Below are 115,343 nucleotides of genomic sequence, written 5' to 3'. Positions count from 1 at the left end.
AGGTTCAGGCGCTCGACCATTTGCTGGAAGCGCTCGCGGTCTTCAGCACGGTCGATGGCGTCAGGGCTGGTGCCGATGATCGGCACGCCAGCAGCTTCCAGAGCGCGAGCCAGTTTCAACGGAGTCTGGCCGCCGTACTGGACGATCACGCCTTTCGGCTTCTCGACGCGGCAGATTTCCAGCACGTCTTCCAGAGTTACCGGTTCGAAGTACAGACGGTCGGAAGTGTCGTAGTCGGTGGAAACGGTTTCCGGGTTGCAGTTGACCATGATGGTTTCGTAGCCGTCTTCGCGCAGGGCGAGAGCAGCGTGAACGCAGCAGTAGTCGAACTCGATGCCCTGGCCGATACGGTTCGGACCGCCCCCCAGAATCATGATTTTGTCGCGACCCGACGGCGCGGCTTCGCACTCTTCCTCGTAGGTCGAGTAGAGATAAGCGGTGTCGGTGGCGAACTCGGCGGCGCAGGTGTCAACGCGCTTGTAGACCGGGAACACTTCCAGCTTCTGACGGTGCGTGCGCAGGTTTTTCTCGGTGACGCCCAGCAGCTTGGCCAGACGCTGATCGGAGAAGCCTTTGCGCTTGAGCTTGAACATCAGGTCGCGGTCGATCGAGGACAGACCGAGGGTCTTGACCTTCTCTTCGTCCTTGATCAGATCTTCGATCTGCACCAGGAACCATGGATCGATCATGTTCATGCCAAAGATGTCTTCGACCGACAGACCGGCGCGGAAGGCGTCCGCCACGTACCAGATACGCTCGGCGCCCGGCACGGTCAGTTCGCGCTTGAGCACGCTCATGCTTTCCGGGTTGCTCAGATCAAGCTTCTCGTCCAGACCGCAAACGCCGACTTCCAGACCACGCAGGGCTTTCTGCAGGGATTCCTGGAAGGTGCGGCCAATGGCCATGACTTCACCGACCGACTTCATTTGCGTGGTCAGGCGCGCGTCAGCCTTGGCGAATTTCTCGAAGGCAAAGCGTGGCAGCTTGGTCACGACGTAGTCGATCGACGGTTCGAAGGACGCCGGGGTCTTGCCGCCGGTGATGTCGTTCGACAGCTCGTCGAGGGTGTAACCCACAGCCAGTTTGGCCGCGACTTTCGCGATCGGGAAACCGGTGGCTTTCGAAGCCAGTGCCGAGGAACGCGATACACGCGGGTTCATTTCGATCACGACCATGCGGCCAGTGTTCGGGCAGATACCGAATTGAACGTTGGAACCGCCGGTCTCGACGCCGATCTCGCGCAGTACCGCCAGCGAGGCGTTACGCAGGATCTGGTATTCCTTGTCGGTCAGGGTCTGGGCTGGAGCCACGGTGATCGAGTCACCGGTGTGCACGCCCATCGGGTCGAAGTTTTCGATCGAGCAGACGATGATGCAGTTGTCCTTTTTGTCGCGGACAACTTCCATTTCATATTCTTTCCAGCCGATCAGCGATTCGTCGATCAGCAGCTCTTTGGTCGGCGACAGGTCCAGACCACGGGCGCAGATTTCTTCGAACTCTTCACGGTTGTAGGCGATACCGCCACCGGTGCCGCCCATGGTGAAGGACGGACGGATGATGCACGGGAAACCGAGGGTTTCGAGAACCGCGTTGGCCTCTTCCATGCTGTGGGCGATGCCGGAACGCGGGCACGCCAGGCCGATGGATTTCATCGCCTTGTCGAAACGCGAACGGTCTTCAGCCTTGTCGATGGTGTCGGCGTTGGCACCGATCATCTCTACGCCGAACTTCTCCAGAACGCCTTCGCGCTCCAGGTCCAGGGCGCAGTTCAGTGCAGTCTGGCCGCCCATGGTCGGCAGGACGGCGTCCGGACGCTCCTTCTCGATGATCTTGGCAACGGTCTGCCACTTGATCGGCTCGATGTAGGTGGCATCGGCCATGTCCGGGTCGGTCATGATGGTGGCCGGGTTGGAGTTCACCAGGATGACGCGGTAACCCTCTTCGCGCAGGGCTTTGCAGGCCTGGGCGCCGGAGTAGTCGAATTCGCAGGCCTGGCCGATCACGATCGGGCCAGCGCCGAGAATCAGGATGCTTTTAATGTCTGTACGTTTTGGCATGGTTTGTCACTCAAATCCGCAGGTCAGTCGGCAAGCCGTCTTGATCGATTTCTGAAGTCCCGAAGGGGCCGCCGGGTGCCGGGGCCGCCCTCAAGGCTTCTCTCTACAGTCTCAAGGCGAACGCTTAGCGTCGCTTGGCCATCTCGTTGATGAAGCGGTCGAACAGTGGCGCGACATCGTTCGGGCCCGGGCTCGCTTCAGGGTGACCCTGGAAGCTGAACGCGCTCTTGTCGGTGCGCTCGATGCCTTGCAGGGTGCCGTCGAACAGCGACTTGTGGATCGCGCGTACGTTGGCTGGCAGGGTGGCTTCGTCTACCGCAAAACCGTGGTTCTGGCTGGTGATCATCACCACACCTGTGTCCAGATCCTGCACCGGGTGGTTGGCACCGTGGTGGCCGTGGCCCATTTTCAGGGTCTTGGCGCCGGAGGCCAGAGCCAGCAGCTGGTGGCCGAGGCAGATGCCGAACACCGGCGTCTCGGTTTCCAGCACTTGCTTGATCGCCTGGATCGCGTAGTCGCATGGCTCCGGATCACCAGGGCCGTTGGACAGGAACACGCCGTCCGGCTTGAGCGCCAGCACATCGGCGGCTGGCGTCTGAGCCGGCACCACGGTGACGCGGCAGCCGCGCTCGACCAGCATGCGCAGGATGTTGACCTTGACGCCGTAGTCGTAGGCGACCACGTGGTATGGCAGTTCGGAGGCTTCGATGGTCGCGTGGCTGTCGGTTTTCAGATCCCAGACAGTCGAGCGCCATTCGTATTGAGTCTTGGTGCTGACGACTTTCGCCAGATCCATGCCCTTCAGGCCCGGGAAGCCTTGCGCAGCAGCGATAGCTGCTTCTTCGGAAATGTTGTCGCCGGCCATGATGCAGCCGTTCTGTGCGCCTTTTTCACGCAGGATGCGGGTCAGGCGACGGGTGTCGATACCAGCGATTGCCACTACATTGTTGGCTTTCAGGTAGTCGGACAGGGACATCGTGTTACGCCAGTTGCTCGCTACCAGCGGCAGGTCACGGATGACCAGGCCAGCGGACCAGACGCGATCGGACTCGGCATCTTCCGGTGTGGTACCGGTGTTGCCGATGTGCGGGTAAGTCAGGGTAACGATCTGTTGGGCGTAGGAAGGATCGGTAAGGATTTCCTGATAGCCGGTCATTGCGGTGTTGAACACCACCTCACCAACGGTCTGACCGTCGGCTCCAATGGCTTCGCCGCGAAAAATGCTGCCATCAGCAAGGGCGAGTATGGCTGGCTTAGTCAAGAAGACCTCCCGTAAATAACGCATGAAAGGGCAATCGCAGGTTGTAAAAAAGCGGAGTGACGTATGGACACGTCACCCCGCTTCTTCACTGAAATTATTCTGCGCGCTTTTAGTGGACACACTAAAGCTGTAGCTTACAGAAAAGGGCGTTTTTGGTCCACCGCTAAAGAGCCTTAAAGGCCGGAGAATGCGACAGGTCGTCGCCAAGCGGTAAAAACCGGCGCAAAACGGGACGTTTGCGCCGGGTTCAGCAACGACTCAACGCAGGTCGAGCACGTCTTGCATGTCGTACAGGCCCGGCTCGCGACCATCCAGCCACAGCGCCGCACGCACCGCGCCCTTGGCGAAGGTCATGCGGCTCGAAGCCTTGTGGGTGATCTCGACGCGCTCGCCATCGGCAGCGAACAGCACGGTGTGATCACCGACGATATCGCCAGCACGCACGGTGGCGAAACCAATGGTTTCACGCTCACGCGCACCGGTCTGACCTTCGCGACCGTAGACCGCGACCTTCTTCAGATCACGCCCCAGCGCATCGGCAATCACTTCACCCATGCGCACTGCCGTGCCCGACGGAGCATCAACCTTGTGCCGGTGATGGGCTTCCATGATCTCGATATCGACATCGTCGCCCAGCACGCGCGCAGCGGTGTCGAGCAACTTCAGGCACAGGTTGACGCCGACGCTGAAGTTGGCGGCGAAGACGATCGGAATGTCCTTGCCCGCCTCGGCCAGCAATTGCTTCTCTTCAACACTGAAACCGGTGGTACCGATGATCATCGCTTTGCCGTGTTTGCGGCAGAACGCGAGATTCTTCAGGGTCACGGTCGGGTGAGTGAAGTCGATCAGCACATCGAACTCTTCGACCACTCGATCCAGATCACCGGACAGCGGCACGCCGATACGGCCCAGCGCTGCCAGCTCACCGGCATCCGCGCCAACCAGCGTGCTGTCGGGACGATCGACCGCCGCGGTCAGACCGGCGCCCGGCGTCTGCTGCACTGCTTCAATCAGGGTCTTGCCCATGCGCCCGGCGGCGCCCATCACTGCAATACGTCGCATGCCGACTCCTTACAAATCGCCGAAGAAACGCTTCACACCGTCGAACCAACCGGTGGTTTTCGGCGAGTGGCTGTTGTCGTCGGCCAGGGAGCTGCGGAATTCTTCCAGCAGTTCACGCTGACGACGGTTGAGGTTGACCGGCGTTTCCACAGCCACACGACACATCAGGTCGCCGGCACCGCCGCCACGCACTGGCGCCACGCCTTTACCGCGTACGCGGAACTGCTTGCCGGTCTGCGTGCCTTCGGGGATTTTCAGTTTGACGCGACCGTCGAGGGTCGGAATTTCCAGCTCGCCGCCCAGTGCTGCGTCGACGAAGCTGATTGGCACTTCGCAGAACAGATGCTTGCCGTCACGCTGAAAGATGTCGTGTTCGCGCACATTGATCACAACGTACAGGTCGCCAGTCGGCCCGCCCTGGGTACCCGCCTCGCCTTCGCCGGACAGACGAATGCGGTCGCCAGTATCAACACCGGCAGGCACTTTGACCGACAGGGTTTTGTACTCTTCGACGCGACCGTCGCCGTGGCAGGAGTCGCACGGATCGGAAATGATCTTGCCCTGACCATGGCAGCGCGGGCAGGTCTGCTGCACCGAGAAGAAGCCCTGTTGCATGCGCACCTGGCCGATGCCGCCGCAGGTCGGGCACGTCGTCGGCGACGAGCCTTTCTTGGCCCCCGAACCATCGCACGGCTTGCAGTTGACCAGTGTCGGAACGCGGATATTCACCGACGTACCGCGCACCGCTTCTTCCAGATTCAGTTCCAGGGTGTAGCGCAGATCGCTGCCACGCTGAGCGCCGCCACGGGCACCGCCGCGACCGCCACCGAAGAAATCACTGAAGACATCGCCGAAGATGTCCGAGAAGTTCTGGCCACCGAAACCGGCACCGCCGCCACCCATGCTCGGATCGACGCCGGCATGACCGTACTGATCGTATGCCGCGCGCTTGCTGGCGTCGGACAACACTTCATAGGCCTCGTTGGCCTCTTTGAATGCTTCTTCGGAAGCTTTGTCGCCGGGATTACGGTCGGGGTGGTGCTTCATGGCCAGGCGGCGATAGGCCTTCTTCAGGTCCGCTTCGCTCGTGCCCCGCTCGACACCCAATACTTCGTAATAGTCACGCTTTGCCATAAGTTCTTTGCACTCTTAAGGACGTTCGGCAAACCCCTCCTGAGCCTCGCCAAACTCGTTGAGCCCCCATTAAGGGCCGGACCCAACTCACGTCAATTCAACGATCCTGGTCTTGATTGATGCGGTATCTGCGGCGCGAAAAGCAGGAGCATTTTCAGCCATACCACCAACACGCGAGCGTTGTCGCATGCTGTAAAAATTCACGTATTCCAGATACGCCAACGCGGGAGGCAAGCTCCCGCGCGGCGACATCCTACCAGTCACCGCCGCAAGGCAGTCAACCGGGCGACCAACAACTTACTTGTGGTCTTTGACTTCTTCGAACTCGGCGTCGACAACGTCGTCAGCCTTCTCAGCCGATTCGCCTTGCGGGGCTGCGCCATCAGCTGGCTGAGCCTGTTCGGCGTACATCTTCTGAGCAACCGGAGCGGAGACCTTCGACAGCTCTTCAACCTTGGCTTCGATGGCAGCCTTGTCGTCGCCTTTGACGGCGGCTTCCAGAGCAACCACTGCAGCTTCGATTGCAGTCTTCTCTTCGGCGGTGACCTTGTCGCCCGCGTCAGCGACCATCTTGCGAGTCGAGTGTACCAGTGCATCACCCTGGTTACGGGCAGCGGCCAGTTCTTCGAACTTGCGGTCTTCCTCGGCATTCGCCTCGGCGTCACGCACCATGCGCTCGATTTCTTCGTCGGACAGACCGGAGTTGGCCTTGATCACGATCGACTGGGTCTTGCCGGTAGCCTTGTCTTTCGCGCCGACGTGCAGGATGCCGTTGGCGTCGATGTCGAAGGTCACTTCGATCTGCGGCACACCACGTGGAGCTGGTGGAATGTCGGCCAGGTCGAACTTGCCCAGCGATTTGTTCTGTGCGGCTTGCTTGCGCTCGCCCTGCAGAACGTGAATGGTCACAGCGCCCTGGTTGTCGTCGGCAGTCGAGAACACTTGCGATTTCTTGGTAGGAATCGTGGTGTTTTTCTCGATCAGCGCGGTCATCACGCCACCCATGGTTTCGATACCCAGGGTCAGCGGGCTGACGTCGAGCAGCAGCACGTCTTTCACGTCACCGGCCAGAACAGCGCCCTGAATCGCAGCACCCATGGCAACGGCTTCGTCCGGGTTGACGTCTTTACGCGCTTCTTTACCGAAGAAATCGGTAACCAGCTTCTGTACCAGCGGCATACGAGTCTGACCACCGACCAGAATCACGTCGTTGATCGCGCTGACGTCGATACCGGCGTCTTTCATGGCAATGCGGCAAGGTTCGATGGTGCGCTGAACCAGGTCTTCAACCAGTGCTTCGAGCTTGGCACGCGAGATCTTCACGTTCAGGTGCTTAGGACCGGTCGCGTCTGCAGTGATGTACGGCAGGTTGACGTCGGTCGACTGAGCGGACGACAGCTCGATCTTGGCTTTCTCAGCGGCTTCTTTCAGGCGCTGCATGGCCAGCGGGTCACCTTTGAGGTTCATGCCGCTTTCTTTCTTGAATTCGTCAACGAGGTAGTCGATCAGACGAATGTCGAAGTCTTCACCGCCAAGGAAGGTATCGCCGTTGGTGGCCAACACTTCGAACTGGTGCTCACCGTCAACTTCAGCGATCTCGATTACGGAAACGTCGAAGGTACCGCCACCCAGGTCATAAACGATCACGGTGTGGTCGCCCTTGGCCTTGTCCATACCGTAAGCCAGAGCGGCTGCGGTTGGTTCGTTGATGATACGTTTTACGTCCAGACCAGCGATGCGGCCGGCGTCTTTGGTGGCCTGACGCTGGCTGTCGTTGAAGTAGGCCGGAACGGTGATCACCGCTTCGGTCACTGCCTCGCCGAGGTAGTCTTCGGCGGTCTTCTTCATCTTCTTCAGAATTTCAGCCGAGATTTGTGGCGGAGCCATTTTCTGGCCGTTCACTTCAACCCAGGCGTCGTTGTTGTCAGCCTTGACGATCTTGTAAGGGACCATCTGGATGTCTTTCTGCACAACTTCTTCGTCGAAACGACGACCGATCAGACGCTTTACTGCGTACAGGGTGTTGTGCGGGTTGGTGACAGCCTGACGCTTGGCCGACTGACCTACCAGAATTTCGCCATCGTTGGCGTAAGCGATGATCGACGGCGTGGTACGCGCGCCTTCAGCGTTTTCAATAACTTTGGCTTTGCCGTTTTCCAGCACGGAGACGCAGGAGTTGGTAGTCCCCAGGTCGATACCGATAATCTTGCCCATGTTCACTCTCCCGAAACTTTGGATTTTGTTGCCGCAGCAGTGGTGGCTGACTGCGGTAGCACTTAAACGCTTGACTTCTAAATGGGGGCCTTGCGGCTAATTTCAAGCCTGCTCGTCAATCGAAGGCGAAACCGGTGCCGGCGCCTTGCTGACCACGACCATCGCCGGGCGCAACAGGCGACCATTGAGCTGGTAGCCCTTCTGGAAAACCTTAAGCACGCTGTTCGGCTCGACGTCGGCGCTTTCCTGCATGGCCATCGCCTGATGGTGAACGGCGTTGAACGGTTCGCCATGCGGATCGATCGCTTCAAGCTGATAGCGCTTGAGGGTGTCGTGGAACATTTTCAGGGTCAGCTCGATGCCTTCGCGCATCGGACGGATGCTTTCGTCGTCCGGGCTCGACAGCTCGAGGCCGCGCTCCAGGCTGTCGACGATCGGCAGCAGGTCGCTGGCGAATTTTTCCAGGGCAAACTTGTGCGCCTTCTCGACGTCCTGCTCGGCACGGCGGCGAACGTTCTGCAGATCGGCAGCAACACGCAGAGACTGATCCTGCGCGGCGGCCAATTGCTCTTCGAGCACTTGCACACGGGTCGCCAGGTCGTCACCCGAACCTTCGGGCGCCTGATTGGCATCTGGGTTTTGCGTATCTACTGTCTGTTCGTCAGCCATAGAATTCTCCTTTCAATTTCTTCCGCGAGCCTGACTCGCGCTTCTGCCCCGATATATGGGGCCGCAAAATCAGGCTTCAAGGGCTGCAATCGATTGTCCCTACAAAAAAGTGCTGAATAGTCATTCTCGAATGCGCTAAGAAAACTTTTCGATCAAGCAAATCGAGCTAAGCGAGGGCATTGTCAGGCCTGAACGAAACACTGTATAAATAACCAGACCTCAAGCCTGGGAGCGGCCCTTATGCTGGTGCACCTGTCCGTACACAACTACGCCATCGTCGAACATCTCGATCTCGAACTCGATCGCGGGATGAGCGTGATCACAGGGGAAACCGGCGCCGGCAAGTCGATCATGCTCGACGCCCTGGGCCTCACCCTGGGCGATCGCGCCGACAGCGGCGTGGTCCGCCCGGGAGCCGATAAAGCCGACATTCTCGCGACGTTCGACCTGGCTGATATCCCAGAAGCCAGCGCTTGGCTAGCCGAACGCGACCTGGAAAACGACGGGCCATGCATCCTGCGCCGGGTCATCACCTCCGAAGGTCGTTCGCGCGGCTATATCAACGGCACGCCCTGCCCGCTTGGCGACCTCAAAGCCCTTGGCGAGCTGCTGATCGATATCCACAGCCAGCACGAACATCAATCACTGCTGAAAACCGACACCCATCGCCGCCTGCTTGACGAGTACGCCGGGGCCACCGATCTGGCGCGTCAGGTGCAACTTGCCGCACAGCGCTGGCGCCAGACCCGCCAGGAACTGGAGCGCCTCTCCAACTCCGGCGATGAACAACGCGCACGTCATCAACTGCTCAGCTACCAGCTCGAAGAACTGGAAAACCTCGGCCTCGGCGAAAACGAACTCGAACAGCTGGAGCAGGAACACAAGAACCTGACCAACGCCGAAACCTTGCTGGGCATTTGCCGGCAAGTGGTCGAGCAGTGCAGCGAAAGCGATTCCGGCAACGTACTCAATGCGCTGACCGCCAGCCTCAACCGCCTGGCCAGCGTGAACAATTCTGTCGGCGCCCTGGGTGAAGCCAGCAGTCTGCTGACCAGCGCGCAGATTCAGGTGGAAGAAGCGGTCGGCGAGCTCAACCGCTTTCTCGACAACTTCGATGCCGACCCGGCTCGCCTGCAATACCTGGAAGAGCGCCTCGACGCGATCTACACCCTGGCGCGTAAACACCGGATCCAGCCGACCGAAGTCGGCGAAATGCAGCAGAAGCTGCTCGATGAAATCGAAACCCTGAACGCCAACGATGAGTCCATCGAGCGCCTGGGCGAAGAACTGGCCTCCTACGCCCGTCACTATCAAGAGAAAGCCCGCGAGCTGAGCGATCTTCGTCATCAGGCGGCCGGCAGTCTCGCCAGTGCAGTGGAGCAGGAAATCCAGCGCCTGGGCATGCCCGGTGGCCGCTTCACCATCGAACTGAAAGCCAACAGCAGCGACGAGTTGCTGCCGAACGGGCTGGAACAGGTCGAATTACTGGTCAGCGCCAACCCTGGGCAACCACTCAAGGCGCTGGCAAAAGTCGCGTCCGGCGGTGAGCTGTCGCGGATCAGTCTGGCGATTCAGGTAATCACCGCTCAGACCTCCCGCGTGCCAACGCTGGTATTCGACGAAGTGGATGTGGGTATCGGTGGGCCGACTGCGGAGATTGTCGGGCAGCTATTGCGGCGTCTCGGTGATCGCGGCCAGGTCTTGACCGTGACCCACTTGCCGCAAGTGGCGGCGCAGGGTCATCAACATCTGTTCGTGCACAAGGTCCGCGACGAGAAGGCGACTCACACCGCCGTCGCCAAGCTGAGCAAGAACGAACGTATCGAAGAAGTCGCGCGCATGCTCGGTGGCATCGATCTGACCAAAGAATCCCTGGCTCACGCGAAAAAAATGGTGGTGACCGCCAAGGCCTGACAAACGGTAGAAAGCACGAAGGCGACCCTTGGGTCGCCTTCGTTCGTTTCGCGAATGTGAAATTCGCGCGACATGCTTACTTTTTCTTGCGTACGTACAGTACGAGATTGTGATCGACCATCTCGAAGCCATGCTTCTCGACGATCGATTTCTGAAGCTTTTCGATTTCTTCGTCGAAGAATTCGATCACTTCACCCGATTCCACGTTGACCATGTGGTCGTGGTGACCACCGTCAGCCAGTTCGAAGACCGCGTGGCCGCCGTCGAAGTTGTGGCGGACCACGAGGCCGGCCGCTTCGAACTGGGTCAGTACACGGTAAACCGTGGCCAGACCAACGTCCTCACCAGCTTCCATCAACGCCTTGTAGACGTCCTCGGCACTCATGTGGCGCTGCTCGGTAGAGTCGAGCATTTGCAGGATCTTGACCCGTGGCAGGGTCACTTTGAGGCCGGCTTTGCGTAGTTCGCTATTTTCAACCATGGTCAGCTTTCTCGCGATGCTGCTTCGCAGCTTCTCTTAATGCGGGTATGATCGGCGTTTACGTTGTCCCAGCCAAGATAGTGGAAGTCGCCCACCGATGCAAAACACCAAGCTCTTGCTAACCAGTTTCACCTTTGTGGGACTGCTCGCACTCGCCGGTTGTTCATTCCCCGGGGTTTACAAAATCGACATCCAGCAGGGCAATGTCGTCACGCAGGACATGATAGACCAGTTACGCCCGGGAATGACCCGGCCGCAAGTACGGTTTATCATGGGCAACCCTCTGCTTGCCGACACGTTCCATGCCGATCGCTGGGATTATCTGTACAGCCTGCAACCGGGTGGCGGTGAACGCCAGCAGGAACGAATCAGCGTTATCTTCAATTCCAACGACCAGCTTGTCAGCCTGTCGGGTGACTTCATGCCGGGCGTGAGCCGTGACGAAGCCATTCTCGGCAAGGACAGCGGCACGAACGTTACCGCGCCTGCTGAAAACGCCGAGAAGCCAGAAGGTGAGAAGCCAGCCAAACCAGGCTCCTTGCTGGATCAGATCCAGAAGGACGTCGATGGTGTGGAAACCGTACCGGTTCCGACGCCAGAACCGCTGGACACCTCGCCGCAGTAATTCGCGAGGCAATAAAAAACCCGGACATTCCGGGTTTTTTATTGCCTGCCGTTTGGCTTGATCAAGAATTGCGTGCTTTCGCCTCAGCCGCTTTCGCCGCGCGCAGGCGTCGCACTTCCTTGGGATCGGCCAGCAGCGGCCGGTAAATTTCGATGCGATCGCCCGCCTTAACAGGGCGAGAATCCGCGTCAGTCACGACCTTGCCAAAAATCCCCAGCGGGCACTCCGCCAGATTCAGCTCAGGAAACTCGGCTGCGATGCCCGATTCCTGCACCGCCGCCCTAACGCTAACGCCTTCAGCGACCCTGATCGCACGAAGAACCTGCCGATCAACCGCCGCGTAGACGACTTCTATCTCGATCACCGGCTCAACCATGCATCTGCTTGGCGCGCTGGCAGAAAGCATCCACCAGCTGGTTAGCCGCCTGATTGAACAACGGCCCCAGAGTTGCGCGCACGAGCGGCCCGGCATAATCGAACGACAGATCCAGACTGATCTTGCAGGCCTTCTCGTTCAGCGCCTTGAATACCCAGATGCCGTGCAACTGAGTGAACGGACCTTCTTCAAGGTTCATCTCGATCGATTGCCCCGGCACCAGCGTATTGCGTGTGACGAAATGCTGGCTGAGCCCGCCCTTGGCCACGCCGACACTGGCACGCATGTGTTCCGGGGAGCTTTCCAGCACTTCGGCCTCCGAGCACCACGGCAGAAACTCCGGGTACCGCGCGACGTCGTTGACCAGGTCGTAGAGAAATTGCGCCGGGTACGGCAGAAGCGCGGATCGTTGGATATGTGTCGTCATGTAAGCGTTACTTCCAGAGCTGAGCGGCAAAGACTACAAGAATGCCGATAGGCGCCACGTAGCGCATCAAGAACAGGGACAGGGCAAACAGAACCGGGTTACGGATGGACAATTCATCCCGCACCGCTTCACGCCCCATCACCCATCCCGCGAACAGCACGAAACACAAGCCACCGAGGGGCAACATGATCCGCGAGGTGAAGAAATCGATCACACCGAAGAAGTCGAGACCGCTCTGCGCACCCCATTGGTAGAGGCTGAACACCCCGCCTTCGTTCACGAAAAACTTGGCTTCCTTCCAGATATTGAAGGAGAACACCGTGCCCAGACCGACAAACCAGCAGGTGAACGCCAGCCAGAAAGTCACCCACGCGCGGCTGACTTTGGTGCGTTCAACGAGGTACGCCACCATCGGTTCGAGCAGGGAAATCGCCGAACTCCAGGCCGCCACCGCGACCAGCACAAAGAACACCACGCCCATCAACTGGCCGAGAAATACGTTACCAAAAGCAAATGGCAGGCTGACGAACATCAGGCCCGGGCCTTCGCTCGGGTTCAGGCCCGCGGCGAACACAATCGGAAACAACGCCAGACCGGCTACCAGCGATACGAAAGTATCCAGCAGCGCAACGCCGACCACCGTGCCCGACAGCGAGGTGTTCTTCGGCATGTAGGCGCCGTAGATCATGATCGAGCCGACGCCAACGCTCAGCGAAAAGAACGCGTGGCCCATCGCTGGCAGCAGGCCGTCGAGGACCTTTTCCGGGTGGAAGTCGAACATGAAATGCACGCCTTCCATGAAATGCCCGGTGGTCATGCTGTAACCCAGCAACACCAACACCATCACGAACAGCAGCGGCATCATGATACGCAAGCTGCGCTCAAGCCCGGCGACCACACCTTTGGCGATCACGTAGGCCGACAGCAGCATGAAAATCGTGTGCCAAAGTGTCAGGCGCCATGGATTGGAGATCACATTGCCGAAATAGGCGCCGACCTGATCGGCCGTCGCGCCCTGGAAATCGCCCCGGCCCATGTCGACGATGTAGTCCAGCGACCAGCCGCCGACCACGCTATAGAAAGACAGAATCAGCAGGGCCGTGATCATCCCGGCAAATGCGCCCCATGACCATTTGGCCGAGTGCCCCGCCTCCAGCGCCAGCACCTTCAGGGCGTTCGCCGGACTCTGCCGGGCGCGCCGGCCGATCAGGGTTTCCGCGAGCATGACCGGGACACCGATGAGCGCGATGCAGGCCAGGAACATCAGCACGAAGGCGCCGCCACCGTAGACCCCGACCATGTAGGGGAACTTCCAGATACTACCCAGTCCCACGGCCGAACCGGTCGCGGCGAGTATGAATACCCAGCGGCTAGCCCAACTGCCGTGGACAGAAACCTTGTCTGTCGACATCGTTTATCACGCCCAAGCGTTAGAAAAAGAGGCCGCATTGTCCGGGATTCACTCAACCTGCTCAAGCACGCAGCAACACCGTAGCCGACAGCCGAACAACTCCATATAATGCCGCCCCTATGGCTAAACAGAAGAAACACCCAACAGGGACCATCGCGCAGAACAAAAAGGCGCGACACGATTACTTCATCGAGCACAAGTTCGAGGCTGGTCTGGTCCTGGCCGGCTGGGAAGTAAAAAGTCTGCGGGCGAGCAAGTTGCAGCTGGTCGACAGCTATGTCCTGCTCAAGGATGGCGAAGCGTGGTTGCTCGGCAGCCACATCACGCCGCTGATGACCGCGAGCACTCACGTCATCGCCGACCCGGTGCGCACACGCAAACTGCTGCTCAACCGCCGCGAGCTGGACAAGCTCGCCGCCGCCGTGCAGCAAAAGGGTTACGCCTGCGTCTGCCTGTCCTGGTACTGGAGCAAGCACATGGTCAAGTGCGAGATCGCTCTGGGCAAGGGCAAGAAGGAATACGACAAGCGTGACACCGAGCGCGAGCGCGACGCCGGTCGTGAATTGCAGCGTGCGGTGCGCAACAAGGGCAAGGAAGACTGATCTTTCCCCTTTAGCGCCAATTCGCGAGCAGGCTCGCTCCCACATCAGGAATGCATTTCCATGTGGGAGCGAGCCTGCTCGCGAAAGCTATTTCAGCATCAACACAAACACGCCTGATCACATCCCCTTGCGCCGCTCCGCCCGAGCCATGCGCTGCACCTCCTGACGCACCTCTTCCAGCACTTCCTGCACATACAGAATATGTCGGCTGGACACCTCGCGCGCCTGCTCGGCACGCCCTTCGATAATCGCCAGATACAATTCCCGGTGCTGCGCGATCAGCATGTCGCGGGTTTCCGTGCGCTGTTTGTACATGCCGCCAATGTTGGTCACGACGTTGCGCTTGAGCAGATTGAACAAACCACGAATCGTATGCAACAACACCGCGTTGTGGCTGGCCTCGGCAATCGCCAGATGAAATTTAGCATCCGCCGCGCCCTCTTCCGCCCGGCTGACTTCGTCGTGGCGCGAGTAGCAGTCCTGCAGCTCTTCGAACGCGGCGGTCAGGCGCTCACGGTCGACATCGGTCGCACGCAGCGCGGCGTAATAGGCGCACGATGCTTCCAGGGTGTGGCGAAACTCGAGCAAATCGCGCTGCGCTTCGGGATTGCTTTCAAGCAATTGCAACAGCGGATCGCTGAACGTCGAACCAAGGCCCTCCACCACATAATTGCCGCCGCCCTGGCGGCTGACCAGCAAGCCTTTGGCCGCGAGCTTCTGAATCGCCTCGCGCAACGACGGGCGTGATACGCCAAATTGTTCGGCCAGGGTGCGCTCGGCCGGCAGCCGCTCGCCTGACTTCAGCGTGCCCTCAAGGATCATCCCTTCGAGGCGCTCGACAATATCGTCAGACAAACGGCGCTGACGTATCTGATCAAAGCCCATAACTCATTTCTCCACGATCCCGACCGCTCGCCGGGCTGTCTATTCTGGCCTATCCGCGCGCCGCCGACACCTGCCAGAGGCTACTTCGCCAAAGCGGATCAGTTGCCCCCTGCACCGTATCTTCGACGAAAGTTTCAGGGCGGCAAATTGACACACCTACGCCAAGGCTTTTACCCTAGCCAACAGCGCTTGTAAATTGGTCTTACCAATTATCCAAATACGCTGACAGTGCCTGACCAACAACAATTAGGGGCCACCCCACTATGCAAACCTGGCAACAGCTCTACAGCCCGCTCGGCAGTCTCGGCGTTTCCGCACTCGCGGCCGTCATTCCCATCGTGTTCTTCTTTCTCGCCCTGGCGGTGTTCCGCCTCAAAGGCCATGTGGCCGGCAGCATCACCCTTGCGCTTTCGATTGCCGTGGCGATTTTCGCCTTCCAGATGCCGGTGGACATGGCGTTCGCCGCCGCCGGTTATGGCTTCGCTTATGGTCTGTGGCCGATTGCCTGGATCATTGTCGCGGCAGTGTTCCTCTACAAGCTGACGGTGGAGAGCGGTCAGTTCGAGGTGATCCGCAGCTCGGTTCTGTCGATCACCGATGACCAGCGCCTGCAGGTGCTGCTGATCGGTTTCTGCTTCGGCGCATTTCTGGAAGGTGCCGCCGGTTTCGGCGCGCCGGTCGCGATTACTGCCGCACTACTTGTAGGCCTGGGCTTCAATCCGCTGTACGCCGCCGGCCTGTGCCTGATCGCCAACACCGCGCCGGTGGCGTTCGGCGCGCTGGGTATTCCGATCATCGTTGCGGGTCAGGTCACTGGCATTGACGCCTTCAAGATCGGCGCCATGACCGGTCGCCAACTGCCGCTGCTGTCGCTGTTCGTGCCGTTCTGGCTGGTGTTCATGATGGACGGCCTGCGCGGTGTGCGCGAAACCTGGCCGGCCGCGCTGGTGGCAGGTTTGAGCTTCGCTATCACCCAGTACTTCACTTCGAACTTCATCGGCCCGGAACTGCCGGACATCACCTCGGCGCTGGCCAGCCTGATTTCGCTGACCCTGTTCCTGAAAGTCTGGCAGCCAAAACGCGCCGCCGGCCAACATATCGCTGGTGCTGTTTCTGCTTCGGTGGTGACCGCGAGCGTTGGTGGCTTCGGCCAGAAGCGCACCACCGTGGCTTCGCCTTACAGCCTCGGGGAAATTTTCAAAGCCTGGTCGCCGTTCCTGATCCTCACCATACTGGTGACGATCTGGACGCTGAAGCCCTTCAAAGCGATGTTCGCCGCCGGCGGCTCGATGTACAGCTGGGTGTTCAACTTCGCCATTCCGCACCTTGATCAACTGGTGATCAAGACTGCGCCGATCGTAGCCAACCCGACCGCGATTCCTGCGGTGTTCAAACTCGACCCGATTTCTGCCACCGGCACGGCGATTTTCTTCTCCGCGCTGATCTCGATGCTGGTGCTGAAGATCGATTTCAAAACTGGTCTGACCACTTTGAAAGAAACCTTCTATGAACTGCGCTGGCCGATCCTGTCGATCGGCATGGTGCTGGCGTTCGCCTTTGTCACCAACTACTCCGGCATGTCTTCGACCATGGCCCTGGTGCTGGCCGGTACAGGCGCGGCGTTCCCGTTCTTCTCGCCATTCCTCGGCTGGCTGGGCGTGTTCCTCACCGGCTCGGATACTTCGTCGAACGCGCTGTTCAGTTCGTTGCAAGCGACCACGGCGCACCAGATCGGCGTCAACGACACCTTGCTGGTGGCGGCCAATACCAGCGGCGGCGTGACCGGCAAGATGATCTCGCCGCAATCGATCGCCGTGGCCTGCGCCGCGACCGGTCTGGTCGGCAAGGAATCGGATCTGTTCCGCTTCACCCTCAAGCACAGCCTATTCTTTGCAACGATTGTCGGTTTGATCACCCTGGCTCAGGCCTACTGGTTCACCGGCATGCTGGTGCACTAAAACCTACAAGACGCCTACAAGAAAGACGGAAATAACCGACGCCGGCCCGTGATCCGGCGTCAGCAATTCACCACCGGGTCTGTAAGGCTGCTGAAAGCAACGCGCTTTATATTCGGCAGCCGCAGCAGACGGATAACCGGGCCCACCCGGAGACACGCCTGATGAGCGAGCTTTTTTACAACGCTGTGCCGAACGCGACCCGCGTGGCACCGCCACTGCCCGAACCTCGGCAATACCCCAGCGAGAAACCGTCGCGGGTCTACCTGTTCGGCACGTGTGTGGTCGACCTGTTCTACCCCGAAGCCGGGATGGACGCGATCCATCTGCTGGAGCGCGAAGGGATCCGGGTCGAGTATCCGCAAGGGCAGAGTTGCTGCGGCCAACCGGCCTACACCTCGGGTTACACCGAGCAGGCGCGGACGGTAGCGCGCTCGCAACTGGCGCTGTTTGCCGGGGATTATCCGGTGGTGGTGCCGTCGGGTTCCTGCGCCGGCATGCTGCGCGAGCATTACGCCGACTTGTTCAAGGACGAGCCGGAGACGTTGAAACAGGTGCAGGCCCTTGCGGCTCGCACTTATGAACTGGCCGAGTTTCTGCTGTTTGTCTGCAAGGTGCAGCTCAAGGACAGCGGCGAGCCGGTGAAAGTCGCGCTGCACACATCGTGTTCGGCACGCCGCGAAATGAACACCCACCTGCACGGTCGCGAGTTGCTGGCGCAGTTGAGCAACGTGGAGCGGGTCAATCACGACCACGAAAGCGAATGCTGTGGCTTTGGTGGGACATTCAGCGTCCGTATGCCAGACATTTCCGGGGCGATGGTGGCTGACAAGACCAAAGCGCTGAAGGATTCCGGCGCGCATCAGGTGTTGAGCGCCGACTGTGGCTGTTTGATGAACATCAACGGCGCATTGGAGAAACAAAAAGAAGCGCTGCGCGGGCAACATCTCGCCAGCTTCTTATGGCAGCGAACCGGAGGTGCGCAATGAGCACCTCGACGATTATTCCTACGGTCGCCGTAGAAGAAGATTTCCGCACCCGGGCGCACAACGCTTTGGGTGATCAGCAGCTGCGGAACAACTTCCGCACTGCCATGGATTCACTGATGACCAAGCGGGCAGCGGCTTTCAGCGATGCCCACGAAAGAGAACACTTGCGCGCACTGGGCAATTCGATCAAGGCCCGCGCGCTGTCCAGGTTGCCCGACCTGCTTGAGCAACTGGAACAGAACCTGACCCGCAACGGTGTGACAGTGCACTGGGCGGAAACGGTGGACGAAGCCAATGGCATCGTCTTATCGATCATCCGCGCTCACGAGGCGCGGCAAGTGATCAAGGGCAAATCGATGGTCAGCGAAGAGATGGAGATGAACCATTTCCTCGAGGCTCGGGACATTGAATGCCTGGAGTCCGACATGGGGGAGTACATCGTCCAGCTCGACCACGAGAAGCCTTCACACATCATTATGCCGGCGATCCACAAGAATGCCGGTCAGGTCGCGTCCTTGTTCCACGACAAACTTGGCGTGGAGTACACCAAGGACGTTGACCAACTCATTCAGATCGGTCGCAGGGTCCTGCGGCAGAAATTCTTCGAAGCCGACATCGGCGTCTCCGGCGTCAACTTCGCCGTGGCCGAAACCGGCACCCTGCTGCTGGTGGAAAACGAAGGCAACGGGCGCATGACCACCACCGTGCCGCCGGTGCACATCGCCGTGACCGGCATTGAAAAAGTCGTGGAAAACCTGCGCGACGTGGTGCCGCTGCTGTCACTGCTGACGCGCTCGGCGCTGGGCATTCCGATCACCACTTACGTCAACATGATCTCCGGCCCGCGCAAGGAACACGAACTCGACGGCCCGCAGGAAGTGCATCTGGTGCTGCTCGACAACGGTCGCAGCCAGGCCTTCGCCGACAGTGAATTGCGCCAGACCCTGAACTGCATCCGCTGCGGCGCCTGCATGAATCATTGCCCGGTGTACACCCGCGTCGGCGGCCACACCTATGGCGAGGTCTACCCCGGGCCGATCGGCAAAATCATCACCCCACACATGGTCGGCCTGGCCAAGGTTCCGGACCACCCGAGCGCGTCCTCATTGTGCGGCGCCTGCGGTGAAGTCTGCCCGGTGAAAATTCCGATCCCGGCGATCCTGCGCCGTCTGCGCGAAGAAAACGTCAAAGCCCCGGACGCGCCGAATCAGGTGATGCGCGGCCAGGGCAGCAAATATTCGCGCAAGGAGCGTTTTATCTGGAACGCCTGGGCCAGGCTCAATAGCTCGCCGACCCTGTACCGAATCTTCGCTTTCTTTGCCACGCGCCTGCGCGCGTTGACACCCAGCAACGTCGGCCCATGGACGCAAAATCACAGCGCACCAAAACCCGCCGCGCGTTCGTTGCATGACATGGCCCGCGAGCATCTGGGCAAACAGGGAGAGCGTCGATGAGCGCCAAGCAAAATATCCTCGGCAAACTGCGGAAAAGTCTGACCGGCACCACGCCAATCGCCGATAACTTCGACGTCGATCTGGTCACCCAGCCCTACACCTACAGCGCCGAGCAACGCATCCCGCAACTGCGCAAACTGATGGAAGCGGTGCACACCGAAATCCACCTGACCTCGGGTGCCGAGTGGCCGTCATTACTGGCGCAACTGCTGCGCGACCGCCAGTTGCCGAGCCTGCTGATCGCTCCGACTACACCGCACGGGCAGCGCATCACACAGCACTGGGCGAATAATCCCGAGCTGCCAGCACTGAAATCCTACGACCGGCGGATGGAAGAATGGAAAGCCGAGTTGTTCAACGACACCCCGGCCAGCCTCACCGGCACCCTCGGTGCGATCGCCGCGACCGGCAGCCTGATCATCTGGCCAACCCGTGAAGAACCACGCTTGATGAGCCTGGTGCCCCCGGTACATTTCGCCCTGCTCAAGGCCAGCGAAATCCGCGACAACTTCTATCAGGTGCAAGAGGAATTCGAATGGGCGCAAGGCATGCCGACCAACGCGCTGCTGGTCTCCGGCCCGTCGAAAACCGCCGATATTGAACAAGTCCTCGCCTACGGCGCGCATGGCCCGAAAGATCTGGTCGTGCTGATTCTGGAGGATCAATGAGTCTTCCTGCCGCTTTCCTGCGTGATGCCGAGCGACTGATTCCGCCAGAGCGGCGCTTCGACGATCCGCTGTCGACCCTGGCCTTTGGTACCGACGCCAGTTTCTATCGACTGATCCCGAAACTGGTGATCCGCGTCGAATCCGAGGACGAAGTGGTGGCGCTGCTGCAACTGGCCCAGCGTGACAACGTGCCGGTGACCTTCCGCGCCGCCGGCACCAGCCTGTCCGGGCAGGCGATCAGCGATTCCGTGCTGATCGTGCTCGGGGATAACTGGAACGCTCGCGAGATTCGCGGCCAGGGCACGCAGATCCGCCTGCAACCGGGAGTAATCGGCGCGCAAGCCAACGCTTGGTTGGCACCGTTCGGGCGCAAGATCGGCCCGGACCCGGCGTCGATCAATGCCTGCAAGATCGGCGGCATTGTCGCCAACAACGCCAGCGGCATGTGCTGCGGCACCGCGCAAAATACCTACCACACCTTGGCCGGGATTCGTCTGGTGCTGGCCGACGGCACGCGCCTCGACACCGAGGACCCTGCCAGCGTCGCGGCATTTCGTTCAAGCCACGGCGAACTGCTCGAACGCTTGGCGACTTTAGGTCGTGAGACCCGCGCCAACGCCGAACTGGCCGCGAGAATTCGCCACAAATACCGTCTGAAAAATACCACCGGCCTGTCGCTCAATGCCTTGGTGGATTTCGACGAGCCTGTGGATATCTTGAGCCACCTGCTGGTCGGCTCCGAGGGCACCCTCGGCTTTATCAGTGCGGTGACTTACGACACCGTCATCGATCACCCGAACAAGGCCTCGGCGCTGATCGTGTTCCCCGATGTCGAGACGTGCTGCAACGCCGTCACCGTGCTGAAAAGCCAACCGGTATCCGCAGTGGAGCTGCTCGACCGACGTAGTCTGCGTTCCGTGCAGGACAAAAAAGGCATGCCGGCTTTCGTACAGCGGCTGTCGGAAAATGCCTGCGCGCTGCTCATCGAATCCCGCGCAGCCTCGTCGACATTACTGCAGGAACAACTGGCGCAAATCATGGCGTCGCTGCGCGTTTTCCCGGTAGAGAAGCAGGTCGACTTCACCGAAGACCCGGTGGAAAACGCCCGACTCTGGGCCATCCGCAAAGACACCTTCCCCGCCGTTGGCGCCGTGCGCAAAACCGGCACCACAGTGATCATCGAAGACGTGACCTTCCCGGTCGAACTACTGGCGATCGGCGTCAATCGCCTGATCGAACTGTTCGACAAACATGCCTACGACGAAGCGATCCTTTTCGGACACGCACTGGAAGGCAATCTGCACTTCGTCTTCACCCAAGGCTTCAACAGCCCGGAAGAAATCGCACGCTACCAAGCGTTCATGGACGACGTCGCGCAACTGGTCGCGGTGGAATTCGGTGGCTCGCTGAAGGCCGAACACGGCACAGGGCGCAACATGGCGCCGTTCGTCGAACTCGAATGGGGCAGCGACGCCTATCAACTGATGTGGCAGCTCAAACGCCTGCTCGACCCCAACGGCATTCTCAATCCGGACGTCGTGCTAAGCGAAGATCCGCAGATCCATCTCAAGCACCTGAAACCGCTGCCGGCGGCGGACGAGATTGTGGATAAGTGCATCGAGTGCGGTTTTTGCGAACCGGTCTGCCCATCGAAAGGCCTGACCCTGAGCCCGCGCCAGCGCATCGTCATCTGGCGCGATATCCAGGCGAAAAAACGCGCCGGCGTCGACACCACCGAACTGGAAAAAGCCTTCGACTACCAAGGCATCGACACCTGTGCCGCGACCGGCCTGTGCGCGCAACGCTGTCCTGTAGGCATCAATACCGGCGAGCTGGTGAAAAAGCTCCGTGGCAGACACGCTACACACCAGAAAACCGCTGACTGGATCGAAGGAAACTTCGCCAAAACCCTGCAAGGCGCGCGCTTCACCCTGCACGTCGCCAATGGCGCGCGGATAATGCTCGGGGCGCCGCGTCTGGCGAAGTTGTCGGCAACGCTTACGCGCTTGTCCAAAGGCCAGGTGCCGTTGTGGACCAACGCCATGCCACAACCGGAAAAAGCCATTCGCTTCAGCCCGAGCGTTTCGGACGAGCGCCCGCGCGTGGTCTATCTGGCTGCTTGCGTCTCGCGGGTCATGGGCCCGGCGGCGGGCGACAAAGAACAGATGTCGCTGTACGACAAAACCCGTGGCCTGCTGGAAAAGGCCGGTTACCAGGTAGTCTTTCCCGACAACCAGGACAACCTCTGCTGCGGCCAGCCGTTCGCCTCCAAAGGCTACGCCGAACAGGCCGAGCACAAGCGCCAGGAACTGATCAGCGCCCTGCTCCACGCCAGCCGCGGCGGCCTCGATCCGATCTATTGCGACACCAGCCCGTGTACGCTGCGACTGGTTCAGGACATCGGCGAAACGCGACTGGATCTGTACGATCCGGTGCGCTTCATCCGTACGCATCTGCTGGATCGTCTGGACTTCACACCCCAGCAAGCGCCAATTGCCGTCCACGTGACCTGCAGCACTCAACATTTGGGCGAAAGCCAGGCGCTGATCGATCTGGCGCGCAAATGCAGCACCACCGTGGTGATTCCCGAAGGCATACATTGCTGCGGATTTGCCGGCGACAAAGGCTTCACCACCCCGGAGCTAAACAGCCATTCACTGCGTACGCTCAAGGACGCCGTGCAGCACTGCAGCGAGGGGATTTCCACCAGCCGCACCTGCGAAATCGGCCTGACCCAGCACGGTGGCATCGACTACCACGGGCTGGTTTATCTGGTGGATCGGGTGACGCGGGCAAAAGTCGTCTGAAGAAAAATAGAACTCTTGAGCGAGACGGCAATCCACAGAACAGGCCCCGACAAATCGGGGCTTTTCCTCCATTCGGTGGCTCGCGCAGCGGTCAGCGAAGCCTGGATCCCTCAGTTCAAGGAGATACACATGAAGCGTTCTGTACTGTTAGGTCTGTTCGTTACTGCCTCGATGATGGCGTCCACTTCGTTCGCCGCAGACAAGCCTGCCGATTTGTGCGATGCCAACATCCAGACGATCAACAACGCCAAAGGGCAGTTGTCGTCTAATCCGGAGTTGAGCCAGCGCGCCGTAGCCAGCGTAACCAGGGCCGAATCGCTCAAAGCCGAAGGCAAAATCGACGACTGCGTTGCGGAAACCTCGCAAACCATCGTGGAACTGCGCAAAGCCACCGGCACCAACAACTGATCCATGCTGACGGGCCAACCTGCGGGTTGGCCTCGTCGGCAGATTGACGTACACTGTGCACGCTTGTTGGCCGATCAGATTCACCGGGCAATGAGTTCGGGGCCGTTTAGGATTCGACGCCGGTTGCGAAACTCTAGGTGCATGCCGACTTGGTAACAGAAGTCGTAAATCCACTGTTGCAACTACTTATAGTTGCCAATGACGACCAATACGGTGTTGCTCTCGCTGCTTAATTGCAGCTGACAATGCTCCTGGTACCTTCGGGTCCAGCAATCATCAGGGGATGTCTGTAAACCCGAAATGATTGTCATATAGAACAGAATCGCCGTGCAGTACGTTGTGGACGAAGCGGCTAAAACTTACACAACTCGCCCAAAGCACCCTGCCCGTCGGGTCGCTGAGGGTTAACTTAATAGACACGGCTACGCATGTAGTACCGACAGCGGAGTACTGGCGGACGGGGGTTCAAATCCCCCCGGCTCCACCAACTCGATGAAGAAGACGCCTTAGGGCGTCTTTTTTTGTGGCTGGGATTAAGGAAACCAATGGTTTCAGTGCCTTGGGCTCTAGCATATCCGCCGAATTGAACCTTTGGCACTGACACCTCTCGGCAAGCGTGTATATGTCGAATACGGACTTGATGCTGGAAGCCATCCCCGACGATCCGGCGCTGTTCCCGTCCGAGTATCAGAATCAAGAACGACCGAGCATGCTTCGCCAAGTAGGTGATGCACGCCGTCGAAAGCTGATCAGTACCAACGATTCGCCTGTGGGCCTATTCATCCGAGTCATTTTGGGTCCGTCTTAGTGAACGATCCTAGGTAGACAATCAGAAGCCGCACGTCGCCGCTGCCCAGCTCATCTCCCTACCGCCTCAATCATCACGCCTGATCTCCCCGTGCCATCATTAAAAGAGGTACATTTACGCCCATTGAGCACGATCAGCAGTGCCGGAATGGAGCGACCAGGCCGGCTTTAAAGGGAATTGGGGTTATGGACAAAAAGTCGCTTTCCGAGCGGGACATCTGCAGCAAGTACATCGCCCCAGCCGTTCAACAAGCCGGGTGGGACATGCACAAGCAGGTGCGCGAGGAAGTCAGCTTTACCAAAGGCCGCATTATCGTCCGAGGCAAACTTCACAGCCGTGGCGAAGCACGCCGCGCAGACTTCATCCTCTACCACCAGGCCAACCTGCCTATCGCTGTGGTCGAGGCAAAGGACAACAAGCACTCCGTTGGCTCCGGCATGCAACAAGCCCTGGGCTATGCAGAGGCGCTGGACGTGCCGTTCGTGTTCTCCAGCAACGGAGATGGCTTCTTGTTTCACGACCGCAGTGGCACAGGTAGCCAGGTAGAAACCGAACTCACCCTTGATCAATTCCCTAGCCCTGCCGAACTCTGGCACCGCTACTGCCAGTGGAAGGGGCTGGATACGACAGCCCAGCACAAGATCGAAGCGCCCTACTACGACGACGGCTCCGGGCGCATGCCTCGGTATTATCAGATGAATGCCATCAACCGCACCGTCGAGGCTGTGGCGCGCGGTCAAAACCGTATCCTGCTGGTGATGGCTACGGGCACCGGCAAGACCTACACAGCCTTCCAAATCATCTGGCGGCTGTGGAAATCGAAACAGAAGAAACGCATCCTGTTTCTGGCCGACCGTAACATCCTGGTCGACCAGACCAAGAACAACGACTTCAAGCCCTTCGGCCAGGCGATGACCAAAATCGCCAAACGCCAGATCGATACCTCCTATGAGATCTACCTGTCGCTCTATCAGGCCGTCACCGGCACTGATGAAGAGATGAACATTTACAAGCAGTTCTCCCGCGACTTCTTCGACCTGATCGTGATCGACGAATGCCACCGTGGCAGCGCCTCCGAGGATTCCGCCTGGCGGGAAATCCTCGATTACTTCTCCAGCGCCACCCATGTCGGCCTCACCGCCACACCGAAGGAGACCAAAGAGGTATCGAGCATCACTTACTTTGGTGAGCCGATTTACAGCTACACGCTGAAGCAAGGCATCGAGGACGGCTTCCTCGCTCCCTATAAAGTAGTCCGCATAGACTTCGACAAAGACCTGCAAGGGTGGCGTCCGCCCAAAGGCATGCTCGATAAAAATGGCGAGCTGATCGAAGACCGCATCTACAACCTCAAAGACATGGACCGCACCCTGGTTATCGAGGCGCGCACCCAACTGGTTGCGCAGAAGGTTACCGAACTTCTCAAGGCTACCGATCCGTTTCAGAAAACCATCGTTTTCTGCGACGACATCAACCACGCCGAGCGCATGCGCCAGGCCTTGGTTAACCTCAACCCTGAGCGCGTGGCCGAGAATCGCAAATACGTCATGCGTATCACCGGTGATGACCAGGAAGGCAAAGCCGAGCTGGACAACTTTATCAACCCGGAAGAACGCTACCCGGTGATTGCCACCACCAGCAAACTGATGACCACCGGCGTCGATGCTCAGACCTGCAAGCTGATCGTGCTCGACCAGCACATCAAATCAATGACCGAGTTCAAGCAAATCATCGGCCGCGGCACTCGCATCAACGAGGACTACGGTAAGTACTGGTTCACCATCATGGACTTCAAAAAGGCTACCGAGCTGTTTGCCGACCCGGCCTTCGATGGTGATCCAGTGGTGATCTTCGCCCCCGACGCTAATGACTCGCCCGTGCCACCAGACGATCCGCAGGGAGACGAAGACGGCATCATCGCAGGCGGCGACAACGACGGTGATGGACTGGAGTTTACCGGCGAAGAGGATGGCAAAAAACGCATTAAGTACGTGATCGATACCGTCCCGATTTACGTCGTTGCCGAGCGCGTGCAGTACTACGGTCCGGATGGACGTCTCATTACCGAATCGCTCCACGACTACACCCGCACCTGTGTAAAAAAGCAGTTCACCTCGCTGGATGACTTCCTCCGTCGCTGGAGTGACGCCGAGCAAAAGAAAGTTATCATCGAGGAAATGGCCGTTCAGGGTGTGATGTGGGAAGCCTTGGCCGAAGAAGTGGAAAAGAAGCAGGGGAAACCGCTCGATCCGTTCGATCTGATCTGCCACGTCGCCTTCGATCAGCCCGCCCTGTCCCGCCGCGAGCGAGCCGAGCAGGTGAAAAAGCGCAACTATTTCGCCAAATATTCCGGTGCCGCCCGCCAGGTCTTGGAGGCGCTGCTGGATAAATATGCCGATACCGGCATCGAGCATATCGAGGACATTAAAATCCTTCAGCTTGACCCTTTTAGCCAGTTCGGTGCACCCATGGAATTGGTCAAAGCCTTCGGCGGCAAGGCTGGCTACAACCAGGCCATCCACGAACTGGAAGACGAGCTTTACGCCAGTTGACGGTCAACCACCGACGACCTGTCAAAGCAGCTGTCCACACTATCCTGTAGAATTTCGCCCCCCTTGCGGTACGCGTTGAGAGAACTTCATGTCCATTAGCTCCACCATCAAGTCCATTCAAGACATCATGCGCAAAGACGTTGGCGTAGACGGCGACGCCCAGCGTATCGGCCAGTTGGTTTGGCTGCTGTTCCTGAAGATCTTCGATGACCGCGAGCTGGAATGGGAGCTGATGGACGACAGCTATCGTTCGCCCATTCCCGACAGTTGCCGCTGGCGTACATGGGCCGCCGACCCGGAAGGCATGACCGGTGATGCGCTGAAGGACTTTATCGACAACAACCTGTTCCCCCAGTTGCAGAACCTGCACGAGTACAGCAACACGCCGTCAGCCTTCGTAGTGCGCAGCGTGTTTGAAGACGCCTACAACTACATGAAGTCTGGGCAGTTGCTACGCCAGGTGATCAATAAGATTCAGGAGGGCGTGGACTTCAACAAAGCCCAGGAACGCCACGAGTTCGGCAACCTCTATGAGCAACTGCTGCGTGACCTACAGAACGCGGGCAACGCTGGTGAGTTCTACACCCCGCGTCCGGTCACTGAGTTCATGGTACGCATGGTCGACCCAAAGCTGGACGAAAAGGTTATGGACCCGGCATGCGGTACGGGCGGCTTTCTCACATGCGCCATTGAGCATAAGCGTAGCCGCTATGTAGAAACCGCCGAAGACGACCGCATCCTGCAGGCCAGCATCTTCGGCGTGGAAAAAAAACCGCTGCCGCACCTGCTGGCCACCACCAATATGATCCTGCACGGCATCGAGGTGCCGAATCAGATTCGCCACGACAACACCCTACGCAAACCGCTGATTAGTTGGGGCCCGAGCGAGCGCGTGCATTGCATCGTTGCCAACCCGCCGTTCGGCGGCATGGAAGAAGATGGCATTGAAAACAACTTCCCCGCAGCCTTCCGCACCCGCGAAACTGCCGACCTGTTTCTGGTGCTGATCATGCAATTGCTCAAAGACGGTGGCCGCGCCGCTGTGGTACTACCCGATGGCTTCCTGTTTGGCGAAGGCATCAAAAGCCGCATCAAGGAAAAGCTGCTGACCGAGTGCAACCTGCATACCATCGTTCGCCTGCCCAACGGTGTGTTCAACCCCTACACCGGTATCAAAACCAACCTGCTGTTCTTCACCAAAGGCACACCGACCAAGCAGGTGTGGTTCTACGAACATCAGTACCCGGCCGGTGTGAAGAACTACTCCAAGACCCGTCCCATGCGCATCGAAGAATTCGCAGTGGAAGAAGCCTGGTGGGGCTGTGAGGCCGATGGCTTTGCCGCACGGGTGGAAGGCGAGTTTGCCTGGAAGATCAGCATCGAGGAGCTGCAAGCGCGTAACTGGAACCTCGACTGCAAAAACCCACATATCGGTGAGCAGATCAGCCATGATCCGGACGAGCTAATGCGCAACTACGCCAAGCTGCAAAGCGAGATTGGCGAACTACGCGATAAGCTGAAGTCCATTCTTGCGGAGTGCTTTCAGTGAGTAACTCCGTAGTTGACCAAGCACTTGAAATTCTTGTTGCATGCCAAGATTTCACCGCGTTGAGGCGTGCGCTCTTCGCCACCGTTGCTGGGCATTACCTAGAAAGTGAATCCTCAACAGCACCACAATCCGATCAAGAAAATTACAGGGCGTTTGCGTTAAACGCTTTGCTCGCCCGTCTACCAACTCGTTTGTTGGCGTCCGTTGCAACAATCACCAAAGGCAAGACTGGGATCAAGGATGCGGTGCCGGGGCCATTTCCTCTGGTTGTTACTGCCGAAGCCAGAGGTAGCTCGGATCATTTTGATTTTGAAGGGCCGGGGGTGATGATTCCAATGGTGTCATCGACCGGTCACGGTGACGCCAGCCTGAAACGTGTCCACTTTCAAGACGGACAGTACGCCGTTGGGAGTATCCTTGCGGTCGTGCAACCTAAAGATACGCAGCAACTATCAGCTAGGTATCTTCATGCATATCTCAGCACCTTCAAGGACGAGTTGCTGGTAAGTCGAATGGTCGGCACTGCAAACGTCAGTTTGACTGTTGCGAAAATTGGTGATGTTCCGGTACCTCTGTTACCAATTTCAGCACAACGTAAAGTTGATGAACTGATGGCCCTGTGCGACCGCCTGGAAACCAGGCAAGCCGACGCCGAAAGCGCCCATGCTCAACTGGTACAAACGCTGCTCGACAGCCTGACCCAAGCCAGCAACGCCACAGACTTCGCCACCAACTGGCAGCGCCTGGCTGAACACTTCCACACCTTGTTCACTACTGAACGCAGTGTCGAGCCCCTCAAACAAACCCTGCTGCAACTTGCCGTTATGGGCAAATTGGTACCGCAAGATCCCAACGATGAAACAGCAAGCGACCTGCTCAAGCGCATCGCAGAGGAAAAGTCACGGTTGGTTAGGGAAGGTAAGCTCAAGAAGCAGAAATCATTGCCAGAGGTCGACGAAGAAGAAAAACCATATGCTTTGCCTTCAGGCTGGAAATGGGTGCGCTTCGACTCGATCTCAAATACCCGTCTTGGAAAGATGCTTGATAAAGCCAAGAACAAAGGCGAACTGCGACCATATCTTCGCAACACCAACGTTCAGTGGTTTAACTTTGAGATCGACGATCTCAAAAGCATGCGATTTGAAGAACAGGAGCTTGATGAATATCGAGTTACCCCCGGCGACTTAGTAATTTGCGAAGGAGGAGAACCTGGACGGTGTGCTGTCTGGGAGGGCGATATTGAAGATATGTTCATCCAGAAAGCACTGCACCGTGCACGGCCCTGGCTTGGTATTTCGCCTTTTTTTCTTCAGTTTTGCTTAAGGACCGCAACTAACTCTGGGTATCTGAATCAATTCTTCACCGGGGCTACGATTAAACATTTCTCCGGCGAAAAGTTGGCGAAGTATCCGGTACCGCTTCCTCCACTTAGCGAACAACACCGCATCGTCGCCAAAGTCAATCAATTCATGGCCCTCTGCGACCAACTCAAAACCCGCCTAACCCAGAGCCGTCAACTGGCCGGCCAGTTGTCCACCACCCTGGTCGAACGAGCCCTTGCCAAGGATGCCTTACAGGCCCCCATAGTCACCGATCGGCTTACAGCCCGGACCTTGCTCGCAGCAGAAATCACTCATCGTTTGCATAGCCAACGCACCTTCGGCCAACGCAAGCTGCAGAAAGTAATTTACTTGGCCGAGCACGCGGCCAGGCTTGCCGCTATTCAGGGTGACTACCTACGCGATGCTGCTGGCCCCCATGATCGCCAGTTGATGAATACGATTGAAGGGGAGCTGCAAACCCATCAGTGGTATGAGCGCGTAGAGCGCGAGACTGTTGGCCATGCTTACCGCCCGCTTCCGCAAGCAGGGCAGCATCGGCAGGGGTATTACAGTGCCTGGTCGGCCACTGAGCAGGCCACTATTGAGCAAGTCATTGAGCTGATGCGGGACTGGGATACAGATCGCTGCGAAATGACTGTGACGCTCTATGCCGTCTGGAACGACTTTATTCTCGAAGGCCGGCCGGTTTCCGATGAATCCATCGTGGACGAAGTCATGCATAGCTGGAACGACACCAAGCTGCGCTTTGGCAAAACCGAATGGTTGGCGATACTCGCAGAGATGAAGAAGCACAAAATTCTGTTGCCCACCGGCTTTGGCAAGCGCACCAAGGGTGGCATGCTCAGCTTGCCCGGTTTCGAGTAAACAGATGATCCTTCTGGCCGCCCTCTGCGAGATACGGATACGAAGCATATTGCTCAATCCAAGCTCTCGCGGTATTCCAGTTGGTATCCCAAAGAAATATAAAAACTCACATTAATAAATTAAATCAAATAGCTAAGAACTCAATTCAGATTACCCCGGCCCAGCAACTCTCAACGACAAAGCCCGCCCAGTGCGGGCTTTTCGCATCTGGAGTTAGTCGAATGGCCGTCATTTCCTTCACATTCTCAAGCCCTCCGGTGGCTGTGATGTTCGACGCGTACTAAAAGACGCTGGGGGCTGCGGCACGGCTTCGGCTCATTCTCCAATTTACGAAACCAGTTTGGCTGTAAGGCGAGTGCGCTTGTGTGATAGCAAAACCAAAGCCATCCCTTTAACATCCCGCGACTGGCTGGACGCCTCGCAGAGAAAACCGGTTCGCATGTGGAAACTCAACCTGCACAAGGAAGGCAATAAACCATGAGCTTCATCGAAACGATCCAATCCAAGGAAGTCGATATCTACATATCGGCGTTCTTCACCATCCTCGGCCTGATTCTGGGAGCCATTCTGGATCGGGTACTGAAAGGCGATTCTCCACAATCCGCCAATCAGCCGGGCCATTCGGTAAACCTGACCTTCAACACGGTGGTCAATCCACCGCCGGGCGTGAACGCCGCCAGCACAAGCCAGGATATGACTCCAGTCATCTGCATGATGATGGTGATTGCCGGACTGATTTATGTGTTTTTCCGGGCCGAGATACTCAACCTGCTTTCCTGGATCACGCTGTTCACCATTTCACTGTGGGCCGGCGGAACCTTGCATAGCCTTTACCGGGGCTTTTTCGCGGGTATTAAGTGGGTCGTTGCGCTGTTGTTTTGCTTGGCATTTTGCGTGGCCGCGACGTATGTCACCGACGAAGCTTTCATGCCCACACAGGCGCCGCCAAATTTCGAAAACGGCCAGCGAATCATCAATGAGCAGGGACTGACGGGGATAATGGAAAAATTCGTCTTGCTAGATATGCATTGGTTTTTGCTGCACCTGTCGGGTGTGATCCTGCTTATTTACACAAGCCTTCGGATGATGCTTTTTTCAACCTACTTCATCGTCGCGGGTGCACATGCCAATAACAACGGCACTCACGAACCTTGGCTTTCCAGAAAAACCCGCAAGTACGCCAATCTGCGCAAAAACATCATTTTCATGCCTATCCTGCTGGTTCTCGCGTACCTGCTTACCTCGGGTCTTGCTTTCGACTGGTTGATCCACACGATGCCAAATCAGGTCAATGCGTTGATGAACACGGTGCTGTATGGGCGCTGATATTTTGATCGTGCGCTGAAGATCGACTGGCGGGACACCAACCCGGTTGGCAGAAGCGACATGAATTTTTCTTCACTGCGCCCAGCCGGGACAGCCTGTAAAGTCCCCCCGCTCATTCAAGAAACTACGGTTCGCCCGCGCTCCTAGCGGGCTTTTTTTCGCCTCAGCTTCTCCATATCTTGCCGCTCCCCACCATATTGCGCGACTCTGCCAGCAGATCCCTCGCCAAGGAGCGCTCGATGCCGCTGTTATCCCTGCCCTGCCCGCGCCTGACGCTGGCGATCCTCTCCCCCGATCAGGCCGAGCTCGAAAGCGCGTTCTACCAGCGCAACCAGCGGCACCTGGCGCGCTGGTCGCCCATCCGCACCACCGATTACTTCTCCACCGCCAACATCCGCCGTCGCCTCGAGAACCAGGCCAGTGCCTTCGAAGCAGGCCTGGCGATGCATTTCGCGCTGCTGTCCGCGGACGGTCAGCAGATGCTCGGTGCGTGCAATTTCAGCGGGATCATTCGTGGGGCGTTTCAGGCGTGTTATTTGGGTTATCACATCGATGAGGCGCATCAGGGTCAGGGTTTGATGCAGGAGGGGCTGGAGGCGGGGATTGGTTATATGTTCGATGTGCAGAATTTGCATCGGATCATGGCCAATTACATTCCGGGCAATGAGCGCAGTGCGCGTTTGCTTGAGCGTTTGGGTTTTGAGCGTGAGGGCTATGCGAAGGCGTATCTGAACATTGCCGGGCGTTGGCAGGATCATGTGCTGACGGCGCTGGTCAATCCGGGGTTCGAGGCGCCGGGTCAGCGGTGGTCGCGGCGCCTGGGCTGAGTTGCACGGAACCTGTCAGACAAAAATCCTTTCAGCTCTCGGGTTTGCGGCCGATACAGACCTGCTAACACCCCTGCTGGCTCAAAAGAACAACAATCTTCCAGCTTAACTGACGACCAAGAAACCCAACGTTTCTGGAGGATTTGCATGAATAGCTGGTTCGGTAACATCAGCGTGAACATGAAACTCGGCCTGGGCTTCGGCCTCGTGCTGGCCCTGACCTGCATTCTGGCGCTGACCGGCTGGACCAGCCTCGGCGGCCTGATCGACCGCAGCAACTGGATGAGCGATATCACCCAGCTCAACGCCGGCCTGACCAAACTGCGCGTGGTGCGCCTGCAATACATGCTGACCAATGGCGACGAAACCGCCGCGCAGAATGTGCAGACCACCCTGGAAAGTTTCGCCGCGCAGCAGCAGGCGTTGATCAGCAAATTCAAGAGTCCGGAGAACGTCAAACTGCTCAAGCAGCAGGCGGCGACCATCGCTGAATACCAGACCTCGCTGAACAAAATGCGCAACGCTTATCGCACCGGCAACAGCGCCCGCGACACCATGAGCGTCAACGCTCAGACCGCGTACAACCTGATCGAATCGATCAGCCAGCGCGTGCAGCAGATGGAGTTGAGCGATCAGCGTTTCGAGCAGTTCCAGGCTGTTACTGCGGCGAAGGAAGCGTTCATCCTCGCGCGCTATGAAGTGCGTGGTTACACCGCGACCAGCAACGCCGAGACCGAGCAGAAAGCCGTCGGCCAGATCGACGCGGCCATCGCCAGCCTCAAACCGTTGAACGCGCAATTTGCCGCGACTCAGCAGGATGCCTTGCGCCAATTGGAAACCGCGCTGACCAGCTATCGCAGCGCGTTGATGGCGTACAAGAACGCCAACACCGATGCCGTGCAGGCGCGTAAGGAAATGACCGATCAGGGCACCACCATCGTCGCCCTGAGTGAGCAGCTGTACCAGATTCAGCTTGATCGCCGTGACGCCGAAAGCGCCCAGGCGCGTACCTTCCAGTTGATCAGCACGTTGCTGGCGCTATTGGTTGGCGTGATTGCTGCCGTAATCATCACCCGTCAGATCACCCGTCCGTTGCGCGAAACCCTGGCCGTGGTCGAGCGCATCGCCAGCGGCGACCTGACCCAGAACGTCACCGTCACCCGCCGCGACGAACTCGGCGTGTTGCAGCAAGGCATCGCACGCATGGGCGTGACCCTGCGTGACTTGATCAGCGGCATCCGCGACGGCGTCACGCAGATTGCCAGTGCCGCGGAAGAACTCTCGGCGGTAACTGAACAGACCAGTGCTGGTGTGAACAGCCAGAAAGTCGAGACCGATCAGGTCGCCACCGCCATGCACGAAATGACTGCCACGGTACAGGAAGTTGCGCGCAATGCTGAGGAAGCGTCGCAAGCCGCTGCCGCCGCTGACGGCGAAGCTCGTGAAGGCGACAAGGTGGTGAGTGAGGCCATCGCGCAGATCGAGCGTCTGGCCAGCGAAGTGGTGCGTTCGACCGAAGCGATGAGCGTGCTGCAACAGGAAAGCGACAAGATCGGCAGCGTCATGGACGTGATCAAGGCGGTCGCCGAACAGACCAACCTGCTCGCGCTCAACGCTGCGATCGAAGCCGCGCGTGCCGGTGAAGCCGGGCGCGGTTTTGCCGTGGTCGCCGATGAGGTGCGTGGGTTGGCTCAGCGCACGCAGAAATCCACCGAGGAAATCGAAGGTCTGGTCGCTGGTCTGCAGAACGGCACCCAGCAGGTTTCGGCGGTGATGAATAACAGCCGTGCGCTGACCGACAGCAGCGTCGCCCTGACGCGCAAGGCCGGTGTCTCGCTGGAAAACATCACCCGCACGGTGTCGAACATCCAGTCGATGAACCAGCAGATCGCTGCGGCGGCTGAACAGCAAAGCGCCGTGGCCGAAGAGATCAGCCGCAGCATCATCAACGTACGCGACGTGTCCGAGCAGACCGCAGCGGCGAGTGATGAGACGGCAGCGTCGAGTGTTGAACTGGCGCGGTTGGGTGGTCAGTTGCAGCAGATGGTCAGCCACTTCCGCGTTTGATTTTGGTTTTGCGCTGTAGCTGAAACCGAATCGCGAGCAGGCTCACTCCTACATTTTGGATTTGCGTGACTCACCGGATTTTGAGCACACCGCAGATCCCTGTGGGAGCGAGCTTGCTCGCGAAGGCGTCGGGTCAATCAAATCAACGTCGCCTGACACTCCGCATTCGCGAGCAAGCTCGCTCCCACATTGGATTTGTGTGCCACGCTGGATTTTCAGCACACCGCAGATCCCTTGTGGGAGCGAGCTTGCTCGCGAAGGCGTTGGGTCAATCAAATCACGTCGCCTGACACTCCGCCTTCGCGAGCAAGCTCGCTCCCACATTTTGGATTTGCGTGACTCACCGGATTTTGAGCTCACCGAAAATCCCTGTAGGAGTGAGCCTGCTCGCGATAGCGGTGTGTCAGTAAAAGACAGGCTGACTGAAACACCGCTATCGCGAGCAGGCTCACTCCTACAGGGGATTTGTGGTGTGCTTTTTACGCGGGGTAGCCGGTGATTTTGCGGATGCTCTGGTACAGCGGTTTCAACTGCCGATACATCCGCAAATACACTTCACTGTACAACTGCTCATAAACCTTTTGCGCCTCAGGCTGTGGTGTAAAAACCGCTCCAACCCGAGTCATCGCCGCAATGGCCGTGGAAAAATCCCTGTGCAATCCCAACCCCACCGCACAACAAATCGCCGCTCCCAACCCGGACGCTTCATACACATGCGGGCGTTCTGCCGGCAGGCCGAAGATGTTGGCGGTCAGTTGCATGGCGGCGTCACTTTGCGAGCCGCCGCCGGCGACGCGCAGGCGTTTGATCGAGACCTTTGAGCGTCGCTCGATGTTCTCCATGCCTTGGCGTAGCGCGTAGGCCAGGCCTTCGAGAATCGCGCGGTAGATGTGCGCGCGGGTGTGTACGTCGCCGAAGCCGATCATCGCGCCTTTGGCTTCCACGCCCGGTTCGCGAATCCCCGGTGACCAGTAGGGTTGCAGCATCAGGCCCATCGAGCCCGGCGGCACTTCGTCGACCAGTGCGTCGAACAGTTGCTCCGGTTCGATGCCCTGCGCTTTCGCCTGTTGCATCTCGCGCAGGCCAAACTGATTCTTGAACCAGCTGACCATCCAGTAGCCGCGATAGATCATCACTTCGCAGTTGTACTGATCGGGCACGGCCGAGGGGTACGGCGGGATCAGCGGGATGATTTCCAGGTAGCGTGAGCGGGTGCTGGTGATGGTCGCGGTGGTGCCGTAGGACAGGCACACGGTGCTCGCATCGACCACGCCGGAGCCGATCACTTCGCAGGCCTTGTCCGCGCCTGCGGCGATCAGCGGCAGGCCTTCGGGAATGCCCGTGTGGCGAGCGGCTTCGGCTGTGATGTAGCCGAGGGTTTCGCCGGGTTTGTGCAGGGTCGGCAACTGCTCGGGGCGCACCGCCAGTGCCTGCCATTTCCAGTCACGCGGGGCCGCCCATTTCAGTCGTTTGAAGTCGAAGGGCAGATAGCCGACGCAACAGCCGATGGAGTCGACGAAGCGCCCGCACAAGCGATGGGTGAGAAAGCCTGAAAGCAGTAAATACTTGTCGGTCGCCGCCCACACATCGGGCTGATGCCGGGCGATCCAGTTGGCCTCGGCCTGGGCGCGAAAATAATCCACCGTTGCCTTGGCGCCGACCAATTTGAACAGCCAGCCCCACGGCCCTTTGATGCCACCCTCGACCTCAGCCTGACGTTGATCGAGCCAGACAATTGCCGGGCGCAGCGGTTTGCCGTTGGCATCGACATTGATCACGGTGCCGCGCTGGGTGGTCAGGGACACGCCGGCAATCTGCGCACGGTCGATGCCGGTCTGCTGCCAGAGTTGCTGACAGGCCTCGCCGAGTTTCGCCCAGTAATACTCCGGATCCTGCTCAGCCCAACCGGGCTGCGTCGAGTAGTACGCCTGCAGATCGACTTTGCCTTTGCCGAGCAGATTGCCCTGCTGATCGAAGAGCAATGCGCGCACGCTCTGGGTGCCGTTGTCGATGGCCAATAGGTATTTCATGGCGTGATCTCCGGCAAGCCGTGATCGCGCAGCCAAAGCAAACGATAGCGCTGGATTTCCGCCTGCCAGCGCTCATCGTCCCAGGCCAATCGTGGCTGGCACAGCGTGCGAATCGCAGGCAAATAATCCTCGCCACCGCGCGGCAGCAACAGGCCCAAACGGGTACGGCGCAGCAGCAAATCATCCAGGTGCAGAATCATTTCCGCCTCGCAGGCGAACGCCAGTTCTGCCCACAACGTGTCGGTGGCGCCGACCGTTTCCAGACCGAGTTCGCCGAGCAATTGCGCCAGCCTCGGCAGGTCTCGACCGTGACGCCCGGCCAGGCGCCGCCATTGATGTCCGCTCAATCCTGGAATACTCAGTGGCGGCACGGCGGCAAACACAGGCGCGCCGTCGTCAACGAAGGATCGCCCAAGCATCGCCGCACACGCCTTGAGCACTTCGATCGCTTGCGGGCGAAACGTGGTCAGTTTGCCGCCGGCCAAAGTCACGCAACCCGGCTCCTGCCACAACACATGTTCGCGGGTTTCATTGGACGGCTTGTGTTGATGCGCACCCGCCGCGCTGCCCACCACCGGGCGCACGCCTGACCAGGTCGACAGCACGTCGTCGACGCCCACTTCGGCGCCGGGAAATTGCTGCTGGCATGCGGCGAGCAGATAGTCGAGTTCTTCGCTGGAGATGCGCGCGCTGTGGTCGAGGTCCTCGCGATGATCGAGGTCCGTGGTGCCGACCACCGTCGCGCCTTCCCAGGGAAAAACAAACACCGGACGCCGGTCGCGCTCATGCAGAAAAGTGAACGCCTGGGCCACCGGCAGACGCCAGCCCGGCAGCAACAGATGACTGCCGCGCAACGGTCGCAACTGCTTCGCAGCGTCAGCGGGACGGAGACGCTCGGCCCATGCACCCGTTGCCACGGCCAACACAGCGGAGCGCAATTGCAGGGTCGCGCCGCCCTCGCAATCCTCAACCTGAACCCCGCACACGCGCCCGCCTTCACGCAGCAGTTGCGTGACCCGCACAGCATTGATTATCACCGCGCCATCGGCCCGGGCCTCGCGCAATACGCGCATCACCAGCCGCGCATCATCGGTCAGTGCATCGACAAAACAGCTGCCGCCGAGCAAACCGTTTTCCCTCACGCCCGGCGCCAGATATCGAAGCTGTTGCGCATCATGAAAGCGATGGCTGCGCCGTCCCGCCAAGGCGTCGTAAACGCTCAGCAAACCACCCAACACCCGAGGCCCGGGAAAGCCGCCGCGATAGTGCGGCATCATGAAACTCATCGGCTCGACCAGCCCCGGCGCCTCGTCGAGCAGGCGCTGGCGCTCGCGCACCGAATCGCGGGTCAGGCGCCACTGGCCCTTGGCGATGTAACGCAAACCGCCGTGGACCATTTTCGACGATCGGCTGGACGTGCCCCAGGCAAAATCCCGCTGCTCCAGCAGCAGACAACGCCAGCCCCGCCGCGCCGCTTCGCGGACAATTCCGGCGCCGCTGATGCCGCCGCCGATGACGATCAGGTCCCAGGTGTCATCCGCCAGCGTCGGCAGACTCTGCTCGCGCCATTGCGCGTTCCAGTCGGAATTCATGGGCGTGACTCAGGCAACAGCGTGCCGGGATTGAGGCGCCCTTGCGGGTCGAAATGTTCGCTCAGCGCCTGCAACGTCTGCAGCGCCAGCGGGCCTTTTTCCCGTAGCAGATAGGGCGCGTGATCCTTGCCGACGCCGTGCTGATGACTGATGGTGCCGTGGTGGTCGACGATGGTCTGGCTGGCCGCGTGTTTGAGCGCCCGCCAGCGCGCCAGCGTCGCGGCATAGTCCGCTGCCGGGCGAAACACGTAGGTGGTGTAGATGCTCGAGCCCTCGCCGTAAACGTGGGACAGGTGAGTGAAGACATGCACCCGTTCGCCTTCGGCGGCCAAGGCGTCGCGCAGGCTGGTTTCGATCCGGCTGAGCAAGTGGTCGACGTTGCTCCAGTCGGTGGCGGTTTCGAGGGTGTCGACCACGTAACCGGCGTTCCACAGGTTCTCGCGCAAGTAGGGAAAACGAAAGCGGTTCTGCGCCCACTTCTTGCCCAGCAGCGTGCCGGTGAACACGCCGCCGAACGCTTTCAGATGCTGGCGCGCGTGTTTCAGCGACAGTGCGTTTTGCTGGCGATTGCCGGTGACGCCGAAAGTCAGCAAGCATTTGCCGTCGCCGGCACCGCGCAGCTTGAGGTACTTCTCCAGCCAGGCGATCTGCTGCGGATGACCGGCCAGCGCCAGTTGCGTTTCGGTTTCCACCGCGTTGGACAGGCGCAGCATCGACAGCGGCACGCGCGCCTGCGCCAGTTGCCGGATCGCTTGCAGCGCCTGCGGCCAATCGGGCAGAAACACGCCGTAAAAACGTTCGTCTGCGGGCAACGCACTGACCCGCACCTTGACCTCCGAAATGATCCCGAAACGGCCTTCGCACCCGAGCACCACTTCACGCAGATCCGGGCCGGCGGCCGACGCCGGGAACGTCGGAATCTGCAAAGGCCCGGCGAAGGTTTCCAGGGTGCCGCCAGCGAACAACTGCTCGATCCGCCCGTAGCGCAACGACTGCTGGCCGCTGGAGCGACTGGCCACCCAACCGCCCAGCGTCGACAGCTCCCACGACTGCGGAAAATGCCCCAGCGTGTAGCCGCGCGCACGCAACTGGCTTTCGACTTGCGGCCCGCTGGCGCCGGGGCCGAATGTCGCCAGCAGGCTTTGTTCGTCGAGGTCGGTCAGGCGATTCATCCGCCCCAGCGACACCGTCAGCACCGGGCGCGTGGACGTCGGTGGATTGATGTGCCCGGCCACTGACGTGCCGCCGCCGTAGGGAATCAGGCATAAATCCTGATCATGGGCGAGCGCCAGCAATTGGCGGATCTGCTCGGCGGTTTCCGGAAACGCCACGGCATCGGGATACGTGCCCAGCGCGCCTTCGCGCAACGCCAGCCAGTCCGGCAGGCTCTGGCCGCGCGCGTGCAGCAGGCGATCGTGAGTGTCGACGCTGTACAAGCGATGCGGCACCAGACGCGAGGTCGGCACCTGCGCCAATGCCGCTGCCAACGTCGCATCGGGCAGCGCGCGGCCGGCGCCCAAGCGTTCGTGGAGAAATGTCGCGCCCTGGGCCGGCAGTTCGACCACCGTGCCCGCCTCTCCCCAGCCGTTCCAGCGTCGCATGCGTGTGTCCTTTTTTTGCCGTTGGATCAAGCTTGCATACTAGTCAGCGCTGGAGATCTGTCACGGTCGCATCCGGCCAGAACCTGTAGCGAATGGCGCCAAACGTCCGGGCATTTACTTTCGCCGGGAAATCCACTTACCTTGCGCCATTCATTCGCTCACGCGCCGTCGATCAAAGGACCGCGACCATGCCATCGCTCGGCTTCACTTCCGTTCCGCCGCTGCTCAAATACCTGCGCCATGCCGAACAGTTGGGCATGGCCATCGAGCCTGCATTGGCGGCGGCCGGGTTGCAGGCGCAGCAGTTGAGCGACAACACCTTGCGCCTGCCGGGTGAGGTTCACGAGCGCTTGCTGGATTATTTCTGCGAGCACTCGGGCGATGGGTTGTTCGGCCTGCACGCGGCAAATTTTGTCCTGCCCAATTCATGGAGCGTGCTCGGTTACATCACCATGAATTGCGCGACGCTGGGCGATGCGATGGGCCGGATCATGCCGTTCGAAAAACTCGTCGGCGACATGGGCGTCAGCCGCGCCGAGGTGCAGGGCGAGCACGTGCATCTGATCTGGAATTGTCGCTACGAGCAGCCACGGATTCGTCGGCATCTGGTGGAAAACGTGCTCGGTTCGTGGCTGCACTACGCGCGCTGGATCGCCGACACGCAGCTGTCGCCGGCCTGCGTATGGCTGGAGCATGCGCGGCCGGATGGGGTGACGCAGGCCGAGTACGAGGCGTTTTTCGGTTGCCCGGTGCGGTTCGATCAGGCGTATTCGGCGCTGGTGGTGCCGCTGGCGTATTTGCAGTTGCCGTTGCGCCAGGCCGATGCGCAATTGCTGCGAACCCTGGAAGAACACGCGATGGGTTTGTTGGCGACGCTGGAAGAGGCGTCGCTGGCGCAGCAGGTGAAAAACATCCTGCGCGGTTTGCTCAAGGAGGGCTTGCCGCGCAAGGAGCAAGTGGCGGAGCAGCTCAGCGTGTCGGTGCGCACCTTGCAGCGGCAGTTGCAGCAGGTTGGGACGTCGTATCAGCAGATTCTTGATGAGCTGCGTCAGGAGTTGGCGGAGCACTATTTGCTTAATAGCACGTTGCCGATTCAGGACATTGCGCAGTATCTGGGCTTTACCGAACCGCGCTCGTTTCATCGCACATTCAAGAGCTGGCGCGGGATGCCGCCGGGGGAGTTTCGGTTGCGGAATCGGCGGTGAATGTGCCGGCCCTATCGCGAGCAGGCTCACTCCTACAAGGATTTTTGGCGTATGCAAAATCCGCGTACACCGAAGATCAACTGTAGGAGTGAGCCTGCTCGCGATGAGGCCAGCCGCTACACCGCTTAAACAAGCTTTGCCGCAGCTGTTTAAATCAACCCGGTATTCCGCGAAACCACCCACAATTCCTTGCGCCGCTGCCTACGCCTGCGCCAGAATCCGCCGGCTTGTGCGCCCCAGACCTCATCGCTACTGTGATTGCGTCACTGCCTATCAGTGATCGGGTTTAGTAGCCCGGAGTATTTGGGGTGCATCGTTCATCAGACAGTCAGGTCTCGCCTGAGCTTTATGGTGGCTGTGCGCAGGGCGCTCTCGGGCGCGCCGGTTTCCCAGATCCCCGGTCTACTAACCTGCGCACAGCTGCCTCCACTTCCTTTAGTAGGGAAGCGGTGGCCAGCCAAAATGAGGATCTGGATATGTTCAAAGTAACCCCAAACCCGCCAACCACCGACCCGGCATCGCCCTACGAATCCCCCGATTCCAAGAAATTCCACGAAGCCGCCGACCGCGCCCTCGATCATTACCTCGGCCCATCCAGCGCCGAATTCATGGCCCCGCCCTACAAACCCAACACGCTGTACATGGCCAATCCCGACGCCGACAACGAATCGCTACTGGCCGATGCCTGCGAAACCCTGGGGTCGGCGACGGTGATGCTCAACGATCAGGCGGGGCTGGTGAACGGCTCGCAGCGCAAGACGTTGCAGGGCATCGCGCAGATTGTGATGGTTGCGGAGATGGCGGTGAATCGGGTGCTGGATCGGTTGGTGCCGACTGATTGAGGGTTTTTGGGGATGCGTTGCGGGCGGGTTTTATGGGGTGTCAGGGGTTGCCCTCACCCCAGCCCTCTCCCAGAGGGAGAGGGGGCCGACCGAGATGTTTTGCGCTGTCCGTCGACCTGAAAGACCGAGTCGATTATGGATTCAACGCCACGCATTCTGTTCGATTCTGGATTCAGCACAGCACATTCAGGTCGCCGTAACTCCCGAGCATCCCCCAATCGGTCCCCTCTCCCTCCGGGAGAGGGCTAGGGTGAGGGGCTTTTGATCTCAGGCGCCAAGCTCAAAGACTGATCGCATTGGTAAACACCAACCGATTGCCAAACGGATCGGCAATCGTCATGTCCTGACTCCCCCAAGGCATCGCCTGAATCTGGGGGTGCGAGAACTGGTAATCCTTGGCCATCAACTGCTGCTGAAACGCCTCCAGCTCATCGGTCTCGATACGCAGCGCCGAACCCGGGCAGGCATCGCCGTGATGCTCGGACAAATGCAGCACACACTCACCGCGCGACACCTGCAGATACAGCGGAAAATTCGCTTCGAAGCGATGCTGCCAGTCGATCTTGAAACCGAGAAAATCGACGTAGAACTCGACAGCCTTGGCCTCATCGAAGATCCGCAGGATCGGGGTGGTTTTGCCGAAGCTCATGGGGTGCTCCCTGACTGATTGGCCCCACAGTGTAGACGGGGAGGATGTCAGCAAATCGGCTTGTTGATGGCTTTCTTTAATTGCACAGTGCCACTATTAGACACAGATCAAAAGATCGCAGCCTTCCGCAGCTCCTGCATTGGAATGCGATCTCCGTAGGAGCTGCCGAAGGCTGCGATCTTTTGGCGCCATCATCATCAATAAAACCCTTCGCGCAAATCACCTTTACGTGCCAGAAACCGCCCTGCCCTGCACCCATTCGCCTGCCCGTCGCAATAGCTCAACACGCCGTTGACCCAAACCCCGTCAATCCCCTGCGCCGCCCGCTGCGGATCGTTGAAATCGGCCACGTCACGCACGGTCGCCGGATCGAACAACACCAGATCCGCCCAGTGTCCTTCACGAATCTCGCCCCTTTCCTGCAAGCCAAAACGCGCCGCCGACAGGCCGGTCATCTTGTGTACGGCGGTGTGCAGCGGAAACAGGCCGACGTCGCGACTGAAATGGCCGAGCACCCGTGGGAAAGCGCCCCACAGGCGCGGATGCGGGAACGGGTCTTCGGGCAGTCCGTCAGAGCCGACCATCGAAAGCGGATGGGCGAGGATTCTTCTGACGTCGGCCTCATCCATGCCGTAGTACACCGCGCCGGCCGGTTGCAGGCGTTTCGCGGCTTCTTCCAGCGACAGTTTCCATTCGCCAGCAATGTCGATCAGGTCGCGTCCGCTGACTTCCGGGTGCGGTGTCGACCAGGTGATGGTGATGCGGTGCGCGTCGGTGACTTGCTTCAAATCCAAAGTCGAAGAACTCGCCGCGTACGGGTAGCAATCGCAGCCGACCGGGTGGGTTTTCGCCGCCTCTTCCAGCGCTGCCAGCAATTGCGGACTGCGTCCCCAGTTGCCGACGCCGGCGCATTTGAGGTGGGAAATGATCACCGGCGATTGCGCGTGTCGGCCGATCTGGAACGCCTCGTCCATCGCCTCCAACACCGGGGCGAATTCGCTGCGCAGATGGGTGGTGTACACCGCGCCGAACGCCGTCAGTTCTTCGGTCAGTTGCATGACTTCATCGGTCGAGGCGTTGAAGGCGCTGGCGTAGGCCAGGCCGGTGGATAAACCCAACGCGCCAGCCTCGAGACTGTCGCGCAACTGCTCGCGCATGGCAGTGATTTCGCCGGGCGTTGCAGTGCGGAACAAGTCGTCGAGGTGATTGCTGCGCAGCGCGGTGTGGCCGACCAGCGCGGCGACGTTCAGCGTGGTGTTGGCCGCTTCGACGGCGGCGCGGTAGTCGCTGAAACGCGGATAAACGAACGCCGCTGCGCTGCCGAGCAGATTCATCGGGTCCGGGGGATTGCCCTTCAAACTCACTGGCGAAGCGCTGATCCCGCAGTTGCCAACGATCAACGTGGTCACGCCCTGGCTGAGCTTGGGCAGCATTTCAGGTTGGCGGATGACCACGGTGTCGTCGTGGGTGTGCACGTCGATGAAACCCGGCGCCAGCACCCGGCCGGCGGCGTCGATTTCTTCGGTGGCGCGGGCGTCGGGCAGATCGCCGATGCGCTCGATGCGGCCATTAAGAATTGCCACGTCGGCCTTATAGCCGGGCGTGTTGCTGCCGTCGATAACCAGCGCGTTGCGGATCAGGGTGTCGTACTGCATGTCAGTCTCCCAGCGGCAGGTGATCGTCGCCGCCACGGTATTCGTCGAGGGCGAGTTTGATTCGCCGCAGACGTTCTTGATTGTCTTTAGGGCTGGCCAGCGCCAGCTCGGTGGCGAGCACGTCGATGGCCAACAGCATGCCGTAGCGCGCCGCCGTCGGTTTGTAGATGAACGAGGTTTCCGCGCCTTGCAGCGGCAGCACGACGTCGGCCAGTTCCGCCAGTGGTGAATCGCCGCGAGTGATGGCGAGGATGCGCGCGCCGTAGTTGCGCGCCAGCTCCACGGTTTCCAGAAGCTCCGGGGTGATGCCGGTGAGCGAGCAGGCGATCAGCACTTGCTCGGCATTCAAACTGGCGGCGGTGACGCGCATCATCACCGCGTCATGACACACGGCGATCGGGTAACCGAGGCGCACCAGGCGCACCTGCAACTCATCGCTGCACAGGGTCGAGCAACCGCCCATGCCGAACGCGTGAATCATCCGCGCCTGGCCGAGCAATTTCACTGCGTCGGCGAAGCGCGATTCGTCGAAACCGGCCAGATGCTGGCGCAGCGTGGTTTCGATGTCGCCGACGATTTGCCCGTAGAACGCCGACTGCTCAGGCGTGCCCGCCGGGTCGAGAAAACGGCTGCCCACGCCGCTGGCCTGGGCCAGTTGCAGGCGCAGGTCACGCAGGTCGCGGCAGCCAACCGTGCGGGCAAAACGCGACAGCGTAGCGGTGCTGACTTCGGCGCGTTGCGCGAGGTCTTCGAGGCTGGCGCTCGCGGCAAAGCCGACATCGTCGAGCATCAGCCGGGCGATGCGGCCCTCGCCGGCGCTGAAGGAATCCTGGCGGGCGCGGATCTGGTAGAGGATGTCCATGGGCGGCAGGCTCCGGTTACAGCAGGTAGGAAAGGCCGACGGTCAGGGCGAAAGCGACCAGCGAGATCAATGTCTCAAGCACGGTCCAGGTCTTGAACGTCTGCGCGACCGTCATGTTGAAGTATTCCTTGATCAACCAGAAGCCGCCGTCGTTGACGTGGGAAAAGATAACCGAGCCGGCGCCAGTCGCCAGTACCAAAAGCTCAGGGTGGGGATAACCCAGACCAATGGCCACCGGCGCGACAACGCCTGATGCGGTGGTCATCGCCACGGTTGCAGAACCGGTGGCGACACGCATTAGCGCGGCGAACAGCCAGCCCATGATCAGCGGCGACAGGTGAAATTCGTGAGCGAGGCCGACGATCTGATCGGTGACGCCGGCATCCACCAGAATCCGGTTCAAGCCGCCGCCAGCGCCGACCAGCAAGGTGATGCTGGCGGTGGGCGCGAGGCATTCGTTAGTGAACTTGAGGATCGATTCGCGGTTGAAGCCCTGAGCAATGCCCAGCGTCCAGAAGCTCAGCAAGGTCGCCAGCAACAGCGCGATCACCGAGTTGCCGATGAACAACAGGAACTGGTTGAACGCGCTGCCGGGAGTGGAAATCAGGTTGGCCCAGCCGCCGATCAGCATCAGCACCACCGGCAGCAGAATGGTCGCCATGGTGATGCCGAAACCCGGCAGTTTGTCGCGCGGTTCGCGGTCGAGAAATTGCTTTTCCAGCGGGTTGTCCGCCGGCAATTGAATGCGCGGCACGATGAATTTGGCGTATAGCGGGCCGGCGATGATCGCCGTCGGAATGCCGATCGCGATCGCGTACAGCAAGGTCTGCCCGACCGAGGCCTGATAGGCCTGCACCGCGAGCATCGCCGCCGGGTGCGGTGGCACCAGCGCATGCACCACCGAGAGCCCGGCAACCATGGGCAGACCGACCATCAGAATCGACACGCCAACCCGCCGCGCCACAGTGAAGGCGATTGGCACCAGCAAGACGAAACCGACCTCGAAGAACAGCGGCAAGCCGACCAGGAACGCAATGCAGACCATCGCCCAGTGCGCGTTCTTCTCGCCGAATCTCTCGATCAGCGTCCGCGCCATCTGCTCGGCGCCACCGGACTCGGCCATCATCTTTCCGAGCATCGTCCCCAACGCCACCACCAGCGCAATATGCCCCAGCGTCTTGCCGACGCCGGCCTCATACGCACCGACCACAGCCGACGGCGGCATCCCGGCGACTAGCGCCAGGCCCAGGGAAATCAGGGTGATGACAATGAACGGATTGAGCCGGTAACGGGCGATCAACACGATCAGCGCGATGATGGCCACGGCGGCGTAAACCAGCAGCCAATAGCCGAAGGAAGGCGTCATGCGGTACTCCTCGAAAGGGTCACGTTCGAATGGGTTGTGAAACTCATAAATCATTTCGAGATCGAGATTTCAAACCGCATGAAAGTAATTTTCGTGGAGAGACAAGGTGTGTCGCTGGTGGGTATGTGCTGTCGTGATTAATGAAAATTGCGGGGCGGGATTTTCATGCCTTTCCAGATCACCACATAAACCTGTGGGAGCGAGCTTGCTCGCGAAGACGGCTTCACATTCAACATCTTCATTGATTGACCCACCGCATTCGCGAGCAGGCTCGCTCCCACAGTTTATGATCGCATTCCTCCAGGCAGAACACGGCCAACCTGTAGGAGTGAGCCTGCTCGCGATTGCGGTGTGTCAAAACAGTATCATTTGACTGACACGACGCTATCGCGAGCAAGCTCGCTCCCACAGTTTTTGATCGCATTCCTTCAGCTACTTCGCAATCAACCTGTGGGAGCGAGCCTGCTCGCGAAGGCGGCGTCACATTCAACATCTTCATTGACTGACCCACCGGATTCGCGAGCAAGCTCGCTCCCACAGTTTTTGATCGCATTCCTCCAGCTACATCGCAATTCAACCTGTGGGAGCGAGCCTGCTCGCGAAGGCGGCGTCACATTCAACATCTTCATTGACTGACCCACCGCATTCGCGAGCAAGCTCGCTCCCACAGTTTTTGATCGCATTCCTCCAGGCAGAACACGGTCAACCTGTAGGAGTGAGCCTGCTCGCGATTGCGGTGGGTCAAAACAGGATTATTTGACTGACACAGCGCTATCGCGAGCAAGCTCGCTCCCACAGTTTTTGATCGCATTCCTCCAGACAGAACGCGGTCACCTGCTCGCGAATGGCTTCACTCGGTGTGCACTGGACTCACACCATTTCGTTACGAATCCATTCCACCACCGATGTGCGCTTCGGCGTCCAGCCCAGCAGTTCGCGGGCGTGTTTGCCGCGTACGCGGCTGTTGGAGCCGAGGCCGTAGTTGGCCATTTCATAGCCCCATTCGGCCTCGGCGTCTTGCAGTGGCCAGTCTTGCGGTTTGCCCAGGTTCAGGGCTTCGGCCATGGCGGTGGTCATGTCGATGAACGAGGCTTCGCCGCTTTCAACGAAGTAGAAAGTGCCCGGCACATTCCTGGTCAGCGCCAGCAGATACAGGGCGACGACGTCTTCGATGTGCACGTTGGACCAGATGTTCTGGCCGCTGCCAACGTGGCGCACCACGCCGCTTTTGCGCGACTGTTTCAGCAGTCGCGGCAGTTGCACGCTGTCGCGTTTGACGCCCAGGCTGTGGCCGTAAATCAAGGTGTTGCAGATCACCGCCGAGTTCACCCCATCCTTCGCCGCCGCGAGCACCAGGTTGTCGATGGCCACGCGATCGGCTTTATCGACGGTCGGTTCCGGCAGGTTGTCTTCGTAATAAATGACGTCGCTGGATTTGCCGCCGGACGCATCGCCGACGATGCTCGAACCGCTGGTGTGCAGAAAGACTTTATTCGAGCCGCGCAAAGCGTCGAGCAACGCTTCAACCGCGCCGCGATGATCACTGCTGGCAGCGTTAATCACCGCATCGGCAGCACGGGCCTGTTCCGCCAGCAATTGGCTGTCATCGAGGGTGCCGATTACTGCGTTCATGCCCAGCGCCTTGAGCTCGTCTGCCTGCTCCGCGCTGCGCACCAAACCAGAAACCTTGTGCCCGGCCTGAACCAGACCGGTGGCGATGGATCCGCCGATAAAACCGGCCGCGCCGGTAACGAAAACATTCATGGAGTAACTCCCTGCGTGAGTAATTGATGAATCGAGTATCGGTCGATGAACTCCGGCGAAAAACCCGCCCTAGGCCAATTCACTCTTGCGCAGGGATCACGAATCAGCCGTTGAATTCGGCGCTGGCGTAGGCGGCGAGTTTGCCTTGGATAAAGTCGAGGAAGCACTGGATGCGCAATGCCAGTTGCGAGTTGCGGTAGTACACGGCGTTGATCGGCTGACGGTAGCCGCTGTTGAATTCGCCGAGCAGGACTTTCAGGCGTCCGGCGCGAATATCTTCGATGGTCATGAAGTGCGACAGGCAAGCGATGCCCTGCCCTTCCAGCACCAAATGACGCACGGTCTCGCCGCTGGAGGCGCTGATCGCCGGGGTGATCGGCCAGCGATCGCCGTGCACATAGCGCAGCGGCCATTGGTTGAGGCCTTCGTTCTGGGTGAAGCCGAGCAGCGTGTGTTCACTCAAGTCTGCGACCTGCCGTGGCGCACCATGCTTTTTCAGATAGGCCGGGCTGGCAACAATCAGCAACGGACTGCAGCCGAGCGAACGCGCATGCAACGTCGAATCGGCGAGGGTGCCGATGCGAATGGCGACGTCGGTGCTTTGTTCCAGCAGGTCAATGATCAGGTCATTGCTGTTGAGTTCGAGCTGGATGTCCGGATACAACTGCCGGAATTCGTCGATGTAGGGGACGATGGCGTGGAGCATGAACGGCGAGGCGGCGTTGATGCGCAGGCGCCCGGACGGGGTTTGCTGGCGCGAGGACAGGCGTTCTTCGAGTTGATCCATCTGATCGAGAATCAGCTTGGCCTGTTCGAAGAAATACTTGCCCTCCTCGGTCAGGTCCATGCGCCGCGTGGTGCGGTTGATCAGCGTGGTGTCGAGTTTGGCTTCGAGCTTCGACAGCGTGCGACTCACCGCCGACGGCGTCTGCCCTACCTGCTCGGCGGCGGCGGAAATCGAACCGCATTCGATCACGCAGACGAAAATCTGCAACTCATCGGATCTGGCTTTCACGGGTGTCCTCGCTGGAATCGCCGACCGCAGCCAGTCGCCATGCCCCCGTAGGAGCTGCCGAAGGCTGCGATCTTTTGCTGTGACCCCGATATTAGCCTGAAAGCCTCAAGCCTTGAGGCCAAACACCTCAGTCAGATGCTGCTCATAGCGCACCACATCATTCTCGATATTCGGACGCTTCATTACGTCGACGCAGAGGAAGGTCGGCAACGCCGTCATGCCAAGGAATTCGTTGGCCTTGTGGAACGGGAAGTACACCGCGTCCACGCCTTTGGCTTCGAAGAAATCCGAAGGGTCATCGAAGGCTTGCTGCGGCGCGTTCCAGGTCAGCGACAGCATGTATTGCTTGCCCTGAATCAGACCGCCGCTGCCGTACTTCTGCGAAGCATCGGAACGGGTGCGACCGTCGCTGGCGTAGAGGCTGCCGTGGCCTTCGGTGAAGACTTCGTCGATGTACTTTTTCACCGTCCACGGCGCGCCCATCCACCAGCCCGGCATTTGATAAATGATCACGTCGGCCCAAAGGAATTTCGCCACTTCTTCAGCAACGTCGTAGCCCTCATCAATGAAGGTGGTCTTGACGTCGACACCGCCACGATCAAGCACGCTCAGCGCGGTTTCGTGCAGGGTGGTGTTGTAACGGCCATCGGAGTGGGCAAATTTTTTACTGCCATTGAGCAACAGGACTTTTTTCATCGGAAAACCTCGGCGCAGCCCTTGGGGCTGGTGGCAACAGGAAATGGAATGGCGGCAGATTAACCATCGGCCTCGCGCGGAAACAGCCATGTCTGCGCAAAATACATTTGAGCAAAACGCACGAATCGATAGCCAATTGTTGCCGTAGCATTCGGCGCTTTCTGCATTCGAGGAAGTTGTGATGAGTGAACGCCAGGGTTTCATCCTGCACGCCAAGACCCGCCCGGAAAAAGCCGCCGAGTTCGAAGCGCTGTTTCGCGCCTACGTCGAGCCGAGCCGCGCCGAACCGGGCTGCATCGAGTACCACATGCTGCGCGACAAGCAGGATCCGACGCTGTTTATCTTCTACGAAATCTGGGCAAGCCAGGCAGATCTGGATGTGCATTCGGCGTTGCCGCACATGAAAGAGTTTTTCGCCAAACGCATGGAGTATCTGGAACGCGATTTCGATATCCGCCCGATCGACATGCTCAGCGAATCGTCGGCTAGCCGCTGATCAGCAAATGGGCGCCGAGCGCGCCCAGTCCGATAAAGAACACCCGCTTGAACAGCGCCGCACTGATGCGCTGACGCAACCATTGGCCGAGCCACATGCCGAGCATGGCGGGGATCAGCGCCAGCAGCGAAGCGGTCAATTCGCCACCGCCAAGTTCGCCGTGCCAGAGCAGCCCGAGCGCCAGCGCCAGGGTCGAAACGGTGAACGACAAACCGAGCGCCTGCACCAGTTCATCGCGGCTCAGCCCCAGTGCTTGCAGGTACGGCACCGCCGGAATCACGAAGACGCCGGTGGCGGAGGTGATGACGCCGGTGATCAGGCCACACAGCGTGCCGAGCCAGCGCTCATGACGCGGGTTGACGTGCAGCGTCGGCAGAAACAGTCCGCTCAATGCATACAGCAACAGCGCCGCACCCAGTCCGCGCACGACCCAGTGCCCACCGGACATGCCAATGCACAGGGTGCCGATGCCGGTGCCGAGAAAGATCATTAGCAGCATGGGCCAGAGGCGTTTGATCAATCCTTGCAGATGACCGCCGAAGGCCAGTTGCCAGAGATTGGTCAGGGTCGCGGGGATGATCAATAGCGCCGCTGCCTGCGCCGGCGCCATAGCCAGACCGAGCAGGCCCATGGCAACGGTGGGCAGGCCGAGGCCGATGACGCCTTTGACCATGCCGGCGAGGAGAAAGGTGGCGACGACCAGCAGCGAAAGGGTCAGGCCGAGGGTTTGGTAGAAGTCGGTTAGCGTGTGCATTGGGGTAATGTGCGCTGATCCGGAGCGGGTGAAAATCTGCCATATACTGAGGCTGCCTCTTCCAGAACAAGAGGCTGATATTTTTATCAGGTCATCTGGCCCTATCGCGAGCAGGCTCACTCCTACAGTTTTGTGTTCGCAGCAGATCCCTTGTAGGAGTGAGCCTGCTCGCGATGAGGCCAGCCCAGACACCCCAAAAGCAGAGGCAAACCCCATGCACTTCGACCTCACCGACCTGCGCCTCTACCTGCATATCCTCGACACCGGCAACATCACCGCCGGTGCCTTGCGCAGTCATTTATCCCTCGCCGCCGCCAGCGCCAGAATCCGCGCGATGGAAGCCTCGCTGGGCGCCGAATTCCTTGAGCGCGGTCGGCGTGGCGTCACGCCAACGCCCGCCGGCAAAGCCCTCGCCCGCCACGCGCGCGTCCTTTTGCAACAAGCCGAACACATGCAACAGGATCTCGCCGACTATGCGCAAGGCGTCAAAGGCCAAGTACGGCTGTTGTGCAACACCACGGCGATCACCGAATATCTGCCGGAAGTGCTCGGGGATTTTCTGCGCAACCATCGCAATCTCGATATCGATCTGCAGGAACTGCCTAGCGCGCGGATCACCCATGCCTTGCGGGAAGGCGCAGCGGATCTGGGCATCGTCTCCGACGCGGTCGACAGCAACGGCCTACAGACTCAGGCTTTTCGCGACGATCCGCTGGTGCTGATTCTGCCGCTCGATCACCCGCTGTCTGACGCCGCCGAGGTCAGTTTCAGCGACGCGTTGCAGCATGACTTTGTCGGACTGAGTGCCGACAGCGCACTGGCGATCTATCTGGAAGAACAGGCGCTGCACAGCGGCGCACGGATGCAGGTGCGCATTCGCGCCGATGGCTTTGATGGGGCGATGCGCATGGTCGCCCGAGGCGCCGGACTGGCCATCGTGCCGTTGGCCGCTGTCGAACGCGCGAGAGTCGAACGGTTCAAGTGCGCCACTCTGAATGAGCCGTGGGCGCGCCGTAGGTTATTGCTTTGTGCCAGAGATTTCGCCGCGCTGCCGGGTTATGCCCAGGCGTTGTTGCAAGCGCTCACCGCTACGCGCGTTTCTGAGCACTCCGATGTCGACCCCAGACAACTGAGCGACAACCGGCCGCTATAGGGTGCGACTTCAATTCTCAAGTCCACTTGCCCGGAGTCCCTCATGACCGCGACCGCCCCTATCACCGTTCTGCGCGACACTCACCCGCTGCCAGTGCTCGATGCCTGCAAGTGGGAAAAACTCGAAGGCGACCCGCACACCGTCAACCTCAACGCCTACACCAGCGAAGACGGCAGCAAGATCATGGGCACGTGGATCTGCACGCCGGGCAAGTGGCGCGTCGAGTATGTGAAATGGGAATACTGCCATTTCCAGGAAGGCTACTGCGTGATCACCCCGGACGGCATGGCGCCGATTCACCTGCGTGCCGGCGATATCTTCGTGGTTGAGCCGGGCATGAAAGGCACTTGGGAAGTGGTCGAGACCGTGCGCAAGTATTTCGTCTTCGCCTGATGCAAAAAAGCCGGGAAATCACCCGACGTGATTTCCCGGCAAATAAGATCTGTTACACCACTAATCCCCTGTGGGAGCGAGCTTGCTCGCGAAGCGGACTGTCAGTTATTTCTGTGCTGAAGCTGAAGCCGCCATCGCGAGCAGGCTCACTCCTACAATGACTGCGGTTTGCGATAGCTGTTGATGATCGCCGAGAAATCTTTCCCGCCATCACCGCGCTGGCTCATCGCCTGATACAACTGCTGCGCCACCGCGCCGAGCACAACCGGTTGGTGCGCTTGCCGCGCCGCTTCCGTCGCCAGCCCAAGATCCTTGAGCATCAGTTCCGCACCAAAACCTCCCGTGTAACCACGCGAGGCCGGCGCCGTTTCGACGATGCCCGGCCACGGGTTGTACATCTCCGAACTCCAGCAACGCCCGGTCGAGCTGTTGATGATCCCGGCCAGCACGCCGGTGTCGATCCCCAGCGCATCGCCCAACGCCATCGCCTCACTGACGCCGACCATCGAGATCGCCAGCAGCAGGTTGTTGCAGATCTTGGCGATCTGGCCGGTGCCGACTTCACCGCAATGCACGATGTTGCGGCCCATCTGCGCCAGCACCGGTTGCAGGATCGCGAACAGTTCCGGGGTGGCGCCGACCATGAAGGTCAGGGTCCCGGCCGTCGCACCGCCAGTTCCGCCGGAGACCGGCGCATCGGCCATCGCCACGCCTTGCTTCGCGGCAGCCGCTGCGACGTCGCGGGCGGTCTGCGGATCGATCGTGCTGCAATCCACCGCCGGCACGCCTTGGCGAATGCCGGCGAGCACGCCCTCTTCACCCAGCCAGACACTGCGCACGTGCACAGCGGCCGGGAGCATGGTGATCACCAATTCGGCATCCTCCGCCGCCTCGCGCGCCGAAGCGCGAATGGTGCCACCGAGCTGTTCCAGTTCCGCCAGCACGGTTTTGTTCAGGTCGACCAGGTTCAGCGAGTGGCCGGCCTTGATCAGGTTGCGCGCCATCGGTGCGCCCATGTTGCCCAGCCCGATAAATGCGATTTTCATCATCGAATCCTCAGCGCAGGTTGATGGTGGTGTTCACGCCGTCATTGACGCTGTCGTCATCGAACCAGCGCGCCGTGACCGTTTTGGTCTGCGTGTAGAACTGCACCACTTGCTTGCCGTACGGGCCGAGATCGCCGAGTTTCGAGCCCCGCGAACCGGTGAAGCTGAAGAACGGCACCGGCACCGGAATCGGAATGTTGATGCCAACCTGACCGACGTCGATTTCAGTCTGGAATTTGCGCGCCGCCGCACCGCTCTGGGTGAACAGGCCAGTGCCGTTGCCGAACGGGTTGGCATTGACCAGCGCAATCGCCTGATCGAGGGTGTCGACTTCCAGCACCACCAGCACCGGGCCGAAGATTTCCTGGGTGTAGATCTGCATGTCGGTGGTGACGCCCGAGAACAGGGTCGGGCCGACAAAGTTGCCTTGCTCGTAACCCGGCACGCTGATGTCGCGACCATCGAGTTCAAGCCTGGCACCTTCCTTGATGCCGCTTTCGATCAGTTCGAGGATCCGCGCCTTGGCTTTTTTCGAGATCACCGGACCGACATCGGTACCCGGCTCGCTGCCGGCGTTGACCTTGAGTTTCTGCGCCAGCGCTTTCAGGTCTGGCAGCCACTGTTTTGCGGCACCGACCAGCACCACCACCGACGTGGCCATGCAACGTTGCCCGGCGGCACCGAAACCGGCACCGACCAAGGCATTCAGCGCTTGCTCGCGATTGGCGTCCGGCAGTACCACGGCGTGGTTTTTTGCGCCCATCATCGACTGCACGCGCTTGCCGTGTTTGCCGGCCAAGTCATAAACGTGGGTGCCGACAGCAGTCGAACCGACGAACGACACGGCTTTGATGTCTTTGTGCGTGCACAGACCATCGACCACATCCTTGCCGCCGTGGACCACGTTGAGCACGCCAGCAGGGACGCCCGCTTCGATCGCCAGCTCCACCAGCAACATGGTCGACAGCGGATCCTGCTCCGAAGGCTTGAGCACGAAGGTGTTGCCGCAGGCGATCGCCATCGGGAACATCCACAGCGGAATCATCGCCGGGAAGTTGAACGGGGTGATGCCGGCGCAGACGCCGATCGGCTGGCGCAGGGTGTAGGTGTCGACACCGCCGGCGACGTTTTCGGCGAACTCGCCCATTTGCAGGGTGCCGATCGAGCAAGCGTGCTCGACCACTTCGAGGCCACGGAAAATATCGCCCTCGGCATCAGCAATGGTCTTGCCCTGTTCGGCGCTGAGGACCACGGCGATGCGTTTGGAGTGTTCGCGAATCAGCGCTTGCAGCTTGAGCATGATGCGCATCCGCGCGCCGATCGGGGTCAGTTTCCAGGTCTGGAAGGCACGCTGGGCGGCGCTGACAGCCGCATCGACCTCAGCGGCGGTGGCGAACGGAACCCTGGCCAGCACTTGCTGGGTGGCCGGGTTGACGATGTCGTGCCACTCGGTGGTCTGCGACTCGACCCATTCGCCATCGATCAGCAGTTTGACCTTTTGCAGCGTGGTGTCATTGGGCGTAAGCGATGCGTTCATGCTGGTCTCCAGAACTTGTTTTTATCGTAGGAGCCAAGGCGAGAGGTTCGCCTTGAGATGAGGCGTGTGTCCAGAATGGTTGTCGGACGGTTTTTGGAGTATAGATGTGCAAACTTCTAATAAGAACGCACATATAAGCCCGTCCATCATGCAAAAAAACATCACCTCGTTAGGCTCGCTGAACTGGGACGACCTGAAGTTTTTCCTCGAAGTCGCCCGCACCCGCAAGGCCAGCACCGCTGCCAAACGCCTGGCCGTCGACTACACCACGGTGTCGCGACGGATCAGTTCGCTGGAAGCGGCGCTCGGCACATTACTGTTCGAGAAATCCCGCACCAGCGGCTTCGTCCTGACCACCGAAGGCCAGCGTTTGCTCGGTTATGCCGAGTCGATCGAAAGCACATTGCACATGGCTTGCGAGCAGGTTTCCGGCTCGGGCGTGGCCCTCTCCGGGCACGTGCGCATGGGCTGCACTGAAGGCTTCGGCAGTTTTTTCATCACCCCGCAACTGAGCCATTTCGTCGACGCCTACCCGGCGATCTCGGTGGACATTCTACCGCTGCCGCACTTCATCAGCCTGTCCAAGCGCGAGGCCGACATCGTCATTGCCCTCGAGCGGCCGGAGCACGGGCCGTACGTCTGCTGCAAACTCTGCGACTACCGTTTACAGCTGTACGCAACCCAGGATTATCTCGACAAACACCCACCGATCCGCCGCCCGGCAGACTTGAGCAAGCATCAATTCATCAGTTACGTGGACGACCTGGCGTTCAGCTCAGAGCTGCTCTACCTGGCCAACGTCCTGCCCGGCGCCAGCGCACATTTGCGCAGCACCAGCGTGATCGCTCAATACGTCGCCGCGCAGCAGGGTCGCTCGCTGGCGATCCTGCCGTGCTTCCTCGCCGCCCAGGACCCGCGTTTGCTGCCGGTGTTGCCGGAGGAAGTCGACATTACCCGGCAGTTCTGGATGTACTGCCGGGAGGATCTGAGGAAGTTGAAGCGGATTACGTTGTTGTGGGATTACATTCGCGAGGTGACTGAGCGTAATCAGGCGTTGTTGATGGGGGAAACGCGGGAGATGCGCTTTGCCGATTAATCGGCGCTGACCACAATCGACACCCGGCGGTTTTCCGTACGCCCCGCTGCGGTGTCGTTGGAGGCTACCGGTTCGCTACTGCCAAGGCCTTGCAGCTGGATGTTTTCCTGCTTCATGCCGACCGTGCCGAGGACGTTGGCGACGCTCTTGGCCCGACGCAGGGACAATTGCTGATTGTAGGTTTCCTTGCCAGACGCATCGGTGTGGCCATCGACGCGCACCCGCTCGATACCCACGCCGAGCAGTGCCTTGCCGATGCGTTCGACGATTTCCGTACTGGACGCGTTCAGGCTTTCGACATCGCTGCCAAACAACACTTTGCCCGACAGGCCGAACTCCCAGCCATCGTCGGTCAACTCGAAACCCTGCTGTTTGAGCACAGCGACCTGCGCCGGTGTCAGGCCCTTTTGCGGGGCGGTCTGGCAACCGCTCAGGGTCAGCGCGACAAGCAACAGCAATGCGGAAAAAAGTCGAACGGGAAATGTGAACACGAACATCAGCTCCTCGTGTGAACGGAATCGACCGGGTGCTCCGACCCGGCCGTGAATTGCGCACCGCGCGACAGGCGCTTGGCCTGGTACATCGCCGCGTCGGCTGCGTTGAGCAAGGTGCCCGGCGTGGCACCATGATCGGGGTAGACGGCGATGCCGATACTGAGCGAGGTCACCACACTGCTGTCGCCGGGCAGGGTGATCGGCATGTCCATGCTGGCGAGAATCTTGTCAGCGATGTGCTCAGCGTCTTCGACCGTGTGCAGCGGCGCGAGCAGCACGGCGAACTCGTCGCCACCCAGCCGCGCGACCAGATCATCCTCGCGCAATTGCGCTCGCACGCGATTGGCGATGGCCACCAGCACTGCGTCGCCCGAGGCGTGGCCGAAGTTATCGTTGATGCCTTTGAAGCGGTCGCTGTCGAGAAACAGCACGGCGACCCGCTCATCGTGTTTTTTGCCGTTGCGCAAGGCGCGGATCAATCGGCCTTCGAAAAACGCGCGGTTGGGCAAACCGGTGAGGCTGTCGTGGGTCGCTTGGTGAGCGAGAGTTTCGTTTTCGTTTTGCAGATGGGTTTGCCACGACTCGAGTTCGCCGAGCAAGGCATTGAAGTCATTGCCCAGATTATCCAGTTCAGCGATTTGCGCCGGCGGCACGCGCCGATCCAGCGCTCGCTCACTGCGCGCGGCGTGGGCGACGGCGGCGAGGCTGTGCAACGGGCCGATGATCGCGCGCAACTGCCGCCGCGCCAGATAGAGCGCGACCCAGGCGCTGATCGCGGTGCACAGCACAATCCCGGCCAGGCCGCTGAGCAGAAAACGCATCAGGCTGCCGCCGTGACCGATGAGCAGGACGCGACCGATTTCACGGTCCTGATGTTCGATCGGCAGGCTGACCGGTTTTTCCAGAATGGTGCGGGCGATCCGCATTTCCAGCTCGGAGAACAAGCCGGTTTCAGCGCGCTGCCATTGCGCAATCAATTGGCCTTGCGCGTCCAGCACTCGGGCATCCGCCACTTCCTCGCTGGCGGCGATAATTGCCAGCGCCTCGGTTGCCGCCGCTTTGTCGTTGAACACGACGGCTGCTTCGACGGTGTAGCTGATCGAACGGGCGATCAAGTGCAGGTTGTGATCGGCATACACCCGCAGCGCCAGCACGCCCAGCAAGGTCAGCGAAACACTGGCCATCGCCACCGCTACCAGCGCGACAATCAGATGCCCACGGCCAATGACCGAGCCCAGGGTCGGGCGAGCCTTCCAGCTGAACAGCTTCATGGCGCCGCCGCTTTGCGACGGGACAACTGCAACACGCTGGGGTGAATGCGCACGCCGCTGCGAGCTACTGAGTCGAGATTGACCTCGAACGACACCTGCTCATCGCCGACGCGCAGGCAAAACAGACTGCCGACCGTGCATTGATCGTCCGCTTCGCTGATGCTCAGCACCGGATGCCCGATCAACGATGCGAACAGGCGACTGCGTTCATCGGCGGTGAGCTTGCCGATGTACACCGCGTCGCACTCGCTGACGATGGCCGGATTGTTCGCCAGCAGACGACGCACCGCCACCGGCCGGCCACTGGCTTGCGTAGTGCCTTTGACCAGGTCATCGGTGTATTCGGTGGGGCCGACGATGCACAGGCGCAACTGCGCTGGCTCCACTGGCCAGCGTGCATAACTGAGGATACCGAGGACTACTTGCGTCACCGCTTTGGCCCGTTGCTCGGCCGGCCCGGTTTGCGCTTGTGCGATGGCAATACCCGTCAACAACCAGAGCAAAACGATCAGCAAGGCGCGCTGGCAGGCAACCACACGCTCTGTCGTCCGGACGGCGACCTTCATGCAGGGATTCTCTTGGAGCGTAACGAAATGATGCCGCAACGATAGCACAGCGTCGAAACGCCAGCGAGGCGCCTGCCCCTGACCGGTTGGTCAGCAATCGTTGCCAATCATTCAGCGCTTCATTCCCGAGGCTCGGTGCCCTCCTCCAGTTCCAGCATCAGCCCGCTCAGACGCTTGACCTTGCGCTGCACCGCCTCTTCAAACACGCCGGCACGCGGTTCGATCAAGGTGAACCAGTCTCTGGCGCGAGTGATTCCGGTGTAAATCAGCTCTTTGGTCAGCACTGGATTCAGCGCATCCGGCAGGATCAGCGCCGTGTGTGCAAACTCCGAACCCTGGGATTTGTGCACCGTCATGGCATACACGGTTTCGACGTCATTGAGCCGACTCGGCAACACGAAGCGCACGCCGCCCTGACCATCGTTACGCGGGAAGGCCACGCGCAGAACCGTTTTGCCGGTCTCCGGCCCTTCGCACTCCGGCAGTTTCAGGGCGATGCCAATATCGCCGTTCATAAGGCCCAGACCATAGTCGTTGCGAGTCATCAGCACCGGCCGACCTTCATACCACTGCTGATCGCTCTCGATCAGACGCGCCTTGAGCAACGCGGCGGTGATGCGCTGGTTCAGGCCTTCAACGCCCCATGGGCCTTTGCGCACGGCGCACAACAACTGGAACGTATCGAACGCCTGCAAAACTTCCCGCGCCCAATCGGTCCAGTCCGCATGCTCAAGTGGCCGCGTCGGCGGTGGACGCTGATCGCGCAGGACGCTCAGGTAATGGCGGTAACCTTGCGGGCCGTTGCCATGACCTTCGAGCAACAGCCGTTCAAGCTTGTGATCGTGCTCACCCTTGAGCGGCAGCGAATACACATCCTCATAGCCACCGGTAGCGAGCAACTGTCGCGCCTCGTCGGCCGATTGCTGGTTGACCCGACGCGCAAGCTGACCGATGCCGCTGCCCTCGCCGAAGCGGCGCGAGTGACGCAGCATCACCACTTGTTGCGCCAGCGGATGGGTGCCGTCGCGGTCTTCATGCAAACCGCCGCCCTGCAACGACTCGCCGCTGACCGACTCCAGCCATTGCCGCGTCTGCGGGCTGTACCAACCGCCCTCGGCATCACGACACAGATCGCCCAACACCGCACCGGCCTCGACCGAGGCCAACTGATCCTTGTCGCCCAGCAGCACCAGCCGAGCATGGGCTGGCATGGCGTCGAGCAAGTTGGCCATCATTTCCAGATCGATCATCGAGGCTTCGTCGACCACCAGCACATCCAGCGGCAAGCGGTTACCGGCATGGTGACGAAAGTGGCGGGTGCCCGGTCGACTACCGAGCAGACGGTGCACGGTGGTTACATCACTGGGGATCTCCGCTCGCACCGCTTCGGCGACTTGCAGCGATTGCACTTGCTGGCTGATCGACTCGGTCAGGCGCGCGGCGGCTTTGCCAGTCGGTGCGGCCAGACGAATGCGCAGTGGATGGCCAGCCTCTACGGCCGGTGCCTGCAGCAACGCGAGCAAGCGCACCACCGTGGTGGTTTTACCGGTGCCCGGGCCGCCGGTAATGATGCTGAAGGCGCTACGCGTGGCGATGGCGCAGGCGAGTTTCTGCCAGTCGATGACAGCTGCGGACTCCGCCTCGCCGAACAGTTCATTGAGACGCTGCGGCAAGTCATCCGGCGTCGGTTCCTGCTGCATCAGCCGTTGGCGCAACGCGGCATCAATGCGGCGCTCGTACGTCCAGTACCGGCGCAAGTAAAGGCGTTTCGAGGACAGCACCAAGGGACGTGTCTGCGCTGTATCACTCGCATCAGCGGCCAAGGCCACCAGTGAGCTACCCGCGAGCACTTTGCACCAATGAGCCCCGTCCAGCGTTTCGAGAAGTTGCGAAGGCAGCAACAAAACACCGCCCTGCACGTCGCCTTCCGGCGGGAGCGACAGTGCAAAATCCGGCGCCTTGAGGGTCTCGAACAGGTCCAGACACACATGACCATGCCCCAACTGGTGGCTGGTCAGCGCGGCCGCGAGCAGCACCAACGGATCGGTCTCGGGCTCGAGTTCGTGCAGAAAGGCGACAAAGGCCCGGTCAAGCGCACGCAGCCAGCCGCGCTCGACCCAACGGCTCAGCAATAACAGCAAATCATCGGCGCGGGTCAGCGGCGAGAGTTTCGACAGGCTGTCCGCTTCCAGTGGTGTCGGCAGCAGATCGGCGAATGTGCGGCTCATAGCAGGACTCCCTGTTCCCAGGCGGGTTCAGACTTGGGTTCGGGTTTGCCCTGGAACATCCGGTCGAGGCGTTCGATCAATTCCCGTGGCGGGCGCACGAAGTACACGCCGCGACTCTCCGCACGCGTACCGCGCAGGAACAGATACAGCGCCCCACCGACATGGCGGTCGTAATCGTAATCCGCCAGCCGCGCTTTCAACTGACGATGCAATGCCAGCAGATACAGCACGTATTGCAGGTCATAGCGGTTGTCGAGGATCGACTGCTCCATGGCCTGCACGGTGTAGGCCTGATCATCCACACCGAGCCAATTGGATTTGTAATCGGCGACGTAATAGCGGCCCGCGTGCTCGAAGGTCAGGTCGATAAAACCCTTGAACATGCCGTTGAGTTGCACCGGTTCTGCCGCCACGCGGGCGACGCCATTGTGGGTGTGCTGGCGCACCTGTTCGTCGAGTTTGAGCACGTCGACTTTGTGGCTGGCAAACCAGAATTCCATCTCGACGCGGTATTGCTTCAGCTGCTCAAGAACCACCGGCGGTTGCCCACCAGCGATCGGCACCGGTGACTTGAGCAAATGTTGCAGCCAGTCAGTCAGCGTGGTGATCCAGCCTTGCCAACCGCGCAGATTGCAGCGCCGGGCAATCGCATCTTCCAGCGCTTCGCGGGTAACCGCAAAACCTTCAGCGCCCGCCGACTCGAGCAAGCCATGCAGAAACGTGCCGGGATTCGGTCCGCGAGGAAAACGGTGAATATCGGCGCCACCGCTGATGATTTCTCGGGGCGCGTCGGGGTCGAGGCGCTCGTCGTCAAACAGTTTTTGCGCCTGCGGACTGTCCGGTGCTTCATCGCTGCCGACGCTTAATACATCGCTGATACGCAAAGCACTGTAGGAAGCGATCCACCAGTTTTCACTGGCTTTGCGCTTGGGCCGTAGCGTGGCCCGCAGGACTGCTTCATTGCGCGGCGGCTGGTAATGCTCGTCAGTGGGCTGAGGCATTTCGCCGATGTCGATGGCCGGACAGTCATGCTGCAGATCCCGCAGCCAGCGGTTCAATTCGCTGGACTCGCCCAAAGCAGCACCGCCACCCAACAAGTAACCCAGCGCAGACAGGTGCAGTACCGAGCTGTTGTTATTGCCGCGTTTCAGGTCAGTGACGCCCAGCCAACAGGCATGTTGCGCACGGGTCAACGCCACATAAAGCAGCCGCAAATCTTCGGCCAGACGCTCATTATCAGCCTGGGCGATCAACTCGGCGGTCGGCTTGAGGCTGATCTGCGCTTTGCCCGCAGCGTCGTGGTAATGCAACGGCAAGCGACTGCCATCCACCGGTTTCGCCGAACAAATGAATGGCAGGAATACCAGCGGATATTCGAGGCCTTTGGATTTGTGGATGGTCACCACTTTCACCAGTTGCTCGTCGCTTTCCAGCCGCAGAATCTGTTCTTCTCCGGCCTGACCTGACAGTGCCAGCAGCTCGGCCAGATGGCGGATCAACGCTTGCTCACCGTCCAGTTCCGCGGCGGCTTGCTGCATCAGTTCCGACAGGTGCAAAAGATTGGTCAATACGCGCTCGCCATCACTGCGCTGCATTAGAGTCTGCGGTAAGTGGAAATCGTGAAGCAGGCGTCGCAACATCGGCAACACGCCCTGTTTGCGCCAGAGTTCGCGATAGCCGCGGAACTGCATGACTCGGGCTTCCCAGACCATTTCATCCTGGTTCAGGCGCTCCAGTTCGATCAGCGGCAGGTTCAGCGTGGTGCATGCCAGCGCGGCCTTGAGCGAACGCTCGACATCGGGTTCGGCGCAAGCCTTCAGCCAGGCCAGCAGGTCATGCGCCTCTTGCGCGGCGAAGACCGAGTCCTTGTCCGAGAGATAAACACTGCGTACCCCGCGGGCGGCGAGTTCGCTGCGTACGGCTTGAGCTTCTTTACCGTCGCGGACGAGGATCGCGATGTCCGAAGGACGCAAACCTCTGAAGTCGTCTGCCTGGATGAACCCAGCGCTGCCGGTTTGCCCGCCATTGAGCAGTGCGGTGATTTGACTGGCACAGGCCGCGGCCATTTGCTGGCGATAGACTGCGCCGGACAGCGGTTGATCGCTCGGCAATAGCCAGACATTCAGCGCCGCGACGTCTTGCCCGGCGATCTGCAGGGTTTCCTTGCGTCCCTGGGACTCGACGGGAAGGAACGGCACCGGGTTTTCCCCGGTTTTCTCGCGAAACAAAAACGCGCCGCGTCCCTGTTCTCGGGACTCGGCGCGTTCGAATACGTGATTGACCGCTGTCACCATACCGTGGCTGGAGCGGAAGTTGGTGCCGAGCGTATGCAAGCGGCCGGTAGTGGCCTGACGTGCGCGCAGGTAGGTGTAGATGTCAGCTCCGCGAAAGGCATAGATCGCCTGCTTGGGGTCGCCGATCAGGAACAGGCCGGTGTCAGGATGGTTGTCTTCGATGCGGTAGATACTCTCGAAGATCCGATATTGCACCGGATCGGTGTCCTGGAATTCGTCGATCAGTGCCACCGGAAACTGCTCGCGGATCAGCGTCGCCAGACGCTCGCCGCCCTCCGATTGCAGCGCGGCATCCAGACGCAGCAGCATATCGTCGAAGCCCATTTCCGCGCGGCGACGCTTCTCTTCTTCAAAGCGTGCACCGACCCACTTGGCGGCGTGTTGCAGAACAGCGGCATCCGGCGTCGGCAAAGCATCGAGGCTCGACTTGAGGCCGGACATGGCGTCCAGCCCCGGATGGCTCGGCGCCTGACCTTTCCAGGCCTCGGCCATGCCATCAGGTGTCAGTCGAGTGAAGCCGGTACCAATGTCCAGTTGCTCAAGCGACTCGTCTTCGGCCCAGGTCTTGAGCTTCTCGAACCAGGGTTCGAAATATCGCGCCTGCATCTTGCGGCCATCGACGGCTTTGCTGGCCACGCCTTCCTGGCAAAGAGCAAGCAACTCGTCTGCCCAGTCACGCCAAGGCATTTTCAGCTCGACCAACGCCGCTCGACGCTCCAGCAAACATTCAGCGATCAGGTCCGCCGGTACCTTGCCTTCATCGGTATCACGCTCGCTGGCGAACAAGCCGCGGACCCGAGGCAACAACGCTGCGGGGCCACCCCAATTACTGCGCACCCAATTCAGCGCGTCGCCCTGCATCGGGTAGCAGAACAGACGCCAGTAATCGCGCAGCACTTCGCCGAGCAAATCGCTGTGATCGGTTTCCAGCGACTGCGTGAACAGGCTGCCGCTGTCGAACGCGTGCTCACGCAACATGCGCTGACACCAGCTGTGAATGGTCGAGACCGCAGCTTCGTCCATCCACTGCGCGGCGATATCGAGGCGGTTGGCGCAGCCCGACCATTGCAATGGATCGAACTGCTCGCGCAGCTGGGCGATCAGTCCGTCAGGAGCGGGAATCTCGTCGCGGAAAAAACGCGCAGCCTCGGCCAGGCGGGTTCGAATGCGCTCACGCAGCTCTTTGGTGGCAGCGTCGGTGAACGTGACCACGAGGATTTGCGGCGGCAGCAATTCGCGCGCGAAGCCGCTTGTCTCGCCGCCATGACCGAGAATCAGCCGCAGATAAAGTGCCGAGATCGTGAAGGTTTTGCCGGTGCCGGCGCTTGCTTCGATCAGTTGACTGCCGCGCAACGGGAAGGCCAGCGCTAAAGGTGTCTTGGTACTCATGAGCGTGCGCCCTCGCTGGACAAGGAACGCCAGGGCGCTTCGAATAATGGGCGGTACAGGGCGTCACACCAGCCGGTGAAGGTTTCGTCTGCCAACAATGCATCGAGGTCGGGATATTGTCGGAGCAGCGCCGGGCTTTCACGCCGCTCGCCGTTGCTGGTCTGGCCGTCACCCTCATAGGCTTTTCGCGCCGCGGCTTCGGCTTTGACCGGATCAGTCTGAGATAGCCAGGCGAATGCGGTTTTTATCGCAATCGGCAAGGGTTGGCGCATACCGGATTGCCAGGCGAGCAGCAGGTCACCGAGGAACCGCAGCGCTCGGTCTCGCTCCATGGGCTCAAGCAACAATGTGTCGTCACTCGCGACCAATGCTGTGGTCAACGCATGCCCGCTGGCGCAGGCAACCAGATGGGTGACCCACGGTTTGGTCAGCCGGTGCCACTTGCGCGTTTTGATCGAGCCGATGCTGTTGGGAATCGTCGTGACTGACAGCAGGCCGCCATCGGCGCGCTGGTGCAGGCTTGAGAGCCAGCCTTCCAGCCGCACAGCTTGCAAGTCGAGACTGGCCGGGATTGCGCTGGTCAACGGCGTCGGCCATAACGTCAGCAACTGTCGATAACGCTGCAGAAGATCCGGCAGCGGTTCGATCAACTCGCGCTGCAGACATTCGCCAAAGCCAGCCATCGGCAACAAGCCACTGTTTTGCAGGCGCAGCGCCCGGGCTTGCAGCGCCTGTTCGACACCCTCCGGCTGGCTGAGTGCGGCTTCCAGCAAACTGTCGCTGAGCGTGTATCGCTGCAACGCGTCCAGCACGAAAGGTTCTTCATCGGCCAACGGCGCTTGCGCGGCCTCGAAGTAAACCTTGAGTCGCTGGGTGAAAAAATGCCTCACCGGGTTTCGCAGAAAATCCTGCAGTAAGGCCAGTGTCAGCGGTTCTTCCTGAACATACGGCACGAGTAATGGCGTCTCGCTTTGATGCGTTTGCTCTTGATGCAACACTTGCCACTCGCTGGCGTAGCTGAACAGTTGCTCGCCTTCGTGAAAATAGCGGGCGCTGAAAGGTTGCAGAGGGTGTTCTTCGGTCAGCGCTTCCAACAGATCCTGGCTTGGGTCGATTGAACGCCAGCCGCTGGCGAGGTGATCGCGCAACTGGCCGATGAGCACCGAGGCAGGTCGTTCGCTGTTGTCGCGGATGCTGCGACCGACCCAACTGATATAGAGCTGATTGCGTGCAGACAATAGCGCTTCGAGTAACAGATAGCGGTCGTCTTCGCGCCGTGAACGGTCGCCAGGGCGGTAATCGCTGCCCATCAGGTCGAAATCCAGGGGCGGTTGGGCGCGGGGATAATCGCCGTCATTCATGCCCAGCAGACAGACCAGTTTGAAAGGAATGGCACGCATCGGCATCAAGGTGCAGAAATTCACCGCACCGGCGAGGAATCGTTGCGATAAACGCCCCTGATCCAGCCCAGCGAGCCAGGCCTCTCTAACGACAGTCAGCGGCAGCTCGTCAGTCAGACCGACTGCTTCGCAGGTCTCGAGCCAGGTTTCGCGAAGCTCTTCCAGTTGGGCCAACAGGTAGTCGTCATGCTCGTTGCTGGCCTGGAAAAACACCTGCATCAGCGCCTGCAAGCGCAACCCCCATTCCTTCGGTTGAGCCGATTGGGTGAGTTGCTGATGAGCGATTTCCAAGGCATCCAGCAGCGCGACAAGCGGCCCGATCAAGGCAGCGTCAAGCCCACCAATTTCATCGTAAGGTTCGATACCTGCACACGCGTCGGCACTGCCGACGGCGTACCCCAGCAGCATTCGGCGCAGGCCGAAATGCCAGCTGTTCTGCTCCAGTTGCTCCGGCAATCCGAGACCGGCCCGTTGCTCCGCGCTCATGCCCCAACGCACGCCGGCACCCTCGATCCAGCGGTGCAGGGTTGGCAGGTCACGTTCCTCTACGCCAAAGCGAGCACGCAGGGCCGGGACATCGAGCAGGTCGAGGATCTCGCTGACCGGGAAACGACTGTCCGGAAGTTTGAGCAGGTGCTCGACGGCGATCAATAAAGGGTCGCGTCCACGTTGGCCCTGATCCGCCAGTGTGAACGGGATGAAGCGTGAGTCATAGCGATCGAGCTGACCGAAAACCGCACGGATATGCGGCGCATAACTATCGATATCAGGGACCATGACGATTACGTCTCGGGGGCGCAGATCCGGGTCGGCACTGAAACGCGCCAGGAGTTGGTCGTGCAGGATTTCGACTTCGCGCTGAGCGCTGTGGGCAATGTGAAAACGGATGGAATGGTCTTGCGTTGCATCGACCGCTGGCCAAAGTTCGCGTGTCTCGTTGAGCGGACGCAATTCGAGAATGTCGTCCTGAAGCTGGTTGAGCATGTTGTGCGGCTGGGCTTCGCTGAACAGGTCGATGCGGCCGTCACGAAAGGCTGCGCGGTAGCTGTTGGGATCGTCGTAGCTGTCGAGCAGGTTGATATAGTCGCGACCTTGTTTGCCCCACGCGGCCAATAGGGGATGCGCGTGCTGATGCAGAGTCTCGGCATCGAGCACGACGGGCATGCCGCTTTTGCGCTGCTGACGTTTGTACTGATGCCGCAACAGATCCTTGTCGGCGACGATATCCGCCCAGTGATGGCGGCAAGGATTGTGTACGCAAAGCAGTACCTGGCTGAAGCGAGCCAGACCGGCGAGTGCTTCAAGTACCTGCGCAGGCAACGAAGAGATACCAAAGACGATCACTCGCGGTGGCAGCGCCGCGGGAGCCTTGTCGAGTGTGTTGATGCGCTCCATGAAGCGTTGATGAACGCCGGCACGACTCTGCGCCATGCCTTGTTCGCCGACGTCATCCAGCAGCGCTCGCCACAACTCTGCCTGCCAGCAACTGGTCGCTGGCAGAGGCTTGATTTCACCTCGTACATTGCGCAGTTGGTGGCGGCCTTCCGCCCAATCTTCCAGCCAGTCGGCCCTGTACACCTGATATTGGTCAAACAGGTCGGCCAGACGCTCTGACAATTGATAGCGCTTGCGCAGATCGCTGTCATGGGTGAGGAAGCGTTGCAGCGGCTCGAAATGTGGGCGGTCGATTACCTGTGGCAAAAGACGCATCAGACGCCAGGTCAGCGGAGCTTTATCGAGCAGGGATTTCGCCGGAATCTCTTCTCGCCCTAAGACCATGCGATAGAGCTGCCACATGAAACTGCCGGGTAGTTGAACGTCAATCGCCGCAGCGATCCCGCAACCGCCAAGGTCGTCGTCTTCAGGATCTTCGGCCAATGCCAGTTTGAGCCATTGGGCGATGCCGTTGCTTTGCACCAAAGCGATTTCGTTCTCCAAGGGTGCCAGTGGGTAGCGCCGCATGATGCTGACCACAAGACTGCGCAGCTCATCGAGACTGTTGCTCTGAACCACCATGAATGCAGCGTTGAGGGACTGGGCGTCCGACATATGGATTCCTTGGAAAATCGCTAAAGCCGAGGCAGAACCTTAGCATTGTCGGCCGGCTGTGACAGCCGGACGAGGTCTGCGAAGGCTGTAAGAACTTTCTCGCAGGCAAAACAAAACCCCAACTGCTTTCGCAATTGGGGTTTCGGAATTTAATCTTGACGATGACCTACTCTCACATGGGGAAACCCCACACTACCATCGGCGATGCATCGTTTCACTGCTGAGTTCGGGATGGGATCAGGTGGTTCCAACGCTCTATGGTCGTCAAGAAATTCGGGTACTGACTCGTGACCAGATGGCCTCGCTTCAGCAAATTGGGTATGTGACAGCTGTCGGTGTTTGTGCGCTTCGAACTTTCGGTTCGTTTCGTCTTCACACACCGCAATCTGGTGCCTTCTCAGGTCAGCAAATTGCTTGGGTGTTATATGGTCAAGCCTCACGGGCAATTAGTATTGGTTAGCTCAACGCCTCACAGCGCTTACACACCCAACCTATCAACGTCGTAGTCTTCGACGGCCCTTCAGGGAACTCAAGGTTCCAGTGAGATCTCATCTTGAGGCAAGTTTCCCGCTTAGATGCTTTCAGCGGTTATCTTTCCCGAACATAGCTACCCGGCAATGCCACTGGCGTGACAACCGGAACACCAGAGGTTCGTCCACTCCGGTCCTCTCGTACTAGGAGCAGCCCCTCTCAAATCTCAAACGTCCACGGCAGATAGGGACCGAACTGTCTCACGACGTTCTAAACCCAGCTCGCGTACCACTTTAAATGGCGAACAGCCATACCCTTGGGACCGGCTTCAGCCCCAGGATGTGATGAGCCGACATCGAGGTGCCAAACACCGCCGTCGATATGAACTCTTGGGCGGTATCAGCCTGTTATCCCCGGAGTACCTTTTATCCGTTGAGCGATGGCCCTTCCATACAGAACCACCGGATCACTAAGACCTACTTTCGTACCTGCTCGACGTGTCTGTCTCGCAGTCAAGCGCGCTTTTGCCTTTATACTCTACGACCGATTTCCGACCGGTCTGAGCGCACCTTCGTACTCCTCCGTTACTCTTTAGGAGGAGACCGCCCCAGTCAAACTACCCACCATACACTGTCCTCGATCCGGATAACGGACCTGAGTTAGAACCTCAAAGTTGCCAGGGTGGTATTTCAAGGATGGCTCCACGCGAACTGGCGTCCACGCTTCAAAGCCTCCCACCTATCCTACACAAGCAAATTCAAAGTCCAGTGCAAAGCTATAGTAAAGGTTCACGGGGTCTTTCCGTCTAGCCGCGGATACACTGCATCTTCACAGCGATTTCAATTTCACTGAGTCTCGGGTGGAGACAGCGCCGCCATCGTTACGCCATTCGTGCAGGTCGGAACTTACCCGACAAGGAATTTCGCTACCTTAGGACCGTTATAGTTACGGCCGCCGTTTACCGGGGCTTCGATCAAGAGCTTCGCGTTAGCTAACCCCATCAATTAACCTTCCGGCACCGGGCAGGCGTCACACCCTATACGTCCACTTTCGTGTTTGCAGAGTGCTGTGTTTTTAATAAACAGTCGCAGCGGCCTGGTATCTTCGACCGGCATGAGCTTACGGAGCAAGTCCTTCACCCTCACCGGCGCACCTTCTCCCGAAGTTACGGTGCCATTTTGCCTAGTTCCTTCACCCGAGTTCTCTCAAGCGCCTTGGTATTCTCTACCCAACCACCTGTGTCGGTTTGGGGTACGGTTCCTGGTTACCTGAAGCTTAGAAGCTTTTCTTGGAAGCATGGCATCAACCACTTCGTCACCCAAAGGGTAACTCGTCATCAGCTCTCGGCCTTAAGATCCCGGATTTACCTAAGATCTCAGCCTACCACCTTAAACTTGGACAACCAACGCCAAGCTGGCCTAGCCTTCTCCGTCCCTCCATCGCAATAACCAGAAGTACAGGAATATTAACCTGTTTTCCATCGACTACGCTTTTCAGCCTCGCCTTAGGGACCGACTAACCCTGCGTCGATTAACGTTGCGCAGGAAACCTTGGTCTTTCGGCGTGGGTGTTTTTCACACCCATTGTCGTTACTCATGTCAGCATTCGCACTTCTGATACCTCCAGCAAGCTTCTCAACTCACCTTCACAGGCTTACAGAACGCTCCTCTACCGCATCACCCGAAGGTGATACCCGTAGCTTCGGTGTATGGTTTGAGCCCCGTTACATCTTCCGCGCAGGCCGACTCGACTAGTGAGCTATTACGCTTTCTTTAAAGGGTGGCTGCTTCTAAGCCAACCTCCTAGCTGTCTAAGCCTTCCCACATCGTTTCCCACTTAACCATAACTTTGGGACCTTAGCTGACGGTCTGGGTTGTTTCCCTTTTCACGACGGACGTTAGCACCCGCCGTGTGTCTCCCATGCTCGGCACTTGTAGGTATTCGGAGTTTGCATCGGTTTGGTAAGTCGGGATGACCCCCTAGCCGAAACAGTGCTCTACCCCCTACAGTGATACATGAGGCGCTACCTAAATAGCTTTCGAGGAGAACCAGCTATCTCCGAGCTTGATTAGCCTTTCACTCCGATCCACAGGTCATCCGCTAACTTTTCAACGGTAGTCGGTTCGGTCCTCCAGTCAGTGTTACCTAACCTTCAACCTGCCCATGGATAGATCGCCCGGTTTCGGGTCTATTCCCAGCGACTAGACGCCCTATTAAGACTCGCTTTCGCTACGCCTCCCCTATTCGGTTAAGCTCGCCACTGAAAATAAGTCGCTGACCCATTATACAAAAGGTACGCAGTCACAGAACAAAGTCTGCTCCCACTGCTTGTACGCATACGGTTTCAGGATCTATTTCACTCCCCTCTCCGGGGTTCTTTTCGCCTTTCCCTCACGGTACTAGTTCACTATCGGTCAGTCAGTAGTATTTAGCCTTGGAGGATGGTCCCCCCATATTCAGACAAAGTTTCTCGTGCTCCGTCCTACTCGATTTCATTGATAAGAGATTTTCGCGTACAGGGCTATCACCCACTATGGCCGCACTTTCCAGAGCGTTCCGCTAATCTCAAATCAACTTAAGGGCTAGTCCCCGTTCGCTCGCCACTACTAAGGGAATCTCGGTTGATTTCTTTTCCTCAGGGTACTTAGATGTTTCAGTTCCCCTGGTTCGCCTCTTGCACCTATGTATTCAGTACAAGATAACCATCTTATGATGGCTGGGTTCCCCCATTCAGACATCTCCGGATCAAAGTCTGTTTGCCGACTCCCCGAAGCTTTTCGCAGGCTACCACGTCTTTCATCGCCTCTGACTGCCAAGGCATCCACCGTATGCGCTTCTTCACTTGACCATATAACCCCAAGCAATCTGGTTATACTGTGAAGACGACATTCGCCGAAAATTCGAATTTCTCAACTAAGAGAACTCACAAATTTTACCTTAGCCTGATCCGTTACCAGTGAAAGTAACGTTCAGTCTATCTTTCTATCACATACCCAAATTTTTAAAGAACGATCTAATCAAAAGACTAGAAATCAATATTCAATGCGAATATTCATTTCTAAACTCTCAAACTTCGAAGCAGTTTATGGTGGAGCCAAGCGGGATCGAACCGCTGACCTCCTGCGTGCAAGGCAGGCGCTCTCCCAGCTGAGCTATGGCCCCATAACAAAATTGGTGGGTCTGGGCAGATTCGAACTGCCGACCTCACCCTTATCAGGGGTGCGCTCTAACCAACTGAGCTACAGACCCAATTTCGAGCTTGTAACTGTTAGCTCAGAGCTATCAGCTTGGAGCTTAAAGCTGCTTCTATCGTCTTCTTCAATGAATCAAGCAATTCGTGTGGGAGCTCATGCAGCAGCTGATGTCGTCGATTAAGGAGGTGATCCAGCCGCAGGTTCCCCTACGGCTACCTTGTTACGACTTCACCCCAGTCATGAATCACACCGTGGTAACCGTCCCCCCGAAGGTTAGACTAGCTACTTCTGGTGCAACCCACTCCCATGGTGTGACGGGCGGTGTGTACAAGGCCCGGGAACGTATTCACCGCGACATTCTGATTCGCGATTACTAGCGATTCCGACTTCACGCAGTCGAGTTGCAGACTGCGATCCGGACTACGATCGGTTTTATGGGATTAGCTCCACCTCGCGGCTTGGCAACCCTTTGTACCGACCATTGTAGCACGTGTGTAGCCCAGGCCGTAAGGGCCATGATGACTTGACGTCATCCCCACCTTCCTCCGGTTTGTCACCGGCAGTCTCCTTAGAGTGCCCACCATTACGTGCTGGTAACTAAGGACAAGGGTTGCGCTCGTTACGGGACTTAACCCAACATCTCACGACACGAGCTGACGACAGCCATGCAGCACCTGTCTCAATGTTCCCGAAGGCACCAATCCATCTCTGGAAAGTTCATTGGATGTCAAGGCCTGGTAAGGTTCTTCGCGTTGCTTCGAATTAAACCACATGCTCCACCGCTTGTGCGGGCCCCCGTCAATTCATTTGAGTTTTAACCTTGCGGCCGTACTCCCCAGGCGGTCAACTTAATGCGTTAGCTGCGCCACTAAGAGCTCAAGGCTCCCAACGGCTAGTTGACATCGTTTACGGCGTGGACTACCAGGGTATCTAATCCTGTTTGCTCCCCACGCTTTCGCACCTCAGTGTCAGTATCAGTCCAGGTGGTCGCCTTCGCCACTGGTGTTCCTTCCTATATCTACGCATTTCACCGCTACACAGGAAATTCCACCACCCTCTACCATACTCTAGCTTGCCAGTTTTGGATGCAGTTCCCAGGTTGAGCCCGGGGATTTCACATCCAACTTAACAAACCACCTACGCGCGCTTTACGCCCAGTAATTCCGATTAACGCTTGCACCCTCTGTATTACCGCGGCTGCTGGCACAGAGTTAGCCGGTGCTTATTCTGTCGGTAACGTCAAAATTGCAGAGTATTAATCTACAACCCTTCCTCCCAACTTAAAGTGCTTTACAATCCGAAGACCTTCTTCACACACGCGGCATGGCTGGATCAGGCTTTCGCCCATTGTCCAATATTCCCCACTGCTGCCTCCCGTAGGAGTCTGGACCGTGTCTCAGTTCCAGTGTGACTGATCATCCTCTCAGACCAGTTACGGATCGTCGCCTTGGTGAGCCATTACCTCACCAACTAGCTAATCCGACCTAGGCTCATCTGATAGCGCAAGGCCCGAAGGTCCCCTGCTTTCTCCCGTAGGACGTATGCGGTATTAGCGTTCCTTTCGAAACGTTGTCCCCCACTACCAGGCAGATTCCTAGGCATTACTCACCCGTCCGCCGCTGAATCCAGGAGCAAGCTCCTTTCATCCGCTCGACTTGCATGTGTTAGGCCTGCCGCCAGCGTTCAATCTGAGCCATGATCAAACTCTTCAGTTCAAACATCTTTGGGTTTTTAAGAAACCCTAAACTTGGCTCAGCAATCGTTGGTTACATCTTTGATTTCTCGCGGAGTAACTTGTGATGCTGATAATCTTGTTGACTATCAGTCTGACTGCACAAGCACCCACACGAATTGCTTGATTCAGTTGTTAAAGAGCGGTTGGTTAAGATCTTTCGTCTCAACCGAGGCGCGCATTCTACAGCAGCCTCATTTGCTGTCAAGTGATTATTTTCAGAAGTTTTCGAAGAATTCTTCAACAACTTCAACCACTTGCGCTTCCGATCTCTCGTTAGCGGGAGGCGAATTCTACAGCGTTAATCGCTGCTGTCAACACCTCTTTTCTCCGCTTTCGACCGAGAAGATCGAACCGTTAAAAGAGCTAAACATCACCACTCTTTCAACTCCTTCCAGGCTTCGATGATCTGAAGCAAGCCGCTGCCGAAAACCGCGTAACTCTTTGAAACTCAAGGAGTTTTCCGTTTCGACTGCGCCGGAAGTGGGGCGAATTATAGACCTCTGGAATCTGCCGTCAACACCTATTTTCATATTTCTGTCATATCGGTCAAAAAAGCCCCAAAAACTCGAAGGCCGACCTGCGAGGTCGGCCTTCTGCACATCCAGCTACTTATAAGCAGGGGAATGCAAACTGCGACGCCTCATGGCTCGCACGTTGTGGCCAGCGCTGGGTGATCGCCTTGCGACGGGTATAAAAGCGCACGCCATCCGGACCATACGCATGCAGGTCGCCAAACAGCGAACGCTTCCAGCCGCCGAAGCTGTGATACGCCACCGGCACCGGCAGCGGTACGTTGACGCCGACCATACCGACTTCGATCTCGTCGCAGAACAGCCGCGCCGCTTCGCCGTCGCGGGTGAAGATGCAGGTGCCGTTGCCGTATTCGTGATCGTTGATCAGTTGCATCGCCTCTTCCAGGCTGTTCACCCGCACGACGCACAGCACTGGCCCGAAGATCTCTTCTTTATAGATGCGCATCTCTGGCGTGACGTTATCGAACAGGCAGCCGCCGAGGAAGAAGCCTTCTTCATGCCCCGCCACACTCAGACCACGACCATCGACCACCAGGGTCGCGCCCGCCGCCACACCGTCGTCCACATAACCGCTGACCTTGTCACGCGCCTGACCGGTAACCAACGGCCCCATGTCCAGGCCGCACGACGTACCGGCACCGATTTTCAGCGCCTTGATCTGTGGGACCAGTTTCGCCACCAGCGCGTCCGCGACCTGGTCACCAACACACACGGCCACCGAGATCGCCATGCAGCGCTCGCCACATGAACCGTAAGCCGCGCCCATCAGTGCGCTGACCGCGTTGTCCAGATCGGCATCGGGCATCAGCACCGCATGGTTCTTCGCACCGCCCAGTGCCTGCACGCGTTTGCCGCGCTTGGTGCCTTCGGCGTAGATGTATTCGGCAATCGGTGTCGAACCGACGAAACTCAGAGCTTTGACTTCCGTCGCTTCGATCAACGCGTCCACCGCAGTCTTGTCACCATGGACCACACTCATCACACCCTTCGGCAACCCGGCTTCCAGCAGCAGCTGAGCGATCAGCAGCGTCGAGCTTGGATCGCGTTCGGAAGGCTTGAGGATGAAGCAGTTGCCGCAGACGATCGCCAGCGGGTACATCCACAGCGGGACCATGGCCGGGAAGTTGAACGGGGTGATACCGGCGACAATCCCCAGTGGCTGGAAGTCCGACCAGGCATCGATGTTCGGGCCGACGTTGCGGCTGTACTCGCCCTTGAGGATTTCCGGGGCGGCGCAGGCGAACTCGACATTCTCGATACCGCGCTTCAATTCACCGGCCGCATCTTCCAGGGTCTTGCCATGCTCTTCGCTGATCAGTTGCGAGATGCGTGCCTCGTTCTGCTCCAGCAGTTGCTTGAAGCGGAACATTACCTGGGCGCGCTTGGCCGGTGGCGTGTTGCGCCAGGCCGGGAACGCTGCCTTGGCGGCATCGATGGCTTTCTGGATGGTGGCCTGGCTGGCCAATGGCAGTTTGTGAATCGCCTGGCCGGTCGACGGGTTGAACACATCCACCGCGCGACCGGTTTCGGTCACCAGTTCGCCATTGATCAAATGCGGGATAACGCTCATCGAACACTCCTGAATTCTGGTCCACGGGCACCCGCAAAGGAGCGCCCCATTATGTAGGTATATATAGAAGGAAAATCAGTCGAGCTTGTTCAGCACTTCGCCGACCGCGTCGAACAGACGATCGAGGTCTTGCGGCTTGCTGTTGAAGGTTGGGCCGAACTGCAGGGTGTCGCCGCCAAAGCGCACGTAGAACCCGGCCTTCCACAAAGCCATGCCCGCTTCGAACGGACGCACGATGGCGTCACCGTCGCGCCCGGCAATCTGGATCGCGCCGGCCAGTCCGTAGTTGCGAATGTCGATGACGTTCTTCGAGCCTTTCAAGCCATGCAGCGCGTTTTCGAAATGCGGTGCGACCTCGGCGACGCTTTGCACCAGGTTTTCCTTTTGCAGCAGGTCGAGTGCCGCCAGGCCAGCGGCACAGGCCACCGGGTGTGCCGAGTAGGTGTAACCGTGAGGAAATTCCACCGCGTATTCCGGCGTCGGCTGGTTCATGAAGGTCTGGTAGATCTCGGAGCTGGCAATCACCGCGCCCATTGGAATCGCACCGTTGGTGACTTGCTTGGCGATGCACATCAGGTCCGGGGTCACGCCGAAGCTGTCGGCGCCGAACATCGAACCGGTGCGGCCGAAACCAGTGATCACTTCATCGAACACCAGCAGGATATTGTGCTGATCGCAGATTTCGCGCAGACGCTTGAGGTAACCCTGTGGCGGAACCAGTACCCCGGCGGACCCGGCCATCGGTTCAACGAACACCGCAGCGATATTGGAAGCGTCGTGCAGCTCGATCAACTTCAGCAGCTCATCGGCCAAAGCAATACCGCCCTGCTCCGGCATGCCGCGGGAAAACGCATTGCTCGCCAGCAGCGTGTGCGGCAGGTGATCGACATCCATCATCGCCTGACCAAACAGTTTGCGGTTGCCGTTGACGCCGCCGAGGCTGGTGCCAGCGATATTCACGCCGTGGTAGCCACGGGCACGGCCGATCATTTTGGTCTTGGTCGCCTGGCCTTTCAGGCGCCAGTAGGCGCGCACCATTTTCACCGCAGTATCGGCGCACTCGGAACCGGAGTCGGTGAAGAACACGTGGTTCAGGTTGCCCGGGGTCAGTTCGGTGATTTTCTCTGCCAACTGGAACGACAACGGATGGCCATACTGGAAACCCGGCGAGTAGTCGAGAGTGCCCAGCTGTTTCGAAACGGCTTCCTGAATTTCCTTGCGGGTGTGCCCGGCGCCGCAGGTCCACAGACCGGACAGCGAGTCGTAGATCTTGCGGCCCTTGTCGTCGAACAGCCAGCTGCCTTCAGCGCCGACGATCAGCCGCGGGTCGCGCTGAAAGTTGCGGTTGGCGGTGTACGGCATCCAGTGCGCGTCCAGCTTTAGTTGGCTGGCCAGTGGCGACGGCGCGTTTTCAGGCATGTTCATCGGGCAAAACCTCGCAGGGCATAGGCGTCAGAGAGATGGAAAGCGTTGTTGCAGCTAAATTGCCACGACGATAAAGTCGGTGAAATTCAACTCTTCTAACCTTCAGTTAGATCTTCGCTAAACAAAGAGAACAAGAAATGAGCAGCCGCCGCGCCGACCCACTGGCCCAGGTCAGTGATTTTGATATCCGCCTACTGCGGATTTTTCGCAGTGTCGTGGAGTGTGGCGGCTTCTCCGCAGCGGAAACCGTGCTCGGCATCGGCCGCTCGGCAATCAGCCAGCAGATGAGCGATCTGGAACAGCGCCTCGGCTTGCGCTTGTGCCAGCGCGGCCGGGCCGGGTTTTCGCTGACCGAGGAAGGTCGTGAGGTGTATCAATCAGCGCTGCAATTGTTGAGTGCGCTGGAAAGTTTCCGCACCGAGGTCAACGGCCTGCACCAACACCTGCGGGGTGAATTGATCATTGGCCTGACCGACAACCTCGTCACCCTGCCTCACATGCGCATCACCCACGCCCTCGCGCAACTGAAGGGGCGTGGGCCGGATGTGCAGATCCAGATTCGCATGATTGCGCCGAACGAAGTCGAACAAGGCGTGCTCGACGGACGTTTGCACGTTGGCGTGGTGCCGCAGGCTAGTGCGCTGTCAGGGCTGGAATATCAGCCGTTGTACAGCGAGCGTTCGCTGCTTTACTGCGCGGTGGGTCATCCGCTGTTTTATGTCGACGACAAACAACTCGATGATCAACGCCTCGACAGCCAGGACGCGATTGCGCCGACCTTTCGTTTGCCCGCGGAAATTCAGGCGCACTATCAGGCGCTCAATTGCACAGCCAGTGCCTCCGACCGCGAGGGCATGGCGTTTCTGATTCTGACCGGTCGCTACATCGGTTATCTGCCGGATCACTACGCCAGCCTTTGGGTGCAGCAAGGGCGGTTGCGGTCGCTCAAGGCTGGGACACGTTTTTACGATTTGAGTCTGGCATCGGTCACGCGCAAGGGGCGGCGCCCTCATTTGGTGCTGGAAAGCTTTTTGGAGAGTCTGGCGGCTACGCGTTGATAGGGACCGCAACATTGGTGAAGTACAGCAAGATCAAGGGATCGCAGCCTTCGGCAGCTCCTACAGAGAGAATAAGTTGAGCAAGTGGACAGCTTTTTGCAAAGCAGGATCAACCCGATCCTTGAACAAGAAGCCCACCGCCATGCAGCCAGACTCCGATTCGTCCAGTGAACTGATCTACGGCCTCAACGACCGTCCCAAACCCCTCGCCGCCATTCTCGCCGCACTGCAACACGTGCTCGCCAGTTTCGTCGGCATCATTACCCCGCCGCTGGTCATCGGCTCGGCGCTCGGGCTGACGGCGCATCTGCCGTATCTGATCAGCATGGCGCTGATGGTCTCGGGTGTCGGCACCTTTATCCAGGCGCGGCGGCCATTCGGCATTGGCGCGGGGATGATTTGTCTTCAAGGCACCAGTTTCGCTTTTCTCGGCGCGGTGCTGTCCGCCGGGTTTCTGGTCAAGCAACGCGGCGGCAGCCCGGAAGATATCCTGGCGATGATTTTCGGCGTGTGCTTTTTCGGCGCATTCGTGCAAATCGTGCTCAGCCGTTTCATCGGCCAGTTGCGCCGAGTGGTGACACCATTGGTGACCGGTATTGTGATCACGCTGATCGGCATCAGCCTGATCAAGGTCGGCATTACCGATCTGGGTGGCGGCTTCAATGCGCCGGACTTCGGCGCGCCGGGCAATCTGGCCATGGGCGTGTTTGTGCTGCTGACGATCATCCTGCTCAACCGCTCGAACACGCCGTGGGTAAGGCTGTCGGCGATCATCATCGGACTGGTGCTCGGCAGTTTCGCTGCGTGGTTCAGTGGGAAAATGGTGCCGCAGCCATTGCCTGACTTGCCGCTGGTGAGTTTTCCTACGCCGTTCAAGTTCGGATTCAACTTCGACTGGACAGCTTTCCTGCCGGTCGCGCTGATTTATCTGATCAGCACCCTCGAAACCGTCGGCGACCTCACCGCCAATTGCATGCTCGCCCGCCAGCCGATCAGTGGCCCTTCTTATATAAGCCGCTTGCGCGGTGGCGTGCTCGGTGACGGCGTGAGCTGCATGATCGCGGCGACCTTCAGCGCCTTCCCCAACACCACGTTCGCGCAAAACAATGGCGTGATCCAGTTGACCGGCGTCGCCAGCCGCTACGTCGGTCTGTACATCGGCGCAATCCTGTTCTGCCTCGGCCTGTTCCCGATGATCGGCGCGGTGCTGCAACAGATTCCGAAACCGGTGCTGGGCGGTGCGACGCTGGTGATGTTCGGCGCGGTGGCGGCGGCGGGCGTACGCATTCTCGCGCAGTCGCCGCTGGATCGGCGCAGCATGCTGATCATCGCCACTTCGTTCGGCGTTGGCCTCGGTATCGCCGCGCAACCGAACCTGCTGCACCTGCTGCCGAAACTGGTGCAGAACCTGTTCGACTCGGCGATCACCAGCGGCGGGCTGACCGCGATCTTCCTGTGTCTGTTGTTGCCGGAAGGCAAAACCGCAGCGGCGCAAGGCTCCGCGTCATTGAACAAGATCGAACAGGCGTAACGGTTTTTCTGCGCAAGGACTTGTCGGATGCCTGTGGGTGCGCTATCAACGCAACTGGTTGCACCCACAGACAATCCCGGAAGTGCCTATGACCTTTGAAGTCCCAGCCCACGGCGGCAAACCCGCCAGCCGCATTCGTCAGAAGAACGAAGAGACCATTCTCAAAGCCGCCGAAGACGAGTTCGCCCGTCACGGGTTCAAAGGCACCAGCATGAACACCATCGCGCAGAATGCCGGATTGCCCAAGGCCAACCTGCATTACTACTTCACCAACAAACTCGGTTTGTACGTGGCAGTGCTGAGCAACATCATCGAGTTGTGGGACAGCACTTTCAACACCCTCACCGCCGAGGATGATCCGGCCGAAGCACTGACCCGCTACATCCGCGCGAAGATGGAGTTCTCCCGGCGCCAGCCACAGGCCTCGCGGATATTCGCCATGGAAGTGATCAGTGGCGGCGAATGCCTGAGCGAATATTTCAATCAGGATTACCGCGCCTGGTTCACCGGGCGCGCGGCGGTGTTTCAGGCGTGGATCGATGCAGGCAAAATGGACCCGGTCGATCCGGTGCACCTGATTTTCCTGCTGTGGGGCAGCACCCAGCATTACGCCGACTTCGCCACGCAGATCTGCCGCGTCACCGGGCGCAGCAAGTTGACCAAGCAAGACATGGAAGACGCCGGCAACAACCTGATCCGCATCATCCTCAAAGGCTGCGGCCTCACTCCTTCTCTATAAGACGTTTATGCCTTTCACCCTCAGCGGTTTTTGCGAATACCGCGAAGAGATTCGCAAAAGCCGCTTCATCACTCTGGCGACGCCGATCAGCAGCCCCGCCGACGCGCAGGCGTTTTTCGAGCAGCACAGCGATTTGAATGCCACGCACAATTGCTGGGCGTGGAAACTCGGCGCGCAATACCGCAGCACTGACGACGGCGAGCCGGGCGGCACTGCCGGCCGCCCTATTCTGGCGGCGATCGAGGCGCAGGACTGCGATCAGGTCGCCGTGCTGGTGATCCGCTGGTACGGCGGCATTCAACTGGGCACCGGCGGTTTGGCCCGGGCCTACGGCGGCGGCGCTAACAAGTGCCTGCAAGCGGCGGACAAAATCGAGCTGATCAGCCGCGTGCCGCTGAGTTGCGCCTGTGGATTTGCCGAACTGGCGCTGGTGAAGTTGCGCGTGGCGGAACTCGGTGGATTGGTGGTGGAGGAAAACTTCACGGCCAATGGCGTTGAGTTGAAGTTGGCGGTGGGTGAGGCGCAGATTGAATTGCTGCAGAGCCAGTTGGCTGATCTGAGTCGTGGGCGGATTTTGTTGCAGCGCTAGATCCAGGATCAAAAGATCGCAGCCTTCGGCAGCTCCTACAGCGGTATCGCATTCCAACTGTAGGAGCTGCCGAAGGCTGCAATCTTTTAGAGCATCACTCCTACTTTCATAAAACCATGACTTGCCCACACCTGCTGTGCACCCGACTGTGGATAACCTGAGTACATACCGCCGTAACCCTTCTGTCATGCGGCTTTGCGCGATTTGTTCACTTTTCGTTCAACTGATCCGACGAAACGGAAAATCAGCGCAAAAACAGATAGTTAACGTCGTTTATCACCATTAGAAGAAAGCACTGCAGTGCTTATACCCAGCCTCAACGCTTGCGCACAATTACTGTGGAGCAACCTGTGGATAAGCCGTTCATGACCGTCGCTGTCGCTGGATCTGCCTAGGCCCCAAGTGATTGCTCGTTTTTTAACCAACGTAGCGCGAGCAAAACTGGAGCCTGTTCAATGGCTTTGCGCTGAATTGGTGCTCGATAGCGAGTCAAAACACCCCCTGATGCTCTGCTATCGGCGCTGGCGCACTGGCTTCGCAAGCGTTCCTGACTCAATGGCCAGGAAATTGCTTTATCCACAGGCACAACTCCAAGCCAGTCGAGCCTGTCATGTCCATCGCCCCTTCCCCGCCGCGCCTGCAGCTGCGCCAGATCAGCAAACGCTACCCCGGTTGCTTGGCCAACGATGCCATCGACCTGAGCATCGCGCCGGGTGAAATCCATGCCCTGCTCGGGGAAAACGGCGCAGGCAAAAGCACGTTGATGAAGATCATTTACGGTGTCACCCAGTGCGATAGCGGGGAAATGCTCTGGCAGGGGCAGCGCGTGCAGATCCGCAATCCGGCGCAGGCGCGGCAGTTGGGCATCGGCATGGTGTTCCAGCATTTCTCGCTGTTCGAAACCCTCAGCGTTGCGCAAAACATCGCGCTGGCGATGGGTGCGAAGGCTGGCACGCCGAAGCAACTGGAGCCAAAGATTCGCGAAGTATCACGGCGTTATGGCATGGCGCTGGAGCCGGAGCGACTTGTCCACAGCCTGTCGATCGGCGAGCGGCAGCGGGTGGAGATCATTCGCTGCCTGATGCAGGACATCCGCCTGTTGATTCTCGACGAGCCGACCTCGGTGCTGACGCCGCAAGAGGCTGACGATTTGTTCATCACCCTGCGACGCCTCGCCGACGAGGGCTGCAGCATTCTGTTTATCAGCCACAAGCTCGGTGAAGTGCGCGCCTTGTGCCACAACGCCACGGTGCTGCGCGGCGGTCGGGTAGCCGGGCATTGCCTGCCGGGCGAATGTTCGGATCAGCAACTGGCGCAACTGATGGTCGGCGAAGCGGCGGCGTTGATTGGCGAGTATCCGAAGGTCAGCGGTGGCGCGGCGTTTCTGCAGGTGCAGGGTTTGAGCTGGCACAACCCGGATCCGTTTGGCTGCTCGCTGCACGACATCAATGTTCAAGTGCGCAGCGGTGAAATCGTCGGCATCGCCGGGGTCGCGGGCAATGGTCAGGATGAATTGCTCGCCCTGCTCAGCGGCGAACAAACCTTGGCCCGTGCGCAAGCGGCGACCCTGCGCTTCGCAGATAGAAACGTCGCTGACCTGCGCCCGGATGCGCGGCGCAAACTGGGTCTGGCCTTCGTCCCCGCCGAACGACTCGGCCACGGCGCGGTGCCGGAATTGAGTCTGGCCGATAACGCCCTGCTCAGTGCTTTCCAGCAAGGCCTGGTCAGCCACGGGTTGATTCAACGAAGCAAAGTCGAAGCCCTCGCGCAACAGATCATCCAGCGTTTCGGCGTTAAAACTCCAGGCACGCAAACCGCCGCGCGCAGCCTCTCCGGCGGCAACCTGCAGAAATTCATCCTTGGTCGGGAGATCCTTCAGCAACCGAAATTGCTGATCGCCGCGCACCCGACCTGGGGCGTCGATATCGGCGCCGCCGCCACCATCCATCGCGCGTTGATTGCCCTGCGCGATGCCGGCGCGGCGATTCTGGTGATTTCCGAAGACCTCGATGAGCTGTTCCAGATCAGCGATCGCCTCGGCGCGCTGTGCGGCGGGCGTCTGTCGACTCTTCAAGACACCGGCCTTACACAACTGAGCGATGTCGGCGCGTGGATGGCCGGCCAGTTCGATCACTCACCTGGCGCCGCCTCGGTTTAACGGAGTTCCAACCATGCTGCTTTCTCTCGAACCCCGTGGTCAGCAATCGCGCCTGATGCTGTGGTGCTCGCCGTTACTGGCGGCGGTGCTGACCCTCGGCTGTGGCTCGCTGTTGTTCATCGCGCTGGGCCACGATCCCTTGCAAACCTTGCACACGCTGCTGATTGCACCGGTCAGCGATCTGTATGGCGTGTCCGAATTGCTGGTCAAGGCGCTGCCGATTCTGCTCTGCGCATTGGGCCTGGCCGTGGCCTATCAGGCGCGGATCTGGAACATCGGCGCCGAAGGCCAGTTGCTCCTCGGCGCGCTGGCCGGCAGTGCTGTGGCGGTGAACATTATCGATGTGCAAAGTCGCTGGGCGCTGGTGCTGATTCTGCTAACCGGCATCCTCGCCGGCGCCGTATGGGCCGGGCTTACGGCGTGGCTGCGCACGCGCTTCAACGCCAACGAAATCCTTACCAGCATCATGCTCAATTACATCGCGCTGAACCTGTTGCTGTTCTGCGTGCACGGGCCTCTGAAGGATCCTGAGGGATTCAATTTCCCCGAGTCGGCGATGTTTGGCGACGCCAGTCGTTTGCCGCTGCTGCTCGAAGACGGCCGGGTCCATGCGGGGGTGTATTTCGCCCTGCTCGCGCTGGTCGCGGTGTGGGTGTTGTTGCAGAAAAGCTTTATCGGTTTCCAGATCAAAGTGCTCGGGCTGGACAAGCGTGCGGCAGGCTTTGTCGGCTTTCGCGAGAAGCGCCTGATCTGGCTGGCGCTGTTGATCAGCGGCGGGCTGGCGGGGCTCGCCGGGGTTTGCGAAGTGACCGGGCCGATCGGCCAACTGGTGCCGCAGGTGTCGCCGGGCTATGGCTATGCGGCGATCACCGTGGCGTTTCTCGGACGGTTGAATCCAATCGGCATTCTGTTCTCCAGTCTGCTCATGGCACTGCTGTACCTCGGCGGCGAGAGCGCGCAGATGTCGCTCAATCTGCCGCAAGCGATCGCGCAATTGTTCCAGGGCATGATGCTGTTTTTCCTGCTCTCCTGTGACGTGCTGATTCTCTATCGGCCACGCCTGAAACTGCGCTGGACCCGGCGCGCCTCGACCCCTGCCGTAACCGCCGGAGCGCTGTGATGGATATCGATCTGTTGAGCAATATTTTCTACGCCATGGTCCGCTGCGGTACGCCGCTGCTGCTGGTGGCATTGGGTGAATTGATCTGCGAGAAGAGCGGCGTCCTCAATCTTGGCCAGGAAGGCATGATGCTGTTCGGCGCGGTGATCGGATTTATCGTTGCCCTCAACAGCGGCAACCTGTGGCTTGGCGTGTTGCTGGCGATGCTTGCCGGGATGTTGCTGTCGTCGCTGTTTGCCTTGGTCGCGCTGGTGTTCAACGCCAATCAGGTGGCCACCGGGTTGGCCCTGACGATCTTCGGTGTCGGGCTGTCGACGTTTGTCGGCGCGGCCTGGGTCGGTAAACCGCTGGCGGGTTTCGAGCCTTTGGCGATTCCGTATTTGAGTGAAATTCCGCTGATCGGGCGGATGCTGTTTGCCCAGGATCTGCTGGTGTATCTGTCGTTCGCGCTGTTTGCATTAGTGGCGTGGGTGATCATCAAAAGCCGTGTCGGCCTGATCATTCAGGCCGTCGGTGAAAACCCGGATGCCGCCAGTGCGATGGGCTTGCCGGTGCTGACTGTGCGTACTTTGGCGGTGCTGTTTGGCGGAGCAATGGCCGGACTTGCCGGGGCGTATCTGTCGCTGGCCTACACGCCGATGTGGGCAGAAAACATGACCGCCGGACGCGGCTGGATCGCCCTGGCGCTGGTGGTGTTTGCCAGTTGGCGGGTGTGGCGCTTGTTGCTCGGGGCCTATCTGTTCGGCCTCGCCAGCATCCTGCACCTGGTGGCTCAGGGGCTGGGGCTGGCGATCCCGTCGAGCCTGCTGGCGATGCTGCCGTATGTGGCAACGATTTTGGTGCTGGTTTTACTGTCCCGCGATGCCGTGCGCACACGGTTGTATGCGCCGGTTTCGTTGGGGCAGCCGTGGCAATCGGGACATTAGTTGATGTCAGAGCGGGCCTCTTCGCGAGCAGGCTCGCTCCCACAGGGGATCTGAGTGAACGCGGGCAAATGTGGGAGCGAGCCTGCTCGCGAAAGCGTTCGCACAGGCAACACCTGGAGCACGACCCACAACTATTTCTGATCAAACACCCTCGAGAAACTCAAGAAGCCTGGAGTATGCTCCGGGGTCAAAGCCGCTTTTTTCGTCAAGAGCTGCAACTGCGCCTCGGTCAGGCGTGTCCATTGAATCCTGAACGCTGACTTTCAAGGAAACCCCATCATGTCTCAGGCAAAAAACGCACTGATCATCGGCGCCTCCCGGGGCTTGGGCCTCGGGCTGGTGAAGACCTTACTGGGTGATGGCTGGCAAGTAACTGCCACCGTGCGCAACCCGCAGAAGGCCGAGGCGCTGCAAGCGCTGGGTGATGTGCGCATCGAGAAGCTCGACATGGACGATCAGCAAGCAGTGATCGCCCTGAGCCAGAAGCTCAAGGGCGAAACCTTCGATCTGTTGTTCGTCAACGCCGGGGTCAAAGGCCCGGACGTGCAGACGCCGGGCGGCGCGACCCTGGCGGAGGTCGGGCAACTGTTTTTCACCAACGCGGTGGCGCCGATCAACCTGGCCCAGCGTTTCGTCGGGCAGATCCGCGACGGCAGCGGCGTGCTGGCGTTCATGAGTTCGGTGCTCGGCAGCGTGACCATGCCCGACGCGCCGGAACTGGCGCTGTACAAGGCGAGCAAGGCAGCCCTCAATTCGATGACCAACAGTTTCGTCACGCAACTGGGCGAGCAGAAATTGACCGTGCTGTCGCTGCACCCGGGCTGGGTGAAGACCGACATGGGCGGCGAAGGCGCCGATCTCGATGTCGAGACCAGCACCCGCGGGCTGATCGATCAGGTCAACGCGTTTACCGGCAAGGGCGGGCATCACTTCGTCAATTACAAGGGTGAAACCATTCCCTGGTAAGTCTACGAATCTCCTGTGTAGGAGCTGCCGAAGGCTGCGATCTTTTGATTTTCAAGATCAAGATCAAAAGATCGCAGCCTTCGGCAGCTCCTACACGGGGTTCGTGGTGAATGGTCGGGTTGGGCTTGCCCGATGGGGCGATTTGTTTGAAACTGCGCGCCTCGTCCTTCGCGGCGACCCTGGATCAGCAGACAGGGCAACACTGAGCTGGCAACCCTGAACCCAACTTTCAGAGGAGCCGGCCACAATGCCTGCGACCCGTATCTGGTTAAAAAATCCCCTCGCCATTTTCACCTCCAACGAGCTTGATGCCCGTGGCGGCCTTGTCGTGCAGGACGGTGTCATCGTCGAAGTGCTCGCTGGCGGTCAGCAGCCGTCGGCGCCGTGCAATGAAGTGTTCGATGCCCGCGAACAGGTGATCCTGCCGGGCCTGATCAACACTCACCACCACTTCTATCAAACCCTGACTCGCGCCTGGGCGCCGGTGGTCAATCAGCCGTTGTTTCCGTGGCTGAAAACCCTGTACCCGGTGTGGGCGCGTCTGACCCCGGAAAAACTCGCCCTCGCAACCAAAGTGGCGCTCGCCGAATTGCTGCTCTCGGGCTGCACTACCGCCGCTGACCATCACTATCTGTTCCCGGACGGTCTGGAAAATGCCATCGACGTGCAGGTCGAAACCGTGCGGGAACTGGGCATGCGCGCCATGCTCACGCGCGGTTCGATGAGCCTCGGCGAGAAGGACGGCGGCCTGCCTCCGCAACAAACGGTGCAGGAAGGTCAGGTGATTCTCGATGACAGCCAGCGGCTGATTCACGAGTACCACGAGCGTGGCGACGGCGCGCAGATCCAGATCGCCCTGGCGCCGTGTTCGCCATTTTCGGTGACCCCGGAAATCATGTCGGCCAGCGCTGATCTGGCCAACCAGCTCGATGTGCGTCTGCACACGCACCTGGCGGAAACCCTCGATGAGGAAGATTTCTGCCTGCAACGCTTCGGCCTGCGCACCGTGGATTATCTGGACAGCGTCGGCTGGCTCGGCCCGCGTACCTGGCTGGCCCACGGCATCCATTTCAACCCCGACGAAATCGCCCGCCTCGGCCAGGCCGGCACCGGTATTTGCCATTGCCCGAGCTCGAACATGCGCCTGGCGTCCGGGATCTGCCCGAGCATCGAGCTGACCGACGCCGGCGCGCTGTTCGGTCTCGGTGTGGACGGTTCGGCGTCCAACGATGCTTCGAACATGATCCTCGAAGCGCGTCAGGCGTTGTACATCCAGCGCCTGCGTTACGGCGCAGAAAAGATCACCCCGGAGCGCGTGCTGGGCTGGGCGACCAAGGGTTCGGCGAGCTTATTGGGGCGTACCGATATTGGTGAGATTGCCGTGGGCAAGCAGGCGGATCTGGCGTTGTTCAAGCTCGATGAACTGCGCTTCTCCGGTAGCCATGATCCGATTTCGGCATTGTTGCTGTGCGGCGCTGATCGGGCTGATCGGGTGATGATTGGCGGCAAGTGGCGTGTGATTGATGGCCAGGTTGAAGGGTTGGATCTGGAAGGTCTGATTGCCGATCACAGCCAGGCCGCTCGCCAGCTGATCGCCGGTACCTGATCCAATCAACAATCCCTGTGGGAGCGAGCTTGCTCGCGAAGGCGTCGTGTCAGTCAGTACTTGTGGTGACTGATACACCGCTTTCGCGAGCAAGCTCGCTCCCACAGTTGTTTTTGCGTCGCCCTCAGAGGCCCAGCAGGGACAACATGATGAATGTGGCAAACAGCACAAAGTGGGTCATGCCCTCGATGGCGTTGGTTTCGCCGTCATTGAGGTTGATCGCGCTGACGATCAGGGTGATGAAGATCATCACTGTCTGCACCGGGGTCATCGCCATTTGAAACGGCTGGCCGGTGTACAGCGCCATCGCCTCCATCACCGGCACGGTGAGGATCACCGTCGACAGTGACGCGCCCATCGCAATGTTGACCACCGATTGCATACGATTGGCCAGTGCTGCACGCAGTGCGGTCAGAATCTCCGGCGCCGCCGAAATCGCCGCCACCAGAATCGCCGTGATCACCGGCGGCGCGCCCGTGCCCTCCAGGCCCAGATCAAGCGTCTTCGACATGACCTCGGCCAGCGCGCCGATGATCACCACCCCCGACACCAGAATGCCGATCGACAGCGCCAGGCTGACCGGTTTCGGTTCCTGCTCGACGGGTTCTTTGCGGCGGCGTTTGTCCGGGTAGCTGTAGCTGAAAAAGTAACTGTGCGGGCCGACCTGCATGCGCAGAAACAGCGCGTAAAGCACCACCATCGCGCCGATGGTGAACGCCGAATAAATCTTCCAGTTGGCCTGGGGAATGAATTCCGGCACCACCATCGACACCCCCATCGCAGTGAGGATCATCACGCTGTAGCTGCGCGCCGAATCGTCGTTGTAGGACTGCTCGCCGTGTTTGATCCCGCCCATCAGCGCGGCGAGGCCAAGGATGCCGTTGATGTCGAGCATCACCGCTGAATAAATCGTGTCGCGCACCAGCGTCGCCGAGGCCTCGTTGCTCATCATGATCGCCAGAATCACCACTTCGACCAGCACCGCCGAGAGCGTGAGGATCATCGTGCCGTAGGGATCGCCGACCTTCTCCGCGAGCAATTCGGCGTGATGGGCGACGCGCATCGAAGCGGCGACGATGAAGGCGATCAGCAGCAGACCGCCGACCAGCGCGACGATCTGGCCGCTGTGCAGCAGCCAGTGTTCCAGTGGATAAGCGACGCACGCGGCAAGGACTGCCAGCAGCAGGAAGCTTTCTTGTTTGAGGATCGAGAGCATGGCGGGCCTTCTGCCGAAAAGAGCTGATGAAGCTACTGACTGCCGGGCGGCGCTAACGTTTCGTTACATCTTCGCGCACCAACCCATGGCGGTGCTTCGTCAGGTGCACCTTTATTGGCCTTGAGGGCCCTATCGCGAGCAGGCTCACTCCTACAGTTGAAATGCATTCCCCCTTAGGAGTGAGCCTGCTCGCGATAGCCATCACGCGGTTCTCGAAAGTTTGTTGTCCTGTTGGTCAGCAATTTGCATTGGTCCTGAGCACACACAACAAAATGGGGTTCGGGTTCATGCCAATACGTCCGCTGCACAAACTGCTGTACACCGCCATCGGTCTGGGAATCAGCCTGAGCGCCAGCGCTGCCGATCCGCTGAAGGTCGGTTTCGTCTACATCGGCCCGATCGGTGACCACGGCTGGACGTATCAGCATGAACAGGGGCGCAAGGCCCTGGCGGAAAAATTCGGCCCGCAGATCACCACCAACTACGTGGAAAACGTCGCCGAAGGCGCCGACGCCGAGCGGGTGATCCGCAACATGGCCAAGGACAAATACGACCTGATCTTCACCACGTCATTCGGCTACATGAACCCGACGGTGAAAGTCGCCAAACAATTTCCCAAGGTGATTTTCGAACACGCCACCGGCTACAAGCAGGACAAGAATCTTGGCACCTATCTCGCGCGCACTTACGAGGGCCGTTACGTCAGCGGATTCCTCGCGGCGAAGATGACCAAGACCAGGAAGATCGGCTACGTCGCCTCGTTCCCGATTCCGGAAGTGATCCGCGATATCAACGCCATCCAGCTGGCCTTGAACAAGTACAACCCTGGCACCGAGATCAAAGTGGTGTGGGTCAACTCCTGGTTCGACCCGGGTAAAGAGGCCGATGCCGCCAACGCGCTGATCGATCAGGGCGTCGACGTGGTGTTCCAGCACACCGACAGCCCGGCGCCGATCCAGGCTGCCGAACGACGCGGCGTGTACGCCGTGGGTTACGCCTCGGACATGGCCCACTTCGGCCCGAAAGCCGTGCTGACGTCAATCGTCAACGACTGGGCGCCGCACTACATTCAGGCAACGCAAGGTGTGATCGATCACACCTGGAAATCCCAGGATTACTGGGGCGGGCTGAAGGAAAGCACGGTTGAACTGCCGATCAGCGATCTGGTGCCGGCGCCGGTGAAAGCCGAGGCCGAGCAGTTGATCGCCGACATCAAAAGCGGTGCATTGCAGCCATTTACCGGGCCGATCAAGGATCAGGCCGGTGTGGAAAAAATCCCGGCGGGCGTGAGCGCCACCAACGCGGAACTGGCGTCGATGAATTATTACGTCGAGGGCATGAAGGCCGAGATGCCGAAGTAGTCCCCCGATTCACCACACAACACCCTGTGGGAGCGAGCCTGCTCGCGAAAGCGGTGTGTCATTAAACAAAAATGTTGTCTGACACTCCCTCTTCGCGAGCAGGCTCGCTCCCACATTGGAAACACAGCGTATTCAAGGATTGTGTATGAATCAGCTTCCCGTCATCGACATCAGCCCGCTCTACAGCACCGATGAAAACGCCTGGCCCGCCGTGGCCGAGCAGATCGACCAAGCCTGTCGCGAGTGGGGCTTTTTCTATATCAAGGGCCATCCGATTTCCCCACAGCGCATCGACGCCCTGCTCGATCACGCCCAGCGCTTCTTCGCCTTGCCCGCCGCAGAAAAACTCAGAATCGACATCACCCAGACCCGCCATCATCGCGGCTACGGTGCGATTGCCACCGAGCAGCTGGACCCGTACAAACCCAGTGACCTCAAAGAGACCTTCGACATGGGCCTGCACCTGCCGGCCGAGCATCCCGAGGTGCTCGCGGAAAAACCCTTGCGCGGCCCCAATCGCCATCCGACGCAACCCGGCTGGGAATCGCTGATGGAGCAGCATTACCTCGACATGCAGGCGCTGGCGCAAACCCTGTTGCGGGCGATGACCATTGCGCTGGGCATCGAGCGCGATTTCTTCGATACGCGTTTTGTCGAACCGGTCAGCGTGTTGCGCATGATCCATTACCCGCCGCGTCACACCGCCAGTTCCGCCGAGCAGCAAGGCGCCGGTGCCCATACCGATTACGGCTGCATCACCCTGCTCTATCAGGACAGCGCCGGCGGTTTGCAGGTGAAGAACGTCAAAGGTGAATGGATCGACGCGCCACCGATCGACGGCACGTTCGTGGTCAACCTCGGCGACATGATGGCGCGCTGGAGCAACGACCGTTATCGCTCGACGCCACACCGGGTGATCAGCCCCCTGGGTGTGGATCGCTATTCGATGCCGTTCTTCGCCGAACCGCACCCGGACACGCGCATCGAATGCCTGCCCGGTTGTCAGGACACAGAGCATCCGGCGAAATATCCGACCACCACCTGTGCCGAATTCCTGCTGTCGCGCTTCGCCGATACCTACGCCTATCGCCGCGAGCAAGAGGCGGTTTGATCGATCACCTGGTCAGGTTTTGCTAATTGTTGCGGCCAGCCTCTGTAGAATGCCGGCATTGCACCTGATGAGAAAAGACTATGTACGACTGGCTCAACGCCCTGCCCAAAGCCGAACTGCACCTGCATCTGGAAGGTTCGCTGGAGCCTGAACTGCTGTTCGCCTTGGCCGAGCGCAACAAGATCGCCCTGCCGTGGAGCGACGTGGAAACCCTGCGCAAGGCTTACGCCTTCAACAACCTGCAGGAATTTCTCGACCTGTATTACCAGGGGGCCGATGTGCTGCGCACCTCGCAGGATTTCTACGACCTGACCTGGGCCTACCTGCTGCGCTGCAAGGCGCAGAACGTGATTCATACCGAACCGTTCTTCGATCCGCAAACCCACACCGATCGCGGCATCCCGTTTGAGGTGGTGCTCAACGGCATCGCCGCCGCCCTCAAGGATGGCGAGACGCAACTGGGCATCAGCAGCGGTTTGATCCTCAGCTTCCTGCGCCACCTCAGCGAAGACGAAGCACAGAAAACCCTCGATCAGGCGCTGCCGTTCCGTGACGCGTTTGTCGCGGTCGGTCTCGACAGTTCCGAGATGGGCCACCCACCGAGCAAGTTCAAACGCGTCTTCGATCGCGCCCGCGACGAAGGCTTCCTTACCGTCGCCCACGCCGGTGAAGAAGGCCCGCCGGAGTACATCTGGGAAGCCATCGATCTGCTGAAAATCCAGCGCATCGACCATGGCGTGCGCGCCATCGAAGACGAGCGCCTGATGCAGCGGATCATTGACGAGCAGATCCCGCTGACCGTATGCCCGCTGTCGAACACCAAGCTCTGCGTGTTCGATCACATGTCGCAGCACAACATCCTCGACATGCTCGAGCGCGGCGTGAAGGTCACGGTGAACTCCGATGACCCGGCGTATTTCGGCGGTTACGTGACCGAAAACTTCCACGCGCTGCACGAACATCTGGGCATGACCCAGGATCAGGCCAAGCGCCTGGCGCAGAACAGCCTGGATGCGCGGTTGGTAAAACCGTAAGCAACACCGCATAACCTGCATAACCCAATGTGGGAGCGAGCTTGCTCGCGAAAGCGGTGTGTCATCCAACGCAGATGTTGTTTGATACACCGCTTTCGCGAGCAAGCTCGCTCCCACAGTTTTGATCAGCGTTAGCCCGTGACTTCGGTTTCAGTAAGCTCTTCCAGGGTCTTGCCCCGCGTCTCCATCCCGAATAGCCACACCACCCCCGCCGCGATCGCAAAGCACGCCGCGCCCAGCGCGAACACCCCGCCCTGCCCGGTAATCGGGAATACCAGCCCGGTCACCAGTGGCCCGAGCAACGAACCGACGCGGCCGATCGCCGAGGCGAATCCCGAGCCGGTTGCCCGTGCCGACGTCGGGTACAGCTCTGGCGTGTAGGTGTAGAGCACCGCCCACATGCCGAACAGGAAAAACTGCATCAACAGCCCGGTGCCGATCAGCAACGCCACGTTGCCGCCGAACACCGCGCTCTGCCCATAGAGAAACGCCATCACCCCGCCGCCGAGCAAGGTGACGATGCACACCGGTTTACGTCCCCAGCGCTCGACCAGCCACGCCGCCATGAGGAATCCGGGAATCCCGCCGAGCGAGATCAGCACCGTGTAATACACCGACTGCGTCACGGCAAAACCCGACTGCTGCAGCAATGCGCTGAGCCAGGATGTCAGCCCATAGAAACCCAGCAATGCAAAGAACCACAGGCTCCAGATCATCGTCGTGCGCTGGCGATATTGCGGCGACCAGATCTGCTTGAGTGCTGAGAAGAAATTGCCCGGTGGCGTCACCGTGCGCGGCAGACGAACCGGTTCCGGCAACGCTGCACCGCCCATCGAAGCACGCACCCGCGCTTCGATGCCGTCCAGCACCTTGTCCGCGTCGGCGTCGCGGCCGGCCTGTTCCAGCCAGCGCGGTGACTCGGGAATGAAAAAGCGGATCGCCAGAACGAACACCGCCGGCACCGCCAGCACCAGAAAGATATCGCGCCAGCCAATCAGCGGCAGCAGGAAGTACGAGAGCACCCCGGCCGCGACAAACCCCAGCGGCCAGAAGCCGTCCATCAGGGCGATGTAGCGCCCGCGCCGCTGCGCCGGAATCAGCTCAGACAACATTGATTGTGCGATGGGAAACTCCATGCCCATGCCGATTCCCAGCAGGATGCGGAACAGCGTCAGCGTCTCCACCGTCTGCGCTGTTGAACACAGGTAACTGGCCACGCCCCATAGCACGATGCTCCACTGAAACACCGGTTTGCGTCCGAAGCGGTCGGCGAGCATCCCCGACAACGACGCCCCGAGCACCATGCCGAAAAAGCTCGAACTGGCCAGCAGCCCCGCCTGTGCACTGCTCAGCCCGAACTCGGCTTTGATCGAGCCGAGCAGGAAGGTCATCATCGCCAGATCCATGGAATCGAAGAAAAACGCCAGGGCGATGATGATGAAAATGACGCGGTGATAACCACTGACCGGCAGCCGTTCCAGGCGCTCTGCCGCGCTAAAGCGTTGTGTATTCATGTTGTGCTCCCCCATCCGGAAAATCCCCGGATCGAGTGTGCGTGATGGTCATTCGGAGGCCGTACTGGATGCGACCTGTTCACAGTCGTAGACGACGTTGCACCTCAGGTCATCGCAAAGGAAGGCTCTAGAACGCTGTTTCCAGCTCGGTTTCCTTGGCAAAGCGATGGATTTCGCGCTGGCCGGTGGCAGTCAACTGTAAAGCGCGAGAGTCGTTGGGCAAGGTCAGCCAGCCGGATTGCATGAACAACTGCAATAACGCCGCGCCCAGTGAGCCGCCCATGTGCGGACGGCGCTCGCTCCAGTCCGGGCAGGCGCAGGCGACCTGCACGTTGCGGTGCGCCAGGGCCTGAATGAATACGCCGCGCTGGGCCAGTTGAGTGGAGCCTTTGTGCGTCACTACCACCCGTTGCTCAAGCTGTTCGATCCAGCCGGCATCGAGCAGGCGCTGGTACAGATCGGCCGCCAGGGTGCCGCCCAGATGATCGTCGCAGAACCGCGCGCGCAACAGCGAAGACGGTGCTGCCTGCGGCCTGACCATTGGCGTGGCGCGTTTCAGCGCGGCGGGGATTTGCCGTGGCGCGCTGGCAATGGTGGCGCTGGCCAATGCTTCGATCGCCGCGCCAACTTCCGGGGCTGCCAGACGAAAGAAGCGTTTGCGCCCACGCATTTCGACGCTCAACAGACCACCCGCGGACAGTCGCCCCAGATGCGCACTGGCCGACGACGGCGAGAGCCCGGCCAGCAGCGCCAGCTCTTCGGCTTGCCGCGCCGAGCCATCCATCAACGCCCACATCATTGCGCTGCGCTTGGGGTCGGCCAGCAATGTAGCGATCTGGCTGATGCACGGTGCATGTTCCATATGTTCACTCCCTGTTGAATCGTATCGTCTACCGCTCGGAGACATCTTGGCCGCTATTGGGTCATCGGCCAACACGCGAAAATCGCCCTGAATCGGGGCAAGGCATGCCACCGACACAAGCTGCTCCGGCACACAACCTGGCAGCAGAAGTTGCAACCGTCACCAAAAGCCGGCAACGCGTTACGGGGTCTGCGCGCCGGGGTGTCAGTGCAGGCATGAGGCGGGCGCTAGTATAAGCGGGTTAAGCCAGACGTCCTGCGCCTGGGCCTGCGCAGGTGGCGATTGTTCCTGACAGAAATTTCTCTATTTGCCTGCGACTAATGATCAACTTTGTGGAAAGCGGGAAATTGACTACTCAATTCGGCGCATCGACTGGCGAGCATCTCCCTCAGCAGGTTCACCGGCTTACTCAATTGTGCGCGATGGGCGCACAACAGATTCAGCGGTGCGCGCTCACACAGCAGTTCTGGCATTAGTACCTTGAGGCGCCCGGCGAGCACATCGGTACCCACGTCGAGCCAGGACTTATAGGCGATCCCGGCACCGGCCAGCGCCCATAACCGCACCACGTCGGCGTCATCGCTGAAGCGATCGCCGCTGACGGTCAGACTGACTTCGCGCTTGCCATCGTGAAAACTCCAGTGGTCGTGAACGCGGCTGCCGAGCATGTACAACAGGCAGTTGTGCTGGGCCAGTTGCTCGAGCTGGCGCGGCTCGCCGTGTCGGGCCACATAGTCGGGCGATGCGCACAACACCCGGCGATTGTGTGGCGCGATGGGCAAGGCAATCAGGCTGGAATCTTCCGGCTCGCCATAGCGCAAGGCGATGTCCACCGGTTGCCGAAACAGGTCGGCGATGCGGTCACCCAGCAGCAGGCGCACCGTCAGTTTCGGGTGTTCCCGCTGAAATGCATCGAGCCACGGCAGCAGCAGATTGCGCCCGAAATCAGAGGGTGCTGAAAGCTGCAAAATCCCGCTGACCTGATCCTGACCGCTGGCCAGCAAGCGCCGGCCTTCTTCGAGGTTGCTCAGGGCGGCGCGGGCATATTCGAGGAAGCCTTCACCCTCGGCGGTCAGACGCAGGCTGCGGGTCGAACGCGCCAGCAGGCGTGCGCCCAGTTGCTGCTCGATGCGCTTCAACGCCGCACTGGCCACGGCTGCGGACATGTCCATCCCCCGCGCTGCCGCTGACAGGCTGCCGAGATCTGCGGCGCGGACAAACAACTGCAGGTCATCAAAACGCAGCATGCTCAGTCTCGATTATCAAAAAAATATTGAAAGAGACTGCTCTTTTAGCCGGTTTTATCGCGCAGAGAAATAGCCAATTATGGCCTCCATTGAATTCATCCCGATTTCCTTCTATCAACAGTACGGAGCCCTCCATGAAAGCCATCGCCTATTACGCGTCCCTGCCGATCAGCGACGCCAGGTCGCTGCAGGACATTGAACTGCCGGAACCGGTCGCCGGCCCCCGCGACCTGCTGGTGGAGGTCAAAGCCATCTCGGTCAACCCGGTCGACACTAAAGTGCGGCAGAACGCGGCGCCGGAAAACGGCGCGGCGAAAGTGCTGGGCTGGGACGTTGCCGGTGTGGTCAAGGCGGTCGGCAGCGACGTAACCCTGTTCAAAGCGGGCGACAAGGTGTTCTACGCCGGTTCGATTGCCCGGGCCGGTGGCAACAGCGAACTGCACGTGGTCGATGAGCGCATCGTCGGCCACATGCCCAAATCCTTGAATTTTGCCGAAGCCGCCGCGCTGCCGCTGACCGCGATCACCGCTTGGGAATTGCTTTTCGAGCGCCTGCAGATCAGCGAAGGCAGCACCGATCAAGGCCAGAGCCTGCTGATCGTCGGTGCGGCGGGCGGCGTCGGCTCGATCCTCACCCAATTGGCCAAACAGCTGACCGGCCTGAAAGTCATCGGCACCGCTTCCCGCCCACAAACCCGTGAGTGGGTCAGTGAACTGGGTGCCGATCTGGTCATCGATCACAGCCAGCCCCTGAGCGAAGAATTGAAACGCGCCGGCATCGACAGCGTGACCCACGTCGCCAGCCTGACCCAGACCGACCAGCATCTGGTGCAACTGGTCGAAGCCCTCGCGCCGCAAGGCAAACTGGCGCTGATCGACGATCCGAAGTCGCTCGACATCAGCCTGCTCAAGCGCAAGAGCCTGTCGCTGCACTGGGAGTTCATGTACACCCGCTCGCTGTTCGAAACGCCGGACATGATCGAACAGCACAAGCTGCTCAACCGCGTCGCCGAGCTGATTGACGCCGGTACCTTGAAGACCACGCTGGGCGAGCACTTCGGCGGGATCAACGCGGCCAACCTGCGGCGCGCCCATGAGCTGCTGGAAAGCGGCAAGGCCAAGGGAAAAATTGTTTTAGAAGGTTTCTAAACAATAAAAGCCCCGCAGTCGCTCGTCATGCCAGAGCGGTTACGGGGCTTTTTGCCGTCAGTCAGTTGCCTGACCCTTGTCACAATTGCGCGCAGATAGGGGTCTACAATCGAAGCCTCTGCGATACATCTTTTACGCAAGGGAGGTCAGCAATGAAGATCCTGATAAAAGAAGTGGCGAAGTCTCAGTGGCAGGTACGTCTGGACCAGCATGTCGTGACCTTTCGCAGTGAAGCCGAAGCTTTGGCCTTCACGCGCACCCTCGAAGCGCGACTCTGCGCGCCCCACCGGATCCCCGAACCCAGCCAGCAGCGCGCCGCCGGCTGAGCTTTCCAGGCAGGGCTTCAAATCCGGGCTTGCGCCAGCGCCCGGGCATTCTGCAGACGCCGGGTGAGAAGCGCGACGCTTACCACCAGCAACCCGCACAGGCTGATGACCATGGCCATCGGCACGGCGCTGCCATCGTGCAACACACCCACCAATGCAGCTGCCCCGGCGGCAATGCTGAATTGCAGGCAACCGAGCATCGCCGAAGCGCTGCCAGCACGGGCACCCTGACCGTTCATCGCGCAGGCCGAGGCGTTGGGAATGATGCAACCGAGGCTGGCGATGCAGATGAACAGTGGAATCAGCAGCGGCCACAGGGCATCAGGACGCATCTCACTCACCGCCAGCAACGTCAGCCCGGCGAGGAAGTACACCCACACCGCGCGCACCAGCAGAAACGCCGGGCCACGCTTGGCGAGCAGACGCGCATTGACCTGCGCTACCAGAATGAAGCCTGCCGCGTTGGTGCCGAACAGCCAGCCGAAATGCTCGGCCGGTACGCCGTAGAGCTTGATGAACACAAACGGTGAACCGGCGATGTAGGCGAACATCCCGGCGATGGCAATGCCACCGGTCAGGGCATGGCCGAGGTAGACCGAATCCTTGACCAGTCGCGCGTACTGGCGCAATGCGCCGGACAACGGCTGGCGCGGCACGTGGGCCGGCATGCTTTCCGGCAGCCCCAGTGCCACCGCCAGACCCGCCGCCGCACTGAAGCCGGTGAGCACCAGAAAAATCGACTGCCAACCCGTGGTGTTGACCAGCAGCCCACCGAGCATCGGCGCCAGAATCGGCGCCAGGCCCATCACCAGCATCAGCTGGGAAAACACCTTCGCCGAGCCCACCGCGTCGCACTTGTCGGCAACCACCGCCCGGGAAATCACCATGCCCGCGCAACCGCCCAATGCCTGGACGAAACGCGCGCCGATCAGCCATTCCAGATTCGGCGCATAGGCGCAAGCGAATGACGCCAGGGTGAACAGGGCAACGCCGCTGAGCAGCGGAAGGCGCCGGCCGAAACGATCGGAAATCGGCCCGTACGCCAGTTGGCCCAGGGACAGGCCGAGGAAGTACGCCGCCAGCGTCAGCTGAACATGCTGCTCATCGGTGCCGAACGCCAGCGCCATGGCCGGAAACGCGGGTAAATAGAAGTCGATCGCCAAAGGACCGAAGGCGCTCAAGGCGCCGAGTATCAAAATCGTGCGGAAATTCATCAGGCATCCAGGTGGGCAAGTCGCAGCCCGACAGTCTAGCCGTGCCCGGACGCCTTGAACATTCCGATAGCTCGCTAACGATCAATTTCAGACGAGCTTCACCTCATAACCTTCTTCGCGAATCGCTGCGATGACCTGATCGGCATTCAGCGCGCTCTCGACGCCGACTTCTTTGGCTGCCAGGTCGACGCGCACGCTGGCCGCCGGATCCAGAGCCTGCACCGCTTGGGTGATGGCTTTGACGCAATGACCGCAGGACATGCCTTGAACGTTGAACACTTGCATGGGAAAGACTCCTTGAGTGAGGTTGCCGGCAGTCTCGAGCTTGCCACGATGGCAAGGTCAAGTTCTGCGAAAAACTGCCGGGCTGGCAATCGGCGCCGCGCTCGGCCAAGCTGCGTGCATCAATGACTCGAATTCAGGAGATTCAGCCATGCGCTGGTCAGCTTTGAGCCTGTTTGGCTTGCTCAGCCTTTTCGCCGCCGTCCCGCAGGTGCAAGCCGCCGGCGAGGATTACGCGGTACTGATCATTTCCCGCGAGCGCCTCGAAGTTGCGACTTCGTGCGAGATCGGCGTGTACATCGAGGACCAGCTCTCGGCGCGCCTGTTCCAGGAGCAGAGCACTTCGTTCAACCTGCCGCCGGGCAAGGTTTCGCTGCGTTTGAAACTGCTGCCGGGCCAGGCGCCGGGTTGCAATCCCGGCATGCTGGCGCCGGGTTCGCAGGAAGTCGTGCTGCATGCCGGGGATGTGCTGAAGTTCCGCCTGGCGATGAATGCTGAAGGCGTGTACCTGAAGCCGGCTGGCCTGGGTTACTGAGCCAATACCCGACCTGTGGGAGCGCGCCTGCTCGCGAAAGCGCCGGGCAGTCAACATGATTGCTGAATGATGCACCGCATTCGCGAGCAGGCTCGCTCCCACAAGAATGGTGCTTGACCTTGCCCGCATGGCAAGGTTGATCCTGTAGGCATCCACTACAGGGAGCGCGACCGATGTCCGAATCCACCACTTTCGACCTGCCGATTGCCGGCATGACCTGCGCCAGTTGCGCCGGGCGTGTCGAGCGGGCCTTGCGCAAGGTCAGCGGCGCCAGCGCCGTCAGCGTCAACCTCGCCACCGAGCAGGCGCGAGTGCAGGCGCCCGGCGACAGCCTGCCGGCGCTGATGCAAGCCGTGGAGCGCGCCGGTTACAGCGTGCCCCGGCAAACCGTCGAGCTGAGCATCGACGGCATGACCTGTGCGTCCTGCGTCGGTCGCGTCGAACGTGCCTTGAGCAAAGTCGCCGGCGTGAACAGTGTCAGCGTTAATCTGGCCAACGAACGTGCGCATATCGAACTGCTCGGCCAGGTCGATGCACAAACCCTGCTCGATGCGGTGAGCAAGGCCGGTTATTCGGCCAGCGTCTGGCAAGCCGAGCGGGCACAATCCGATGACCAGCAAAAACGTCTGCACCGTGAGCGCTGGGCATTGATCTGCGCGATCGCCCTCGCCCTGCCGCTGGTGCTGCCGATGTTGCTGCAGCCGTTCGGCATTCACTGGATGCTCCCGGCCTGGGCGCAGTTCGCCCTCGCCACACCCGTGCAATTCATCTTCGGCGCACGCTTTTATGTCGCGGCGTGGAAAGCCGTGCGCGCCGGCGCCGGCAACATGGACCTGCTCGTCGCCCTCGGCACCAGCGCCGGTTATGGGCTGAGCGTGTATGAATGGGCCAGCGCCGCCGGACGCATGCCGCACCTGTACTTCGAAGCCTCGGCCGTGGTCATCGCCCTGGTATTGCTCGGCAAATATCTTGAGAGCCGCGCCAAACGCCAGACCGCCAGCGCCATCCGCGCCCTCGAAGCACTGCGGCCGGAGCGGGCGATTCAAGTGATCGATGGCCGTGAGCAGGACGTCGCGATCAGCGCCCTGCGCCTCGACGATCTGGTGCTGGTCAAACCCGGCGAACGCTTCCCGGTGGATGGCGAAGTCGTCGAAGGCCAGAGCCACGCCGACGAAGCGCTGATCAGCGGCGAGAGCCTGCCGGTGCCGAAACAACCGGGAGACAAGGTCACCGGCGGCGCGATCAATGGCGAAGGTCGTTTGCTGGTGCGCACCCAGGCCCTCGGTGCGGAAACTGTGCTGGCGCGGATCATTCGTCTGGTCGAGGACGCGCAAGCGGCGAAAGCGCCGATTCAGAAACTGGTGGACAAGGTCAGCCAGGTCTTCGTGCCGACCGTGTTGCTGATCGCCCTGGCCACGCTGATCGGCTGGTGGCTGTATGGCGCGCCGCTGGAAACCGCGTTGATCAATGCCGTCGCCGTGCTGGTGATCGCCTGCCCGTGCGCCCTCGGCCTCGCCACCCCGACGGCGATCATGGCCGGTACCGGCGTCGCCGCGCGCCACGGCATTTTGATCAAGGACGCCGAAGCGCTGGAGCGCGCCCATGAAGTCAGCACTGTGGTATTCGACAAGACCGGCACGCTGACCTCGGGCGCGCCGCGTATCGCGCACTTCAGCGCGGTCGATGGCGACGAAAACAATCTGCTGACACTGGCCGGTGCCTTGCAGCGCGGCAGCGAGCATCCCTTGGCCAAAGCAGTGCTCGATGCAGCGGCCGAACGCGGCTTGAACGTGCCCGATGTCAGCGACAGCCAGGCGCTGACCGGACGCGGCATCGCCGGCACGCTTGATGGCCGGCGCCTGGCGCTGGGCAATCGGCGGATGCTCGACGAAAGCGCTTTGAGTCCCGGTGACTTGAGCGCATCCGCCGAGGCTTGGGAAAGCGAAGGCCGCACATTGTCGTGGTTGATTGAGCAAAGTTCTGAACCGAAGGTGCTGGGTCTGTTCGCCTTCGGTGACACGCTGAAACCCGGCGCCCTGCAAGCGATGCAACAACTCGCCGCGCGGGACATCCACAGCCATCTGCTGACCGGCGACAACCGTGGCAGCGCGCGCGTGGTGGCCGAAGCGCTGGGCATCCGCAATGTTCACGCCGAAGTGCTGCCGGCAGACAAGGCCGCGACCGTCGCCGAGCTGAAGAAAACCGGTGTGGTCGCGATGGTCGGCGACGGCATCAACGACGCCCCGGCCCTCGCCGCTGCGGACATCGGCATCGCCATGGGCGGCGGCACCGATGTCGCCATGCATGCAGCCGGCATCACCTTGATGCGCGGCGATCCGCGACTGGTGCCCGCGGCACTGGAGATCAGCCGCAAGACCTACGCGAAGATTCGTCAGAACCTGTTCTGGGCCTTTGTCTATAACCTGATCGGCATTCCGCTGGCGGTATTCGGCTTCCTCAATCCGGTGCTGGCGGGTGCGGCGATGGCGCTGTCGAGCGTCAGCGTGGTGAGCAATGCGCTACTGTTGAAAACCTGGAAACCCAAGGACCTGGAGGAACACCGATGAACATCGGCCAAGCGGCCCGGCAGAGTGGCCTGAGTGCAAAAATGATTCGCTATTACGAGTCGATCGGCCTGCTCAAAGCGGCCAATCGCACCGACAGTGGTTATCGAGTCTATGGCAGCGATGACCTGCACACGCTGGCGTTCATCAAGCGCTCGCGGGATCTGGGCTTTTCCCTGGAGGAGGTCGGCAAGCTGCTGACCCTCTGGCAGGATCGCCAGCGCGCGAGCGCCGATGTGAAGGCACTGGCGCGCCAGCACATCGACGAGTTGAACCAGAAGATCCGCGAGCTCGGCGAGTTGCGCGACACCCTGCAGGATCTGGTCGAGCACTGCAGCGGTGATCACCGCCCGGATTGCCCGATCCTCAAGGAACTGGCGTCGGGCTGCTGCGCGCAACCCGCTCGCGCCTGATCCGCAACAGCGTCACCACGCACAGGGTGCCGAGGGGAATGCCGTGGAACAGCATGACCACGGCCCCTGGCGTCCACCACGCATAGAACGGTGCGGCAACCAGCATGCCGATGCCGAAACCGGTCATCTGCAGCAAGGTCAGCACACTGAAAATCGGCAGGCGCAAAGCCGCAGGTTCCCGTTGCAGCCGTGACAGCAGGCTCACTTCGGAAACGCCATCGCCCATTCCCGCTGGCAAGGCGAACAGCAGCAGCCCCAGGAGACTGTGTTGCTGGAACATCAGGATGAAGCCGCAGGACATCAGCGCCACACCGCAGAAAAACCTGCGTTCGAGATGGCGATTCTCCGAGCCCTTCAGACGACTGGCGATGCGCGCGCCGAGCAGTTTGCCGCTGGCCCATACCGCCAGCGCCAGGCCCAACGTCGTGCTGGCCGCGTCCGGGGTGAGCAGTTTCGCAATGATCGGGAAGCCAACATTATGCGCAGCACTGCCCAAGGTGTCGGCCATGGTGACTGCAAGCATCGCCGCGACCACCGGCGCCGAGCGCAAGCCCTGCCGAAGTGCAAACCATTCGCCGCGTTCCGGCTGTTCGCTGATGTCTGCTTTCTCGAAACGCAGTGGCACGATCAGCAGCGCGGCGAGCAGATAGGTCAACGCGTTGAGGGCGAAAACCGTTTCGAAACCGAAAGCGGCCACCAGCAAACCCGACACCAGACTGCCGCCAACCATCGCGGCTGAAGAGGCTGAGGTGATCCAGGCGTTGGCCTTGAGCAGGTGCGCCGGGTCGATCAAGCGCGGCAACTGGCTGTTGAGGCCGATGGCGAACATTGAATTGCCCAGGCCAAGGCCGAATGCAATGAACGGCAACAGCCATGTCTGCTGATTCGCCGGTGTGACCAACAGCAGCCCCAGCAGTGCAGCGCGCAACAGATCGAAAGCAATCAGCGGCGCGCGGCCCTGCCAGCGCCGGTAGAAGCGCGTGCCGATAAGACTGGCGAAAATCCCGCCACCGACACGGCTGGCGAGGAAGAAGCCGACACTCATGGCGCTGTTGCTCAGCAGATAAACGTAAGTGGCCAGCGCGACCATGTTGAGGAAGGCGCCGAAATCGGAGATCAGCCGGGCGCTGACGATCAGGTGGGTGTTGCGCGGGGTACTCACATACGGTCCTTGTAGGAGCTGCCGAAGGCTGCGATCTTTTGATCTGCCCTTTAAAAGCAACAGCAAAGATCGCAGCCTTCGGCAGCTCCTACAAGGGCATGCTCGCGTTTGCGGAAAAAGCGCAGGCACAAAAAACCCGGCCGAAGCCGGGTTTCTCGTCAGGCGATCACTGCATCCACGGCGGTGGAGGCGGTTCTTCGGGTTTGCCTTTCGGCGCTTCGTCCGCCGCGCGAATGGCTTGCTTGCGTTCCTCGTCGAGGCGCGCCGCTTCGATCTCTCGCAGCACCCCGCCGACATCGGCCAAGTCCTCCGGATCGTCGAACTCGCCGGTCAGCACACTGTTCGGGTGCAAGGTGCCGGCTTCGTACAACGCCCACATTTCCTTGGCGTACTTGGTCTTTTTCAACTCCGGCGCGAAACGGCCGAAGTACGAAGCCATGTTGCCAACGTCACGCTCAAGCATGCTGAACGCGTGGTTGTTGCCTGCAGCGTCGACTGCCTGGGGCAGGTCGATGATGACCGGGCCGGTCGGTGTCAGCAGCACGTTGAACTCGGAGAGGTCACCGTGCACCAGACCGGTACACAACATCAGCACGATCTGCGAAATCAGGAACGCGTGATACTCGCGCGCCTGATCCGGCTCCAGCACCACATCGTTCAGACGCGGCGCGGCGTCGCCGAATTCATCCGCCACCAGCTCCATCAACAGCACGCCGTCGAGGAAGTCGTAGGGTTTCGGCACTCGCACGCCGGCACCGGCCAAACGGAACAGCGCCGCCACTTCGGCGTTCTGCCAGGCGTCTTCGGTCTCTTTGCGACCGAACTTGGACCCCTTTGCCATGGCCCGCGCCTGACGACTGTTACGAACCTTGCGGCCTTCCTGATACTCGGCCGCCTGGCGGAAACTGCGTTTATTCGCCTCCTTGTAGACCTTGGCGCAACGTAACTGATTGCCGCAGCGCACTACATAAACAGCTGCCTCTTTGCCACTCATCAGTGGACGCAGCACTTCGTCGACCAGACCGTCCTCGATCAGGGGTTCAATGCGTTTTGGAGTCTTCATCAGCTTTTATTGTGGGTCCTTTATTACCAAACACGCGAATGTCACTCGTTATACGGCAATCCTCGCCCGACGGGGAGGGGTTGCCGACCTGTGAACCTTGAGGATGCACACACTGTGCCGGATCGAACGTAGCGACCGGGGCGAATCATAGCCGAGACCGTGGCATTGATTGGTATCGGCCGGCAAGGGCATTTGCGACAGAATCTGACATAAATGGTGTGACCTGATGGCCCTCACCCCAGCCCTCTCCCAGAGGGAGAGGGGGCCGACCGAGATGTCTCCCGTAATACATCGACCTGAGAGACCGCAGCGATTATGGCTTTAATCGCAACTTTGGATTCGGTGAAGGACGCTCAGGTCGGCGTCGATTTCAAGCATCCCCCACTCGGTCCCCTCTCCCTTTGGGAGAGGGTTAGGGTGAGGGGCTTTTTCAGCGTTCGATAATGGCAGTGACACCCTGCCCGCCTGCCGCACAGATCGAAATCAATCCCCGGCCCTTGCCGGCCGCATCCAGCAGCTTGGCCAGGTTCGCCACAATCCGTCCGCCCGTCGCGGCGAACGGATGCCCCGCCGCCAGCGAACTGCCCTTGACGTTGAGCCGACTGCGATCAATCGATCCCAGCGGTACGTCGAGTCCCAAACGGGTTTTGCAATATTCGGGATCTTCCCAGGCCTTGAGCGTGCACAACACCTGCGCGGCGAAGGCTTCGTGAATCTCGTAGTAGTCGAAATCCTGCAAGGTCAGGCCGTTGCGCGCCAGCAAGCGTGGCACGGCGTACACCGGCGCCATCAGCAGGCCCTCGGCACCGTTGACGAAATCCACCGCCGCCGCTTCGCCGTCGCGCAGGTAAGCGAGGATCGGCAAGCCGCGCTCTTTGGCCCATTCCTCAGTGCCAAGCAACACCACCGAAGCGCCATCGGTGAGCGGCGTGGAGTTGCCCGCCGTCAACGTGCCCTTGGCGCTCTTCTCGAACGCCGGTTTCAGCGCGGCGAGTTTTTCCAGGGTCAGGTCCGGACGCAGGTTGTTGTCGCGGGTCAGGCCAAGAAACGGCGTCATCAGATCGTTGTGCCAGCCTTCGCTGTAGGAAGCGGCGAGTTTGTGATGACTTTCGAAGGCGAGTTGATCCTGTTCTTCGCGGGGAATATTCCAGGTCTGCGCCATCAATTCACAGTGTTCACCCATCGACAGGCCAGTGCGCGGCTCGCCGTTGCGCGGGAATTCAGGGATCAGGTGCCGGGGGCGCAGCTGCAGCAGGGTTTTCAGTTTTTCGCCGGTGCTCTTGGCGCGGTTGGCTTGCAGGAGAATCCTGCGCAACCCTTCGCTGACGCTGATCGGCGCATCGGAAGTGGTGTCGACGCCGCCGGCAATCCCGCAATCGATCTGGCCGAGGGCGATCTTGTTGGCCACCAGCAACGCCGCTTCCAGACCCGTGCCGCAGGCTTGCTGAATGTCATAGGCCGGCGTCGCTGGAGACAGGCGCGAGCCGAGCACGCACTCGCGGGTCAGGTTCATATCCCGTGACAATTTAAGCACCGCGCCCGTTACCACCTCGCCGATGCGTTGGCCATGCAGGTTGTAGCGCTCGATCAGGCCTTCCAGCGCGGCCGTCAGCATCGCCTGATTGCTGGCCGTGGCGTACGGCCCGTTGGAACGGGCGAAAGGGATGCGGTTACCGCCGATGATCGCGACGCGGCGCAGCTGGGTCATAAAAGCTCCTTAGAAAAGTTCTGGTTGAAACAACCCTGTGGGAGCGAGCTTGCTCGCGAAGACGGCAACACATTCACCACTGTTACTGGCTGATACGAAGCCTTCGCGAGCAAGCTCGCTCCCACAGGGTCCGCGCATGTCTGCAATACCTGCTAAACCTGAATGTTCCAGCGTAGGCCTTAATGCGCCGATCGAACGATTGATTGCCGTGGACAGTCCACACTTTGAACCCCAACTTCTGGAGAGCGTTCCATGTCTGACCGCTATATCGACTTCGCCAACTCATCCTTCGGCCATCGTCTGGTCGGGGCCTTGGGCCTGCCGTCGCCGGTGCGGCTGGAACGCTGGCAAGCGGGGCGTCTGCGGCCGATCGAGGGTGCGCTGTTGATCGGTGGCGGGCCACTGGCCGAGCGGATCAGTGTCTTTGCCAATCGCTTGACCGATGCAATCTACAGCTACGGCACCGAGCCCTCGCTGGCCACCGCATGGATTCCCGGCCACGGGCCGAAACTCAAAGCGGTGGTCTTCGACGCCAGCGATCTGCAGCACACCGACCAGCTCAAGCAGTTGCGCGAATTCTTCCAGCCATTGATGAAGAATCTTGACCATAGCGCGCATCTGGTGATCCTTGGTCGCGCGCCGGAATCCCTGCGTGATCCGTTCGCCTCCAGCGCACAACGCGCACTCGAAGGCTTCTCGCGCTCGCTGGCCAAGGAGCTGCGCGGCGGCGGCACGTTGCAGTTGATCTACGTCGGTGAAGGTGCCGAAGATCAATTGGAAGGCCCACTGCGATTCTTCCTCTCGCCGAAAAGTGCATTCGTTTCCGGCCAGGTAATTCGTCTGGCCGCGTGCGCCACGCCGGTGGCCGACTGGACCCGACCGCTGGCCGGGCGCAAGGCACTGGTTACCGGTGCTGCGCGGGGCATTGGCGCGTCGATCGCAGAAACCCTCGCGCGCGATGGCGCCGAGGTTATCCTCCTCGATGTGCCGCCGGCCAAGACCGACCTCGAAGCCCTCGCCGCCCGCCTCGGCGGCCGCGCGATCACCCTCGATATCTGCGCCGATGATGCCGCCACGCAATTGATCGAGCACCTGCCCGACGGCCTCGACATCCTCGTGCACAACGCCGGCATCACCCGCGACAAGACCCTGGCCAACATGACCCCGGAATTCTGGGACGCAGTGCTGGCCGTCAACCTCAATGCGCCCCAAGTGCTGACCAAGGCCCTGCTCGACAGCGGCACCCTGCGCGACAACGCACGGGTGGTCCTGCTCGCCTCGATCAGCGGCATCGCCGGCAATCGCGGGCAGACCAACTACGCGGCAAGCAAGGCTGGCCTGATCGGTCTGGCCCAGGCCTGGGCTCCGACACTGCTGGAACGCGGGATCAGCATCAACGCCGTCGCCCCCGGTTTTATCGAGACGCAAATGACTGCGCACATTCCGTTCGGTTTGCGCGAGGCCGGGCGGCGCATGAGTTCACTGGGGCAGGGCGGCTTGCCGCAAGACGTCGCCGAAGCCGTGGCGTGGTTGGCGCAACCGGGCACGGGCGCGTTCACCGGGCAGGCGCTGCGAGTCTGTGGGCAAAGTGTTCTGGGGGCTTGAGCATGAGCATCGAATGGCAAACGCTGGACCGCGAACCGAGTCTGCCGGGGCTTTATTCGCGGGCGGCGACACGGCGCAAAATCACCGGCACGCAACTGCCCGAGAGCGGTCTGCGCTGCTGGGTCGATATCGACCGCAAGCGGCTGGCGGCTTATCGCAAGGTCTGCGGTTTCGTTGATGACGGCCTGCTGCCGCCGACCTATCCACACATCCTCGCCTTCGCCTTGCAGATGCAATTGCTCACGGCCAAGGACTTTCCGTTCCCGCTGCTCGGGCTGATTCACCTGAGCAACCGCATTCGCGTGTTGCGCCCGATGGGGGCTATCAGTCGCGCGCAAGTCAGCGTTCGCGTGCACAACCTGCAGCCACATGCCAAGGGCGCGACGTTCGATCTGCTCACCACCCTGGACGATCAGCTCGGGCCGCTGTGGGAGGCTGAGAGCCGGATGCTCTGTCGCGGCGTGAAACTTGAGGGCGAGGCGCAGGCTCAGGACTGGGAGCTGTCGCAGGATTTGCTAGAGGTGACGCGCTGGACGGCGCCGGCGGATATAGGTCGCCAGTATGCGAAAGTCTCCGGCGACTACAACCCGATTCACCTGAGTGCAGCGAGCGCCAAGCTGTTCGGTTTTCCCACGGCGATCGCGCATGGCTTGTGGAACAAGGCACGCACGCTGGCGGCGCTCTCTGATCACCTGCCCAAAGCCAACCTGGAAATCGCCGTGCACTTTCACAAACCGGTGCGCCTGCCCAGTGAAGTGACGTTGCTGGCGAGCGCAGCAGGCTCCAGCGGCGAATTGCGCCTGATCGGTGCTGGCGATCTGGAACATATGGTCGGCCAATGGCAACCGATCGCCTGATCTGACGGGGCGGAAAAACCCGTTAATTGTGTATATATCACTTAAGTTTTTCCGCGCCGTGCCCGCCGCTTAGCAAAAAATCGAGCCTTGAATTTCAAGGCTTTTTTTTGCGCGTTTATCACCTGCGTATTAGTCCTTCGGCATTGCGCCGGGCCTTGTATATAAAGGGGTTAATACCAACTTGAGAATGGTGCAAAACCTGCGATCGACTGAGATTACCAGTACGGACGAGGCATCGCCGACGACAGATCGGCGGGCCATCGAAGGCAACGTAACGTTGTGACAGGTGCAGGAATCTCAATCATGAAAACTCAAGTGATGTGGTCCAAATCGGCAATCGCGCTGGCACTGATTCTTTCTGTCGGCCTCGTCGGCTGCAGCAGCGGCGGTGGCGGTCATCGCAGCAGCTCGGGCAGTTCGACAGCGGACGGCACGGCGGGTACCGATGGCAGCGGTGGCGCGGGTGGCGGAGCCGGCGGCGATACTGCCGGCACAGGCGGCGGCACCGGTGGTACTGGCGGCACGGGCGGCGGCACCGATCCGACCAATCCAACCAATCCAACCAATCCGACAGACCCGACCGATCCCACCAACCCGACCAATCCCGCTGCACCTTCGCTGGTGACCACAACACTTGTTCAGGATGTCGGCAAAACCGTCAGCGGTGTCGGCGATGGCGTCGGCCAGATCGGCGATTCGCTGAGCACTGTTCCGGTCGCTGGCGGCATCGTCCAAAGCCTGGCCAACACCACTGGCAACGTGGTCAGCACCTTGGGCGATGGCGTCACTGATGGCATCGGCAAACTGGCCACTGACCCCAATGGCCTGACCACCACCGTGGCCTCGCTTGGCGGCGTGGTTTCCGATGTTGGCGACGGCGTGTCGGACCTCAGCGTCAAACTGAACACAACGACCCGCAGCGTTCCCGTCGTTGGCGGCGTAGTCACCCGCGTGGCGCCGCTGGTCGATGGCATCGGTGAAAAAGTCACCATGCTTGGCGACACCCTCAACACCACGCTCAGCAACGGCCCGACCAGCCAGTTGACCAACAAGGTCGGCAGCGGCCTGGTGCCGGTGATCGCCATGGTCGAAAGCACCACCGACAAACTCGGCGATGCCACAGGTCTGGGTGATCCGCTCAAAGGCGTGATCTCGAAGGTCGGCGGCACTGTGAACAGCCTGGGCGGCAAGGTCACCGACGCAGGCAACGGCAGTGCCCTGACCAACACCCTCGGCGGCGCCTTGAGCAACGCCGGCACGGCGGTCGGCAAAGCGGGCGGTCTGGTGTCCAACGGCACTGGCTCAGGTACCGGTGGCGTCGGTGGTGGTCTGGGCGGCACCGGCCTGCTGCAAACCGTCGGTGGCGCGGTGGTCAACGTTGGCACCGGTCTGAATGCCGGCAGCACCAGCGGCGTGGTCAGTGCCGGTGGCGTTACCGCGGGTGGCCTGGGCAACGTAGTCGCTTCGCTCAACACCGTACTCGGTGGCTCGGGCACACCGATCACCACTCCCACTTCGCCGCTGGCAAGCGTTGGCGCCGCAGTGGGAGCAGGTCTCAACCCTGTGACCAGCGCGGTCACCACTGTGACTCAACAGGTCGGCGCTGCCACCGGTCTCGGCACTCCGGTTGCCGGTATCACCGGCCAGGTGGGCGCTGCGGTGGGCGGCCTCGGCGGGGCGATTGCCGCGACCAACACCCCGGTGACCACGGCAGTCGGTGGGCTGGTTACCAATGTCGGCGGCACCGTGGCGGCCGTCGGTGGGCTGGTCAACAGCGGCACTGCCACTGGCGGTACAACTGGCGGTCTGGGCGGGGTACTCGGCGGCCTGACCGGCGCGCTGGGCGGCAACAAACGCTAAATTGCACCTGGCCGATTCGACGGCCTTACCTACAGCGCCTACGCTTGGTTGAGGGCGGAAGATTCCCACGAGTCTTCCGCCTTTTTTCTAAGGAAAAAACTGCCCTGTGCTGTGTTCTGACCATGGAGTGTCCTATGCGCGTACTGGCATCCCTGCTGTGCCTGAGCCTCAGTTCCGCTGCCCTCGCCGACACCTTGCCCAGTTTTCTCAACAGCAACGAAACCACCCGCAACCTGCCCGTCCCCAACCTTCCTGCCGACGCCTATCGCCCGAGCGCGGCGCCGCTGCAAGTGCCCGACCCGGGCGCGACCGCCGCGCAGCCACTGTTGATGGAAACCAAGGTCAACCTACAGACCGTGCAGATCGAAGGCGGCACGATTTACCCGCTCAACGAATTGGCGCAAATCTACAAGCCACTGATCGGCCGCCAGGCCAGCCTTGCCGAACTGATCGAAGCAACGCGCAACATCACCCGTCGCTATCAGCAGGATGGCTATCTGTTGTCCTACGCGTTTCTGCCGCAACAGAACTTCGATGACGGCGTGGCGCGGGTGGTGCTGGTTGAAGGCTACGTGCGCGATATCCAGATGCAGGGCGACATCGGCCGGGTCAAAGGCCTGCTCGACAAACTCGCCGCGAAAATCCAGGCCGAACGCCCGCTGACGCGCAAGACCTTCGAACGCTACACCACGCTGATGAGCCGCATTCCCGGCGTGACGATTCAAGCGCAGGTGCCGCCACCGGGCACCACCGATGGCGCGACCACCCTGGTCGCCCAGGCCAGCCGCAAACCGTTCACCAGCACCCTGAGCACCACCGAAGACAATCGCAATGGGCCGCAGGCACTGCTCGGTGTCAGCAGCAATTCGCAGACCTCGATGGGCGAACAATTGAGCCTCAGCGGCCTGTTTCCTCCGGGCGACGACAAAGAGCATTACTACCGTCTCGACTACAGCCAGTTCCTCGACGCCGAAGGCACGCAACTCAACGTCTCGGCCTCGCGTTATCGCGCCGACCCGGACACCGAAGTGCTGGTGGGCGGCGGTGGACGCTTGAGTACCCACCGCGAGAATGATCGCTACTCGATCGGCTTCAGCATGCCCCTGATCGCCTCCGCCAACGAACTGCTGACCGCCGGCTCGCGCCTCTACGCAGTCGACGACAAGACGCGCTACGACGGCGTCAACTTCCCCTTCAGCACCGAGCTGCGCACCGACGTCCGCGCCCTCGCCTTCGAAGGCGACTGGCGCAAGGCCGATGCCCGCCAACTGCGCATCCTCAGCGCCGGCGTCTACCAGGGTTTCGACAGCCTCGGCGCGAACACCAACTACGACGACATCGATCTGGATTTCTTCCGCGTGAGACTGTCCGGCGTGCAGAGCGACAAGTTTCTCGACAACTGGCAAGGCGTGCTCTCGGCAGCGCTGTACTGGAGCGAGGACACCTTGCCCGACAGCGAACGCGCGGTGTTCGGCGGACAGAATTTCGGCCGTGGCTACCCCGACGATCAGGCCTCGGGCGACAAGGGCTGGGGCGTGGCTTACGAGGTCAACTACAGCTTCAACCGCGAGGGCAACTGGGTGCGCATCCTGCAACCCTACGTAGTACTCGATCGCTCGCGCAGCTGGTTCAACCAACTGCCGGTGCAGGCCAACAACCTGTCATCCACCGCCGTCGGGCTGAGGTTCGGCGATGCCAGGTACTACAACATCGCCCTGGAAGTGGCGAAGGCCATGTCCGATGAAGCGCTGGACACGTTCAATCGCAAGCCGCGGTACAGCATCAGTTTCAGTTATCAGCTGTAAGAGCCGAGCGGTGTGTCAGTCAGGATTTTTTCAGCTGACACACCGCTTTCGCGAGCAGGCTCGCTCCCACAGATTCAGCGGTGTCCACGGTTCCTGAGTCCAACCGCCGTCCCTGTGGGAGCGAGCCTGCTCGCGAAAGGGTTCGGCTATTCAACCGATTTATCGCACCGCTTAAACCGTTCGTTTAAACACACGCCTCGTTACCGCGCAACAGCCCACAAATCCTTGCGCCATTACCTACGGCTACGCCAGAATCCGCCGGCTTGTGCGTCTGGGGCGCGGGTTCTATCGTTTGCCTGCCACTGCTCATCAGTGGTCGGGTTTAGTCGCCCGCTTGTCCACGACGCACAGGTTCCTGTCAGCCAGGTATTGCATACCTGCACTTGATGGTGGCTGTGCGCAGGGCGCCTCCGGGCGCGCCGATTTCGTGGCTCATCGGTCGACTAACCTGCGTGCAGCTGCCTCCCTTTCGTTTAGTCGCGAACCGGTTGCGGCCCAACTCCCCAAGGAGACTGAGCCCGTGAAAAAGATGACACCCGATCCACCCCTTGCCGATCCGACCTTCGCCGACCCGCTCCTCGAAGCGCAAAAGCTCAAGGAAGCCGCCGACCGCGCCATCGATTACTACCTCAACCCCCGCCTCATCAAAGACCCTGCCACACCGCGCAAACCCAGCACCCTGTTCTTCGTCGACCCAGCGGCGGACAACGAAACCCTGCTGGTCCATGCCTGTGAATCACTGGCCTCGGCGAGCATCATGGCCAGCGACCTGGCCGGATTTATCGATGGACCGCAGCGCAGCTCCCTGTTGGGGATACAGCAGGTGATCATGCTGGGCGAACTGGCGGTCAACCGCGTACTGGACAGGCTTGTGCCGGAGTGACAAGAGCAAGGGCTTCATTGCGCAGGTGGTGAGTCAGGCAGAGCATTTTTGGCTGGCGGGCCGCCTTCGCTGGCAAGCCAGCTCCCACAGGATTGATGTACATCAGGCAGGAATGGGTTGGCTGGCAGGGCGCTATCGCGAGCAGGCTCACTCCTACAGTTTTGATCGGGGGTATTCAGTGAGAGACAGGTCGGCTGGCAGGGCGCTTTCGCGAGCAGGCTCGCTCCCACAGAACAGCAAAATCAAAAATCAAAAGATCGCAGCCTTCGGCAGCTCCTACACGATGAGCGTTAGCTCGAGTACCGCTTTTGATTTTGATCCACGGGCGACGTCGGAAGGCTGAGTGGAGGGATTGATCCGGGCGTGGGAGCGCAGCGACCGTCTGGCGCAGCCAGACACAGCGGAAGGAGGTGCAGCGAAGCAAACCGGAGCCGCTGCGCCCGGATCAGTCCCGGAGCGAAGGAACCCGAGCCTGCGAGGGCCGAACGCAGGAGCTAGCGTTTTTTGCTTACTTTTTTAGGCGCTTGTAAAAAAGTAAGTCGCCGTCAGGCGAAACCGCCAGCCGCAGCACCCGAAACAACGGATATTCACCCAAAACCCCACCAACACGGTCGGCCCAAAGGCCGCCGAGTTCACCCAGCCTCAACCCGAGGCTTGGGAAACAGATTATCGAGAGTCTCCAATAACCTGACGTGATAAATCGGCTTGCGAAACAGATCCAGCACCTGCAACCGCAACATATCGCTGACATCCTCCATATCCGCATGCCCCGACATCACAATCACCGGCAAATGCTCACGCGACGTATGCTCACGCAGCCGCTTGATCAACGACATGCCAGACTCCTCGGGCATGCGCAGATCAGTAATCACCAAAGCAATATCCGGATGCAGGGTCAGATGATGCAACGCCAGCTTCACCGACGTCGCGGTATGACAGGTAAACCCCTCCCCCTCCAGCAACTCCGCCAACTCCAGCAACGCGTCTTCTTCATCATCAACCAGAAGCAGTTGTTGGCGGGACGACGAAGACGCGTTCATAGGCAATACCTGAATACTGAAAGGTAAATCCAGTGTAGTGCGATATCAGCCAGGTGCAGTATTCACAAGCATCAAGGTGTTGGCCGAGTAACAGCCGTTCCATCGAGCGAGGTCAAAACATTGTTGAAGATCGCCAGCACCCTGTCTCCGAGCGGGGTAACGAATGCGACAACCACCACCGCCACCATCGCCACCACAATCGCATACTCAATCGCCGAAGCACCCTCTTCGCTTCGGGCAAACGCGCGAGCCTTGGCCAGCAGATAATCGAAAGTCATACGAAACATAGCTCCACTCCTTCGCGCCTCTGGCGCCGACATCACTACCGCGGCATGGTTCCACCGTGCCACTAGAGCATTGTCAACAAACCCCCGCCCAACAACTGTAAGAACGCATTAATCACAAAGCATTAATTCCAGCGGGGCGCGCCATTCCCTGCTGTTAATAGGCCAGGACTCCTACTTTGCGGGCTTATTTGCCTGTCATTAATGGCGCTTTTGCTTGGATCAGCTAGCTTGGAAATAGCGAAATAGTTGCATGTTCATAGCTGCCGAATCAGTACGCCTTTCGCAAGCAAATGCAGTCGGTTGTGCAGCAGGAAAGGGAGAGCCGTCATGAACAGTCGCGTCACCATGGGCCTTGCCGCGTTGCTGTTGCTCGGCGCGGTTTTTGTCGGTTACTGGGGGCTGGTGCTCAGTCGTCAGCCGGCCCCGGTCGTCGAGGCACCCGAAGCC

Annotated in this window: 87 protein-coding genes, 2 tRNA genes, 3 rRNA genes, 1 other RNA gene and 1 pseudogene (2 of these 94 cut by a window edge); 46 read left to right on the top strand and 48 right to left on the bottom strand. The window is 60.0% G+C overall.

From position 1 onward, the window contains the following. The 6 genes from carB to grpE all read right to left on the bottom strand — a co-directional run. Window positions 1-2,057, bottom strand: the 5' portion of a protein-coding gene (gene carB, locus J2Y90_RS09720; protein ID WP_039759558.1) for a carbamoyl-phosphate synthase large subunit. 1,165 nt of this gene lie to the left of the window's left edge; only the first 2,057 of its 3,222 coding nucleotides appear in the window; the start codon lies at window positions 2,055-2,057; its stop codon lies off the left edge, out of view. 124 nt (window positions 2,058-2,181) lie between these two features. Beyond that, window positions 2,182-3,318 carry a glutamine-hydrolyzing carbamoyl-phosphate synthase small subunit gene (carA, locus tag J2Y90_RS09715; protein WP_064364500.1) on the bottom strand — a complete coding sequence of 379 codons (1,137 nt, stop codon included), beginning with the start codon at window positions 3,316-3,318 and terminating at the stop codon, window positions 2,182-2,184. Between the two features lie 258 nt (window positions 3,319-3,576). After that, window positions 3,577-4,380, bottom strand: coding sequence for a 4-hydroxy-tetrahydrodipicolinate reductase (dapB, locus tag J2Y90_RS09710; RefSeq protein WP_016771766.1), 804 nt, complete (start codon window positions 4,378-4,380; stop codon window positions 3,577-3,579). 9 nt (window positions 4,381-4,389) lie between these two features. Further along, entirely contained in the window at window positions 4,390-5,514 is a 1,125-nt protein-coding gene (gene dnaJ, locus J2Y90_RS09705; RefSeq protein WP_016771767.1) for a molecular chaperone DnaJ, read from the bottom strand. Between the two features lie 297 nt (window positions 5,515-5,811). Then, complete coding sequence (gene dnaK / locus J2Y90_RS09700; protein WP_024011565.1) at window positions 5,812-7,728, bottom strand: molecular chaperone DnaK; 1,917 nt, start codon at window positions 7,726-7,728, stop codon at window positions 5,812-5,814. A 102-nt stretch (window positions 7,729-7,830) separates the two neighbouring features. Next, complete coding sequence (grpE, locus tag J2Y90_RS09695) at window positions 7,831-8,397, bottom strand: nucleotide exchange factor GrpE (protein ID WP_039759570.1); 567 nt, start codon at window positions 8,395-8,397, stop codon at window positions 7,831-7,833. Between the two features lie 240 nt (window positions 8,398-8,637). Here grpE and recN point away from each other — a divergent pair, with 240 nt between their 5' ends. Then, entirely contained in the window at window positions 8,638-10,311 is a 1,674-nt protein-coding gene (gene recN, locus J2Y90_RS09690) for a DNA repair protein RecN (RefSeq protein ID WP_253498911.1), read from the top strand. 76 nt (window positions 10,312-10,387) lie between these two features. On the opposite strand, the gene fur is transcribed toward recN, so the two are convergent. After that, window positions 10,388-10,792 (bottom strand): ferric iron uptake transcriptional regulator, encoded by a 405-nt coding sequence (gene fur, locus J2Y90_RS09685; RefSeq protein WP_016771770.1) that lies wholly within the window; start codon window positions 10,790-10,792, stop codon window positions 10,388-10,390. A 97-nt stretch (window positions 10,793-10,889) separates the two neighbouring features. On the opposite strand from fur, the gene J2Y90_RS09680 reads away from it, so the two are divergent. Then, window positions 10,890-11,417 (top strand): outer membrane protein assembly factor BamE, encoded by a 528-nt coding sequence (locus J2Y90_RS09680; protein ID WP_253498909.1) that lies wholly within the window; start codon window positions 10,890-10,892, stop codon window positions 11,415-11,417. Window positions 11,418-11,478: 61 nt separating this feature from the next. Here the strand turns inward: J2Y90_RS09680 and J2Y90_RS09675 are convergent, their stop codons facing one another. Genes J2Y90_RS09675 through J2Y90_RS09665 form a run of 3 tightly spaced genes read right to left on the bottom strand, consistent with a single transcriptional unit; the run spans window position 11,479 to window position 13,631 of the window. Then, window positions 11,479-11,793 (bottom strand): RnfH family protein, encoded by a 315-nt coding sequence (locus J2Y90_RS09675; protein ID WP_253498907.1) that lies wholly within the window; start codon window positions 11,791-11,793, stop codon window positions 11,479-11,481. After that, the gene (locus J2Y90_RS09670; RefSeq protein ID WP_016771773.1) at window positions 11,786-12,220 is read right to left on the bottom strand and encodes a type II toxin-antitoxin system RatA family toxin; all 435 of its coding nucleotides are present in this window, start codon (window positions 12,218-12,220) and stop codon (window positions 11,786-11,788) included. Before J2Y90_RS09670 ends, J2Y90_RS09675 begins: the two co-directional genes overlap by 8 nt. 7 nt (window positions 12,221-12,227) lie before the next feature. Continuing rightward, window positions 12,228-13,631, bottom strand: a complete 1,404-nt coding sequence (locus tag J2Y90_RS09665) for a sodium-dependent transporter (protein ID WP_253498904.1) — start codon at window positions 13,629-13,631, stop codon at window positions 12,228-12,230. Between the two features lie 119 nt (window positions 13,632-13,750). On the opposite strand from J2Y90_RS09665, the gene smpB reads away from it, so the two are divergent. Further along, a complete protein-coding gene (smpB, locus tag J2Y90_RS09660; protein WP_007953781.1) occupies window positions 13,751-14,233 on the top strand; it encodes an SsrA-binding protein SmpB in 483 nt (160 codons plus the stop codon). 117 nt (window positions 14,234-14,350) lie between these two features. On the opposite strand, the gene J2Y90_RS09655 is transcribed toward smpB, so the two are convergent. Continuing rightward, window positions 14,351-15,118, bottom strand: a complete 768-nt coding sequence (locus tag J2Y90_RS09655; protein ID WP_253498900.1) for an FCD domain-containing protein — start codon at window positions 15,116-15,118, stop codon at window positions 14,351-14,353. Between the two features lie 263 nt (window positions 15,119-15,381). Between J2Y90_RS09655 and J2Y90_RS09650 the strand changes: the two genes are divergently transcribed. The 14 genes and pseudogenes from J2Y90_RS09650 (at window position 15,382) to J2Y90_RS26730 (ending at window position 34,735) form a co-directional block, all read left to right on the top strand. Then, window positions 15,382-17,076: a lactate permease LctP family transporter gene (locus J2Y90_RS09650; RefSeq protein WP_253498897.1), complete on the top strand. Its 1,695-nt coding sequence runs from the start codon at window positions 15,382-15,384 to the stop codon at window positions 17,074-17,076. Window positions 17,077-17,237: 161 nt separating this feature from the next. After that, complete coding sequence (locus J2Y90_RS09645) at window positions 17,238-18,062, top strand: (Fe-S)-binding protein (RefSeq protein WP_253498894.1); 825 nt, start codon at window positions 17,238-17,240, stop codon at window positions 18,060-18,062. After that, window positions 18,059-19,516: a LutB/LldF family L-lactate oxidation iron-sulfur protein gene (locus J2Y90_RS09640; protein ID WP_039759593.1), complete on the top strand. Its 1,458-nt coding sequence runs from the start codon at window positions 18,059-18,061 to the stop codon at window positions 19,514-19,516. The genes J2Y90_RS09645 and J2Y90_RS09640 overlap by 4 nt, the downstream gene beginning before the upstream one ends. Further along, a complete protein-coding gene (locus J2Y90_RS09635; RefSeq protein ID WP_253498891.1) occupies window positions 19,513-20,184 on the top strand; it encodes a LutC/YkgG family protein in 672 nt (223 codons plus the stop codon). Before J2Y90_RS09640 ends, J2Y90_RS09635 begins: the two co-directional genes overlap by 4 nt. Next, complete coding sequence (locus J2Y90_RS09630) at window positions 20,181-22,991, top strand: FAD-binding and (Fe-S)-binding domain-containing protein (protein ID WP_253498889.1); 2,811 nt, start codon at window positions 20,181-20,183, stop codon at window positions 22,989-22,991. Before J2Y90_RS09635 ends, J2Y90_RS09630 begins: the two co-directional genes overlap by 4 nt. A gap of 129 nt (window positions 22,992-23,120) precedes the next feature. Continuing rightward, the gene (locus J2Y90_RS09625; protein WP_253498886.1) at window positions 23,121-23,399 is read left to right on the top strand and encodes a hypothetical protein; all 279 of its coding nucleotides are present in this window, start codon (window positions 23,121-23,123) and stop codon (window positions 23,397-23,399) included. A 98-nt stretch (window positions 23,400-23,497) separates the two neighbouring features. Continuing rightward, window positions 23,498-23,886, top strand: a transfer-messenger RNA (tmRNA) gene (gene ssrA / locus J2Y90_RS09620). Window positions 23,887-24,392: 506 nt separating this feature from the next. After that, complete coding sequence (gene hsdR / locus J2Y90_RS09615) at window positions 24,393-26,759, top strand: EcoAI/FtnUII family type I restriction enzme subunit R (RefSeq protein ID WP_253498884.1); 2,367 nt, start codon at window positions 24,393-24,395, stop codon at window positions 26,757-26,759. An 88-nt stretch (window positions 26,760-26,847) separates the two neighbouring features. Next, window positions 26,848-28,308, top strand: coding sequence for a type I restriction-modification system subunit M (locus J2Y90_RS09610; RefSeq protein ID WP_253498881.1), 1,461 nt, complete (start codon window positions 26,848-26,850; stop codon window positions 28,306-28,308). Then, on the top strand, window positions 28,305-30,515 hold the full coding sequence (locus tag J2Y90_RS26610) for a restriction endonuclease subunit S (RefSeq protein WP_253498878.1): 2,211 nt from the start codon (window positions 28,305-28,307) through the stop codon (window positions 30,513-30,515). Before J2Y90_RS09610 ends, J2Y90_RS26610 begins: the two co-directional genes overlap by 4 nt. A gap of 477 nt (window positions 30,516-30,992) precedes the next feature. Next, window positions 30,993-31,841 carry a hypothetical protein gene (locus J2Y90_RS09600; RefSeq protein WP_253498875.1) on the top strand — a complete coding sequence of 283 codons (849 nt, stop codon included), beginning with the start codon at window positions 30,993-30,995 and terminating at the stop codon, window positions 31,839-31,841. Window positions 31,842-32,080: 239 nt separating this feature from the next. Further along, window positions 32,081-32,668, top strand: a complete 588-nt coding sequence (locus J2Y90_RS09595) for a GNAT family N-acetyltransferase (RefSeq protein WP_253498872.1) — start codon at window positions 32,081-32,083, stop codon at window positions 32,666-32,668. Window positions 32,669-32,815: 147 nt separating this feature from the next. Further along, window positions 32,816-33,829 (top strand): annotated as a pseudogene (locus tag J2Y90_RS26735) (methyl-accepting chemotaxis protein); the annotation flags it as partial. Window positions 33,830-33,871: 42 nt separating this feature from the next. Further along, the gene (locus J2Y90_RS26730) at window positions 33,872-34,735 is read left to right on the top strand and encodes a methyl-accepting chemotaxis protein (RefSeq protein WP_437180697.1); all 864 of its coding nucleotides are present in this window, start codon (window positions 33,872-33,874) and stop codon (window positions 34,733-34,735) included. 479 nt (window positions 34,736-35,214) lie between these two features. On the opposite strand, the gene J2Y90_RS09585 is transcribed toward J2Y90_RS26730, so the two are convergent. The 3 genes from J2Y90_RS09585 to J2Y90_RS09575 are packed head-to-tail and all read right to left on the bottom strand — an operon-like array spanning window position 35,215 to window position 39,958. Next, window positions 35,215-36,765 (bottom strand): FGGY-family carbohydrate kinase, encoded by a 1,551-nt coding sequence (locus tag J2Y90_RS09585; protein WP_253498866.1) that lies wholly within the window; start codon window positions 36,763-36,765, stop codon window positions 35,215-35,217. Then, window positions 36,762-38,357, bottom strand: a complete 1,596-nt coding sequence (locus J2Y90_RS09580; protein WP_253498863.1) for a glycerol-3-phosphate dehydrogenase/oxidase — start codon at window positions 38,355-38,357, stop codon at window positions 36,762-36,764. Before J2Y90_RS09580 ends, J2Y90_RS09585 begins: the two co-directional genes overlap by 4 nt. Further along, window positions 38,354-39,958, bottom strand: coding sequence for an FAD-binding oxidoreductase (locus J2Y90_RS09575; RefSeq protein ID WP_253498861.1), 1,605 nt, complete (start codon window positions 39,956-39,958; stop codon window positions 38,354-38,356). The genes J2Y90_RS09580 and J2Y90_RS09575 overlap by 4 nt, the downstream gene beginning before the upstream one ends. A 188-nt stretch (window positions 39,959-40,146) precedes the next feature. Between J2Y90_RS09575 and gliR the strand changes: the two genes are divergently transcribed. Together gliR and J2Y90_RS09565 are read left to right on the top strand one after the other, a co-directional pair. Next, on the top strand, window positions 40,147-41,163 hold the full coding sequence (gene gliR / locus J2Y90_RS09570) for an AraC family transcriptional regulator GliR (RefSeq protein ID WP_253498859.1): 1,017 nt from the start codon (window positions 40,147-40,149) through the stop codon (window positions 41,161-41,163). A gap of 476 nt (window positions 41,164-41,639) precedes the next feature. After that, window positions 41,640-42,005 carry a DUF6124 family protein gene (locus J2Y90_RS09565; protein WP_253498857.1) on the top strand — a complete coding sequence of 122 codons (366 nt, stop codon included), beginning with the start codon at window positions 41,640-41,642 and terminating at the stop codon, window positions 42,003-42,005. A 280-nt stretch (window positions 42,006-42,285) separates the two neighbouring features. Here J2Y90_RS09565 and J2Y90_RS09560 read toward each other — a convergent pair whose 3' ends face one another. The 7 genes from J2Y90_RS09560 to J2Y90_RS09525 all read right to left on the bottom strand — a co-directional run bounded on the left by J2Y90_RS09560 (window position 42,286) and on the right by J2Y90_RS09525 (window position 50,012). Beyond that, window positions 42,286-42,654, bottom strand: coding sequence for a glyoxalase superfamily protein (locus J2Y90_RS09560; RefSeq protein ID WP_039759638.1), 369 nt, complete (start codon window positions 42,652-42,654; stop codon window positions 42,286-42,288). A gap of 197 nt (window positions 42,655-42,851) precedes the next feature. Further along, a complete protein-coding gene (locus J2Y90_RS09555) occupies window positions 42,852-44,309 on the bottom strand; it encodes an N-acyl-D-amino-acid deacylase family protein (protein ID WP_253498855.1) in 1,458 nt (485 codons plus the stop codon). Between the two features lies 1 nt (window position 44,310). Continuing rightward, complete coding sequence (locus tag J2Y90_RS09550; protein WP_253498853.1) at window positions 44,311-45,171, bottom strand: MurR/RpiR family transcriptional regulator; 861 nt, start codon at window positions 45,169-45,171, stop codon at window positions 44,311-44,313. A 16-nt stretch (window positions 45,172-45,187) separates the two neighbouring features. Then, complete coding sequence (locus J2Y90_RS09545; protein ID WP_039759733.1) at window positions 45,188-46,537, bottom strand: GntP family permease; 1,350 nt, start codon at window positions 46,535-46,537, stop codon at window positions 45,188-45,190. Window positions 46,538-47,407: 870 nt separating this feature from the next. After that, entirely contained in the window at window positions 47,408-48,301 is an 894-nt protein-coding gene (locus tag J2Y90_RS09535) for an NAD-dependent epimerase/dehydratase family protein (RefSeq protein WP_253498851.1), read from the bottom strand. 103 nt (window positions 48,302-48,404) lie between these two features. After that, window positions 48,405-49,316, bottom strand: a complete 912-nt coding sequence (locus J2Y90_RS09530) for a LysR substrate-binding domain-containing protein (RefSeq protein ID WP_253498849.1) — start codon at window positions 49,314-49,316, stop codon at window positions 48,405-48,407. Between the two features lie 105 nt (window positions 49,317-49,421). Continuing rightward, the gene (locus J2Y90_RS09525) at window positions 49,422-50,012 is read right to left on the bottom strand and encodes an NAD(P)H-dependent oxidoreductase (RefSeq protein WP_253498847.1); all 591 of its coding nucleotides are present in this window, start codon (window positions 50,010-50,012) and stop codon (window positions 49,422-49,424) included. A 181-nt stretch (window positions 50,013-50,193) separates the two neighbouring features. On the opposite strand from J2Y90_RS09525, the gene J2Y90_RS09520 reads away from it, so the two are divergent. Further along, window positions 50,194-50,508: a putative quinol monooxygenase gene (locus J2Y90_RS09520; RefSeq protein WP_253498845.1), complete on the top strand. Its 315-nt coding sequence runs from the start codon at window positions 50,194-50,196 to the stop codon at window positions 50,506-50,508. On the opposite strand, the gene J2Y90_RS09515 is transcribed toward J2Y90_RS09520, so the two are convergent. Continuing rightward, complete coding sequence (locus J2Y90_RS09515) at window positions 50,498-51,262, bottom strand: sulfite exporter TauE/SafE family protein (protein ID WP_253498842.1); 765 nt, start codon at window positions 51,260-51,262, stop codon at window positions 50,498-50,500. The genes J2Y90_RS09520 and J2Y90_RS09515 overlap by 11 nt on opposite strands. A 214-nt stretch (window positions 51,263-51,476) precedes the next feature. Between J2Y90_RS09515 and J2Y90_RS09510 the strand changes: the two genes are divergently transcribed. After that, on the top strand, window positions 51,477-52,415 hold the full coding sequence (locus tag J2Y90_RS09510; protein WP_253498840.1) for a LysR family transcriptional regulator: 939 nt from the start codon (window positions 51,477-51,479) through the stop codon (window positions 52,413-52,415). 42 nt (window positions 52,416-52,457) lie between these two features. After that, window positions 52,458-52,808: a cupin domain-containing protein gene (locus tag J2Y90_RS09505; protein ID WP_122589396.1), complete on the top strand. Its 351-nt coding sequence runs from the start codon at window positions 52,458-52,460 to the stop codon at window positions 52,806-52,808. Between the two features lie 152 nt (window positions 52,809-52,960). On the opposite strand, the gene mmsB is transcribed toward J2Y90_RS09505, so the two are convergent. Both mmsB and J2Y90_RS09495 read right to left on the bottom strand, forming a co-directional pair. Continuing rightward, window positions 52,961-53,854: a 3-hydroxyisobutyrate dehydrogenase gene (mmsB, locus tag J2Y90_RS09500; RefSeq protein WP_253498838.1), complete on the bottom strand. Its 894-nt coding sequence runs from the start codon at window positions 53,852-53,854 to the stop codon at window positions 52,961-52,963. Window positions 53,855-53,864: 10 nt separating this feature from the next. Beyond that, window positions 53,865-55,391, bottom strand: a complete 1,527-nt coding sequence (locus tag J2Y90_RS09495; protein WP_253498837.1) for a CoA-acylating methylmalonate-semialdehyde dehydrogenase — start codon at window positions 55,389-55,391, stop codon at window positions 53,865-53,867. Window positions 55,392-55,539: 148 nt separating this feature from the next. On the opposite strand from J2Y90_RS09495, the gene J2Y90_RS09490 reads away from it, so the two are divergent. Then, the gene (locus J2Y90_RS09490) at window positions 55,540-56,487 is read left to right on the top strand and encodes a LysR family transcriptional regulator (RefSeq protein WP_042608809.1); all 948 of its coding nucleotides are present in this window, start codon (window positions 55,540-55,542) and stop codon (window positions 56,485-56,487) included. Here J2Y90_RS09490 and J2Y90_RS09485 read toward each other — a convergent pair. The 13 genes from J2Y90_RS09485 to J2Y90_RS09425 form a co-directional block, all read right to left on the bottom strand. Next, window positions 56,484-56,984 carry an OmpA family protein gene (locus tag J2Y90_RS09485; RefSeq protein ID WP_253498834.1) on the bottom strand — a complete coding sequence of 167 codons (501 nt, stop codon included), beginning with the start codon at window positions 56,982-56,984 and terminating at the stop codon, window positions 56,484-56,486. The two genes, J2Y90_RS09490 and J2Y90_RS09485, sit on opposite strands and share 4 nt — an antisense overlap. After that, window positions 56,984-58,252 (bottom strand): diguanylate cyclase domain-containing protein, encoded by a 1,269-nt coding sequence (locus J2Y90_RS09480; protein WP_253498831.1) that lies wholly within the window; start codon window positions 58,250-58,252, stop codon window positions 56,984-56,986. The genes J2Y90_RS09485 and J2Y90_RS09480 overlap by 1 nt, the downstream gene beginning before the upstream one ends. Further along, window positions 58,249-58,818 (bottom strand): YfiR family protein, encoded by a 570-nt coding sequence (locus tag J2Y90_RS09475; RefSeq protein ID WP_253498828.1) that lies wholly within the window; start codon window positions 58,816-58,818, stop codon window positions 58,249-58,251. Before J2Y90_RS09475 ends, J2Y90_RS09480 begins: the two co-directional genes overlap by 4 nt. 119 nt (window positions 58,819-58,937) lie before the next feature. Next, window positions 58,938-61,046 carry an exodeoxyribonuclease V subunit alpha gene (gene recD / locus J2Y90_RS09470; protein WP_253498825.1) on the bottom strand — a complete coding sequence of 703 codons (2,109 nt, stop codon included), beginning with the start codon at window positions 61,044-61,046 and terminating at the stop codon, window positions 58,938-58,940. After that, entirely contained in the window at window positions 61,043-64,729 is a 3,687-nt protein-coding gene (gene recB / locus J2Y90_RS09465) for an exodeoxyribonuclease V subunit beta (RefSeq protein ID WP_253498821.1), read from the bottom strand. The genes recD and recB overlap by 4 nt, the downstream gene beginning before the upstream one ends. Further along, window positions 64,726-68,178 (bottom strand): exodeoxyribonuclease V subunit gamma, encoded by a 3,453-nt coding sequence (recC, locus tag J2Y90_RS09460; protein ID WP_253498818.1) that lies wholly within the window; start codon window positions 68,176-68,178, stop codon window positions 64,726-64,728. Before recC ends, recB begins: the two co-directional genes overlap by 4 nt. 153 nt (window positions 68,179-68,331) lie before the next feature. Continuing rightward, window positions 68,332-68,447, bottom strand: a 5S ribosomal RNA gene (gene rrf, locus J2Y90_RS09455). Window positions 68,448-68,603: 156 nt separating this feature from the next. Further along, a 23S ribosomal RNA gene (locus J2Y90_RS09450) occupies window positions 68,604-71,497 on the bottom strand. 238 nt (window positions 71,498-71,735) lie between these two features. Further along, window positions 71,736-71,811 (bottom strand) — tRNA-Ala (locus J2Y90_RS09445). 10 nt (window positions 71,812-71,821) lie between these two features. Further along, window positions 71,822-71,898 (bottom strand) — tRNA-Ile (locus J2Y90_RS09440). Between the two features lie 123 nt (window positions 71,899-72,021). Then, window positions 72,022-73,558 (bottom strand): 16S ribosomal RNA (locus tag J2Y90_RS09435). Together the 16S, 23S and 5S rRNA genes with 2 tRNA genes alongside form the textbook arrangement of a ribosomal RNA operon. Before the next feature lie 629 nt (window positions 73,559-74,187). Beyond that, window positions 74,188-75,681, bottom strand: coding sequence for a CoA-acylating methylmalonate-semialdehyde dehydrogenase (locus tag J2Y90_RS09430; RefSeq protein WP_253498815.1), 1,494 nt, complete (start codon window positions 75,679-75,681; stop codon window positions 74,188-74,190). A 75-nt stretch (window positions 75,682-75,756) separates the two neighbouring features. Further along, the gene (locus J2Y90_RS09425) at window positions 75,757-77,106 is read right to left on the bottom strand and encodes an aspartate aminotransferase family protein (protein ID WP_042609779.1); all 1,350 of its coding nucleotides are present in this window, start codon (window positions 77,104-77,106) and stop codon (window positions 75,757-75,759) included. 137 nt (window positions 77,107-77,243) lie between these two features. Between J2Y90_RS09425 and J2Y90_RS09420 the strand changes: the two genes are divergently transcribed. From J2Y90_RS09420 to J2Y90_RS09380, 9 genes are all read left to right on the top strand, one after another. After that, on the top strand, window positions 77,244-78,164 hold the full coding sequence (locus J2Y90_RS09420) for a LysR family transcriptional regulator (protein WP_253498813.1): 921 nt from the start codon (window positions 77,244-77,246) through the stop codon (window positions 78,162-78,164). Between the two features lie 142 nt (window positions 78,165-78,306). Further along, window positions 78,307-79,695: a uracil-xanthine permease family protein gene (locus tag J2Y90_RS09415; protein ID WP_253505109.1), complete on the top strand. Its 1,389-nt coding sequence runs from the start codon at window positions 78,307-78,309 to the stop codon at window positions 79,693-79,695. Window positions 79,696-79,783: 88 nt separating this feature from the next. Next, window positions 79,784-80,434 carry a TetR/AcrR family transcriptional regulator gene (locus J2Y90_RS09410; RefSeq protein WP_024011475.1) on the top strand — a complete coding sequence of 217 codons (651 nt, stop codon included), beginning with the start codon at window positions 79,784-79,786 and terminating at the stop codon, window positions 80,432-80,434. 7 nt (window positions 80,435-80,441) lie between these two features. Further along, window positions 80,442-81,023 (top strand): IMPACT family protein, encoded by a 582-nt coding sequence (locus tag J2Y90_RS09405; protein ID WP_253498811.1) that lies wholly within the window; start codon window positions 80,442-80,444, stop codon window positions 81,021-81,023. A 610-nt stretch (window positions 81,024-81,633) separates the two neighbouring features. Beyond that, complete coding sequence (locus J2Y90_RS09400) at window positions 81,634-83,181, top strand: ABC transporter ATP-binding protein (RefSeq protein WP_253498810.1); 1,548 nt, start codon at window positions 81,634-81,636, stop codon at window positions 83,179-83,181. Between the two features lie 13 nt (window positions 83,182-83,194). Then, window positions 83,195-84,301 carry an ABC transporter permease gene (locus J2Y90_RS09395; protein WP_253498808.1) on the top strand — a complete coding sequence of 369 codons (1,107 nt, stop codon included), beginning with the start codon at window positions 83,195-83,197 and terminating at the stop codon, window positions 84,299-84,301. Continuing rightward, window positions 84,301-85,227 carry an ABC transporter permease gene (locus tag J2Y90_RS09390; RefSeq protein ID WP_041479652.1) on the top strand — a complete coding sequence of 309 codons (927 nt, stop codon included), beginning with the start codon at window positions 84,301-84,303 and terminating at the stop codon, window positions 85,225-85,227. Before J2Y90_RS09395 ends, J2Y90_RS09390 begins: the two co-directional genes overlap by 1 nt. Before the next feature lie 279 nt (window positions 85,228-85,506). Then, on the top strand, window positions 85,507-86,193 hold the full coding sequence (locus J2Y90_RS09385; RefSeq protein ID WP_016771812.1) for an SDR family oxidoreductase: 687 nt from the start codon (window positions 85,507-85,509) through the stop codon (window positions 86,191-86,193). Window positions 86,194-86,440: 247 nt separating this feature from the next. Continuing rightward, window positions 86,441-87,799, top strand: coding sequence for an 8-oxoguanine deaminase (locus J2Y90_RS09380; protein WP_253498806.1), 1,359 nt, complete (start codon window positions 86,441-86,443; stop codon window positions 87,797-87,799). 124 nt (window positions 87,800-87,923) lie between these two features. Here J2Y90_RS09380 and J2Y90_RS09370 read toward each other — a convergent pair whose 3' ends face one another. Beyond that, complete coding sequence (locus J2Y90_RS09370; RefSeq protein WP_042609771.1) at window positions 87,924-89,015, bottom strand: calcium:proton antiporter; 1,092 nt, start codon at window positions 89,013-89,015, stop codon at window positions 87,924-87,926. Between the two features lie 287 nt (window positions 89,016-89,302). Between J2Y90_RS09370 and J2Y90_RS09365 the strand changes: the two genes are divergently transcribed. From J2Y90_RS09365 to J2Y90_RS09355, 3 genes are all read left to right on the top strand, one after another. Next, window positions 89,303-90,376: a BMP family ABC transporter substrate-binding protein gene (locus J2Y90_RS09365; protein ID WP_253498804.1), complete on the top strand. Its 1,074-nt coding sequence runs from the start codon at window positions 89,303-89,305 to the stop codon at window positions 90,374-90,376. 145 nt (window positions 90,377-90,521) lie between these two features. Beyond that, window positions 90,522-91,487, top strand: coding sequence for a 2-oxoglutarate and iron-dependent oxygenase domain-containing protein (locus J2Y90_RS09360; RefSeq protein WP_253498801.1), 966 nt, complete (start codon window positions 90,522-90,524; stop codon window positions 91,485-91,487). A gap of 80 nt (window positions 91,488-91,567) precedes the next feature. Next, entirely contained in the window at window positions 91,568-92,521 is a 954-nt protein-coding gene (locus tag J2Y90_RS09355; protein ID WP_024011466.1) for an adenosine deaminase, read from the top strand. A 131-nt stretch (window positions 92,522-92,652) separates the two neighbouring features. On the opposite strand, the gene J2Y90_RS09350 is transcribed toward J2Y90_RS09355, so the two are convergent. From J2Y90_RS09350 to J2Y90_RS09340, 3 genes are all read right to left on the bottom strand, one after another. Next, complete coding sequence (locus J2Y90_RS09350) at window positions 92,653-94,035, bottom strand: MFS transporter (protein ID WP_253498798.1); 1,383 nt, start codon at window positions 94,033-94,035, stop codon at window positions 92,653-92,655. A gap of 127 nt (window positions 94,036-94,162) precedes the next feature. Continuing rightward, window positions 94,163-94,897, bottom strand: coding sequence for an ArsR/SmtB family transcription factor (locus J2Y90_RS09345; RefSeq protein WP_253498797.1), 735 nt, complete (start codon window positions 94,895-94,897; stop codon window positions 94,163-94,165). Between the two features lie 317 nt (window positions 94,898-95,214). Beyond that, window positions 95,215-96,144: a LysR family transcriptional regulator gene (locus J2Y90_RS09340; RefSeq protein WP_253498796.1), complete on the bottom strand. Its 930-nt coding sequence runs from the start codon at window positions 96,142-96,144 to the stop codon at window positions 95,215-95,217. A 134-nt stretch (window positions 96,145-96,278) separates the two neighbouring features. Between J2Y90_RS09340 and J2Y90_RS09335 the strand changes: the two genes are divergently transcribed. Then, window positions 96,279-97,292 (top strand): zinc-binding alcohol dehydrogenase family protein, encoded by a 1,014-nt coding sequence (locus J2Y90_RS09335; RefSeq protein ID WP_253498795.1) that lies wholly within the window; start codon window positions 96,279-96,281, stop codon window positions 97,290-97,292. 152 nt (window positions 97,293-97,444) lie between these two features. Next, window positions 97,445-97,618, top strand: coding sequence for a hypothetical protein (locus J2Y90_RS09330; protein ID WP_016771823.1), 174 nt, complete (start codon window positions 97,445-97,447; stop codon window positions 97,616-97,618). A gap of 17 nt (window positions 97,619-97,635) precedes the next feature. Here the strand turns inward: J2Y90_RS09330 and J2Y90_RS09325 are convergent, their stop codons facing one another. Both J2Y90_RS09325 and J2Y90_RS09320 read right to left on the bottom strand, forming a co-directional pair. Beyond that, window positions 97,636-98,832, bottom strand: coding sequence for a multidrug effflux MFS transporter (locus tag J2Y90_RS09325; RefSeq protein WP_253498794.1), 1,197 nt, complete (start codon window positions 98,830-98,832; stop codon window positions 97,636-97,638). A gap of 87 nt (window positions 98,833-98,919) precedes the next feature. Next, window positions 98,920-99,117 (bottom strand): heavy-metal-associated domain-containing protein, encoded by a 198-nt coding sequence (locus J2Y90_RS09320; protein ID WP_253498793.1) that lies wholly within the window; start codon window positions 99,115-99,117, stop codon window positions 98,920-98,922. Window positions 99,118-99,265: 148 nt separating this feature from the next. Here J2Y90_RS09320 and J2Y90_RS09315 point away from each other — a divergent pair, with 148 nt between their 5' ends. The 3 genes from J2Y90_RS09315 to cueR all read left to right on the top strand — a co-directional run bounded on the left by J2Y90_RS09315 (window position 99,266) and on the right by cueR (window position 102,626). After that, entirely contained in the window at window positions 99,266-99,649 is a 384-nt protein-coding gene (locus J2Y90_RS09315; protein WP_253498792.1) for a hypothetical protein, read from the top strand. 173 nt (window positions 99,650-99,822) lie between these two features. Further along, window positions 99,823-102,216, top strand: a complete 2,394-nt coding sequence (gene cueA / locus J2Y90_RS09310; RefSeq protein ID WP_253498791.1) for a copper resistance metal-translocating P1-type ATPase CueA — start codon at window positions 99,823-99,825, stop codon at window positions 102,214-102,216. Next, complete coding sequence (cueR, locus tag J2Y90_RS09305) at window positions 102,213-102,626, top strand: Cu(I)-responsive transcriptional regulator (protein WP_016771827.1); 414 nt, start codon at window positions 102,213-102,215, stop codon at window positions 102,624-102,626. Before cueA ends, cueR begins: the two co-directional genes overlap by 4 nt. Here the strand turns inward: cueR and J2Y90_RS09300 are convergent. The 3 genes from J2Y90_RS09300 to J2Y90_RS09290 form a co-directional block, all read right to left on the bottom strand. After that, entirely contained in the window at window positions 102,580-103,788 is a 1,209-nt protein-coding gene (locus J2Y90_RS09300; RefSeq protein ID WP_253498788.1) for an MFS transporter, read from the bottom strand. The two genes, cueR and J2Y90_RS09300, sit on opposite strands and share 47 nt — an antisense overlap. Before the next feature lie 166 nt (window positions 103,789-103,954). Further along, on the bottom strand, window positions 103,955-104,851 hold the full coding sequence (locus J2Y90_RS09295; RefSeq protein ID WP_253498786.1) for a PA4780 family RIO1-like protein kinase: 897 nt from the start codon (window positions 104,849-104,851) through the stop codon (window positions 103,955-103,957). A gap of 430 nt (window positions 104,852-105,281) precedes the next feature. After that, entirely contained in the window at window positions 105,282-106,559 is a 1,278-nt protein-coding gene (locus tag J2Y90_RS09290; protein ID WP_253498784.1) for an acetyl-CoA C-acetyltransferase, read from the bottom strand. 252 nt (window positions 106,560-106,811) lie between these two features. Between J2Y90_RS09290 and J2Y90_RS09285 the strand changes: the two genes are divergently transcribed. The 5 genes from J2Y90_RS09285 to J2Y90_RS09265 all read left to right on the top strand — a co-directional run bounded on the left by J2Y90_RS09285 (window position 106,812) and on the right by J2Y90_RS09265 (window position 113,569). Then, window positions 106,812-108,164 (top strand): 3-oxoacyl-ACP reductase, encoded by a 1,353-nt coding sequence (locus J2Y90_RS09285; RefSeq protein WP_253498782.1) that lies wholly within the window; start codon window positions 106,812-106,814, stop codon window positions 108,162-108,164. Between the two features lie 2 nt (window positions 108,165-108,166). Continuing rightward, window positions 108,167-109,021, top strand: a complete 855-nt coding sequence (locus J2Y90_RS09280; protein WP_253498780.1) for a MaoC family dehydratase — start codon at window positions 108,167-108,169, stop codon at window positions 109,019-109,021. 303 nt (window positions 109,022-109,324) lie between these two features. Further along, a complete protein-coding gene (locus J2Y90_RS09275) occupies window positions 109,325-110,881 on the top strand; it encodes a collagen-like triple helix repeat-containing protein (protein ID WP_253498778.1) in 1,557 nt (518 codons plus the stop codon). Window positions 110,882-111,015: 134 nt separating this feature from the next. Then, a complete protein-coding gene (locus J2Y90_RS09270) occupies window positions 111,016-112,686 on the top strand; it encodes a ShlB/FhaC/HecB family hemolysin secretion/activation protein (protein ID WP_253498776.1) in 1,671 nt (556 codons plus the stop codon). Window positions 112,687-113,206: 520 nt separating this feature from the next. Continuing rightward, window positions 113,207-113,569: a DUF6124 family protein gene (locus J2Y90_RS09265; protein ID WP_429460166.1), complete on the top strand. Its 363-nt coding sequence runs from the start codon at window positions 113,207-113,209 to the stop codon at window positions 113,567-113,569. 632 nt (window positions 113,570-114,201) lie between these two features. On the opposite strand, the gene J2Y90_RS09260 is transcribed toward J2Y90_RS09265, so the two are convergent. After that, window positions 114,202-114,609 carry a response regulator gene (locus tag J2Y90_RS09260; protein WP_253498774.1) on the bottom strand — a complete coding sequence of 136 codons (408 nt, stop codon included), beginning with the start codon at window positions 114,607-114,609 and terminating at the stop codon, window positions 114,202-114,204. Between the two features lie 71 nt (window positions 114,610-114,680). Continuing rightward, the gene (locus J2Y90_RS09255; protein WP_253505103.1) at window positions 114,681-114,887 is read right to left on the bottom strand and encodes a Flp family type IVb pilin; all 207 of its coding nucleotides are present in this window, start codon (window positions 114,885-114,887) and stop codon (window positions 114,681-114,683) included. A gap of 336 nt (window positions 114,888-115,223) precedes the next feature. On the opposite strand from J2Y90_RS09255, the gene cpaB reads away from it, so the two are divergent. After that, window positions 115,224-115,343, top strand: the beginning of a protein-coding gene (gene cpaB / locus J2Y90_RS09250; protein WP_253498772.1) for a Flp pilus assembly protein CpaB. The gene runs 822 nt beyond the window's last position; only the first 120 of its 942 coding nucleotides appear in the window; it begins with the start codon at window positions 115,224-115,226; its stop codon lies off the right edge, out of view.

The organism is Pseudomonas koreensis, from assembly GCF_024169245.1.
In the GTDB taxonomy this organism is placed as follows: domain Bacteria; phylum Pseudomonadota; class Gammaproteobacteria; order Pseudomonadales; family Pseudomonadaceae; genus Aquipseudomonas; species Aquipseudomonas koreensis_F.
Note: the sequence above shows the minus strand (reverse complement) of the source record. Positions and strands in the feature narration are given on the sequence as shown.

Bases quoted from the DNA above. Each gene is read 5' to 3' on its own strand.
- dapB (WP_016771766.1), bottom strand. From the start codon at position 4,380: ATGCGACGTATTGCAGTGATGGGCGCCGCCGGGCGCATGGGCAAGACC.
- dnaJ (WP_016771767.1), bottom strand. From the start codon at position 5,514: ATGGCAAAGCGTGACTATTACGAAGTATTGGGTGTCGAGCGGGGCACG.
- dnaK (WP_024011565.1), bottom strand. From the start codon at position 7,728: ATGGGCAAGATTATCGGTATCGACCTGGGGACTACCAACTCCTGCGTC.
- grpE (WP_039759570.1), bottom strand. From the start codon at position 8,397: ATGGCTGACGAACAGACAGTAGATACGCAAAACCCAGATGCCAATCAG.
- recN (WP_253498911.1), top strand. From the start codon at position 8,638: ATGCTGGTGCACCTGTCCGTACACAACTACGCCATCGTCGAACATCTC.
- fur (WP_016771770.1), bottom strand. From the start codon at position 10,792: ATGGTTGAAAATAGCGAACTACGCAAAGCCGGCCTCAAAGTGACCCTG.
- J2Y90_RS09680 (WP_253498909.1), top strand. From the start codon at position 10,890: ATGCAAAACACCAAGCTCTTGCTAACCAGTTTCACCTTTGTGGGACTG.
- J2Y90_RS09675 (WP_253498907.1), bottom strand. From the start codon at position 11,793: ATGGTTGAGCCGGTGATCGAGATAGAAGTCGTCTACGCGGCGGTTGAT.
- J2Y90_RS09670 (WP_016771773.1), bottom strand. From the start codon at position 12,220: ATGACGACACATATCCAACGATCCGCGCTTCTGCCGTACCCGGCGCAA.
- J2Y90_RS09665 (WP_253498904.1), bottom strand. From the start codon at position 13,631: ATGTCGACAGACAAGGTTTCTGTCCACGGCAGTTGGGCTAGCCGCTGG.
- smpB (WP_007953781.1), top strand. From the start codon at position 13,751: ATGGCTAAACAGAAGAAACACCCAACAGGGACCATCGCGCAGAACAAA.
- J2Y90_RS09655 (WP_253498900.1), bottom strand. From the start codon at position 15,118: ATGGGCTTTGATCAGATACGTCAGCGCCGTTTGTCTGACGATATTGTC.
- J2Y90_RS09650 (WP_253498897.1), top strand. From the start codon at position 15,382: ATGCAAACCTGGCAACAGCTCTACAGCCCGCTCGGCAGTCTCGGCGTT.
- J2Y90_RS09645 (WP_253498894.1), top strand. From the start codon at position 17,238: ATGAGCGAGCTTTTTTACAACGCTGTGCCGAACGCGACCCGCGTGGCA.
- J2Y90_RS09640 (WP_039759593.1), top strand. From the start codon at position 18,059: ATGAGCACCTCGACGATTATTCCTACGGTCGCCGTAGAAGAAGATTTC.
- J2Y90_RS09635 (WP_253498891.1), top strand. From the start codon at position 19,513: ATGAGCGCCAAGCAAAATATCCTCGGCAAACTGCGGAAAAGTCTGACC.
- J2Y90_RS09630 (WP_253498889.1), top strand. From the start codon at position 20,181: ATGAGTCTTCCTGCCGCTTTCCTGCGTGATGCCGAGCGACTGATTCCG.
- J2Y90_RS09625 (WP_253498886.1), top strand. From the start codon at position 23,121: ATGAAGCGTTCTGTACTGTTAGGTCTGTTCGTTACTGCCTCGATGATG.
- hsdR (WP_253498884.1), top strand. From the start codon at position 24,393: ATGGACAAAAAGTCGCTTTCCGAGCGGGACATCTGCAGCAAGTACATC.
- J2Y90_RS09610 (WP_253498881.1), top strand. From the start codon at position 26,848: ATGTCCATTAGCTCCACCATCAAGTCCATTCAAGACATCATGCGCAAA.
- J2Y90_RS09600 (WP_253498875.1), top strand. From the start codon at position 30,993: ATGAGCTTCATCGAAACGATCCAATCCAAGGAAGTCGATATCTACATA.
- J2Y90_RS09595 (WP_253498872.1), top strand. From the start codon at position 32,081: ATGCCGCTGTTATCCCTGCCCTGCCCGCGCCTGACGCTGGCGATCCTC.
- J2Y90_RS26730 (WP_437180697.1), top strand. From the start codon at position 33,872: ATGGGCGTGACCCTGCGTGACTTGATCAGCGGCATCCGCGACGGCGTC.
- J2Y90_RS09585 (WP_253498866.1), bottom strand. From the start codon at position 36,765: ATGAAATACCTATTGGCCATCGACAACGGCACCCAGAGCGTGCGCGCA.
- J2Y90_RS09580 (WP_253498863.1), bottom strand. From the start codon at position 38,357: ATGAATTCCGACTGGAACGCGCAATGGCGCGAGCAGAGTCTGCCGACG.
- J2Y90_RS09575 (WP_253498861.1), bottom strand. From the start codon at position 39,958: ATGCGACGCTGGAACGGCTGGGGAGAGGCGGGCACGGTGGTCGAACTG.
- gliR (WP_253498859.1), top strand. From the start codon at position 40,147: ATGCCATCGCTCGGCTTCACTTCCGTTCCGCCGCTGCTCAAATACCTG.
- J2Y90_RS09565 (WP_253498857.1), top strand. From the start codon at position 41,640: ATGTTCAAAGTAACCCCAAACCCGCCAACCACCGACCCGGCATCGCCC.
- J2Y90_RS09560 (WP_039759638.1), bottom strand. From the start codon at position 42,654: ATGAGCTTCGGCAAAACCACCCCGATCCTGCGGATCTTCGATGAGGCC.
- J2Y90_RS09555 (WP_253498855.1), bottom strand. From the start codon at position 44,309: ATGCAGTACGACACCCTGATCCGCAACGCGCTGGTTATCGACGGCAGC.
- J2Y90_RS09550 (WP_253498853.1), bottom strand. From the start codon at position 45,171: ATGGACATCCTCTACCAGATCCGCGCCCGCCAGGATTCCTTCAGCGCC.
- J2Y90_RS09545 (WP_039759733.1), bottom strand. From the start codon at position 46,537: ATGACGCCTTCCTTCGGCTATTGGCTGCTGGTTTACGCCGCCGTGGCC.
- J2Y90_RS09535 (WP_253498851.1), bottom strand. From the start codon at position 48,301: ATGAATGTTTTCGTTACCGGCGCGGCCGGTTTTATCGGCGGATCCATC.
- J2Y90_RS09525 (WP_253498847.1), bottom strand. From the start codon at position 50,012: ATGAAAAAAGTCCTGTTGCTCAATGGCAGTAAAAAATTTGCCCACTCC.
- J2Y90_RS09520 (WP_253498845.1), top strand. From the start codon at position 50,194: ATGAGTGAACGCCAGGGTTTCATCCTGCACGCCAAGACCCGCCCGGAA.
- J2Y90_RS09515 (WP_253498842.1), bottom strand. From the start codon at position 51,262: ATGCACACGCTAACCGACTTCTACCAAACCCTCGGCCTGACCCTTTCG.
- J2Y90_RS09510 (WP_253498840.1), top strand. From the start codon at position 51,477: ATGCACTTCGACCTCACCGACCTGCGCCTCTACCTGCATATCCTCGAC.
- J2Y90_RS09505 (WP_122589396.1), top strand. From the start codon at position 52,458: ATGACCGCGACCGCCCCTATCACCGTTCTGCGCGACACTCACCCGCTG.
- mmsB (WP_253498838.1), bottom strand. From the start codon at position 53,854: ATGAAAATCGCATTTATCGGGCTGGGCAACATGGGCGCACCGATGGCG.
- J2Y90_RS09495 (WP_253498837.1), bottom strand. From the start codon at position 55,391: ATGAACGCATCGCTTACGCCCAATGACACCACGCTGCAAAAGGTCAAA.
- J2Y90_RS09490 (WP_042608809.1), top strand. From the start codon at position 55,540: ATGCAAAAAAACATCACCTCGTTAGGCTCGCTGAACTGGGACGACCTG.
- J2Y90_RS09485 (WP_253498834.1), bottom strand. From the start codon at position 56,984: ATGTTCGTGTTCACATTTCCCGTTCGACTTTTTTCCGCATTGCTGTTG.
- J2Y90_RS09480 (WP_253498831.1), bottom strand. From the start codon at position 58,252: ATGAAGCTGTTCAGCTGGAAGGCTCGCCCGACCCTGGGCTCGGTCATT.
- J2Y90_RS09475 (WP_253498828.1), bottom strand. From the start codon at position 58,818: ATGAAGGTCGCCGTCCGGACGACAGAGCGTGTGGTTGCCTGCCAGCGC.
- recD (WP_253498825.1), bottom strand. From the start codon at position 61,046: ATGAGCCGCACATTCGCCGATCTGCTGCCGACACCACTGGAAGCGGAC.
- recB (WP_253498821.1), bottom strand. From the start codon at position 64,729: ATGAGTACCAAGACACCTTTAGCGCTGGCCTTCCCGTTGCGCGGCAGT.
- recC (WP_253498818.1), bottom strand. From the start codon at position 68,178: ATGTCGGACGCCCAGTCCCTCAACGCTGCATTCATGGTGGTTCAGAGC.
- J2Y90_RS09430 (WP_253498815.1), bottom strand. From the start codon at position 75,681: ATGAGCGTTATCCCGCATTTGATCAATGGCGAACTGGTGACCGAAACC.
- J2Y90_RS09425 (WP_042609779.1), bottom strand. From the start codon at position 77,106: ATGAACATGCCTGAAAACGCGCCGTCGCCACTGGCCAGCCAACTAAAG.
- J2Y90_RS09420 (WP_253498813.1), top strand. From the start codon at position 77,244: ATGAGCAGCCGCCGCGCCGACCCACTGGCCCAGGTCAGTGATTTTGAT.
- J2Y90_RS09415 (WP_253505109.1), top strand. From the start codon at position 78,307: ATGCAGCCAGACTCCGATTCGTCCAGTGAACTGATCTACGGCCTCAAC.
- J2Y90_RS09410 (WP_024011475.1), top strand. From the start codon at position 79,784: ATGACCTTTGAAGTCCCAGCCCACGGCGGCAAACCCGCCAGCCGCATT.
- J2Y90_RS09405 (WP_253498811.1), top strand. From the start codon at position 80,442: ATGCCTTTCACCCTCAGCGGTTTTTGCGAATACCGCGAAGAGATTCGC.
- J2Y90_RS09400 (WP_253498810.1), top strand. From the start codon at position 81,634: ATGTCCATCGCCCCTTCCCCGCCGCGCCTGCAGCTGCGCCAGATCAGC.
- J2Y90_RS09395 (WP_253498808.1), top strand. From the start codon at position 83,195: ATGCTGCTTTCTCTCGAACCCCGTGGTCAGCAATCGCGCCTGATGCTG.
- J2Y90_RS09390 (WP_041479652.1), top strand. From the start codon at position 84,301: ATGGATATCGATCTGTTGAGCAATATTTTCTACGCCATGGTCCGCTGC.
- J2Y90_RS09385 (WP_016771812.1), top strand. From the start codon at position 85,507: ATGTCTCAGGCAAAAAACGCACTGATCATCGGCGCCTCCCGGGGCTTG.
- J2Y90_RS09380 (WP_253498806.1), top strand. From the start codon at position 86,441: ATGCCTGCGACCCGTATCTGGTTAAAAAATCCCCTCGCCATTTTCACC.
- J2Y90_RS09370 (WP_042609771.1), bottom strand. From the start codon at position 89,015: ATGCTCTCGATCCTCAAACAAGAAAGCTTCCTGCTGCTGGCAGTCCTT.
- J2Y90_RS09365 (WP_253498804.1), top strand. From the start codon at position 89,303: ATGCCAATACGTCCGCTGCACAAACTGCTGTACACCGCCATCGGTCTG.
- J2Y90_RS09360 (WP_253498801.1), top strand. From the start codon at position 90,522: ATGAATCAGCTTCCCGTCATCGACATCAGCCCGCTCTACAGCACCGAT.
- J2Y90_RS09355 (WP_024011466.1), top strand. From the start codon at position 91,568: ATGTACGACTGGCTCAACGCCCTGCCCAAAGCCGAACTGCACCTGCAT.
- J2Y90_RS09350 (WP_253498798.1), bottom strand. From the start codon at position 94,035: ATGAATACACAACGCTTTAGCGCGGCAGAGCGCCTGGAACGGCTGCCG.
- J2Y90_RS09345 (WP_253498797.1), bottom strand. From the start codon at position 94,897: ATGGAACATGCACCGTGCATCAGCCAGATCGCTACATTGCTGGCCGAC.
- J2Y90_RS09340 (WP_253498796.1), bottom strand. From the start codon at position 96,144: ATGCTGCGTTTTGATGACCTGCAGTTGTTTGTCCGCGCCGCAGATCTC.
- J2Y90_RS09335 (WP_253498795.1), top strand. From the start codon at position 96,279: ATGAAAGCCATCGCCTATTACGCGTCCCTGCCGATCAGCGACGCCAGG.
- J2Y90_RS09330 (WP_016771823.1), top strand. From the start codon at position 97,445: ATGAAGATCCTGATAAAAGAAGTGGCGAAGTCTCAGTGGCAGGTACGT.
- J2Y90_RS09325 (WP_253498794.1), bottom strand. From the start codon at position 98,832: ATGAATTTCCGCACGATTTTGATACTCGGCGCCTTGAGCGCCTTCGGT.
- J2Y90_RS09320 (WP_253498793.1), bottom strand. From the start codon at position 99,117: ATGCAAGTGTTCAACGTTCAAGGCATGTCCTGCGGTCATTGCGTCAAA.
- J2Y90_RS09315 (WP_253498792.1), top strand. From the start codon at position 99,266: ATGCGCTGGTCAGCTTTGAGCCTGTTTGGCTTGCTCAGCCTTTTCGCC.
- cueA (WP_253498791.1), top strand. From the start codon at position 99,823: ATGTCCGAATCCACCACTTTCGACCTGCCGATTGCCGGCATGACCTGC.
- cueR (WP_016771827.1), top strand. From the start codon at position 102,213: ATGAACATCGGCCAAGCGGCCCGGCAGAGTGGCCTGAGTGCAAAAATG.
- J2Y90_RS09295 (WP_253498786.1), bottom strand. From the start codon at position 104,851: ATGAAGACTCCAAAACGCATTGAACCCCTGATCGAGGACGGTCTGGTC.
- J2Y90_RS09290 (WP_253498784.1), bottom strand. From the start codon at position 106,559: ATGACCCAGCTGCGCCGCGTCGCGATCATCGGCGGTAACCGCATCCCT.
- J2Y90_RS09285 (WP_253498782.1), top strand. From the start codon at position 106,812: ATGTCTGACCGCTATATCGACTTCGCCAACTCATCCTTCGGCCATCGT.
- J2Y90_RS09280 (WP_253498780.1), top strand. From the start codon at position 108,167: ATGAGCATCGAATGGCAAACGCTGGACCGCGAACCGAGTCTGCCGGGG.
- J2Y90_RS09275 (WP_253498778.1), top strand. From the start codon at position 109,325: ATGAAAACTCAAGTGATGTGGTCCAAATCGGCAATCGCGCTGGCACTG.
- J2Y90_RS09270 (WP_253498776.1), top strand. From the start codon at position 111,016: ATGCGCGTACTGGCATCCCTGCTGTGCCTGAGCCTCAGTTCCGCTGCC.
- J2Y90_RS09260 (WP_253498774.1), bottom strand. From the start codon at position 114,609: ATGAACGCGTCTTCGTCGTCCCGCCAACAACTGCTTCTGGTTGATGAT.
- J2Y90_RS09255 (WP_253505103.1), bottom strand. From the start codon at position 114,887: ATGACTTTCGATTATCTGCTGGCCAAGGCTCGCGCGTTTGCCCGAAGC.